The sequence below is a fragment of the Sphingomonas sp. ABOLE genome (assembly GCF_003950455.1).
Lineage (GTDB): Bacteria > Pseudomonadota > Alphaproteobacteria > Sphingomonadales > Sphingomonadaceae > Sphingomonas > Sphingomonas trueperi.
Window position 1 is genome coordinate 1 of record NZ_QQWY01000018.1, and the last position, 110,135, is coordinate 110,135.

Annotated in this window: 98 protein-coding genes, 1 pseudogene and 1 riboswitch; of the genes and pseudogenes, 46 read left to right on the forward strand and 53 right to left on the reverse strand. The window is 68.0% G+C overall.

Annotation, left to right across the window (positions count from 1 at the left end; all coding sequences use genetic code 11):
- Positions 1 to 190: 190 nt before the first annotated feature.
- A complete protein-coding gene (locus CA234_RS12480) occupies positions 191 to 586 on the reverse strand; it encodes a cupin domain-containing protein (protein WP_126001835.1) in 396 nt (131 codons plus the stop codon).
- A gap of 31 nt (positions 587 to 617) precedes the next feature.
- Here CA234_RS12480 and CA234_RS12485 point away from each other — a divergent pair, with 31 nt between their 5' ends.
- Complete coding sequence (locus tag CA234_RS12485; protein WP_206431187.1) at positions 618 to 1,313, forward strand: hypothetical protein; 696 nt, start codon at positions 618 to 620, stop codon at positions 1,311 to 1,313.
- A 418-nt stretch (positions 1,314 to 1,731) separates the two neighbouring features.
- Positions 1,732 to 2,652, forward strand: coding sequence for a hypothetical protein (locus CA234_RS12490; protein ID WP_126001836.1), 921 nt, complete (start codon positions 1,732 to 1,734; stop codon positions 2,650 to 2,652).
- A gap of 74 nt (positions 2,653 to 2,726) precedes the next feature.
- Here the strand turns inward: CA234_RS12490 and uvrA are convergent, their stop codons facing one another.
- From uvrA to CA234_RS12515, 5 genes are all read right to left on the reverse strand, one after another.
- Positions 2,727 to 5,723, reverse strand: a complete 2,997-nt coding sequence (uvrA, locus tag CA234_RS12495; protein ID WP_126001837.1) for an excinuclease ABC subunit UvrA — start codon at positions 5,721 to 5,723, stop codon at positions 2,727 to 2,729.
- Positions 5,724 to 5,832: 109 nt separating this feature from the next.
- Positions 5,833 to 7,686, reverse strand: a complete 1,854-nt coding sequence (locus CA234_RS12500; protein ID WP_126001838.1) for a transferrin-binding protein-like solute binding protein — start codon at positions 7,684 to 7,686, stop codon at positions 5,833 to 5,835.
- A 525-nt stretch (positions 7,687 to 8,211) separates the two neighbouring features.
- The gene (locus CA234_RS12505; RefSeq protein ID WP_125978221.1) at positions 8,212 to 9,588 is read right to left on the reverse strand and encodes a globin-coupled sensor protein; all 1,377 of its coding nucleotides are present in this window, start codon (positions 9,586 to 9,588) and stop codon (positions 8,212 to 8,214) included.
- Positions 9,589 to 9,727: 139 nt separating this feature from the next.
- A complete protein-coding gene (locus CA234_RS12510) occupies positions 9,728 to 11,041 on the reverse strand; it encodes a surface lipoprotein assembly modifier (RefSeq protein ID WP_126001839.1) in 1,314 nt (437 codons plus the stop codon).
- On the reverse strand, positions 11,038 to 13,575 hold the full coding sequence (locus CA234_RS12515) for a transferrin-binding protein-like solute binding protein (protein ID WP_164521803.1): 2,538 nt from the start codon (positions 13,573 to 13,575) through the stop codon (positions 11,038 to 11,040). The genes CA234_RS12510 and CA234_RS12515 overlap by 4 nt, the downstream gene beginning before the upstream one ends.
- 169 nt (positions 13,576 to 13,744) lie before the next feature.
- Between CA234_RS12515 and CA234_RS12525 the strand changes: the two genes are divergently transcribed.
- Complete coding sequence (locus CA234_RS12525) at positions 13,745 to 15,124, forward strand: hypothetical protein (protein ID WP_126001841.1); 1,380 nt, start codon at positions 13,745 to 13,747, stop codon at positions 15,122 to 15,124.
- A gap of 168 nt (positions 15,125 to 15,292) precedes the next feature.
- Positions 15,293 to 15,955 (forward strand): hypothetical protein, encoded by a 663-nt coding sequence (locus tag CA234_RS12530; RefSeq protein WP_125975599.1) that lies wholly within the window; start codon positions 15,293 to 15,295, stop codon positions 15,953 to 15,955.
- A 96-nt stretch (positions 15,956 to 16,051) separates the two neighbouring features.
- On the opposite strand, the gene CA234_RS12535 is transcribed toward CA234_RS12530, so the two are convergent.
- Positions 16,052 to 17,134, reverse strand: a complete 1,083-nt coding sequence (locus CA234_RS12535) for a hypothetical protein (RefSeq protein WP_125975602.1) — start codon at positions 17,132 to 17,134, stop codon at positions 16,052 to 16,054.
- 274 nt (positions 17,135 to 17,408) lie between these two features.
- Here CA234_RS12535 and CA234_RS12540 point away from each other — a divergent pair, with 274 nt between their 5' ends.
- Together CA234_RS12540 and CA234_RS12545 are read left to right on the forward strand one after the other, a co-directional pair.
- Complete coding sequence (locus CA234_RS12540; protein ID WP_125975604.1) at positions 17,409 to 18,053, forward strand: response regulator transcription factor; 645 nt, start codon at positions 17,409 to 17,411, stop codon at positions 18,051 to 18,053.
- A gap of 96 nt (positions 18,054 to 18,149) precedes the next feature.
- Positions 18,150 to 18,509, forward strand: coding sequence for a response regulator (locus CA234_RS12545; RefSeq protein WP_164521804.1), 360 nt, complete (start codon positions 18,150 to 18,152; stop codon positions 18,507 to 18,509).
- A gap of 135 nt (positions 18,510 to 18,644) precedes the next feature.
- Here CA234_RS12545 and CA234_RS12550 read toward each other — a convergent pair whose 3' ends face one another.
- Both CA234_RS12550 and purL read right to left on the reverse strand, forming a co-directional pair.
- A complete protein-coding gene (locus tag CA234_RS12550; RefSeq protein ID WP_125975608.1) occupies positions 18,645 to 20,216 on the reverse strand; it encodes a PAS domain-containing sensor histidine kinase in 1,572 nt (523 codons plus the stop codon).
- 279 nt (positions 20,217 to 20,495) lie between these two features.
- Entirely contained in the window at positions 20,496 to 22,730 is a 2,235-nt protein-coding gene (gene purL, locus CA234_RS12555; RefSeq protein ID WP_125975610.1) for a phosphoribosylformylglycinamidine synthase subunit PurL, read from the reverse strand.
- Between the two features lie 97 nt (positions 22,731 to 22,827).
- On the opposite strand from purL, the gene CA234_RS12560 reads away from it, so the two are divergent.
- A complete protein-coding gene (locus CA234_RS12560; RefSeq protein ID WP_125975612.1) occupies positions 22,828 to 23,202 on the forward strand; it encodes a PAS domain-containing protein in 375 nt (124 codons plus the stop codon).
- Positions 23,203 to 23,205: 3 nt separating this feature from the next.
- Here the strand turns inward: CA234_RS12560 and CA234_RS12565 are convergent, their stop codons facing one another.
- The 3 genes from CA234_RS12565 to CA234_RS12575 form a co-directional block, all read right to left on the reverse strand.
- Positions 23,206 to 23,907 (reverse strand): LrgB family protein, encoded by a 702-nt coding sequence (locus CA234_RS12565; RefSeq protein WP_126001842.1) that lies wholly within the window; start codon positions 23,905 to 23,907, stop codon positions 23,206 to 23,208.
- Positions 23,904 to 24,254: a CidA/LrgA family protein gene (locus CA234_RS12570; protein ID WP_125975616.1), complete on the reverse strand. Its 351-nt coding sequence runs from the start codon at positions 24,252 to 24,254 to the stop codon at positions 23,904 to 23,906. Before CA234_RS12570 ends, CA234_RS12565 begins: the two co-directional genes overlap by 4 nt.
- A gap of 228 nt (positions 24,255 to 24,482) precedes the next feature.
- Complete coding sequence (locus tag CA234_RS12575; RefSeq protein WP_126001843.1) at positions 24,483 to 24,890, reverse strand: helix-turn-helix domain-containing protein; 408 nt, start codon at positions 24,888 to 24,890, stop codon at positions 24,483 to 24,485.
- 88 nt (positions 24,891 to 24,978) lie between these two features.
- Between CA234_RS12575 and CA234_RS12580 the strand changes: the two genes are divergently transcribed.
- A complete protein-coding gene (locus tag CA234_RS12580) occupies positions 24,979 to 25,827 on the forward strand; it encodes an SDR family oxidoreductase (RefSeq protein WP_126001844.1) in 849 nt (282 codons plus the stop codon).
- A 169-nt stretch (positions 25,828 to 25,996) separates the two neighbouring features.
- On the opposite strand, the gene arsC is transcribed toward CA234_RS12580, so the two are convergent.
- Genes arsC through aroQ form a run of 4 tightly spaced genes read right to left on the reverse strand, consistent with a single transcriptional unit; the run spans position 25,997 to position 28,665 of the window.
- A complete protein-coding gene (gene arsC, locus CA234_RS12585) occupies positions 25,997 to 26,332 on the reverse strand; it encodes an arsenate reductase (glutaredoxin) (protein WP_126001845.1) in 336 nt (111 codons plus the stop codon).
- Complete coding sequence (gene accC / locus CA234_RS12590; RefSeq protein WP_125975624.1) at positions 26,329 to 27,693, reverse strand: acetyl-CoA carboxylase biotin carboxylase subunit; 1,365 nt, start codon at positions 27,691 to 27,693, stop codon at positions 26,329 to 26,331. The genes arsC and accC overlap by 4 nt, the downstream gene beginning before the upstream one ends.
- A gap of 10 nt (positions 27,694 to 27,703) precedes the next feature.
- Positions 27,704 to 28,186, reverse strand: a complete 483-nt coding sequence (gene accB, locus CA234_RS12595; RefSeq protein ID WP_126001846.1) for an acetyl-CoA carboxylase biotin carboxyl carrier protein — start codon at positions 28,184 to 28,186, stop codon at positions 27,704 to 27,706.
- Between the two features lie 44 nt (positions 28,187 to 28,230).
- On the reverse strand, positions 28,231 to 28,665 hold the full coding sequence (gene aroQ, locus CA234_RS12600) for a type II 3-dehydroquinate dehydratase (protein ID WP_125975628.1): 435 nt from the start codon (positions 28,663 to 28,665) through the stop codon (positions 28,231 to 28,233).
- Positions 28,666 to 28,744: 79 nt separating this feature from the next.
- Here aroQ and thiS point away from each other — a divergent pair, with 79 nt between their 5' ends.
- The 3 genes from thiS to CA234_RS12615 all read left to right on the forward strand — a co-directional run bounded on the left by thiS (position 28,745) and on the right by CA234_RS12615 (position 30,777).
- Entirely contained in the window at positions 28,745 to 29,749 is a 1,005-nt protein-coding gene (thiS, locus tag CA234_RS12605) for a sulfur carrier protein ThiS (RefSeq protein ID WP_126001847.1), read from the forward strand.
- Positions 29,749 to 30,516, forward strand: coding sequence for an alpha/beta hydrolase (locus tag CA234_RS12610; RefSeq protein WP_126001848.1), 768 nt, complete (start codon positions 29,749 to 29,751; stop codon positions 30,514 to 30,516). Before thiS ends, CA234_RS12610 begins: the two co-directional genes overlap by 1 nt.
- Positions 30,517 to 30,606: 90 nt before the next feature.
- On the forward strand, positions 30,607 to 30,777 hold the full coding sequence (locus tag CA234_RS12615) for a CsbD family protein (RefSeq protein ID WP_066719684.1): 171 nt from the start codon (positions 30,607 to 30,609) through the stop codon (positions 30,775 to 30,777).
- 277 nt (positions 30,778 to 31,054) lie between these two features.
- On the opposite strand, the gene CA234_RS12620 is transcribed toward CA234_RS12615, so the two are convergent.
- The 3 genes from CA234_RS12620 to CA234_RS12630 form a co-directional block, all read right to left on the reverse strand.
- Positions 31,055 to 31,312 carry a hypothetical protein gene (locus CA234_RS12620; protein ID WP_125975634.1) on the reverse strand — a complete coding sequence of 86 codons (258 nt, stop codon included), beginning with the start codon at positions 31,310 to 31,312 and terminating at the stop codon, positions 31,055 to 31,057.
- 44 nt (positions 31,313 to 31,356) lie between these two features.
- Positions 31,357 to 33,012, reverse strand: coding sequence for a thiamine pyrophosphate-binding protein (locus CA234_RS12625; protein ID WP_126001849.1), 1,656 nt, complete (start codon positions 33,010 to 33,012; stop codon positions 31,357 to 31,359).
- Positions 33,013 to 33,167: 155 nt separating this feature from the next.
- Complete coding sequence (locus tag CA234_RS12630; RefSeq protein ID WP_126001850.1) at positions 33,168 to 33,698, reverse strand: porin family protein; 531 nt, start codon at positions 33,696 to 33,698, stop codon at positions 33,168 to 33,170.
- Positions 33,699 to 33,939: 241 nt separating this feature from the next.
- On the opposite strand from CA234_RS12630, the gene CA234_RS12635 reads away from it, so the two are divergent.
- The 3 genes from CA234_RS12635 to CA234_RS12645 are packed head-to-tail and all read left to right on the forward strand — an operon-like array spanning position 33,940 to position 36,169.
- Entirely contained in the window at positions 33,940 to 34,647 is a 708-nt protein-coding gene (locus CA234_RS12635; RefSeq protein WP_125975641.1) for a CoA transferase subunit A, read from the forward strand.
- A complete protein-coding gene (locus CA234_RS12640) occupies positions 34,644 to 35,519 on the forward strand; it encodes an HAD family acid phosphatase (protein WP_206431188.1) in 876 nt (291 codons plus the stop codon). The genes CA234_RS12635 and CA234_RS12640 overlap by 4 nt, the downstream gene beginning before the upstream one ends.
- Complete coding sequence (locus tag CA234_RS12645; RefSeq protein WP_125975642.1) at positions 35,519 to 36,169, forward strand: CoA transferase subunit B; 651 nt, start codon at positions 35,519 to 35,521, stop codon at positions 36,167 to 36,169. Before CA234_RS12640 ends, CA234_RS12645 begins: the two co-directional genes overlap by 1 nt.
- A gap of 368 nt (positions 36,170 to 36,537) precedes the next feature.
- On the opposite strand, the gene CA234_RS12650 is transcribed toward CA234_RS12645, so the two are convergent.
- The 5 genes from CA234_RS12650 to ispH all read right to left on the reverse strand — a co-directional run bounded on the left by CA234_RS12650 (position 36,538) and on the right by ispH (position 39,682).
- Entirely contained in the window at positions 36,538 to 37,005 is a 468-nt protein-coding gene (locus tag CA234_RS12650; protein ID WP_125975644.1) for a VOC family protein, read from the reverse strand.
- 64 nt (positions 37,006 to 37,069) lie between these two features.
- Entirely contained in the window at positions 37,070 to 37,330 is a 261-nt protein-coding gene (locus CA234_RS12655) for a hypothetical protein (protein ID WP_126001851.1), read from the reverse strand.
- Positions 37,330 to 37,776, reverse strand: a complete 447-nt coding sequence (gene rnhA / locus CA234_RS12660) for a ribonuclease HI (RefSeq protein WP_125975648.1) — start codon at positions 37,774 to 37,776, stop codon at positions 37,330 to 37,332. Before rnhA ends, CA234_RS12655 begins: the two co-directional genes overlap by 1 nt.
- Entirely contained in the window at positions 37,773 to 38,729 is a 957-nt protein-coding gene (gene thrB, locus CA234_RS12665) for a homoserine kinase (protein WP_125975650.1), read from the reverse strand. The genes rnhA and thrB overlap by 4 nt, the downstream gene beginning before the upstream one ends.
- On the reverse strand, positions 38,729 to 39,682 hold the full coding sequence (ispH, locus tag CA234_RS12670; protein ID WP_125975652.1) for a 4-hydroxy-3-methylbut-2-enyl diphosphate reductase: 954 nt from the start codon (positions 39,680 to 39,682) through the stop codon (positions 38,729 to 38,731). The genes thrB and ispH overlap by 1 nt, the downstream gene beginning before the upstream one ends.
- A gap of 128 nt (positions 39,683 to 39,810) precedes the next feature.
- On the opposite strand from ispH, the gene CA234_RS12675 reads away from it, so the two are divergent.
- The 8 genes from CA234_RS12675 to CA234_RS12710 all read left to right on the forward strand — a co-directional run bounded on the left by CA234_RS12675 (position 39,811) and on the right by CA234_RS12710 (position 49,493).
- Positions 39,811 to 40,443, forward strand: coding sequence for a hypothetical protein (locus CA234_RS12675; RefSeq protein ID WP_241213487.1), 633 nt, complete (start codon positions 39,811 to 39,813; stop codon positions 40,441 to 40,443).
- A gap of 251 nt (positions 40,444 to 40,694) precedes the next feature.
- Positions 40,695 to 40,785: riboswitch (glycine riboswitch) on the forward strand.
- 166 nt (positions 40,786 to 40,951) lie between these two features.
- Positions 40,952 to 42,112, forward strand: coding sequence for a glycine cleavage system aminomethyltransferase GcvT (gene gcvT, locus CA234_RS12680; RefSeq protein ID WP_126001853.1), 1,161 nt, complete (start codon positions 40,952 to 40,954; stop codon positions 42,110 to 42,112).
- Between the two features lies 1 nt (position 42,113).
- Positions 42,114 to 42,485, forward strand: coding sequence for a glycine cleavage system protein GcvH (gene gcvH / locus CA234_RS12685; protein WP_125975658.1), 372 nt, complete (start codon positions 42,114 to 42,116; stop codon positions 42,483 to 42,485).
- Positions 42,486 to 42,735: 250 nt separating this feature from the next.
- Positions 42,736 to 44,094 carry an aminomethyl-transferring glycine dehydrogenase subunit GcvPA gene (gene gcvPA, locus CA234_RS12690; RefSeq protein WP_126001854.1) on the forward strand — a complete coding sequence of 453 codons (1,359 nt, stop codon included), beginning with the start codon at positions 42,736 to 42,738 and terminating at the stop codon, positions 44,092 to 44,094.
- Positions 44,091 to 45,665: an aminomethyl-transferring glycine dehydrogenase subunit GcvPB gene (gcvPB, locus tag CA234_RS12695; RefSeq protein WP_126001855.1), complete on the forward strand. Its 1,575-nt coding sequence runs from the start codon at positions 44,091 to 44,093 to the stop codon at positions 45,663 to 45,665. Before gcvPA ends, gcvPB begins: the two co-directional genes overlap by 4 nt.
- Positions 45,666 to 45,905: 240 nt before the next feature.
- Positions 45,906 to 48,245 (forward strand): DPP IV N-terminal domain-containing protein, encoded by a 2,340-nt coding sequence (locus CA234_RS12700; RefSeq protein WP_126001856.1) that lies wholly within the window; start codon positions 45,906 to 45,908, stop codon positions 48,243 to 48,245.
- A 118-nt stretch (positions 48,246 to 48,363) separates the two neighbouring features.
- Positions 48,364 to 48,867 carry a CcdC protein domain-containing protein gene (locus CA234_RS12705; protein ID WP_126001857.1) on the forward strand — a complete coding sequence of 168 codons (504 nt, stop codon included), beginning with the start codon at positions 48,364 to 48,366 and terminating at the stop codon, positions 48,865 to 48,867.
- On the forward strand, positions 48,864 to 49,493 hold the full coding sequence (locus tag CA234_RS12710; RefSeq protein WP_126001858.1) for a DUF938 domain-containing protein: 630 nt from the start codon (positions 48,864 to 48,866) through the stop codon (positions 49,491 to 49,493). Before CA234_RS12705 ends, CA234_RS12710 begins: the two co-directional genes overlap by 4 nt.
- Here the strand turns inward: CA234_RS12710 and CA234_RS12715 are convergent.
- The 7 genes from CA234_RS12715 to CA234_RS12745 all read right to left on the reverse strand — a co-directional run bounded on the left by CA234_RS12715 (position 49,468) and on the right by CA234_RS12745 (position 55,990).
- On the reverse strand, positions 49,468 to 50,376 hold the full coding sequence (locus CA234_RS12715) for a DMT family transporter (protein WP_125975670.1): 909 nt from the start codon (positions 50,374 to 50,376) through the stop codon (positions 49,468 to 49,470). The genes CA234_RS12710 and CA234_RS12715 overlap by 26 nt on opposite strands.
- 57 nt (positions 50,377 to 50,433) lie before the next feature.
- The gene (locus CA234_RS12720) at positions 50,434 to 51,000 is read right to left on the reverse strand and encodes a hypothetical protein (RefSeq protein ID WP_125975672.1); all 567 of its coding nucleotides are present in this window, start codon (positions 50,998 to 51,000) and stop codon (positions 50,434 to 50,436) included.
- A 71-nt stretch (positions 51,001 to 51,071) separates the two neighbouring features.
- Complete coding sequence (gene rfbD / locus CA234_RS12725) at positions 51,072 to 51,953, reverse strand: dTDP-4-dehydrorhamnose reductase (RefSeq protein WP_125975674.1); 882 nt, start codon at positions 51,951 to 51,953, stop codon at positions 51,072 to 51,074.
- Positions 51,953 to 53,017, reverse strand: coding sequence for a dTDP-glucose 4,6-dehydratase (gene rfbB / locus CA234_RS12730; RefSeq protein ID WP_126001859.1), 1,065 nt, complete (start codon positions 53,015 to 53,017; stop codon positions 51,953 to 51,955). Before rfbB ends, rfbD begins: the two co-directional genes overlap by 1 nt.
- 3 nt (positions 53,018 to 53,020) lie before the next feature.
- Positions 53,021 to 53,587, reverse strand: a complete 567-nt coding sequence (gene rfbC / locus CA234_RS12735) for a dTDP-4-dehydrorhamnose 3,5-epimerase (RefSeq protein ID WP_125975678.1) — start codon at positions 53,585 to 53,587, stop codon at positions 53,021 to 53,023.
- A complete protein-coding gene (rfbA, locus tag CA234_RS12740) occupies positions 53,584 to 54,462 on the reverse strand; it encodes a glucose-1-phosphate thymidylyltransferase RfbA (RefSeq protein ID WP_126001860.1) in 879 nt (292 codons plus the stop codon). Before rfbA ends, rfbC begins: the two co-directional genes overlap by 4 nt.
- A gap of 115 nt (positions 54,463 to 54,577) precedes the next feature.
- A complete protein-coding gene (locus CA234_RS12745) occupies positions 54,578 to 55,990 on the reverse strand; it encodes an exopolysaccharide biosynthesis polyprenyl glycosylphosphotransferase (RefSeq protein WP_126001861.1) in 1,413 nt (470 codons plus the stop codon).
- Positions 55,991 to 56,567: 577 nt separating this feature from the next.
- Between CA234_RS12745 and CA234_RS12750 the strand changes: the two genes are divergently transcribed.
- The gene (locus tag CA234_RS12750) at positions 56,568 to 58,754 is read left to right on the forward strand and encodes a type I secretion system permease/ATPase (protein WP_125975684.1); all 2,187 of its coding nucleotides are present in this window, start codon (positions 56,568 to 56,570) and stop codon (positions 58,752 to 58,754) included.
- On the forward strand, positions 58,751 to 60,154 hold the full coding sequence (locus CA234_RS12755) for an HlyD family type I secretion periplasmic adaptor subunit (protein WP_125975686.1): 1,404 nt from the start codon (positions 58,751 to 58,753) through the stop codon (positions 60,152 to 60,154). The genes CA234_RS12750 and CA234_RS12755 overlap by 4 nt, the downstream gene beginning before the upstream one ends.
- A 50-nt stretch (positions 60,155 to 60,204) precedes the next feature.
- Here CA234_RS12755 and CA234_RS12760 read toward each other — a convergent pair whose 3' ends face one another.
- Positions 60,205 to 60,969 (reverse strand): SDR family oxidoreductase, encoded by a 765-nt coding sequence (locus tag CA234_RS12760; RefSeq protein ID WP_126001862.1) that lies wholly within the window; start codon positions 60,967 to 60,969, stop codon positions 60,205 to 60,207.
- A 232-nt stretch (positions 60,970 to 61,201) separates the two neighbouring features.
- Between CA234_RS12760 and CA234_RS12765 the strand changes: the two genes are divergently transcribed.
- Genes CA234_RS12765 through lysA form a run of 4 tightly spaced genes read left to right on the forward strand, consistent with a single transcriptional unit; the run spans position 61,202 to position 63,382 of the window.
- Positions 61,202 to 61,468, forward strand: a complete 267-nt coding sequence (locus CA234_RS12765; protein WP_125975690.1) for a hypothetical protein — start codon at positions 61,202 to 61,204, stop codon at positions 61,466 to 61,468.
- A 10-nt stretch (positions 61,469 to 61,478) separates the two neighbouring features.
- Positions 61,479 to 61,802, forward strand: a complete 324-nt coding sequence (locus CA234_RS12770) for a hypothetical protein (RefSeq protein WP_126001863.1) — start codon at positions 61,479 to 61,481, stop codon at positions 61,800 to 61,802.
- The gene (locus CA234_RS12775; RefSeq protein ID WP_125975694.1) at positions 61,799 to 62,065 is read left to right on the forward strand and encodes a hypothetical protein; all 267 of its coding nucleotides are present in this window, start codon (positions 61,799 to 61,801) and stop codon (positions 62,063 to 62,065) included. Before CA234_RS12770 ends, CA234_RS12775 begins: the two co-directional genes overlap by 4 nt.
- 30 nt (positions 62,066 to 62,095) lie before the next feature.
- Positions 62,096 to 63,382: a diaminopimelate decarboxylase gene (lysA, locus tag CA234_RS12780; RefSeq protein ID WP_126001864.1), complete on the forward strand. Its 1,287-nt coding sequence runs from the start codon at positions 62,096 to 62,098 to the stop codon at positions 63,380 to 63,382.
- 43 nt (positions 63,383 to 63,425) lie between these two features.
- On the opposite strand, the gene epsI is transcribed toward lysA, so the two are convergent.
- Genes epsI through CA234_RS12810 form a run of 6 tightly spaced genes read right to left on the reverse strand, consistent with a single transcriptional unit; the run spans position 63,426 to position 69,217 of the window.
- Positions 63,426 to 64,136 carry an exosortase-associated protein EpsI, V-type gene (gene epsI, locus CA234_RS12785; protein ID WP_125975698.1) on the reverse strand — a complete coding sequence of 237 codons (711 nt, stop codon included), beginning with the start codon at positions 64,134 to 64,136 and terminating at the stop codon, positions 63,426 to 63,428.
- Positions 64,120 to 65,004 (reverse strand): exosortase V, encoded by an 885-nt coding sequence (gene xrtV / locus CA234_RS12790; protein ID WP_126001865.1) that lies wholly within the window; start codon positions 65,002 to 65,004, stop codon positions 64,120 to 64,122. Before xrtV ends, epsI begins: the two co-directional genes overlap by 17 nt.
- An 11-nt stretch (positions 65,005 to 65,015) precedes the next feature.
- The gene (locus CA234_RS12795; protein ID WP_125975702.1) at positions 65,016 to 65,726 is read right to left on the reverse strand and encodes a CpsD/CapB family tyrosine-protein kinase; all 711 of its coding nucleotides are present in this window, start codon (positions 65,724 to 65,726) and stop codon (positions 65,016 to 65,018) included.
- Positions 65,726 to 67,066, reverse strand: coding sequence for a GNVR domain-containing protein (locus CA234_RS12800; RefSeq protein ID WP_125975704.1), 1,341 nt, complete (start codon positions 67,064 to 67,066; stop codon positions 65,726 to 65,728). Before CA234_RS12800 ends, CA234_RS12795 begins: the two co-directional genes overlap by 1 nt.
- A gap of 34 nt (positions 67,067 to 67,100) precedes the next feature.
- Positions 67,101 to 67,982 carry an SLBB domain-containing protein gene (locus CA234_RS12805; protein WP_241213483.1) on the reverse strand — a complete coding sequence of 294 codons (882 nt, stop codon included), beginning with the start codon at positions 67,980 to 67,982 and terminating at the stop codon, positions 67,101 to 67,103.
- A gap of 35 nt (positions 67,983 to 68,017) precedes the next feature.
- Positions 68,018 to 69,217 carry an outer membrane beta-barrel protein gene (locus CA234_RS12810; protein WP_241213484.1) on the reverse strand — a complete coding sequence of 400 codons (1,200 nt, stop codon included), beginning with the start codon at positions 69,215 to 69,217 and terminating at the stop codon, positions 68,018 to 68,020.
- A gap of 363 nt (positions 69,218 to 69,580) precedes the next feature.
- On the opposite strand from CA234_RS12810, the gene CA234_RS12815 reads away from it, so the two are divergent.
- Together CA234_RS12815 and CA234_RS12820 are read left to right on the forward strand one after the other, a co-directional pair.
- Positions 69,581 to 69,832 carry an XrtV sorting system accessory protein gene (locus tag CA234_RS12815; RefSeq protein WP_093294116.1) on the forward strand — a complete coding sequence of 84 codons (252 nt, stop codon included), beginning with the start codon at positions 69,581 to 69,583 and terminating at the stop codon, positions 69,830 to 69,832.
- 94 nt (positions 69,833 to 69,926) lie between these two features.
- Positions 69,927 to 71,318, forward strand: coding sequence for an ATP-binding protein (locus tag CA234_RS12820; protein ID WP_126001867.1), 1,392 nt, complete (start codon positions 69,927 to 69,929; stop codon positions 71,316 to 71,318).
- Positions 71,319 to 71,361: 43 nt separating this feature from the next.
- Here CA234_RS12820 and CA234_RS12825 read toward each other — a convergent pair whose 3' ends face one another.
- Both CA234_RS12825 and pssD read right to left on the reverse strand, forming a co-directional pair.
- A complete protein-coding gene (locus CA234_RS12825) occupies positions 71,362 to 72,228 on the reverse strand; it encodes a glycosyltransferase (protein WP_126001868.1) in 867 nt (288 codons plus the stop codon).
- Positions 72,225 to 73,274 carry a PssD/Cps14F family polysaccharide biosynthesis glycosyltransferase gene (gene pssD, locus CA234_RS12830; protein WP_125975712.1) on the reverse strand — a complete coding sequence of 350 codons (1,050 nt, stop codon included), beginning with the start codon at positions 73,272 to 73,274 and terminating at the stop codon, positions 72,225 to 72,227. Before pssD ends, CA234_RS12825 begins: the two co-directional genes overlap by 4 nt.
- A 137-nt stretch (positions 73,275 to 73,411) precedes the next feature.
- On the opposite strand from pssD, the gene CA234_RS12835 reads away from it, so the two are divergent.
- Positions 73,412 to 74,296: an EpsD family peptidyl-prolyl cis-trans isomerase gene (locus CA234_RS12835; RefSeq protein ID WP_125975714.1), complete on the forward strand. Its 885-nt coding sequence runs from the start codon at positions 73,412 to 73,414 to the stop codon at positions 74,294 to 74,296.
- Positions 74,297 to 74,351: 55 nt separating this feature from the next.
- Here the strand turns inward: CA234_RS12835 and CA234_RS12840 are convergent, their stop codons facing one another.
- A complete protein-coding gene (locus CA234_RS12840; protein ID WP_125975716.1) occupies positions 74,352 to 75,305 on the reverse strand; it encodes a glycosyltransferase family 2 protein in 954 nt (317 codons plus the stop codon).
- Positions 75,306 to 75,531: 226 nt separating this feature from the next.
- On the opposite strand from CA234_RS12840, the gene CA234_RS12845 reads away from it, so the two are divergent.
- From CA234_RS12845 to CA234_RS12875, 7 genes are all read left to right on the forward strand, one after another.
- Entirely contained in the window at positions 75,532 to 77,550 is a 2,019-nt protein-coding gene (locus CA234_RS12845; RefSeq protein ID WP_125975718.1) for a LamG-like jellyroll fold domain-containing protein, read from the forward strand.
- Between the two features lie 108 nt (positions 77,551 to 77,658).
- Entirely contained in the window at positions 77,659 to 78,909 is a 1,251-nt protein-coding gene (locus CA234_RS12850; protein WP_241213485.1) for an oligosaccharide flippase family protein, read from the forward strand.
- 22 nt (positions 78,910 to 78,931) lie between these two features.
- Complete coding sequence (locus tag CA234_RS12855; RefSeq protein ID WP_126001869.1) at positions 78,932 to 80,581, forward strand: O-antigen ligase family protein; 1,650 nt, start codon at positions 78,932 to 78,934, stop codon at positions 80,579 to 80,581.
- A 30-nt stretch (positions 80,582 to 80,611) separates the two neighbouring features.
- Positions 80,612 to 82,954: a hypothetical protein gene (locus CA234_RS12860; protein WP_126001870.1), complete on the forward strand. Its 2,343-nt coding sequence runs from the start codon at positions 80,612 to 80,614 to the stop codon at positions 82,952 to 82,954.
- 54 nt (positions 82,955 to 83,008) lie between these two features.
- Entirely contained in the window at positions 83,009 to 84,541 is a 1,533-nt protein-coding gene (locus CA234_RS12865; protein ID WP_126001871.1) for an aminoacyl--tRNA ligase-related protein, read from the forward strand.
- 201 nt (positions 84,542 to 84,742) lie between these two features.
- Positions 84,743 to 86,026: a glycosyltransferase gene (locus CA234_RS12870; protein WP_126001872.1), complete on the forward strand. Its 1,284-nt coding sequence runs from the start codon at positions 84,743 to 84,745 to the stop codon at positions 86,024 to 86,026.
- Between the two features lie 252 nt (positions 86,027 to 86,278).
- Positions 86,279 to 87,061, forward strand: coding sequence for an arginyltransferase (locus tag CA234_RS12875; protein WP_125975728.1), 783 nt, complete (start codon positions 86,279 to 86,281; stop codon positions 87,059 to 87,061).
- Between the two features lie 150 nt (positions 87,062 to 87,211).
- Here the strand turns inward: CA234_RS12875 and CA234_RS12880 are convergent, their stop codons facing one another.
- From CA234_RS12880 to CA234_RS12890, 3 genes are all read right to left on the reverse strand, one after another.
- A complete protein-coding gene (locus CA234_RS12880) occupies positions 87,212 to 88,021 on the reverse strand; it encodes a transglutaminase family protein (RefSeq protein WP_126001873.1) in 810 nt (269 codons plus the stop codon).
- On the reverse strand, positions 88,021 to 88,956 hold the full coding sequence (locus CA234_RS12885) for an alpha-E domain-containing protein (protein WP_206431189.1): 936 nt from the start codon (positions 88,954 to 88,956) through the stop codon (positions 88,021 to 88,023). The genes CA234_RS12880 and CA234_RS12885 overlap by 1 nt, the downstream gene beginning before the upstream one ends.
- A 154-nt stretch (positions 88,957 to 89,110) precedes the next feature.
- A complete protein-coding gene (locus CA234_RS12890; protein WP_126001874.1) occupies positions 89,111 to 90,547 on the reverse strand; it encodes a circularly permuted type 2 ATP-grasp protein in 1,437 nt (478 codons plus the stop codon).
- A gap of 128 nt (positions 90,548 to 90,675) precedes the next feature.
- On the opposite strand from CA234_RS12890, the gene CA234_RS12895 reads away from it, so the two are divergent.
- On the forward strand, positions 90,676 to 91,575 hold the full coding sequence (locus tag CA234_RS12895; RefSeq protein WP_125975736.1) for a right-handed parallel beta-helix repeat-containing protein: 900 nt from the start codon (positions 90,676 to 90,678) through the stop codon (positions 91,573 to 91,575).
- Positions 91,576 to 91,626: 51 nt separating this feature from the next.
- Here the strand turns inward: CA234_RS12895 and CA234_RS12905 are convergent, their stop codons facing one another.
- The gene (locus tag CA234_RS12905; RefSeq protein ID WP_126001875.1) at positions 91,627 to 93,264 is read right to left on the reverse strand and encodes an alkaline phosphatase family protein; all 1,638 of its coding nucleotides are present in this window, start codon (positions 93,262 to 93,264) and stop codon (positions 91,627 to 91,629) included.
- 80 nt (positions 93,265 to 93,344) lie between these two features.
- On the opposite strand from CA234_RS12905, the gene CA234_RS12910 reads away from it, so the two are divergent.
- Positions 93,345 to 95,363: a thioredoxin family protein gene (locus CA234_RS12910; RefSeq protein WP_126001876.1), complete on the forward strand. Its 2,019-nt coding sequence runs from the start codon at positions 93,345 to 93,347 to the stop codon at positions 95,361 to 95,363.
- Between the two features lie 136 nt (positions 95,364 to 95,499).
- Here CA234_RS12910 and mmsB read toward each other — a convergent pair whose 3' ends face one another.
- The 4 genes from mmsB to CA234_RS12930 form a co-directional block, all read right to left on the reverse strand.
- Positions 95,500 to 96,375 carry a 3-hydroxyisobutyrate dehydrogenase gene (gene mmsB, locus CA234_RS12915; protein ID WP_126001877.1) on the reverse strand — a complete coding sequence of 292 codons (876 nt, stop codon included), beginning with the start codon at positions 96,373 to 96,375 and terminating at the stop codon, positions 95,500 to 95,502.
- Between the two features lie 133 nt (positions 96,376 to 96,508).
- A complete protein-coding gene (locus CA234_RS12920) occupies positions 96,509 to 97,285 on the reverse strand; it encodes an enoyl-CoA hydratase (RefSeq protein WP_126001878.1) in 777 nt (258 codons plus the stop codon).
- A gap of 12 nt (positions 97,286 to 97,297) precedes the next feature.
- The gene (locus tag CA234_RS12925) at positions 97,298 to 98,332 is read right to left on the reverse strand and encodes an enoyl-CoA hydratase/isomerase family protein (RefSeq protein WP_126001879.1); all 1,035 of its coding nucleotides are present in this window, start codon (positions 98,330 to 98,332) and stop codon (positions 97,298 to 97,300) included.
- Between the two features lie 323 nt (positions 98,333 to 98,655).
- The gene (locus CA234_RS12930) at positions 98,656 to 99,801 is read right to left on the reverse strand and encodes an acyl-CoA dehydrogenase family protein (RefSeq protein WP_125975749.1); all 1,146 of its coding nucleotides are present in this window, start codon (positions 99,799 to 99,801) and stop codon (positions 98,656 to 98,658) included.
- A gap of 128 nt (positions 99,802 to 99,929) precedes the next feature.
- On the opposite strand from CA234_RS12930, the gene CA234_RS12935 reads away from it, so the two are divergent.
- Entirely contained in the window at positions 99,930 to 100,247 is a 318-nt protein-coding gene (locus tag CA234_RS12935; RefSeq protein ID WP_241213486.1) for a GIY-YIG nuclease family protein, read from the forward strand.
- Positions 100,248 to 100,390: 143 nt separating this feature from the next.
- Here the strand turns inward: CA234_RS12935 and CA234_RS12940 are convergent, their stop codons facing one another.
- Positions 100,391 to 101,890, reverse strand: a complete 1,500-nt coding sequence (locus CA234_RS12940; protein WP_126001880.1) for a CoA-acylating methylmalonate-semialdehyde dehydrogenase — start codon at positions 101,888 to 101,890, stop codon at positions 100,391 to 100,393.
- Positions 101,891 to 102,182: 292 nt separating this feature from the next.
- Between CA234_RS12940 and CA234_RS12945 the strand changes: the two genes are divergently transcribed.
- The 3 genes from CA234_RS12945 to CA234_RS12955 are packed head-to-tail and all read left to right on the forward strand — an operon-like array spanning position 102,183 to position 103,805.
- The gene (locus CA234_RS12945) at positions 102,183 to 103,013 is read left to right on the forward strand and encodes a TIGR00266 family protein (protein WP_125975753.1); all 831 of its coding nucleotides are present in this window, start codon (positions 102,183 to 102,185) and stop codon (positions 103,011 to 103,013) included.
- Complete coding sequence (locus CA234_RS12950; RefSeq protein WP_126001881.1) at positions 103,000 to 103,566, forward strand: GNAT family protein; 567 nt, start codon at positions 103,000 to 103,002, stop codon at positions 103,564 to 103,566. The genes CA234_RS12945 and CA234_RS12950 overlap by 14 nt, the downstream gene beginning before the upstream one ends.
- Complete coding sequence (locus CA234_RS12955; protein ID WP_125975757.1) at positions 103,545 to 103,805, forward strand: hypothetical protein; 261 nt, start codon at positions 103,545 to 103,547, stop codon at positions 103,803 to 103,805. The genes CA234_RS12950 and CA234_RS12955 overlap by 22 nt, the downstream gene beginning before the upstream one ends.
- Before the next feature lie 3 nt (positions 103,806 to 103,808).
- On the opposite strand, the gene CA234_RS12960 is transcribed toward CA234_RS12955, so the two are convergent.
- Together CA234_RS12960 and parE are read right to left on the reverse strand one after the other, a co-directional pair.
- Positions 103,809 to 105,131, reverse strand: coding sequence for a serine hydrolase (locus CA234_RS12960; RefSeq protein WP_126001882.1), 1,323 nt, complete (start codon positions 105,129 to 105,131; stop codon positions 103,809 to 103,811).
- A 68-nt stretch (positions 105,132 to 105,199) separates the two neighbouring features.
- On the reverse strand, positions 105,200 to 107,176 hold the full coding sequence (gene parE, locus CA234_RS12965; protein WP_125975761.1) for a DNA topoisomerase IV subunit B: 1,977 nt from the start codon (positions 107,174 to 107,176) through the stop codon (positions 105,200 to 105,202).
- Positions 107,177 to 107,390: 214 nt separating this feature from the next.
- Between parE and CA234_RS12970 the strand changes: the two genes are divergently transcribed.
- A complete protein-coding gene (locus CA234_RS12970; RefSeq protein WP_126001887.1) occupies positions 107,391 to 109,007 on the forward strand; it encodes a catalase in 1,617 nt (538 codons plus the stop codon).
- A 65-nt stretch (positions 109,008 to 109,072) separates the two neighbouring features.
- The gene (locus tag CA234_RS12975) at positions 109,073 to 109,642 is read left to right on the forward strand and encodes an ankyrin repeat domain-containing protein (protein ID WP_126001883.1); all 570 of its coding nucleotides are present in this window, start codon (positions 109,073 to 109,075) and stop codon (positions 109,640 to 109,642) included.
- 78 nt (positions 109,643 to 109,720) lie between these two features.
- Here the strand turns inward: CA234_RS12975 and CA234_RS12980 are convergent.
- Positions 109,721 to 110,065 (reverse strand): annotated as a pseudogene (locus CA234_RS12980) (GcrA family cell cycle regulator); the annotation flags it as partial.
- Between the last annotated feature and the right edge of the window lie 70 nt (positions 110,066 to 110,135).

Below are 110,135 nucleotides of genomic sequence, written 5' to 3' on the forward strand. Positions count from 1 at the left end.
GGGCGGAAGCCGGGCCGCCCGTGCGGACCGGCGCCCGCGTCCCCCAAGCCGTCATCCGCAAAGACGCCATCCCGGCGAAAGCCGGGATCCAGACGCCACGCCGTCGCGGTTCGAGCCGGAACGGAGCCCCCAATGGATCCCGGCTTTCGCCGGGATGACGGCGAGGAGGGGGCGACAGGCGGCCCCGCGCTCAGCGCGGCCGGTGGGTGGTGCCGAGGCCGGGGGTGATGAAGATCGCGGTGCAGGTTGCGCCCGGCGCGACATCGGCGGTGTGCCAGGTGCCCGGCGGGTTGATGGCATAGTCGCCTGGGGCGAGCGTCACGCGCTCGGTGCTGCCGTCGGCATGTTCCTGGTGGAGCGTGCAGGCGCCCTGGGTGCAGATCACGAGTTCCGCGCCGTGCGGGTGCATCTCCCACGAATCCCAGCTTTCCGAAAAGGCGAACTGCGAGACCAGCCGGCCCTCCTGCCCGTCCGCTGCATGGCGGGCGGCATAGGCCTCGAACCAGTCGGGGCCGGTGAAGTCGGGCTCGACGCTGGCGCCGGCGGCGCGGCCGAGATGGGCGGGGTTGGTGGGGAGGTGGGGCACCCTTGCGAAAGCCTCTAGTAGCGATAAAGTAATGAGTGCTTATGTCGGGGAGGTAGGATTGTCACTGCAGGGCATTCATTTAAGAAAATTGCTGAAGATAATGTTCCTGGAAGGGGCTCCCCGCATCACCGCTTTGAGAAGCGATATTCGTGAAGACATCGCTCGACAGCGCGGCGAAAACGAAGGCGGTGGCGATTTCTATGGTCCATTCTGGCGGGACGCTAAGGATCATGTCTTCGGCGTAGCCGATTTGCGAGAGCAAACGCGCGTTCGGATCGAAAGTAATCCCAGACGAGCGGCTCTTTACGATCGCTTGCAGACAGGATTTTTGTTGTGGTGGGATCAGCGCAGGAGGTGGACGAACCAGCCGTTCGTTCCCGCAGCAGGGCTTAAGACAACGGTTAGGCTTCCGGGTGTTGATGCGTCGATCAAAATTGCCAGCGTTTTATCCGTTCGGGACGGACGAGAGGAGGACCGCTTCGTCTATCCATATTGGTTTCCAGAGCCCGCGCTCAGCGAGCAAGCTGCAAGGCTTGCCCTTTGGGCCCTTGCTCAGGCATTTCAAAACGTAGCTGGCGACGAACTTCGCGTCCTAGATGTGATCAGAGGGCAGACATTTTCGCTCGACCGTAATCCGCTCCTCGGAGATGAGGCTACTGTGTTCAAGAGGCGCTTCGAGGCAGCGCAAAGAGACTGGGCCGAACTGCGGCGTGAGTACCCTGATTGACATGATCTTAGCAGGCGTAGGCTTTACCTCGCTGCCGTCATGGCTGAAACGGTATATCGCTTGATCAACTGGAGTGCAGCGCTCAATCGCGCCGCCCCTGCGCTCGTCTGACACGGCTGCCGCGAGATGATTTTTCTAGGCAGGTAGTCGGAGGATAGCCTTTGAATATCAAGGCGTTGCCCCGCATCTTGCGCCCTCAACACTCCCCCGAATACATTGCGAGCAAGAAACGACTTGCGATTTTAAGGATTTCAGGGTATAATTAAGCGTTGGGAAACGTCTTGCGTAAGCAGCGCAAGACGCCCCGACCAACTCGGTTGAGTCGCTCTCTTGTGCAACCCCTTGATACGTTGAGGGATGGAAAGTGTCTAGCCGGGTTGAGCACCAGCTTAACTTATTGAAAGGCTTAGACTAATTTATGAATATCGTACCACTCAACACCACCCCCCAGCAGCTCAGGTTGGACCTTCAGATTGCAGTCGAGCGGGAGGTGGATGGCGTCGGAATGGGGGTCCTAAGCGACGGAACTCCATTTTTGAACATCCGCGGCTTGGCGGCAATGTGCGGGGTTGACCACTCCATGATCGTCCGCATCACTGGCGATTGGCTAGAAACGCCATTGAAGCCGCGCGAAAAAAAGATTCGCGAACTGGTTCGCGCTCAGGGCGCGGACGACTCTGTCGCCTTCATCGCGCTGCATAAAGATGGCACCATCCATCACGCCGTGCCAGCGGCCGTCTGTATGGCAGTCTTGGAGTATTATGCCTTTGAGGCGCGGGTCGGAAATGAAACGGCTTCAAACAGCTACAGGCTATTAGCTCGCAAGGGTTTTAACGATTTTATCTACGCGCAGGTTGGGTACAACCCAACGGGCACATCGCAGGTTGCTTGGCGCCAGTTTCATGACCGCGTCTCTTTATCTTATCACACGGTTCCGCACGGGTATTTCAGTATATTCAAAGAAGTGGCGGACATAATTGTTACGATGATTCGCGCTGGTGCGGAAATAGGCCAGGAGTTTATCCCTGACATCAGTGTTGGCGTGACTTGGGGAAAGTACTGGACAAAAGAAAACCTGGAAGTGATTTATGGAGAGCGCGTTCGTTACGAGCATAACTACCCTGAATATTTTCCACAGGCGGCTTCAAATCCCCAGCAGGCATTCTGCTACCCCGACGAGGCGCTGGGGGAGTTCCGTAAGTGGGTTCGGGAAGAGTACATTCCTAACCGCATGCCAAAATATTTGAACGACAAGGTCAAGCAAGGCCAGCTTCCGGCACCGGCTGCCTCGGCTGCCATTGACGCTTTCAATGCGCCTCCGCCTCCGCGCATTCAATAAAAAAACGCAATACGGACGATAGCAATTAAGCTATCGGCACTTCTAGCCCCTCCTTTTATAGGAGGGGCTGTCTTTCACTCCGCCGCCACCTTCGCCGCCTTCGCCTTCCGCGGCTTGAGCAACGGCGCCAGATACCGCCCGGTATAGCTCCCCGCAACCTTCGCCACCTGCTCCGGCGTGCCTTCGGCGACGATCTCGCCGCCCTTCACGCCGCCCTCCGGCCCCAGGTCGAGGATCCAGTCGGCGGTCTTGATGACGTCGAGATTGTGCTCGATCACCACCACCGTGTTGCCCTGTTCCACCAGCGCGTGGAGCACTTCCAATAGCTTCCGCACATCCTCGAAGTGCAGGCCGGTGGTGGGTTCGTCGAGGATGTACAGCGTCTGCCCGGTGGCGCGGCGCGCCAGTTCCTTGGCGAGCTTCACCCGCTGCGCCTCGCCGCCCGACAGCGTCGTCGCCTGCTGGCCGACCTTGACATAGCCGAGGCCCACTTCGGCGAGCATCGCCATGCGGTCGCGGATCGGCGGCACGGCCTTGAAGAACTCGACCGCGTCTTCCACCGTCATGTCGAGCACGTCGGCGATCGACTTGCCCTTGAACTTCACCTCCAGCGTCTCGCGATTGTAGCGCGCGCCGTGGCACACGTCGCAGGTGACATAGACGTCGGGGAGGAAGTGCATCTCGATCTTGAGCACGCCGTCGCCCTGGCACGCCTCGCACCGGCCGCCCTTGACGTTGAAGCTGAACCGGCCGGGCTTGTAGCCGCGCGCCTGCGCCTCGGGAAGGCCGGCGAACCAGTCGCGGATGTTGGTGAAGGCGCCGGTATAGGTCGCCGGGTTCGAGCGCGGGGTGCGGCCGATCGGCGACTGGTCGATGTCGATCACCTTGTCGCAATGTTCGAGCCCGGTGATCTTGTCGTGCTTGCCGGCGAGCACGCGCGCGCCGTTGAGCTGGCGCGCCGCCGAAGCGTAGAGCGTGTCGAGCGTGAAGCTGGACTTGCCCGAGCCCGAGACGCCGGTGATGCAGGTGAAGGTGCCGAGCGGGATGCTGGCGGTCACGCCCTTGAGGTTGTTGGCGGTGGCGTTGTACACCGTGATCTTCTTGCCGTTGCCCTTGCGGCGCTTGGCGGGCACGGCGACCTCGCGGGTGCCGTTGAGGTAATCGGCGGTGACGCTGCCTTCGGTGGCGAGCACCTCGGCCAGCGTGCCCTTGGCGACGATCTCGCCGCCATGGACGCCGGCGCCCGGCCCCATGTCGATCACATAGTCGGCGGTGCGGATCGCATCCTCGTCATGCTCGACGACGAGCACGGTGTTGCCGAGGTCGCGGAGGCGCTTGAGGGTGGCGAGCAGCATGTCGTTGTCGCGCTGGTGCAGGCCGATCGAGGGCTCGTCGAGCACGTAGAGCACGCCCGACAGCCCGCTGCCGATCTGGCTGGCGAGGCGGATGCGCTGGCTTTCGCCGCCCGACAGCGTGCCCGAGGTGCGATCGAGGTTGAGATAATCGAGCCCGACATTGTTGAGGAAGCCGAGCCGTTCGTCGATTTCCTTGAGGATCGCGCGGGCGATCTCGCGCTGCTGCGGGGTGAAGGTCTCGGGCAGCGTCTGGAAGAAGGCGAGCGCGTCGACCACCGAGAGGCGGGTGGCATGGGCGATGTCCTGCCCCGCCACCTTCACCGCCAGCGCCTCGGGCTTGAGGCGGGCGCCGCCGCACACCTCGCAGGGGTGCGACGCCTGGTACTTGCCCAGCTCCTCGCGCATCCAGGCGCTTTCGGTCTGCAGCATGCGGCGGTTGAGGTTGCCGATCACGCCCTCGAACGGCTTCTTGACGTCGTAGCTCTTGCGGCCGTCGATGAAGGTGAGGGTGACCGGCTTGCCGCCGGTGCCGTGGAGGATGATCAGCTTCACCTCGCCGGGCAGGTCCTTCCACGGCGTGTCGAGGCTGAAGCCGAACTCGCGGGCGAGGCTGCCCAGCACCTGCATGTAATAGGGCGAGGGCGGGTTGGACTTGGCCCAGGGCACCACCGCGCCCTTCTTGATGCTGAGGTCGTGGTTGGGGACGACGAGGTCCTCGTCGAACTCGAGCTTCTCGCCGAGGCCGTCGCACGCCGGGCAGGCGCCCTGGGGGGCGTTGAACGAGAACAGCCGCGGCTCGATCTCGGGGATGGTGAAGCCGGAGACCGGGCAGGCGAACTTCTCGGAGAAGACGATGCGGTTGTCGGGGATGCCGGTGTTCTTCATCCCCTTCTTGGCCTTGGGGGCATCGCTTTCAGCGGCGGGAGCGTCGCCTTCCACCCGGAACGCCTGGGGCGCCTCGCGCACCGCATTGCCCTGCAGCGCCTCGACCGTGGTGTCCACCAGGTCGACATAGGCCAGCCCCTCGGCCAGCTTGAGCGCGGTCTCGAAGCTCTCGGCCAGCCGCGTGCCGATATTGTCGCGCACCACCAGCCGATCGACCACCACTTCGATGTCGTGCTTGAACTTCTTGTCGAGCGCCGGGGCGTCCTCGATCAGGTACATCTCGCCGTCGATGCGGACGCGGCTGAAGCCGGCCTTCTGCCATTCGGCGAGCTCCTTGCGATACTCGCCCTTGCGCCCGCGCACCACCGGGGCGAGCAGCAGCAGCCGGGTACCCTCGGGCAGCGCCAGCACGCGGTCGACCATCTGGCTCACCGTCTGCGCGCTGATCGGCAGGCCGGTGGCGGGCGAGTAGGGCACGCCCACCCGCGCCCACAAAAGCCGCATGTAATCGTAGATCTCGGTGACCGTCGCCACCGTCGAGCGCGGGTTGCGGCTGGTGGTCTTCTGCTCGATCGAGATGGCGGGGCTGAGGCCCTCGATATGCTCGACATTGGGCTTCTGCATCAGCTCGAGGAACTGGCGCGCATAGGCCGAGAGCGACTCGACATAGCGGCGCTGCCCCTCAGCATAGATGGTGTCGAAGGCGAGGCTCGACTTGCCCGAGCCCGACAGCCCGGTGATCACCGTCAGCGTGTCGCGGGGAATGTCGATGTCGACGCCCTTGAGATTATGCTCGCGCGCGCCGCGGACGGAGATCGTGGTGAGTGCCATGGGGGAGGGTTCTATCTTTGTTCTGAAAGGTTTTCCAGAGGGGAGATAGGAACGCCGTCCCCGGTTCGCCACCCGTCCGCGGGGGACGGGTGGCGGGAGGCGGCAATGGTTACTGGCGCTTGCCGATGGCGACGCCCTGCAGCCGCAGGGTCCCGCCGAACTGTTCCGGCTTCCACGTGCCCCCGAAACTCACGCCCGCTTCCTGGGCAGAGGGGCCGAAGAATCGACCCGCAATGCCGATGGAAGCAGTGCTATTGTTCATGGGCGTCGCCCCCCCCGAGAAGGTGTTGGTGTTGGGGGCGGCCTCGATGCGGCCGGAGAGCGTCAAGCCGCCGAAGTCCTGCGTGGTTCCGCCGCCCGTCGGGGTGAATAGCGGGCGCAGCTCGCCACCAATAGTGCGGCTGACGAAGTCCACCGTGATGCTTGCGGTGCCGCGCATGTCGTACGGGGCGTCTCCCCCGCGAACCGCATAGCCGTAGATCGCTCCGGCATAGGTGGCGTTGCCGACGCGCGGCACATTGTCCGACGGCGTGTTGACGCCATAGATCGACCAGAGTCGCGCCACCGGGTCCGTGGTGCCGGTCGCCGGCTGCTGCAGCGTCATGTAATCGGCGAAGGCTGAATAGGTCAGCGCCACCGATCCATTGCTGCCGTTCGGCGTGTAGATGCGCAGCGTGGCGCTCTTGTCGCCGTCGACCTGCCGGTAGGTCTTCACCCCGTCGCTGCTTTCGGCCGAGACGGCATTGGCCGCCGTGAAGGTGCGCCCGTCGAAGGTGTAGCTCTTCGCAGCCGGATCGAAGCCCAGGCTGGACCAGGCGCCGTTGGGCCAACCGGTGAAGCTCGCCACCTTGCCGGGTTCCGTGCCGCGGCTGTTCTGCACCTCGGCCTGGATCGGGCTCACGCCGGAAGCGATCGCGAAACTCTGCGGCGATGTCAGATTTGCCAACGGGATGGCGGCGGCGGAATCCTCTGGCTTTCGCCGCCCGGTCAAGGTGCCGACGGTCGTGAGTTTGCCGCCGCTTATCCACGTGGTGAAGCTCGCCCCGACTTCTTCGGCACCCGGGCCGAAGAAGCGGCCGCTGACATCGCCGCCGCCGCCGTCGATGGCCATCTGGCCCTTGAAGGACGCGGTGCCTGCGGTCAGGTTCGCGTCGCCGCGGAAGGTGAATGTGGGTAGGTAGGCATTGCCCGCCAACGTAGTCACCGGCACACGGCGACCCGTGCCGTCGAAGAGCATTCTTCCGCCCATGAAATCAACGTCCATTCGGCCGGATCCGGCGAGTGCCGCAAGCGCCTCGGGCTGCGAGTTAATACCAGATTCGATCCCGATCAGGTCGAGGGCATAGGTGCCCGTTCCGGTGCGCGGCATCGCCGAGTCCTGCGTGCGAATGCCGTAGATGAAGGCGTCCACCGAGCCCGCAATGGTGTCGGCGCCGTTTTCCGTATGCTGCCAGTAGCCGGCGCCGACATATTGGTAGGTGAACGCCCCCGAGGTGCCGATGGCGGTCAGCGCGAGCGTGTCGGTCTTGGCGCCGGCGCCGCGCTTGAACATGGTGAGCTGGGCAGTGCTGGTCGCGGCATCGCGGTCCGACGGCAGGAACGTCTGGCTGCGGGTGCCCGAGGTGATGGTATAGCTGCGCGCGCGCGCGTCATAGGCGACCGAGATCGAACCGAAGGCGATGTTGAGGGTGGGGCTGCTGGCGCCGTTGGTGGGGAAGTTTCCCACGGCGGTCGCGCCGTCGTTGGTGAAGGTTTCGCTGCTGTTCAGCGCCAGCAGCGAGGCATTCGGCGTGGGCGTGGGCGTGGGCGTGGGCGTAGGCGCTGGTGCCGGGGTGGTGCCGCTGCCCGTGCCGGGCGCGGAGCCGCCCGCCGAACCGATGCCGCCGCCACCGCCGCCGCCGCTGCACGCAGACAGAACCAAGCCAGCCGCGAGCGCGGCGGCGCTAACCGAGAATTTCAGCATGTTGCCCCCTTTTGCCGACCCTTAGTCAAGCAATTGGTGCGCGGGCAAGGCGAAGGATCGTCCTGCAATCGGACGGGTGCGGACCTGGTCGGTCGGGGCCTGCGACCCGCCATGGAGGCCGGGCCAGGCGAACCGCCCCCGAGCGGAGAAGGCGCCAATTCAACGCCGCCAGCCACACCGCCGTCCGGCTGCTGCGCGCGCGCATCCGCCGCCGCCGCGCAACATCCGCAAACGCCGAGGTCGCAGCGGCACCGAAGTGCACGCCATCCCGCCGCCCGCGACGTTCGATTCTTTTCCGGAGTGTGACGCGCGTCACACGGCTGGATTGCTGCACCGTGGCAAAGGAGTTGCAGCGCCGGAGCCGAGGGCCGCGGCGCACCAGGTCTCCCAGGACGCCGCTTTCGGGGGAACGCGGCGTCCCGTGCGAGCGGGCATATCCAGGCCGGGGGGGGGCTGGGAATGCCCGCTCGCCGTCGTTTGGCGTTGGCGCGAAGACGCCCGCCCGCTCGCCGAGCGTTGCTTCGTTCAGTCCGCCAGTGCGCGCAGCGCCTGCACCGTCGCCCGTGCGCCCGCGCTCGGCCCGGGGCCGTCTGCCGCCTGGAAGCTGGTCGCCTGGCGGGCCAGCCGGTCGACCTCGCGCGCCAGGTTCTGCGCGGCGGCGGAGGTCTGCTCGACCATCGCGGCGTTCTGCTGGGTGGCGCGGTCCATCTCGCCGATCGTTGCCGAGACTTCGCTGATCGCGCCGGCCTGGGTCTGGTTGTCGCTCGCCATGCCCGAGACCAGCTGGTTCACCGTCGCGACGTCGCCGGCGATGTTGGACAGCGCGCCGTCGACCTTCTCGACCATGTCGACCGCGGCGACGATATCCGCCTGGGTGGCGGTGAGCTGGTCGCGGGCGCGACCGGCCTCTTCCTCCGCGCGCATCGCCAGCGCCGAGACGAGATCGGCGACCACCGCGAAGCCGCGGCCCGCCTCGCCGGCGCGGCCCGCTTCCACCGCGGCGTTCATCGCCAAGACGCGGGTCTGGAAGGCGATCTTGTCGAGCCCCTCGATGACGTTGTCGATGCCCTTGGCGCTTTCGGAGACGCGCTCCATCGCGGCGACCGCCTGTTCGGTGATCGTGCGGCCGGTATCGACGGTGGCCTTGGCGCCATCGGCGCGCTCCACCGTGCGGCGGGCGCTCTGCGCGGTGGTCTTGAGGCGCTGGTCCATCTCCTGCACCGAGGCGGCGGTTTCGGCGAGGCTGGCGGCATTGGCTTCGGTGCGCCGGGCGAGATCGCCCGACGCCTGGGCGATCTCCTGCGAGCCGGTCCGAATCGCGTCCACCGTTTCGTTGATCGCCACGAGCAGCGACGCGAGCGATTTCTCCCGCTCCTGCAGCGCCTCCATCGCCCTGGCGCGGCCGGCCTGTTCCTGCTCGAAATAGATCGAGACCGACATTTCCAGGTCGATCAGCGCGGCGGTGACGATCGCGCGAAGCTGGTCGAAGCGCGGATCGGGCTTGCCGCGGCCGAAGGGCAGGCGGGGGCCGCGCTCCATGCCTGCGAAGCTTTCGATCATCGAATCGAGGATGATCGCGTAACTGCCGATATACCATTGCGGGGTGAGGCCGATCTGGGCGTGGCGGGCGCCGATCCGCTTCACCCGCTCGACATAATCGGCGTCGAAGGCGGCGCCCGAGAGGTGCGCCCAATGGTCGGCCTGGAGCTGCTTGGCCCTGGTGATGTGGCTGGGGCCCGAGAACATCTTCGCGGTTTCGGGATGCGCGGCGATCTGGGTGTAGAGCCGGTCGAGCGCGGGGGCGAGTGCCGCCTGGATCGTGTCGCGCGCCTGCGCCAGGGTGGCGCGCTTGTCCGCGGTATAGCCGACGAAATCGAGGCGGGTGGTGAGTTCCGAATGCACGATCCTGCTCCTGTAAAGCTGCTGGGGCGGCTTACCGGAGGTTATAGATCGGGCCGTTTTTGTTGGGCGCCGCGGCGCGTTACGAAAGCTTGCTGGACCCCCTGTATCTTGGGCCATTCAGGAAGGCCCCGGAGGCGGTTCAGAAAGCGCGGGTGAGTCCGATCGTCGCCGCCTTGCGGGTGAAGTCGTAGATGCCGACGGTCGACTGGTTGCGCTCCCAGTCGAGCCGGAGCAGCGGCGCGAAGCCGTGGACCTGGAGGCGGCGGAAGGTGGCGCCGGCGCCGAGGCTGAAATTCCAGTCCTTGCGGCGCTCGGGGAAGAGGAACAGCCGCGCACCGCCCTCCAGCCGGCGCAGGCCGGCGGTGGCATAGACGGTGGTGCGGCCGAACTCGCGCCAGGCGAGCAGGCTGCCCGCGCCCGAGGCGGTGGCATAGCCGGGATCCTCGGCATTCTGGCGGGTGGCGGAGACGGTGATGCTGCCGCCGGCGCGGGCGGAGAAGGCGCGCTCGTAGGACAGGCCGGCGTTGAGCAGCAGGCCGTCCTGCAGCGGGTTGCCGCGATAGGTGGTGTCGGCGATCGTCACGCTGGTGGTCAGCTGCGCCTTGGTGCCGAGCGGGTGCTGCCAGTCGATCGCGGCGGTGGCGGTGCGGGCATAGGGGCTGCCGCCATACCAGCGCTGGGTGCCGCCGATCGAGGGGCGCAGCCGATCGCGGCCGAGGCTCCATTCCAGCCCGACCAGTCCCGAGGCGGAGACGTCGTTGAAGCGGCCCTTGCGGTAGAAATCGCCCTGGCCCGAGACGCGCGGGACCAGCGACAAATTGGGCGCGATCGGCACGCGGGCATAGAGCTGGCCGGCGGCGCGGGCACCGATGCCCGATTGCTCGCGGGCGTCGCGCGAGAGCTGGAGCGGGGCGAGCACGGTGTCGAGCGTCGCCGCATCGGTGGCGCGGTTGACGTTGCTGTCCGGCACCAGCGCGACTTCGAGGCTGGCGCCCCAGGGCTTGCGCGAGCGCAGCGCGGCGGCGAACTGGTCGACGATCTGCGCCACCTGCGGCGGCAGCCCCCCGGCCTGGGCGGCACGCAGCTCGCGGCGGGCGGCGCTCTCGTCGCCGAGCTGGGTGAGCAGCCGCGCGAGCTCGAGCCGGACGCGGGCGGCGCCGGGCTTCTCGTCGAGCAGCGCGCGATAGGTGGTCGCCGCCTCGCGCTTGCGGCCGAGCCGCTCGAGCAGCTGGCCGAGGCGGAAGCGGGCCTCGGCGCGGACTTCGGAATCGGGATCCCTGGCGAGCGCGCGGTACATCGTCTCCGCCTCGTCCGGCCGACCGGCGCCGTCCGCCTGCGCGGCGAGCGCGAACAGCTCCACCGCCGAGACCTGACGTTGTTCGGCGGCTTGGGCGAGAGCGGGGATCGGCGCGAGCAGGGCCAGCGCCAGGGAAGTCACGATGCGGTGGGTCACGGCGCCTTCTTAGCGAGCGTCGCGCCGTTGAGAACCGCCTTGTCGCCGTTGGCGAGCGTCTGGGCTGCATCGAAGCGCGCGCCGATCTCCTGCGCCTGGGGTCCGAAGAACCAGCCGGTGAGGCTGCCGCTGCCGCTGGCGCCGCCGAGCGCCCCGGTGAAGCCGTTCGCCGAAATGCCCGCACCGGTGAAGCCGAGGCTGCCGAAGTCGCGCGTGCCCGACGCGCCGCTGCCGGTGACGGCGAGGCTGCCGCTGGCGCTCGCCCGGGCGAAGTCGACCGCGAAGCTGCTGGTGCCGCCCAGCGTATAGGATGCCGTGCCCACGGTGCCGGTGCCGAACACCTGGCCGGCATAGCTGGCGGTGCCGGTGCGCGGCATCTGGTCGGCGGTGGTGCGCTGGCCGAAGGGCAGATACCAGCGCAGCGGATCGCTGCCCGCCGCCGCGTCATTCGCCAAATAGGCGAGCTCGGCGAAGCTGGCATAGCTGAGCGCCAGCGGGCCCTTGCCGGCATCGTAGAGGCGCGCCTGCACCATGCCCGTCGCGAGCGTCTTGCGATAGAGGTCGAAGCCGACATCGCTGGTGATCGCCTCGCGATCGGCGGCGGTGAGCAGCACCAGCGTCTCGGACAGGCCGGGCAGGCCGGTCACGCGGTAGCCGCCGGCCGCGTCGCCGCTGAAGTCCGGGGTGGCGAGCAGCTTGCCCGCGGCGAGCGTGCTGCTCCCCTTGCCGCCGACCAGGCTGACCGCAGCGGCCTCGCCGCTCGCATCGGTGAGTGCGGCGGCGGCGCCGACCTCGTCGGCGGCGGGGCCGTAGAAATGGCCGGTCAGCGCGCCGTCATAGCCGCCGAACAGCGCAAGATTGAGGGTGCCGGCGAAGCTGTTGGCGCTGCTCGACAGCGTCGCCGATCCGGTGAAGCTGCCGGTGGTGGTGGTGGTCGCGTTGGCCGCATCGGTGAAGGCGGCGCTGGCGCTGCCGCTGGTGGCGATCGCGCCGCTGGCGAAATTGGCGGTGAGCGTGCCGCTGCCCGTCACCGCGAAGGGCCCGGGCTTGCTGGCATCGGCGAGGCTGCCCGCCAGCCGCACGGCGTAGCTCGCCGATCCGCTGCGCGGCACGCTGCCCGCAGCCGTCATCATGCCGAAGGCGAAGGCGTCGGTGACGCTGCTGGTGATGCCGTTGGCGCCGGTGGTGGTGGCCCAGCGCCCGGCGCGGACATAGCGCATGCCGTTCAGCGCATCGAGGGTCAGCTGGTCGGGCGCGCCCGCCACCGGGCTGGCCGGGAAGATGCCGGTGCGCGCGCCCGAGATGACGAGGTAATTGCCGGAGGCGGCGTCGTAGCTCACCGTCACCGGCTGCGCGGCGGCGGCGGGGGCGGCGAGCTCGCCGCTGGCATCGACATAGCGCGCGGTGAGCGTCGCCGCCTCGCCGGTGAAGATCTGGCTGGCGGTGAGGCCGGCGAGGCTGGCATTGCCGGTCTGCGCGCCCGCCTGGCGGCCGATCAGCACGCCCGCGGCGGCGCGGCCGTCGGGGTTGGTCGCGCTCCAGGCGGCGCCGACTTCCTGCGCGGCCGGGCCATAGAAGCGGCCGTCGAGCGCGCCGCTGAGCTCGCCGCCCGAAAAGGCGAAGATGCCGGCGAACACGTTGTTGCTCGCGCCGAGCTGGGCAAGGCCGACAAAGGCCGAGCTGCCGGTGGTCGCGCCGCTGGCGGTAGAGACCTGGCGCACCTCGCCGCTGGTGACGATCTTGCCGCTGGCGAAATCGACCTGCAGCGTGCCGCTGCCGACCAGGCTTTCGAGCATGCCGAAGCCCATTGAACCGACCAGGTCCACCGCATAGGCGCCGTTGCCGATGCGCGGCTGGGCGGCGTCGGTGGTCTCGACGCCATAGGTGAAGGCGTTGAAGCGGAAGGCGCTTTCGCCGCTCGCCGCGATATCCGCACGCTGCCAGAAGCCTGCGCCGACATAGCTGTAGCGGAGCGCGCCGCTGGTGCCCGGCAGGCTGAGTGTCAGCGAATAGTCGCTGGTGGCGCTCGCATGGCGATAGACGCGCAGCACCGCGTTGGACTGCGCCGAGTCGACGTCACCGGGCAGGAAGGTCTCGCTGTTGGTGCCGTCGCTGACGGTATAGCCGCCGGTGGCGGGATCGAAGCGGATGGTCAGGTCGCGCGATGCCGCGAGGCAGCCGCACGCCCGCGCATCGGGATAGAAGGTGCCGGCAAAGCCGCTGGCGTAATTGTCGAAGCTTTCGGCCTTGGTCGGCGCGAGCAGGCTGGGGTTGACCTCGGGCGTGGTCGGCTTGGCGACGATGTCCGGCACGGGGGTCGGCGTCGGCGTCGGCGTCGGCGTCGGCGTCGGCGTCGGCGTCGGCGTCGGCGTCGGTGTCGGCGTCGGCGTCGGCGTCGGCGCGGGCGTGGCTTCGGGTGCAGGTTGGGGGGCTGCCGGTGTGCTGGCCACGCCGCCGCCACCCCCGCCGCCGCTGCACGCGGCGACCAGCGCCAGGACCGAAACCGTCGTGGGGAGCAGGATCGCACGCCGCATGTCGAATCCCTTGAAAACCGCGTTAACCATGGTGCGGCTATGCGGCGGCCGGCGCTAAGTTTTGGTTAATTGACGATTTTTCATATTGTTGCGGGCGATCGCAGCATTGTCATGCTTTGTTCACCGCACGGGGCGGATGGTGCGGCAGGACGTTGGACAGGACCAGGATATGGCACGGATCACCCCATGGCTGCTCGGCACGGCGCTGCTCTGCGCAGGCACGCACCCGGCCGCCGCGCAGAACGGGTCGATCGTCACTGCCGGGTCGGCCGAGGTCGATGCCGAGGGCGAGAGCAGCTATCGCTGGATCGATCGCGCCCATGCGCTGTGGGACACGCTGGGCGACGCCCCGCCGGATTACAGCTTCCGCTTCGACGGCGGCACGCCGGTCGCCTGGGAATTGCGCGACGGCTATTGGGTGGTGGCGGAGGACCGGTCCGAGGGCGCGCGCACCTATTTCTTCGCGCCCGGCGAGCGCGGGCCGTTCCTGGTGCGCGAGGCCAATCGCAGCTTCGGCTATCAGGACGGCAATGTCGCTGCGGTCTATGACGGCGGCGGCAGGCTGCTGCCGCGCGACGCGGGGGTGCGCGCGATCGACGAGGGCGAGCGGCTCTACCAGCGCGGGCGGCGTCTGCGGAACGCGCTGCTCGATCGGCAATGGGACGCGGTCGACACCACCAGCTGGGGCGACATGAACCTGTTCTTCGTCGGCATCGATCCCGGCTGGGATTCGGGCTGGCAATATCGCAGCACGGGCTTCGACTTCGCCCAGCAGCAGCGCTGGGCGGCAGAGCGCGCCCGCCGCGCGGCGATGGCGGCGGCGTTCGCGCGCTGGCGGAACGGCGGCTTCCAGGGGCCGCCGCCTGCGGGCCTGGGGCCGCGCTGGCAGCATCGCCCGCCGCGGCCGGGCCGTCCGCCGAACGCGGCGCCGCAGCCCGGGGGCGGGCAGCCGGTCCCGCCGCCGGGTGCCGGCAAGCCGGGGCGACCCTGGATGTGGGGCGGGCTGCCGGGGCAGCGTCCCGACCGGCCCGGTCGTCCGCAGGGCGGCACGCGTCCCACGTCGCCGCCGCCGGGTACCGTGACGACGACGCCGGGTCCGGGCGCGGTCGTGCCGGGACAACCGCCGGCACCTGCCGCGCCTGCGTGGAGCGCCGGTGCGCCGCGTCCGGAGGGCTGGGGTGCCCGGCCGCCGCGCGGGGACGGCAATGGTCGGCCGAACGGGCAGGGTCCGCGCCCCGGCTGGTCGGGCAGCCGCCCGAGCGTCGGCGCCCCGCAGCCCGCATCGCCCCCGGCCGCAGCACCAGCACCGGCACCGGCTACGCCCGCGACGACGGGCCCGCGCCGCGGTGGCGGCTGGATGTCGCCGGGCTGGACGCGCCAGGCCCGCCCCGAAGGCGCCGGCAACCCGCCGCCGCGCCCGGCCTTCCAGCCGCCGACGGCCCACCCCGCCGCCGCCGCGCCGAACCGCCCGAGCTCGCCCCCGGCCGCACGTCCGGCACCGCGACCGCTGCCGGCCCTGCGCGCGCGGCGGGAGGCGCGGGGAGACTGAAGCGGGCGCGCCGCGCGGGGCGCATTACGATTGCAACCGGTTGGCCGCCGGAAGACATCGCGCTGAAGCCGGGCGTGCCTATCCCCCCGTCGCTCAGGGTCGCTCGCGCATCCCGCGCGCGGAGCGACAGGGTCCGGTCGGACCATCCCTGGCGCGGTGGAGACAGCAGTGGCACTGAACACCAACGGCATTCTGACAGACCCGGCCCGCGGCGCCGAGCCGTCCGACTGGGAGCACAGCACGGTAACCCCGGCCGTGACGTTCACCTGGCATCACACCATTCCCTGGAACTGCCTCGCCGCCGTCTGGAACGGCCTGGTCGCGGGGCAACACTGGGCCGCCGTCGAGACCTTCCTGCGACTCGTCTCCGCCCAGGATCCGGCGGGCGCGGTGCGCCAAATCCGTTCGGGCACGCTGATGGACCGCGATCGCCTGCACACCCAGCTGACCTGGCAGGGCTGGAACATCGTGGAGGGCCCCGGCGGCGACTTCCGGGAGGGCGACCCCGGCGAGGGCTATGACAAATGGTCCATTCAGGGCCTCTCGAACAACCAGCGCAGCACGGTGCAGGCCGTTGACCAGCTCTACATGGCGATGCGGCCGCTCGCCGCCCGACCGCCGCGGCCCGGCTTCGCGACGAACGTGCCAAACCTCTCGGCGAACGAGGCCAAGGCGGTCGAGAAGGCGATGTTGCAGCAGATGGCTGCGTTGCGGGGCAAGCCGCCGATGCGGTGGAATCCCGATGCCTGGGAGGTGGTCCGGGAGGGGCAGGCCGATCGCAAGCTGCCGTCTCTGTGGCGGACCCCGCCGATCTGGCGGAAGCGGGCCTGAGGGCGGGCATGCAACGGCGAATTGCCGGGAGCCTCACGTTTCAACGTGATCCTCCCGGCAAGCCGGCTAGCTCGCAACCGAGGTGCTAAACCCGGATCAGCCGTACGCGTACACGATCACGATCCCGGGCGCGCCGGCACCAGCGGAGCGTGCCGCGGTATTGGGCCCCGCCGGCGATCCGCCGCCACCCGAGCCGGGGGACACGCCAGGCGACCCCGGCGACGTCCCCGGCCCGACACCGCCGGCGCCAAAAACGGAATAGGCGCCGTCTCCGGCCATGATCGCATTGGTCGAAATCGCGATGCCTTTGCCGCCGCTACCGCCCTTCGAGTTGATGATATTGCCGCCGGTGGACGTGGCACTCGGGCCACCGCTACCGACGGTAAAGGGAGGCGCGTATAACGGCGTTGCGATCCCTGCAGTACCACCCGGGCAATTGATGATGCTGCCAAAGCTGGTCGCAGACCCAGGGTTTCCGCTGTTGGAACCGGCCGCTGGGGCCGCTCCGCCCGCACCCACAGTCACGGCAACGCCGGAAAATCCGGACGTCAGAAGTGCCTTCGCATAGGCGCCTGCGCCGCCGCCGCTGGCAGCTTGCACCGTACTGCCATTGGTTGCGCCGGCACCGCCGCCGCTACCGCCGCCGCCAACTGCCTCTACGATCACGCGTTGGGTCCCGGCAGGGGGCGTGTATGTTCCACTCGTCGTGAAGGTGGTGACGTCGATCAAGCCCCCCAGCCCCTTGCTTCCGAGGGTTCCGAAGTCTCGCTCGTCGGTGATCATGCTGTTCGTGATCGCCGTGGTGCCGACCTGCAAGATGATCTGTGCGACGGGGGACGTTCCGGCAGGAATGTCCGGAGCAGAGGGGGTTGCACTTTCGGCGCCGGTAACAACCGACACCAGGCCGGTCAGATTGTCGATAACAACGCGATCGATCCGCGCGTTATTTGCCGGCGGCGTGATTGTGGACGAAATCTGCGCCGGCTTCTCCACCAAGGTCTGGCCGATCATGAAGTGACCGGCGTCGACGGCGATGGTCATGTTGGGGAAGCCGATCGCGTGGGGCGCGAAATTATCGCCAAGGCGCGTGAGTACCGAAACCGCACCATCCACGATCGCAGGATAGGAGGACGCCGACTGCGAGGAGCTTTGCGGCTGTACAAATGTCTGAACCGACATGGAAATTCTCCGCATTTACTGTCCCGGACTTACCGGGCAGGAGGAACATAGAGAGAACATCAATCTGTAGGAAAGGGGGCGGCACGAAAATTTCTATTGCCACGGCTCCGGCGTGGCGCGCGCGGCAGTCAGCGTCCGCCCTTGCATCGCAGACAGATGCGCAGCGCCGTCACCGGCCCTTTGCCTCGCCCATTCGGGGGGCGAGTCGACACCCCCTTCGGGATTGCCCGCGTGTGCCCCTTGCGGCACCTCCGTTGCGAAAGGATCGCAACCCATGACCCGCCTCGCTCCCGCGTCCGAAGCGCAGCCCGTCGTGCTGGTCGTCGATGACGATCCGCTGGTGCGCGGATCGCTGGATTCGCTGTTTCGCTCGGTCGATTTCGCGGTGCGCAACTATGGCTCGGCGCAGGAATTTCTCGATGCGCCGCTGCCCGAGACGCCGTGCTGCCTCGTCGTCGACGTCCGGATGCCGCACATGGGGGGCTTCGAGTGCCGCGATCGGCTGGCCGAGCGCGGGGTGGACCTGCCGGTGATCTTCCTCACGGGGCATGGCGACATCCCCATGTCGGTGAAGGCGATGAAGGGCGGGGCGGTGGACTTCCTCACCAAGCCGTTCCGCGACCAGGACATGCTCGATGCGGTCAATGCCGGGCTCGCCCGCGCCGCCGAGCGACGCAGCGCGGCGCAGGAGAGCGCAGGCATGCGCCAGCGCTTCGCCACGCTCACCGCGCGCGAGCGGCAGGTCATGGAAGGCGTGGTGCGGGGCCTGCTCAACAAGCAGATCGCGGGCGAGCTGGGGATCGCCGAGATCACCGTGAAGCTCCACCGCGCCAGCCTGATGCGCAAGATGGGGCTGCGCACCGTTCCCGATCTGGTGCGGGCCGCGGAGTCGCTCGCGCCCCTCGACGGGGTTGCGTAGTTCGCCGAATAACCAAGCGTATAGCTTACAGACGCGCCGGCGCGCCCTAGCTTGGGAGCCAGTCCCGGATGCCCCGGCGACGATGGAGCGGTGCGCGTGTCGGAAAGCCTGGTTGCTGTGGTGGATGACGATGCGCTGGTCCGCGATGCGGCGGCGAGCCTGATTCGCTCCTTCGGCTATCGCACCGCGATCTACCCATCGGCCGACGCCTTTCTCGAGGCGGGCGACGATGCCGCGGACTGTGTGCTCACCGACCTGCAGATGCCCGGTCGATCCGGACTGGAGCTGCGCCAGCAGCTGCGCGAACGCGGATCGACGGTGCCGGTGATCCTGATGACCGCCTATCCCACGCCCGACCTGCGCGCCCGCGCCGCGGCGCTGGACCTGGTGGCGCTGCTCGACAAGCCGGTCGATCCGGACCTGCTGTCCGGCGCGCTGGCGCGGGCGATGGGCTGACGGTGCCGCATCTATGCATCGTCATTCCGGCGAAAGCCGGAATCCATTGGGGGCGCCGTCCCGGCTCCAGCTGGTAACGTGTGGCGTCTGGATCCCGGCTTCCGCCGGGATGACGATCTCTGGGGAGCGCTGAACCTAGGCCGCCAGCGGCAGCTCGATCGCCGCCAGCGCACCGCCATCGGGGTGGTTGCTCAGTGCGATGCGGCCGTCGTGCAGCTCGACGATCGAGCGGCAGATCGACAGGCCCAGCCCCATGCCGCCGGGCTTGGTGGTGACGAAGGTCTCGAACGGCTCGGCGATCTCCGGGGCCAGGCCCGGGCCGTGGTCGCGCAGCAGCAGCAGGACATGGTCGTCCCTGGCGTGGAGCGACAGGTCGAGGCGCTTTTCGGCCATGCCCGCGCCTTCCATCGCCTGCAGCGCGTTGGTGATCAGGTTGAGCAGCAAATGCTTGAGCAGGATTCGGTCGCCGACCACCGTCGGTTCGCCCAGCGGCGCGACATGGATCCGCGCGCCGTGCGCGTCCAGGTCGCGCGCGGCGATGGCGAGCGTGTCCGCAACCAGGCTGCCCAGTCCCAGCGGCTGCATGTCGCACTGCGATCCGCCGACCAGCGAGCGGACCCGCTGGACCACCGCATGGATGTTCGCCACCGCCTGGTTGAGCCCGGCGAGCGACAGACGCACCTCGTCGAGGTTCGGCTCCGGCCGGGCGAGCCAGCGCGCGGCGGAATCGGCATAGCTCTGCACCGCGGAGATCGGCTGGTTGATCTCGTGCGCGATCGAGGCGGACATCGCGCCGATCGCGGCGGTGCGCTGGACGCGCTCCAGCTCGATGCGCGTGCGCTCGATCGTGGTCTCCAGCCGCTTGCGCTGGCGGATGTCGAGGATGCTGCCGGGCACCTGCGCCAGGCAGGTGCCGGGGGCGAGGCTGAAGGCGACGATGATGTCGATCGGCGATCCGTCGGCGGCGATCACCTGGGTCTCGGCCTGGAACATCGGGCGGCGCTCGTCGATCGCGAGGATGCACTCGGCGAAGCTGGCATCGGTCTCGGGCAGGAAGTCGCCCAGCTTGCGGAAGAAGGCGGCCTTGCTGGCCACGCCCATCATGTCGAGCGCGGTCTGGTTGACGTCGGTGATGCGCACCTGGCGGCGGATATGGGCGACGAACTCGGGATGCGCGCGCAGATAGGCGCGCAGATCGGTGACCCCGCACGCGCGCAGGCCCTGGATGGCGGCATCGACGCAGCTGAAATCATGTTCCCAGATCGCGATCGCCAGTGTGTCGGTCATCGTCGCATAGCGGCGCTCCTCGCGCGCGACGCGCTGGTCGAGCACGATGCGGTGGAGCAGCAGCGCGGTGGTGACGGCATTGGCGGCGAGGCTCACCAGCAGGCGCAGCGCGGCTTCGGTCGACGGCGCGTTGCGGTGGACGATGACGAAGCTCGCGATGGTGAGCGCGGCGCAGGCGAGGCTCCAGCCGACCAGCTGGCGCCGATCGAGCCGCGCGCCGGCGAGCAGCAGGACCACCGCGTAGAGCGTGGCGATCGCGCTGTGGAAGCTGGTGAAGCTGTCGATCCAGAAGATGCCGAGCGCGAGCAGCGCGGCGGCGAGCGCGCGCAGCCGGACCCCGTCCAGCGCGGCGTCCAGCCGCGTCCCGCCCGGCAAGACGACGCTGCCGCCGCTCGTGGCCCGATCCCCAAAATCCGACATCGGTGAAGAATGCCGCGGCGACCGCGCTGTCACCAGCCCAAGGCGAGCGGTGGGGTACCCCCCATTTGGGGGGGCGGCGGTGCGATTGCGTGTGGTTCGTGCAAGGCGTGGGCGACGTGCGCGCACGCCGTTATCCCGGCGAAAGCCGGGATCCAGTCGCCTCTCGTTAGCAGCAAGAGCCGCAAGGGCGACCCCAATGGATCCCGGCTTTCGCCGGGATGACGGGTGGTGGGGAGGACGCCGGATTCATCCCGACCCGGCGAACCCCCAGCCTGGCAATCAGATCGCGTTCGCTTCGCTGACCGCTTCGGCCGTGCCCATCAGCGCCGGGAAGAAGCCCTCATGCGCCTTGCGCAGGTCGTCGAGGCTCACGCAGAAATCGCCTTCCTCCATCTCGAAGATGATGCGGTTGGCGATGGTGCGGCCGATCGGGTCGGCGGCGAGGCCGGCCTTGTCGGCGGCGACCAGGAAATCGGCCAGCGCCTCGTCCTTGACGGTCACCACGTACAGGCCCTGGTCCTCGCCGAACCAGCTGCCCGCCACGCCGAAGGGCTGGGGCTGGTCGAGGATCGCGCCGATGTTCGACGCCAGCGCCATTTCGGCCACCGCGACCGCCAGGCCGCCGTCCGCCACGTCGTGGCAGGCGGTGACCGCGCCGCCGCAGATCGCCGAGCGGATGAACGCGCCGGTGCGGCGCTCCATCATCAGGTCGACGGGCGGGGGCGGGCCTTCCTCGCGGCCGCAGATCTCGCGCAGCCAGATCGACTGGCCGAGATGGCCGCCGCGCTCGCCGACCGCGATGATCACGTCGCCGGTGCCCTTGAAGGCGATGGTGCAGTTCTTCTGCCAGTCCTTGAGCAGGCCGATCGCGCCGATCGCGGGGGTCGGCAGGATCGCCGAGCCGCCGCCGGTGGCCTTGCTCTCGTTGTAGAGGCTGACATTGCCCGAGACGATCGGGAAGTCGAGCGCGCGGCAGGCGTCGCTCATGCCTTCGAGGCAGCCGACGATCTGGCCCATGATCTCGGGGCGCTGCGGGTTGGCGAAGTTGAGGCAGTTGGTCACCGCCAGCGGGGTCGCACCCACTGCCGACAGGTTGCGCCAGGCCTCCGCAATCGCCTGCTTGCCGCCCTCGACCGGATCCGCGAAGCAATAGCGCGGGGTGCAGTCGGTGGTGATCGCCAGACCCTTGTCGGTGCCGTGGACGCGGACGACCGCGGCGTCGCCGCCCGGGCGCTGCACGGTGTCGCCGCCGACCATGTGGTCATATTGCTCCCAGATCCAGCGGCGGCTGGCGATGTCCGGCGAACCCATCAGCTTGACGAGATCGGCAGCGGGATCGGTGCATTCGGGCACGTTCTGCAGCTCGGGCTGCTTGGGCGTGGGGACGTGCGGGCGATCGTAGAGCGGCGCCTCGTCGGCCAGCGGGGCGAGCGGGATGTCGCACACCACGTCGCCCTTCCACTTGAGCACCATGCGGCCGGTGTCGGTGACATGGCCGATCACGGCGAAGTCCAGCTCCCACTTGCGGAAGATCGCCTCGGCGAAATCCTCGCGACCGGGCTTGAGCACCATCAGCATGCGCTCCTGGCTTTCGGAGAGCATCATCTCATAGGGCGTCATGCCGGTTTCGCGCTGGGGCACGTCGTCCATGATCAATTCGATGCCGACGCCGCCCTTGGACGCCATCTCGACGCTGGAGGAGGTGAGGCCGGCGGCGCCCATGTCCTGGATCGCGACGATCGCGTCCGAGGCCATCAGCTCGAGGCAGGCCTCGATCAGCAGCTTCTCGGTGAAGGGATCGCCGACTTGGACGGTGGGGCGCTTCTCTTCCGAATCCTCGCCGAAATCGGCCGAGGCCATCGTCGCGCCGTGGATGCCGTCGCGGCCGGTCTTGGAGCCGACATAGACGATCGGATTGCCGACGCCCGAGGCTGCCGAATAGAAGATCTTGTCGGTATCGGCGATGCCCACGGTCATCGCGTTGACCAGGATGTTGCCGTCATAGGCCGGGTGGAAGTTCACCTCGCCGCCCACGGTCGGCACGCCGACGCAATTGCCATAGCCGCCGATGCCGTGGACGACGCCGGCGATCAGATGCTTCATCTTGGGATGATCGGGCCGGCCGAAGCGCAGCGCGTTCATGTTGGCGATCGGGCGCGCGCCCATGGTGAACACGTCGCGCAGGATGCCGCCCACCCCGGTCGCCGCACCCTGATAGGGCTCGATATAGGACGGGTGGTTGTGGCTCTCCATCTTGAAGATCGCCGCCTGGCCGTCGCCGATGTCGACGACGCCGGCATTCTCGCCGGGGCCGCAGATGACCTGCGGGCCGGTGGTCGGCAGCTTCTTCAGGTGGATGCGGCTGGACTTGTAGCTGCAATGCTCGGACCACATCACCGAGAAGATGCCGAGCTCGGTCAGGTTCGGCGCGCGGCCGAGCGCCTTGAGGACGCGGTCATATTCTTCGGGCGAAAGGCCGTGCTCGGCCACGATCTCGGGCGTGATCTGGGTCATGGCCGGACCCCTTAGCGGGGTGTTGCGCGCGCGTCACCCCGGGAGTTGCGGAGGCGGTGGACAACGAGGCGTTAACCTGGCCATGCTAACGTTTGGCATGCTCATCCAGCCTCTCCTCGGCACGGGACTGCGCGTCGGCGATCCGCTGATCCCGCTGCCGGCCGCCTGGGAATGCGATCTCGCGACGAACGCGCTGCGCTGGTCGCCGGGGGTCTATGACCTGTTCGGCATCCCGCACGGCCAGCCGCTGACCCGCGACGAGGTGGTGGGGATGTACACGCCGGAGTCCCAGGCGCTGCTGCGTGAGGTCCGCGACCGGGCGGTGGCGGAAGGGGCCAGCTTCACCATCGACGTGGCGATCCGCCGCCGCGACGGCGCGCTGCGCAAGATGCGCCTGACCGCCGACGTCGAATGCGAAAACGGCCGCCCGGTACGGCTCTACGGCACCAAGCAGGACGTGACGGACGAGTAGCGGCTACAGCACGGCCCAGAGCGTCAGCAGCAGTGCGGTCATCGCGGCATTGAGCGCCATGCCGATGCCGGCGAAGGTGCCGCCGAGCTCGTCCACCTGGAAGGCGCGGGCGGTGCCGAAGCCGTGCGCGGCGACGCCCGCGGCGAACCCGCGCACGCGGTAATCCTGAATCCGCAGGGCGTTGAGCAGCGGCGTCGCGATCATCGCGCCGAACACCCCGGCGATCAGCACCACCACCGCCGCCAGCGCCGGGATGCCCCCCAATTGCTGCGCCAGCGCCATCGCCACCGGGGTCGTCACCGAGCGGGGCGCGACGGTCGCGAGGATCTGGGCGCTGCCCCCGAAGGCCCAGACGATGCCGGTGACGCTTACGATCGCGGTCAGCGATCCGGCGAACAACGCGAGCAGCAGCGGGCCGGCGGCGCGGCGGACCAGCGCGCGGTTGCGCCACAGCGGTACCGCGAGGCCGACCGTCGCCGGGCCGAGCAGGAAGCCCAGCATCGCGGTGTTCTGCGCATAGACCGGGTAGGGGGTACGGGTCGCGAGCAGGATGGCGATCAGCACCGGCGTCGCCAGCAGCACCGGGTGGCAGAGCGGGTGGCGGTTGCTGCGCTTCGACAGGCGGTCGGCGCCCTCGAACACGAGCAGCGTCACCGCGAGCCAGAGCAGCGGCGTGCCCTGGAGCGTGTGCCACGCCGCGGTCACGCCGTCGGCTCCGTGCGCGCGAGCGCCCAGCGGAAGACCAGCGCGGTGACCGCCATCGTCAGCAGCGTCGAGGCGAGCGTGGCGACGACGATCGCCACACCATTTTTGGCCAGCACCGGCCCCTCCTCGATCAGCCCGACCGCGGCGGGGACGAACATCACCGAGAGATGCGCGGTGAGCCAAGCGGAGACCTGGACCAGGGTGGGCCGCTCGCCCGGGCGGAGCAGCAGCCAGCCGAGCAGCAGGAACATGCCGATGACGGCGCCCGGCAGCGGCAGGCCCGAGAGCAGGTGGATCCCCTCGCCGAGCAGCTGGCAGAGGAGCAGGGTGGCGATGGCGGCGATCATGGCGGGATGCCATGCCATGTCGGCGCGGCGCGGTATACTGCGGGGAAAGGAGGGCTGGTTGCTGTGGGCGCACGTGCCTGACACCAAGGGCCTGTTGCATACCCTTGCGCTTCCACGCGCGTCATCCCGGCGAAAGCCGGTATCCAGTCGCCTCTCGGTTTCAGCAAGCGCCGGAACGGAGACCCCAATGGATCCCGGCTTTCGCCGGGATGACGGTAGTGTTGGAGGCTACTCCGCCGCCTCCGCCTGCGCCTCCACCGGCATCAGCGCGGCGATGTTCGCCTGGATCCACTCGACCAGATCCTCGACCTTCGCCGCCGCCTGCTCGCCCAACGGGGTGAGGCTGTATTCGACGTGCGGCGGCACCACCGGCAGGCTGCGGCGGGTAACGAGCTGGTGCGCCTCCAGCTGCTGGAGCGTCTGGGCGAGCATCCGTTCGCTCACCCCGTTCACCCGGCGGCGCAGTTCGCTGAAGCGGCGGGTGCCGCCCTGCAGCGCGACCAGCACGAGCAAACCCCAGCTGCTGGTGATCCGCTTGAGCACCGCGCGCGACGGGCAATCGGGGACGAACACGTCGCCGCGGTCCATCATCGCGGCGAGGGTGCGCGAGGGGGTGCGGGGCGCGTCGTCCGACATTTTTGATACTTACCTTTGTGTGCGTACTTACGATTCGTAAGTGGGGCGCTAGATCGCGCTGGTCAATCCACGATCGGAAGGAAATGCCATGTACGCCGTTACCGGAGCCTCGGGCCAGCTGGGCCGCCTTGTCATCGAATCGCTGCTCGGCAAGGTCGCGCCGAGCGAGATCGTCGCGCTCGCGCGCACGCCCGAGCGCGTCGCCGACCTTGCCGCCAAGGGCGTGACCGTGCGTGCGTTCGACTATGATGCGGCCGAAACGCTGGCCCCGGGGCTGGCGGGCGTGACTCGGCTGCTGCTGATCTCGGGCAATGCGATCGGCAGCCGCGTGCCGCAGCACAAGGCGGTGATCGACGCGGCGAAGACGGCGGGCGTGCAGCTGATCGCCTATACCAGCCTGCTCCGCGCCCAGACCTCGCCGATGCAGATGGCGGTCGAGCACAAGGCGACCGAGGAGCTGCTGGCGGCCAGCGGCGTGCCCGCCGCGCTGCTGCGCAACGGCTGGTATACCGAGAACTACCTGATGAGCGCCGGTCCCGCGATCGCGCATGGCGTGCTGATCGGCAGCGCGGGCGAGGGGCTGGTCTCGGGCGCGGGGCGCGCGGACTATGCCGAGGCGGCGGCGGTGGTGCTGGCGCGGGGGCAGGCGGGCATTTTCGAGCTGGCCGGTGACAGCGGCTTCACCCATGCCGAGCTGGCGGCGGCGCTCGCCGAGGCGTCGGGCAAGCCGGTGGCGTATCAGGACGTGCCGGAGGCCGACTATGCCAAGGCGCTGGAAGGCGCGGGGCTGCCGGGTCCGTTCGCTGCGATCCTTGCTGACAGCGATGCGCGGGTGGCCGATGGGGCGTTGTTCGACGAGTCGAAGACGCTGTCGGGGCTGATCGGCCGGCCGACCACGCCGTGGCGCGAGACCATCGCGGCGGGGGTGCGGGGGTGATAAATTCCTCCCCGGCACGGGGAGGGGGACCATTCGCGCCAGCGAATGGTGGGGGGGCCGCGCCGAAAGGCGCGGAGACCTCACCGCGGGGGATACCGCCGCGTGCGCGGCGGCCCCTCCGCCACCGCCTTCGGCGGCGGTCCCCCTCCCCGTGCCGGGGAGGAACTTTTTACAGGATTTCCCGCACCTTTTCCGGCGGGCGACCCAGCCGCACGCCGCGCTCGGTGACCACCAGCGGACGCTCGATCAGGATCGGGTTGGCCGCCATCGCGTCGAGGATGGTGTCGTCGTCCGCGCCCTTGAGCGGCTTGGCGGCGTCCTCGGCGATGCGCAGGCCTTCGCGCGCGGTCATGCCGGCGCGCTTGTACAGCTCCGCCAGCGTCTCGCGCGTCGGGGGAGCCTTCAGATATTCGATCACCTCCACCTCGACGCCGGCGTCCGTGAGGATCGCCAGCGCCTCGCGCGACTTGGAGCAGCGCGAATTGTGGTAGAGGGTGGCCTTCACGCCGCGGCTGCCTCGTCCTGGCGGGCCAGCCACTCCTCGAGCCACTTGATCGTATAGTCGCCCTTCAGGAACTCGGGATCGTCGAGCAGCGCCTGGTGAAGCGGGATCGTCGTCTTGATGCCGTCGACCACGAACTCTTCCAATGCGCGCTTCAGTCGCAGGATGCAGCCCTCGCGGGTGCGGCCATAGACGATCAGCTTGGCGATCATCGAGTCGTAGTACGGCGGGATCCGGTAGCCCGAATAGATGCCGCTATCGACGCGGACGTGCATGCCGCCCGGCGCGTGGAAATGGGTGATCGTGCCCGGCGAGGGCGCGAAGGTCCGCGGATCCTCGGCGTTGATGCGGCATTCGATCGCATGCCCGCGGAACTCGATGTCCTCCTGGCGCACCGACAGGCCGTGGCCTTCGGCGACTCGGATCTGCTCGCGGACCAGGTCCATGCCGGTGATCATCTCGGTCACCGGATGCTCGACCTGGAGGCGGGTGTTCATCTCGATGAAGTAGAACTCGCCATTTTCCCACAGGAACTCGATCGTGCCGGCGCCGCGATAGCCCATGTCGGACATCGCCTTGGCGACGATGCCGCCCATGTGCGCGCGCTCTTCGGGCGTGATCACCGGCGACAGCGCCTCTTCGAGCACCTTCTGGTGGCGGCGCTGGAGCGAGCAGTCGCGCTCGCCCAGGTGGATCGCGTTGCCGTTGCCGTCGCCGAACACCTGGAACTCGATGTGGCGCGGGTTGCCGAGATACTTTTCGAGATAGACCGTGGCGTCGCCGAACGCGGCCTTCGCTTCCGAGCCCGCCTGCTGCATCAGCGTCTCGAGCTGGTCCTCGCTGGTGCACACCTTCATGCCGCGGCCACCGCCGCCCGAGGCGGCCTTGATGATCACCGGATAGCCGGCCTTGGCGGCGATCGCCTTGGCCTCTTCCAGGTCGCTGATCGGGCCGTCCGAGCCCGGCACCAGCGGCAGGCCGAGCGCGCCGGCGGTGCGCTTCGCCTCGATCTTGTCGCCCATGGTGCGGATATGCTCGGGCTTGGGACCGACGAAGATCAGCCCGTGCGCCTCGACGATCTCGGCGAACTGGGCGTTCTCCGAGAGGAAGCCATAGCCCGGGTGGATCGCATCCGCGCCCGAGATCTCGGCCGCCGAGATGATGTTCGGGATGTTGAGATAGCTCTCCGCCGCGGCCGGCGGGCCGATGCAGATCGCCTCGTCCGCCAGGCGCACATGCATCGCATCGGCATCGGCGGTGGAGTGCACCGCCACCGTCTTGATGCCCATTTCGTGGCAGGCGCGGTGGATGCGCAGCGCGATCTCGCCGCGATTGGCGATCAGCAGCTTCTTGATCTCGGGCATGGCCGTTCCGTTACTCGACCACGACGAGCGGCTGGTCGAACTCGACCGGCTGGCCGTTCTCGACCAGGATCGCTTTCACGGTGCCGGCGGTCGGCGCGTGAATCGGGTTCATCACCTTCATCGCCTCGATGATCAGCAGCGTGTCGCCCGCGGCGACCTGCTGGCCGACCGTGACGAAGGGCTTCGCCTCGGGATTCGGCTTGAGATAGGCGGTGCCGACCATCGGCGACTTGACCGCATTGGCGGCCGGCTGGGGCGCGGCGACGATTTCGGCCGGCGCGGTTGCAGCCGGCGCTGCGGCGAGCATCGGCGCGGCGGGCGCGGCATACTGCACCGCCGCGGGGGCCGCGGTCACCTTGCGGGCGACGCGGACGCGGCGTTCGCCATCCTCGACTTCGATCTCGGTCAGCTGGGTGTCATCGAGCACGGCGGCGAGCTGGCGCACCAGCTCGATGTCGACCATCATTGCACCCGACTTGGTTTCTTCGGCCATACGACCCTTCTTTATGAATTCTACAAATGAAACGGCGCCCTCTGTCAGAGACGCGCGGCGGCTTCAAGCGCGAGAATATAGGATTGTGCCCCGAACCCGGCCACCGTGCCCTTCGCGGCACGGCCGACGAAGCTCACATGGCGGAAGGATTCGCGGGCGTGCGGATTGGAGAGATGCACCTCGATCACCGGCGTTTTGATGCTCTTGATCGCATCGTGTAGCGCGACCGAGGTGTGCGTGTACCCTCCCGGATTTAGTAGGACGGCGCGCGCGCCATCGGCCTGCGCTTCGTGCAGCCAGTCGATCAGATGGCCCTCATGGTTGGATTGGCGCACCTCGACCTCGAGCCCGAGCTCGCGGGCGCGGTCCTCCAGCATGCCGGCAATGTCGTCCAGCGTGTCCGACCCATAGATTTCCGGCTCGCGCAGGCCCAGCAGGTTGAGGTTGGGACCGTTCAAGACGAAGATCGTATCGGCCAAAGCAGGCGCCTTTCGGTTGCGGGCAGGATGCGGTCCTCCCTATATGAGCCGGCGTCCCCGATCAAATCCAAGGCTCTTCATGCATAGCGACGGCACCGTTTCCATCCGCGTCAACGGCGAACACAAGCGCATCACCGCCGGGCTCACCCTCGCGCAGCTCGCGAGCGAGCTGGGGCTGGTGCCCGAGAAGGTGGCGGTGGAACGCAATCTCGAAGTGGTGCCGCGCTCGACGCTGGGCGAGGTCATCGTCGAGGATGGCGACGAGCTGGAAATCGTGCACTTCGTGGGCGGCGGCGACCATGGTGCGCCGCTTGCGGACGACAGCTGGACGGTGGCGGGCAAGACCTTCCGCTCGCGCCTGATCGTCGGCACCGGCAAGTACAAGGATTTCGAGCAGAATGCGGCGGCCGTGGCCGCCTCGGGCGCCGAGATCGTCACCGTGGCGGTGCGCCGGGTGAACGTCAGCGATCCCAAGGCGCCGATGCTCACCGACTATATCGACCCGAAGAAGATCACCTATTTGCCCAACACCGCCGGCTGTTTCGATGCCGACTCGGCGATCCGCACGCTGCGGCTGGCGCGCGAGGCGGGCGGCTGGGAGCTGGTGAAGCTCGAAGTCCTGGGCGAGGCGCGGACGCTCTATCCGGACATGGTCGAGACGCTGCGCGCGACCGAGGTGCTGGCCAAGGAAGGCTTCAAGCCGATGGTCTACTGCGTCGACGATCCCATCGCCGCCAAGCGGCTGGAGGATGCGGGCGCGGTGGCGATCATGCCGCTTGGCGCGCCGATCGGGTCGGGGCTCGGCATCCAGAACCAGGTGACGATCCGGCTGATCGTAGAAGGCGCCAAGGTGCCGGTCCTGGTCGATGCGGGCGTCGGCTCGGCCTCGGACGCGGCGGTGGCGATGGAGCTGGGCTGCGACGGCGTGCTGATGAACACCGCGATCGCCGAGGCCAAGGATCCCATCCTGATGGCGGCGGCGATGAAGGCGGCGGTGGAGGCGGGGCGGCTCTCCTACCGCGCCGGCCGCATGGCGAAGCGCCGCTATGCCGATCCGTCGAGCCCGCTGGCAGGCCTGATCTGATGCGCGGGGCGCTGGCGGCACTGGCATTGATCGGAGTCGCGGGCTGCCATCCGCGGCCGCAGAGCGACCCGATCGAGAATCAGGGACCGATCTCGGCCGAGCCGGTGACGCTGCGCGCCGCCGACGGGATCAAGATCGCGGGCATCTATACCAAGGCGGCCAAGCCCAAGGCGCTGCTGCTGCTGTTCCACCAAGCCGAATCGGGCAAGGACGAATATGCGCTGCTCGCGCCCCAGCTGGCGCAGGCGGGCTATTCGTCGCTCAGGATCGACCAGCGCGCCGGCGGCACGCTGTTCGGGACCAACGAGACGGTGAAGATGCTCGGCCATTCGGCGGGCTATGCGGATGCGAAGCAGGACCTCGATGCGGCGTTTGCGTGGGGGGAGCAGCAGAAGCTGCCGATCCTCCTGTGGGGCAGCAGCTATTCGGCCGCGCTGATCTTCCCGCTCGCCGCCGAGCATCCCGGGCAGGTCAGGGCTCTGCTTGCCTTCTCGCCGGGCGAATATCTCGACGAGAAGGGCGCCGTCGCGCGCGCGGCCAAGAAGGTCTCGGTCCCGATCTTCGTCACGTCGGCGCAGGACGGGAAGGAAGAGGACGCCGCGCGGGAAATCCTCGCCGCATCGCCCTCGACCCAGAAGACGCAGTTCGTGCCCAAGCTGGGCGGGGTGCACGGGTCGTCGACGCTGCTGCGGACCAAGAATCCGGACGGCGCGCAGGAAGCATGGCGCGCGACCATGGCGTTTCTGGGCGAAGTCACGCGCAGCTGATCGGGAACGGTCCGGCCCAACCTTCGTTATTTCAGGCAAGTCGCAGGTGCCGTGTCGTGTGGCACCCGACCTTAGCCAGGAGTATCGATCATGGGCGAGCTGACCGACAAGATCAAAGGCAATCTCAACGAGCTGGCCGGCAAGGTGAAGCAGCAGAGCGGCAACCCGGAAACGCGCGACGAAGGCGCGGCGCAGGAGCTGAAGGGCAAGGCCCAGCAGCTCGGCGGCAAGGTGAAGGGCGCGCTCGGCGACGACATCTGAGGCGCGGAGCAGACCGGACACGAAGCGGGCCGCCCTGGAAGGGGCGGCCCGTTTTCATTTTGGGCTTCTGCTGCTGCGAGGAAGCGCGCCAACCAAGATTCATTGGTAGGTCTCGCTGTCCCATCGCGCGTCATCCCGGCGAAAGCCGGGATCCATTCGCCTCTCGGTCGCAGCAAGAGCCTAGACGGCGACCCCAATGGATCCCGGCTTTCGCCGGGATGACGCCTTGATGGCAGCCGGCATGCTCTTCCATCTACTTCGGCATGCGGACCGTCGCTCAATCCGGCACGTAGAACGCCCACATGTCCGGCTCGACCTGCGCCGCGGCGAAGCGCACCGGCGCCGAGGCCGGGCCGACCTCGCAGATCATGAACGAGAACATCCGATCGGTGTAGAGCGGGTGGGGCAGGCGGACGGTGTCCTTGTTGATCCAGCGCCACTCGCACTGCCAGATCTGCCGACCGCCCAACCGCACGCGATCCCCCCGCTTGCCGAGATGCGCCGTCTTCCACCGCTCTTTCGTCTGCTGTCCCATGCGGGCGATTCTAGGATCGGGTCGGTTAACGGGTTCCTAGCCGTTCAGCGATTTCGCAGCTTCGCAAGTGTCGTCGCCGGGCTGATCACGTCGACATTCGTCTTGCAATGCAACAGCTTGATCCCCGGCTGCGCCAGTGCGAGCGCGAGCGCGGGCGCGAACGCCTCGGTGGTCTCCACGGTGGTCGCCCAGCCGCCGAACGCGCGGGCGAGCGCGGCGAAATCGGGGTTGCGCAGGCTGGTGCCCGAAATTCGCTCCGGGAACGCGCGCTCCTGGTGCATGCGGATCGTGCCATAGGCGCCGTTGTCGACCAGGATCACCAGCAGATCGACGTCGTGCTGGACCGCGGTGGCGAGCTCCTGCCCGTTCATCAGGAAGTCGCCGTCGCCCGCTACCGCCACGACTCGCCGATCGGGGAAGCGCAGCGCTGCGGCGACGGCTGCGGGGACGCCATAGCCCATCGCGCCCGCCGTTGGGGCGAGCTGGCTCGGCTGCGCGGCATAGGGCCAGTAGCGATGCCACCAGCCCGAGAAATTGCCCGCGCCGTTGCAGATAATCGTGTCCGCCGGCAGTTGCGCGCGCATCGCCGCGACGCAGGGCCCGAGATCGAGCGCCACGCCCGCGCGCGGCTTGGGCGTCGACCATTCGAGCCACTCGGCATGCGCGGCGGCGCCGTCGAAGCGGGGCAGGTTGGCCGCTTCCGCCGTGGCCGAGGCCGCGACCGCGAACTCGAACGGCCGCGCGCAGATCGGCAGGTCGACGCGGTAGACGCGGTGGAATTCGCTCGGGTCCGGATGGACGTGGACCAGCGTCTGGCCCGGATGCTCGGGGGTGATCAGGCTGTAGCCGTCGGTGGTCGCCTCGCCGAGCCGCGCGCCGACCACCAGCAGCAGGTCCGCCGCCCTGATCCGCTGGACCAGCTTCGGATTCGGCCCGTAGCCGAGATTGCCCGCCCAGACGGGCGACGCATTGTCGATCGCGTCCTGCCGCCGGAAGGCGCAGGCGACCGGCAAATCGATCGATTCGGCGAAGCGGGCAAAGTCCTCCGCGGTATCCGAATCCCAGCCGCCCCCGCCGACGATCGCGATCGGGCGCTCGGCGTCGCGGAGCAGGTCGTAGAGCTGGTCGAGATCGAAGGCGTCGGCGGCCTGGATCGGCTCGGCGATGGCGGGGCGGTCCACCGCCTCCACCACATCGAGCAGCATGTCCTCGGGCAGCGCGATCACCACCGGCCCGGGCCGGCCCGAGGTCGCGACGTTCCAGGCGCGGGCGACATATTCGGGGATGCGCCGCGCATCCTCGATCCGCGTCGCCCATTTGGCGAGCGGCGCGAACATCGCCGGCAGGTCGACTTCCTGAAAGCCCTCGCGGTCGCGCATGCCGCGGTCGACATCGCCGATGAACAGCAGCATCGGCTGCGAATCCTGCATCGCGACATGCACGCCGATGCTGGCGTTGGTCGCACCCGGCCCGCGCGTTACGAAGCACACGCCCGGCCGCCCGGTCATCGCGCCGTCGGCACAGGCCATGAACGCGGCGCCGCCTTCCTGGCGGCAGGTGACGAGGTCGATGCTCGGCTCGTCATGCAGCGCGTCGAGCACGGCGAGGAAGCTCTCGCCCGGTACGTGGAAGATCCGGTCGCAGCCCTGCGCCACCAGATTGTCGACGAGGATCCTGCCCCCGGTGCGTTTCGTGGTCATGCCGCATGCTAGGGGGAAATGGCGCGAGGGCCAATCCTCCTGCTTCCTCTCCCGCAAGCGGGGGAGGTGGCCACGAAAAAGCCCCGCATCGTCGCCGATGCGGGGCTTTTCGGATCAGCGAGGCGCGGGGGTGCGCCTCACCGCCATTGCGTCGCTCAGAAGCGGTAGCCGATGCCTGCCAGCACCTGGTGACGGATCACGTCCTGCGAGGCGTTGGTGTAGCGATATTCGACCTTGCCGTAATAGTGGCCGAAGCTGCGCTCGACGCCCGCGCCGATGCGCACGCCGTCGAGGTTCTCGGCGTCGCGGAGCTGGCCCGAGCGGGCGATCACGCGGCTGTTGTCATAGCCGACCTTGCCGTACAGCAGGGTCGCCGGTGCCACGACATAGCCGATGCGAACGCCGGCATAGAGATCGCGGCCGCCCTTGATGGTGCCGAGGTCGAAGGTCTTCTTGGTGGTGGTGCCGGTGATTTCACCGTCAACGCCGACAACCAGGTTGCCGCGCTGCAGGTCGTAGCCGGCTGCGCCGCCATAGACGAAGCCCGACGCGCTGATGCCATCCGACTTGATGTTGTCCCAGCCGCCGACGGCTTCGATGCGCGGACCCTGGAAGGTCGCGTCCTGCGCCAGGACGGGGGTTGCGGATGCCATGAGGGCGAGCGCCGTCGCTGCGAAAATACGCATGATCAGATACCTTTGGACTTGTTACTTGTTATAACCGGATGGCCATCCAGACGCCCCAAATAGGCGCTCGGTTCGCAGGCGCAATATGACAGATGGATTACATTGGTATGTGTGGCGAACATGCAACAGTCGGCTCTGCCGTAAGGGAAGGTGGGGCAAAGTTGAAAGCTGGTTCAGGTTCGCTTGACCCCGCCGCCCCGGGAGGATTATCGCCGGGGCGAACATTCGGAGGGAATCGTCGATGGACAAGCTCTACCCCAACGCGAGCGCAGCGCTGGAAGGGCTGCTGTTCGACGGGATGATGATCTGCGCGGGCGGTTTCGGCCTGTGCGGCATTCCCGAGCGGCTGATCGACGCGATCCAGGCTTCGGGCGTCAAGGACCTCACCATCGCCTCGAACAATGCCGGCATCGACAATGAGGGCCTGGGCAAGCTGCTGCGCAGCCGCCAGGTGAAGAAGATGATCTCGTCGTACGTTGGCGAGAACAAGGAGTTCGAGCGGCAGTATCTCTCCGGCGAGCTGGAGGTGGAATTCTGCCCGCAGGGCACGCTCGCCGAGCGCTGCCGGGCCGGCGGCGCGGGCATCCCCGGCTTCTACACCAAGACCGGTGTCGGCACGAAGGTGGCCGAGGGCAAGGAAGTGAAGGTCTTCGACGGCGAGGAATATATCCTCGAGCGCGGCATCCGCGCCGACATCTCGATCATCAAGGGCTGGAAGGCCGACGAGGCGGGCAACCTGATCTTCCGCAAGACCGCGCGCAACTTCAACCAGCCGATGGCCACCGCCAGCCACCTGTGCATTGCCGAGGTGGAGGAAGTGGTGCCGGTCGGCAGCCTCGATCCCGACCAGATCCACCTGCCGGGCATCTATGTGAAGCGGCTGGTCGTCGGCGCGCCCTACGACAAGAAGATCGAGTTCCGCACCGTCCGTCCGCGCGAGGCGGCGTGATCCGGGGCGGGCTGCTGCTGGCAGCCGGGCTGGCATTGTCGGGCTGCGTCGTCGATACCCATGTGGTGCAGGCGCCGCAGGCACCGGCTGCCGCATCCGGCGGCGTGCCGGGCGGCATGCAATATCTCTACGGCTCGGGCGAGGCGGCGGCGCTGAGCGTGCAGGCCTATAACGCGCTGGTCGATCAGACCCGCGCGCGCATGGCCAGGCGCGGTGGGCTGTCGGTCGTGCTGGAGCCCGGCGCGACGCTCGCGGGCCCGCGCTTCCAGCCTTGCGGCGACAAGCCGCCCGCCGCCGTGTTCGATGTTGACGAGACGCTGCTGCTCAACCTCGGGTACGAGGGTGACGATGCGCAGCGTTCGGGCGGCTGGGATTCCGCCCGCTGGGACCGGTGGGAAAAAACCGGTGCGATGAAGGTCGCCGCCGTCCCCGGCGCGGTCGACGCAGTGCGCGCGCTCCGGGCGATGGGCGTGACGGTGGTCTTCAACACCAACCGCGCCGCCGCCAATGCCGAGGAGACCGAAGCCGCGCTGGTCTTCGCGGGCCTCGGCCCTGCCAAGCATGGCGAGACGCTCTTCCTCAAGGGCGATGTCGACGGCAAGTCGGGCAAGGATGCCCGCCGCAACGCGATCGCCCAGCGTTGGTGCGTGGTGGCGATGGGCGGCGACCAGCTCGGCGACTTCACCGACCTGTTCGCCGGCCTCACCCCGCCCGAGCGACGCGCGGCCGCCGCCAGCCCGGCGATCGCCGCGCTCTGGGGCCACGGCTGGTTCGTGCTGCCCAACCCCGTCTACGGAACCGGGCTCGGTTCCACCTATGACCAAACCTTCCCGCCGGCGACGCGCTGGACGGATCCGCAGGAGAAGCACTGATGGCCTGGACCCGCGACGACATGGCGGCGCGCGCCGCGAAGGAGCTGCAGGACGGCTTCTACGTCAATCTCGGCATCGGCATCCCGACGCTGGTGGCGAACCATATCCCGGCCGGGGTGGAGGTGACGCTCCAGTCCGAGAACGGCATGCTCGGCATCGGCCCGTTCCCCTATGAGGGCGACGAGGATCCGGACCTGATCAACGCCGGCAAGCAGACGATCAGCGAACTACCCAGCTCGGTCTATTTCAGCTCGGCGGACAGCTTCGCGATGATCCGCGGCGGGCATATCGACCTCACCGTGCTCGGCGCGATGGAAGTGAGCCAGGGCGGCGACATCGCCAACTGGATGATCCCGGGCAAGATGATCAAGGGCATGGGCGGCGCGATGGACCTGGTCGCGGGCGTGAAGAAGATCATCGTGGTGATGGAGCATACCGCCAAGGACGGCAGCCCGAAGTTCATCCCCGACTGCACCCTGCCGCTGACGGGCAGGAATGTGGTGGACATGATCATCACGGACCTCGCGGTGTTTTCGCGCGTGGACCATGGCTCGCCGTTCCGGCTGGTGGAGCTGGCGCCGGGGGTGACTGCGGAGGAAGTCGCGGCGAAGACCACGGCGCAGTATGAGGTGGCGCTCGCAACGGCGTAAGGTACTGATTTTATCCTCCCCCGCCAGGGGGGGGGCGCGCCAGCGGGTCGGAGGGGGAAGATGCCAGAACGGCCGCCGTCGTGCATCCTCCCCCTCCGCCGCCTTTGGCGCCACCTCCACCTGGCGGGGGAGGATTTGGGAGCTGGCTACGGAGCTTCACAACAAGCCGTGGCGGTATTCGGGCAGGGCGTCCGTTGCGTCTGATACGTGCCCGTCTTTACAGCCTGCCTTAGCCCGTTCGTTTGCCCATTGCTGGTAATGCTCTGCAGCTTCAGGTGGCGAGCTTCTGCAAATCTCCGGTGCTTCTGCCTTGCAACCTTCCAAGCTGCAGAGTGCTGCCGACGTGATGATGATTGTGAGCGCGCCCGTCACCCTGCCGGCGTGCCCCGGCTATCCCCCACCTCCAGCCAGTACCCGTCAGGATCCTGCACATAGATCTGGCGCACCCCATCGAAGCGGAGCTGCATCTTGCGCGGCGCGCCGGTGAAGTTGGTCCAGGCGAGATGGTGCGCGTCGAGCCACGCCATCACCGTCGCGAGATCGTCGACATGGAGGGCGAGATGCTCGTCTCGGTTCGACGGCTTGGGCGCGGTGCGGCCGTCGAGAATGTGCAGCGCCATGCCATGGCCGAGATCGAGCCAGCGGCGGTTCTTGAGCGGCGTCGGGATGAGCCGCAGCCCGAACGCCTCGTGGTAGAAGGCGGCGCTGCGATCGATGTCCGACGCCTGGATCGCGACATGCTCGGCCTGCGCCGGGGCGGGCGCTGCGGCTTGGGGCGGGGCGGCCACTGCCTGGAGAGGCGCAGCAAGGATCAGCAGGACCGTGTAAGCGAGCATGGGCACCCCCTCGGTTTTGGTCGGAACGTGTCGGGCGGAGACTGAAGTGTCGCCAACCGATTGATCAGTTTCCTCGATCCGCTCCCGGCGGGAGGATCAAGCGGTCGTCTATCTCTCGGCGACGGCACTTCGCAGCGAAGGCCGCTGCAAGGACCATATCGCTCTCAAACACGACCCGCTCTGAATCCGTCAGCCGGTAATATTCTTCATAGTCTGCCAGGCGATTGCTGACAGGAATGCTCAGATAGGGTTGTCCGCTCACCATGTCGGTGCCGAGCGCGAAACGCCCCTCGCGCGATGCCATGCTGTCGACGAAGCGCGGCATCACCGCGCCGCGACCGCCGCGTCGCTCGCCAGCTTGTCCGCCCGCTCATTGTCCGGATGCCCGGCATGGCCCTTGACCCATTTCCACTCGACCCGGTGGGGCTTGGCGGCGGCGAGGAGTTCCTGCCAGAGATCGGCGTTCTTGACCGGCTTCTTGTCGGCCGTGCGCCAGCCATTCTTCATCCAGCCATGGATCCACTTGGTCAGGCCGTCCATCACATAGCGGCTGTCGGTGGAGAGCGTCACCCGGCAGGGGCGCTTGAGCGCCTTCAGCCCCTCGATCGCCGCCATCAGCTCCATGCGGTTGTTGGTGGTGTGCGCCTCGCCGCCGGACAGTTCCTTCTCGATGTCGCCCATGCGCAGCAGCGCGCCCCAGCCGCCCGGGCCGGGATTGCCCTTGCACGCGCCGTCGGTCGCGATCTCGACATGCTGGAGTTCGGCAGTCATGCGATCGCCGACAGTACGGAGGCATAGACGTGCGACCGTCGCCAGAAGGCCATCGGGTCCTTGCGCGTCACCAGCGCGTCGGCGGGGGTGTTGAGCCAGTCCCAGGCGCGCGACAGGGTGAAACGGATGCAGGCACCGGTCGCCAGCAGCGGCAGGATCGCGCGTTCCTTTTCGGTGAGCTTGTAGCTGGTCTCATAGCCCTCCAGCAGCGCCTCGGACACGTACGGATCGAACCGCTCGCCCGTCGCGTCGAACGCCCAGGCGGTGTGCATCACCGCGAGGTCGTAGAGCCGGAGGTCGGTGCAGGCGAAGTAGAAGTCGATCAAACCCGTCACCCGGTTGCCGAGCATCAGGACATTGTCCGGGAACAGGTCGGCATGGATCGCGCAGGTGTCGAAGCCTTCGCGCGGCCACAGCGCGGTGACGCGGTCGAGCGCCCGGCCGAGTTCCTCGTACAGCCCCGGGGCGATGTCGTTGAGGCTGGTGCCGCAGCGTTCGAACAGCGGGCGCCAGGTATCCACCCCCATCGAATTGGGGCGATCCTGCGGAAAGTCGGCGACCGCCTTGTGCATCCGGCCCATCGCCTCGGCCGCCGCGCGCGCCTGTGCAGGCGTCGGGTGCGAGACCGAGACCCCCGACAGGAACTGGATCAGGCACGCCGGGCGTCCTTCCAGCGTGTGGATCAGCGTGCCGTCGCGATCGGGCACCGCCGGGGGCACCGGCAGCCCGCGATCGGCGCAGTGATCGAGCAGTGCCATGAAATAGGGCAGGTCACCCTGGTCGACGCGCTTCTCGTACAGCGTCAGGATGAAGCGGCTCTTGCTCGTGTCGACGAGGTAGTTGCTGTTCTCCACCCCCTCGGCGATGCCCTTGGCCGAGACCAGCTCGCCGACGTCGAAGCGCTCGAGGAACGCCGACAGCGCCTCGGCCGAAACCTGCGTGTAGACGGCCATTACGCAGCCTCGAGCCCGCGCGGCAGCTTGAACACGACGTTCTCTTCCACCGTCTCCACCTCGCGCTCGGTCACCGCGAACCGGGTGCCGAGCTGCTCGACGACTTCGCGGACCAAGACTTCCGGGGCCGAGGCGCCGGCGCTGATACCGACGCGGGTCACGCCGTCGAACCAGGCGAAGTCGATCTCGGCGGCGCGCTGGATCAGCACCGCACGGGCGCCGCCACGCTTGGCGACCTCGACCAGCCGCAGCGAGTTGGACGAATTGGGCGCGCCGATCACCAGCACCAGCTCGGCCTGCTCGGCGATCGCCTTCACCGCCCCCTGCCGGTTCGAGGTGGCATAGCAGATGTCGTCCGCGCCCGGCGCCAGCATCGTCGGGAAGCGGCGCTTGAGGATGCCGAGCACCGCGGCGGTATCGTCCACCGACAGCGTGGTCTGGGTGAGAAAGGCGAGATTCTCGGGATCGGGCACCACCACCGATTCGGCATCGGCCTCGGTCTCGACCAGCGTCATCGCGCCTTCGGGGACCTGGCCGAAGGTGCCGATCACCTCGGGGTGGCCCTGATGCCCGACGAACAGGATGTGGCGCCCGGCGGCGACGTGGCGCTCGGCCTGGCGATGGACCTTGGAGACCAGCGGGCAGGTCGCGTCGAGATAGGAAAGCCCGCGTTGCTCGGCCTTGTGCGGCACCGCCTTGGGCACGCCGTGGGCGGAGAACACCACCGGCACGCCGTCCGGCACATGGTCCAGCGTCTCGACGAACACGGCGCCCTTGGCGCGCAGATTCTCGACGACGAACTTGTTGTGGACGATCTCGTGCCGGACATAGACCGGCGCGCCATATTTCTCGATCGCGAGTTCGACGATGCGGATCGCGCGGTCGACGCCGGCGCAGAAGCCGCGGGGCGCTGCGATCAGCAGCTCCAGGGGACGCTTTTCGGTGTTTGCCATCGGGTGGAGCCTCTACGCGATTGCTTGCGCGGGCGGAAGGCGGTTCCTATGGTGCGCGCCGTTCCGGTCCCCGTCTCGTCGCAGATGGGGGGCGGCTGTTCGGTTCGAAAGGTTGCCCTCCCTTGTCTGTGCCTAAGTTCACCGTTCCCGCCCTGATCCTGCTCGCCGCCAGCGGTTGCGCCCGCACCGGCGAAATCACCGAAGGCGGCATCAGCGCGGTGCGCACCGCCTGCCCGACGGTGGCGATTCCGGCCGGCACCGGCGACGTGACGCTGTTCGATCCGGCGACCAGCCGCGAGGCGAGCGCGATCGACGTGGTGGCGACGATCACCAACATCCAGTCGACCTGCAACGATGCCGGCGCGCAGGTGGTGACCGACGTCAAGTTCGACGTCCTGGCCCGCCGCCGCGATGCCGGTCCGGCACGCGACGTGGTGCTGCCCTATTTCCTCACCGTGGTGCGCGGCGGGACCAATGTCGAGGCGAAGCGTGTCGCCAACGTTACGCTCCATTTCGAGGCGGGCCAGCTCCGCGCCAGCGCCGTGGGGACGGCGACGAGCAGCGTCTCGCACGCCGCCGCGACGCTCCCCGACGAGGTCCGTCGCCGCCTGACCGCCAAGCGCAAGGCAGGCGAGGAATCGGCGGCGACCGATCCGCTGAGCGATCCGTCGGTGCGTCGCGCGGTGCTCTCGGCGACGTTCGAGGCGCTGGTGGGCTTCCAGCTGACCGACGAGCAGCTCAAGTACAACGCGACGCGGTGATCCTACGTTAAGATCCTCCCCGGAACGGGGAGGGGGACCGCGCGGCGCAAGCCGCGTGGTGGAGGGGCGCGCCGACAGGCGCGGTTGCGCTGCCAACGCAGAACTACCGCCGCTGGCGCGGCGGCCCCTCCACCATGCTGCGCATGGTCCCCCTCCCCGTTCCGGGGAGGATCTAAAATCACCACTATCCCGATTGACTCGCGCCAGCCGTCCCGCCAAGGCTCGCGGACGTCGATGCCGGGCAACCGGCATGGGCATGCGCGGGAGAGAATCCGGTTCGCCGGATCGCCGAAGGAGCAACCGCCCCGGAATCTCTCAGGCACCGAGGACCGCGCAGGCCACGACACTCTGGAAAGCGAGACGGCCGCCGAGGCCGGGCTCCACCGAAGGGGTAAGCCGGGTACCACCCGTGCGAAAGCTCTCAGGTTCCGTGACAGAGGGGGCGATGGTGTTGCGAAGGGCTTCGGCTCCACGCGCGCCGTTGAAACCCTGATGCCCGGAGTGCCCCATGAGCGAAGCCGCCGAAGATACCGCCACCGACCTGCCGATCGAGACGCTGCCGCTCGACGCCTGGCACCGCGCGCGCGGCGGCCGGATGGTGCCGTTCGCGGGCTATGCCATGCCGGTCCAGTATGAAGGCATCATGGCCGAGCATCTCTGGACGCGCGAACATGCCGGGCTGTTCGACGTCAGCCATATGGGCCAGCTGCTCTTCTCGGGCGTCGACTTCGACGCCGGCCTCGAAAAGCTGCTGCCGGGCGACGTGAAGGGCCTGGGCGAGGGCCGGATGCGCTATTCGCTGCTGCTCAGCGAAGAAGGCGGCATTCACGACGACCTGATGATGACCCGGCTGCCCGCCGACAATGCCTTCGAGATCGAGGGCGGCACGATCTACATGGTCGTCAACGGCGCGACCAAGTGGGACGATCTGGGCGTGTTCCGCGAGTTCCTGCCAGACGAAGTGACGATCAACCATCTCGAGGATCAGGCGCTGCTGGCGCTGCAGGGGCCGGAGGCGGTGACCGCGCTCGCACGCGTGCTGCCGGGCGTCGAGACGCTGGTGTTCATGACAGCCGCCGCGTTCGAATGGAACGGCAACCCGCTCTGGGTCAGCCGCTCGGGCTATACCGGCGAGGACGGCTACGAGATTTCGCTGCCGGGCGAGGCGGCGGAGGCGTTCGCCGACGCGCTCACCGCGCAGCCCGAGGTGAAGCCGATCGGCCTGGGCGCGCGCGATTCGCTGCGCCTGGAGGCCGGCCTGCCGCTCTACGGCCATGACCTCGATCTGGAGACCACGCCAGTCGCCGCCGATCTGGGCTTCGCGCTGTCCAAGCGCCGCCGCGAAGAGGGCGGTTTCGCCGGTGCCGAGCGCATCCTCGCCGAGCGCGAGCAGGGCAGCGCCATGAAGCGCGTCGGCCTGATCGTCGAGGGCCGCCAGCCGGTGCGCGAGGGCGCGGCGGTGGTCGATGCCTCGGGCGCCGAGGTCGGCAAGGTCACCTCGGGCGGGTTCGCGCCTTCGGTGCAGAAGCCGATCGCGATGGCCTATGTGCCCTCGGCCCTTGCAGCGGCCGGTACCAAGATTACGCTTGTCCAGCGGGGCAAGCAGCATTCCGCGGAGGTCGTTGCGATGCCCTTCGTCCCCCACCGCTATGTCCGAAAGGGAGCGTGACATGAGCCGTTATTTTACCGAAGACCATGAGTGGATCGAAGTCGACGGCGACGTCGCGACGGTCGGCATCACCGAATATGCCCAGAGCCAGCTCGGCGACATCGTGTTCGTCGAAGTGCCCGACGAGGGCAAGGAACTGAGCAAGGGCGACGATGCCGCGGTCGTCGAGAGCGTCAAGGCGGCGTCGGACGTGTATGCGCCGGTGTCGGGCACCGTCGTCGAGGGCAACAGCGACCTCGCCGACAACCCCGCGCTGGTGAACGAGGATCCGGAAGGCGAAGGCTGGTTCTTCAAGATGACGCTCAGCGACGAGAGCGAGCTGGAAGGCCTGATGAACGAGGCCAAGTACCAGGCGTTCGTCGCCAAGCTGTGATCTCTTATTAGCCCCTCCCCCTCCTGGGGGGAGGGAGGGGCCCGCTGCCGGAGGCAGTGGGAGGGAGAGGGTGAGCGGTTGCTCAGGCAACCGCTCACCCTCTCCAAGCTGCGCTAGGCGCTGAAGCGCCAAGCTCCGCTATCCTCCCCCTCGAGGGGGAGGAACGAAAGCATGATGGGATTGCCACCCTTCACGGGATCATCCCACCCCATAATCCCTCCCATTTGCGGGAGGTAGAGTAGGACAGTCGATGCGCTACCTGCCCCTTACCCCGGCCGACCGTCAGGCAATGCTTGGCACGATCGGCGCCCCGTCGATCGACGATCTGTTCGTCGACGTGCCCGAAAGCGCCCGCCTGAGCGGGCCGATCGCCGGCCTGCCGATGCATGCGTCGGAACTCGCGGTCGAACGCCACATGACCGCGCTGGCGCGCAAGAACCTCGCCGCCGGCGAGGTGCCGTTCTTCCTGGGGGCAGGGGCCTATCGCCACCATGTGCCGGCCTCGGTCGATCACCTCATCCAGCGCGGCGAGTTCCTCACCGCCTACACGCCCTACCAGCCGGAAATCGCGCAGGGCACGCTGCAGATGATGTTCGAGTTCCAGAGCCAGATCGCCCGGCTGCTGGGTTGCGACGTCGCCAATGCCTCGATGTACGACGGCTCGACCGCGTGCTGGGAAGCGATCTCGATGGCGCGCCGCGTCACCAAGCGCGGCAAGGCGATCCTCTCGGGCGGTCTGCACCCGCATTATGTCTCGGTCGCCAAGACGATGGCGCGCTTCACCGGCGATCAGCTCGTCACCGGCGTGCCGACGCTGAGCCCCGAGCCCGACACGCTCGACCTGATCAACGCGATCGACGCCGACACCTCGTGCGTCGTCGTCCAGTATCCGGACATTCTCGGCCGCATCGAGGACATGTCGGCGCTGGCCGAGGCCTGCCACGCCAAGAAGGCGCTGCTGATCGCCGTCGTCACCGAGCCGGTGGCGCTGGGGGCGATCAAGGCGCCGGGCGAGATGGGCGCGGACATCGTCGTCGGCGAGGGCCAGTCGCTCGGCGTCGGCCTGCAATTCGGCGGGCCGTATGTCGGCCTGTTCGCCTGCTCGGAAAAGCTGGTGCGCCAGATGCCGGGCCGCCTTTGTGGCGAGACGGTGGACGCCAGCGGCAAGCGCGGCTTCGTGCTGACGCTCTCCACCCGCGAGCAGCATATCCGCCGCGAAAAGGCGACGTCGAACATCTGCACCAGCTCGGTGCTGTGCGCGCTCGCCATGTCGGTGCACATGACGCTCTTGGGCGAGAAGGGCCTGCGCCAGCTCGCCGAGCTCAACCATGTCGGCGCCAGCGCCGCCGCCGATCGCCTCGCCGACGTGGACGGGGTGGAGCTGGTCACCGACCGGTTCTTCAACGAATTCACCCTGAAGCTGTCCAAGGAAGCGCGCCCCGTCGTCCGCCAGCTTGCCGACAAGGGCATCCTGGCCGGCGTGTCGCTCGGCCGCCTCTATCCGGGCGTCGAGGAGTTGCAGAACGGCCTCGTCGTCGCGGTCACCGAAACCACCACGGAGGAGGACGTCGAGACGCTTGCCTCCGCACTCGAGGAGGTGCTGGCATGAGCACGATCAATCCGTCGGGCTGGCGCCCCACCACGCCGTCGGGAGGTGGCGAGAGCGCCGAGGGCACGTACACCGGCAACCGCGCGCTGATGCTGGAAGAGGCGCTGATCTTCGAGATCGGCTCCACCGACACCACCGGCGTCGATTTCGGTGAGGCCCCTGCGGGCAAGTCGCGCCTCGCGGGCATGGAGCGCTCGAAGGCCATCGGCCTGCCGGGCCTGTCCGAGCCCGAGACGGTGCGCCACTATACCCGCCTCAGCCGCCAGAACTATGCCATCGATCTCGGCCTGTTCCCGCTGGGCAGCTGCACGATGAAGCACAATCCGCGCCTCAACGAGCGGATGGCACGCCTGCCGGGCTTCGCCGACATCCACCCGCTGCAGCCGGTCGATACCGTGCAGGGCGCGCTGGAGGCGATCGACCAGCTCGCGCACTGGCTGATCACGCTCACCGGCATGCAGGCGGTGGCGATGAGCCCCAAGGCCGGCGCGCATGGCGAACTCTGCGGCGTGCTGGCGATCCGCGCCGCGCTCGACGCCAAGGGCGAGACCGCGCGCCGCATCATGCTGGTGCCGGAATCGGCGCACGGCACCAACCCGGCGACGGCGGCCTTCGCCGGCTTCGCGGTGGAGGACATCCCCGCGACGCCGGAAGGCCGGGTCGACGTGGCGGCACTCAAGGCGCGGCTGGGGCCGGACATCGCCGGCGTGATGATCACCAACCCGAACACCTGCGGCCTGTTCGAGCCGGACCTCAAGGACATTTCCGACGCGGTCCATGCCGCCGGCGGCTATGTCTATTGCGACGGCGCCAACTTCAACGCGATCGTCGGCCGGGTGCGCCCGGGTGATCTCGGCGTCGATGCGATGCACATCAACCTGCACAAGACCTTCTCCACCCCGCATGGCGGCGGCGGTCCGGGTTCGGGCCCGGTGGTGCTGTCGGCGGCGCTGGCGCCCTATGCACCGTTGCCCTTCGTCGAGAAGACGGCCGATGGCTATCGCCTCGTCGAGGAGGAGAATGCCGAGGAGCATCATGCCGGCACCTTCGGCCGCATGACCGCCTTCCACGGCCAGATGGGCATGTTCACCCGCGCGCTGACCTATATCCTCAGCCACGGTGCCGACGGCCTGCGCCAGGTCGCCGAGGATTCGGTGCTCAATGCCAATTACGTGCTGCGCGCGATGGAGGACGTGCTCGACGCACCCTTCGCCAAGACCGGCCCGTGCATGCATGAGGCGATCTTCAGCGACAAGGGCCTGCCCGAGGGCTTCTCGACGCTCGATATCGCCAAGGGGCTGATCGACGAGGGCTATCACCCGATGACGGTGTATTTCCCGCTCGTCGTCCACGGCGCGATGCTGGTCGAGCCGACCGAGACCGAGAGCAAGGCGGCGCTCGACCAGTTCATCGGCGCGTTCCGCAACGTCGCGACCAAGGCCAAGCAGGGCGAGGCGGCGCTGAAGAGCGCGCCGCACTTCGCGCCTCGCCGCCGCCTCGACGAGACGCTCGCCGCGCGCAAGCCGTTGCTGGCGTACAAGGACGCGGCACCCGCCGAAGCGGCCGAGTAAGCGTCCGACCCGTTACCCCCCGAGAGGGTCGCACACGCCGGCTGGAAGCCCCCGCTTCCCGCCGGCGTTTTGCGTCTGGGGGAGGTGGGCGGCGCTATTGCGGTCGCTGCCGCCGCTCTGCATACAGAGCGCGCCCGCGCGCGCTGCGCCGGGTCCGCGCGGGGGGGCAGCGGCGGAAGGACGCGCCGTAGACCCTCTTCCTTGCGGATGGCCGACTCCCCTCCTTCGGAAAGTTGCTCGATGCGCCTGATCGCCTGCTGTCTCCTGGCTTCCCTGACCGCCGGCACGGCGATCGCGCAACAACGGCCGGTGCTGACGGACGCCGACTACACACGCGCCGCGCACCAGCTGGCGCCGTGGACGGCGCCGCTGGTCGATCACGCGGTACGCTCGGCGCATTGGATCGACGCCCGCCGCTTCTGGTATGTCGACACCGATCACGGCGTGCCGACGATCATGCTGGTCGATGCGGCCAAGCGCACCAAGAAGGCCGCCTTCGAGACCAGGGCGCTGCTCGCCTCGCTCAACGCCACCGGTCTGAAGGAGCAGAACGCGGCGAAGCTGGCCATCGGCGATTTCATGCCGGACCTCGCCCGGAACCGGGCGGTGCTCAGTGTCGGCGGCAAGCGCTATGCGTGCGCGATGGTGCAGCCCTACGCTTGCACGGAATCGGCAGCGCCGAGCGCCGGGCAGATCGCCGGCTATCTGGCGCAGCAGGGCCCGGCCGATGCGGTGCTCTCCCCGGACGGCAAGCGCGCCGCCTTCGTGCGCGACTGGAACCTGTGGGTCCGCGACATGGCAACGGGTGCGGAACGGCAGCTGACGACCGACGGCGTGAAGGATTTCGGCTACGCGACGGACAATGCGGGCTGGAAGCATTCCGATCAGGCGATCGTGATCTGGTCCCCCGACTCCAGGAAGCTGGCGACCTTCCAGCAGGACCAGCGCGCGGTGGCGGACTTCTCGATCACCACGACCCAGGTCGGCCATTCGAAGGTCGACACGTGGAAATATCCGTTCGTCGGCGACAAGGAGATCATTCAGATCCAGCGCGTCATCGTCGACGTGGATGCCGGCCAGGTGATCCGCCTTAAGATGCCGGCGGAGCCGCATCGCTCCTCGCTGTGCGACGACGTGGTGTGCGGCGAGGGTCCGCAGGACATGCAGTGGGCGAAGGACGCGAAGACGCTCGCCTTCGTCTCGACCTCGCGCGACCACAAGGTGGAGACCGTGCGCATCGCCGACGCGACCAGCGGCGCGGTGCGCGACCTGTTCACCGAGAGCGTGCCGACCTGGTTCGACAGCGGCTACAATGACGAGGGGATCAACTGGCGCTATCTCTCCGAGCGCGGCGAGATCCTGTGGTGGTCGCAGCGCGACGACTGGGGCCATTATTATCTGTACAGCGCCGCCACCGGCAAGCTGATCCGCCAGGTCACCCAAGGCCAGTGGAACGTCGATCATCCCGTCTTCATCGACGAGCGCAGCGGCAAGATGCTGGTGGCGGGCGTCGGGCGGGAGCCCGGCATGGATCCCTATTATCGCAGCATCTATGCCATCGACCTAAAGGGCGGCGCACCCAAGCTGCTGACGCCGGAAAGGCAGGATCATATCGCGATCCCGTCGAGCGACGGGCGATATTTCGTCGACATCTACTCGACCCCGCAGGAGCCGCAGACCGCCGTGCTGCGCAGCGCCGACGGATCGGTCGTCACGGGGTTGGCGAAAGGCGACGTCACGCGGCTGCGCGCGGCGGGCTGGCAGGCGCCGGAGAGCATCGCCGTCCGGTGCAGCGACGGCAAGACGCTGTGCCACGGGCTGCTGTTCAAGCCGGCCGGGCTCGATCCGCAGCGCAAGTATCCGGTCGTCGACTATATCTATCCCGGCCCGTTCATGGGGACGATCCCCTCGCGGCAGTTCTCTGCGGCCCAGGGGGATGCGGGTGCGCTGGCGCAGCTGGGCTTTGCCGTGGTCGAGATCGACGGGCTGGGCACGCCGCGTCGCTCCAAGGCCTTCCAGGACTATTACTACCGCGACATGGGCAAGCAGGCCGTGCCCGACCAGCGGAGCGGCATCCAGGATCTGGCCAAGCGCTACGCCTGGCTCGACCTCGACCGCGTCGGCATCTGGGGCCATTCGGGCGGCGGCAATGCGACCGCGGCGGCGATGTTCCTCTATCCCGATTTCTTCAAGGTCGGGATCGCCGAGAGCGGCAACCACGACAACCGCAACTATGAAGACGATTTCTACGAGAAATATCTCGGGTTGCTGGAGAGCGACGGGAAGAAGACCAACTACGACCTGCAGGCCAATCAGGACATCGCCAGGAACCTGAAGGGCAAGCTGCTGTTGGCGCACGGCATGCTCGACGACAATGTGCCGGTCTCCTCGACGCTGCTGGTGGTCGATGCGCTGGAAAAGGCCAACAAGGATTTCGACCTCGTCCTGTTTCCGCGCGCGCATCACGGCTATGGCGACCAATCCTACTATATGATGCGCCGCCGCTGGGACTATTTCGTCGAGAACCTGATGGGTGCCACGCCGCCGAAGGAGTACCGGATCGAGCGGCCGGGCAACTGAAGTCTTCTCGTTCGGCCCGTGATCGACGTCGCGGCGCGGGACAGGGCGTGAAAAGCGAGTTTTGACGCGGCGGAGCTTGCCTCTATGCTGCACTGCATCGCTCAGGGGGGACTCCGCCATGCAGTTCGATACGCCGCACCTGATCCGCTACGGCATCACCGCGCTCGTCGTGGGGCTGATCCTCGCGCTGCGCCTCCGCCGGATGTCGAAGGCGCGGCCGCTGATGCTCGAACGACTGTGGATCATCCCGGCGCTCTATGCGCTGCTCGTCGCCAGCCTGTTCCTGCGGCTGCAGCCGAGCCTCGGCGGCTCGGCGCTGTGCGCCGCCGCGCTGGTGGTGGGCGGCGGGCTCGGCTGGCAGCGGGGTAAGCTGATGCGGCTCTCGGTCGACCCGGAGACGCACCAGCTCAACCAGAGGGCGTCGATCGGCGGGCTGCTGTTCATCGTCGTGCTGATCGCGATCAAGCTGGTCGGCCAGGCCGAGGGCTCGGCGCTGCACCTCAACGTGGTGCTGCTCACCCAGGCCTTCGGCACGATGGCGCTAGGGCTGTTCAGCGCGATGCGGTTGGAGATGTATCTCCGTGGGCGTAGGCTGCTCGCCCAGGCGCGGGCGGCCGCATGAGCGATCGCGAGCGCAGCTGGCTGGCCCCGCCCGAAGGCGTGCGGCGCCACGCCCCCGCGACGCTGCGCAATCGCGCGGCGATCGCCACGATGCTGGGCGAGCTGCTCCCCGTCTCCGGCCGCGTGCTCGAAGTGGCCAGCGGCAGCGGCGAGCATTGCGCCTATTTCGCCGAGCATTTCCCCAGGCTGGAATGGCACCCGAGCGACCCGGACCCGGATGCGCTCGCCTCGATCGCGTCGTGGTGCGCGGGGCTGGCCAATGTCCGCCCGCCGGTCGCGCTGGATGCGGCGGCGGCGACGTGGCCGGTGAGCCATGCCGATGCGATCCTGTGCATCAACATGGTCCATATCAGCCCCTGGGCGGCGACGCTGGGGCTGATGGCGGGGGCAGGGCAGCTGCTGCCGCCGGGCGCACCGCTGATCCTTTACGGGCCCTATCGCGAGGCAGGCGTGCCCACCGCGCCCTCGAACGAGGAATTCGACCAGTCGTTGCGCGCGCGCGACTCCGAATGGGAACTCCGCCTGCTGGACGAGGTGATCGCTGCGGCCGCGGCGCAAGGGCTGGTGTTCGAGCGGCGAGTGGCGATGCCCGCCAACAACCTCATAGTGGCGTTTCGGCGTAGCTAGCGCGGCCCCGCGCCAGCTTCTGTTCGCGATAGACGATGTAGAGCCCGCTGGCGATGATCACCGGTGCGCCCAGCCAGGTCGAGAAGGTCGGGAACACGTCGAACAGCAGCCAGCCGTAGAGCGTCGCCCAGATCAGCCCCGAATAGTCCATCGGCACCACCGCGGAGACGGGGGCGAAGCGCATCGCGCCGGTGAGCGCCAGCTGGCCCACTCCGCCGACCAGCCCCGTGGCGATCAGGATCGCCCAGGTCTCGGCGTCGTGCGGGCGATAGTTGAACGCGTAGATCGCACCCAGCACCGGCACCGAGAGCAAAGAGAACCAGAACACCGTGGTGCCGGCGCTTTCGGTCCTGCCGATCTGGCGCAGCGTGATCGCGACGATCGCGACGAACAGCGCCGCCATCAGCCCGACGAACGCACCGAAGATCGGGATCGCCTGCTGGCCGGGCTGGACGACGATCAGCACGCCGACAAAGCCCAGGATCACCGCGCCCCAGCGGTGCCAGCCGGTCGGCTCGCCGAGGATCAGCGCGCCGAGCAGCGTGGCGAAGATCGGCACGGTGAACTGGAAGGTCTGCGCCTCGGCCAGCGGCAGCAGGATCACCGCGCCGAAGGTGAAGATCATGCCGGTGAGGCCCACCGCGGTGCGCCAGGCATGCGCGCCGAAGCGCTCCGTCTTCAGCGACTTGAGGCCGGGCCCCAGCGCCACCCACAGCGTGACCAGCGGCACCGCCCAGAGCTGGCGGTGGAACATCGTCTCGATCAGCGAGGCGCCGCGCAGCTCGGACATCTTGATGAGCGCCGACATCGTCGACATGCAGAAGATGGCGAAGAGGCGGAGCGCCAGGCCGGTGGCGATGCGGTCGGGTCGGGCTTCGGACACGCGGGGACGGTTAGGGGCGGGGGGCATCAGCGGCAACCCCAATTGCGGTTTTTCCTGTCAATCCCGGCCCTTCCCGAAGTCGAGCGGTTCCGCGCCGACCGTCCTCAGCACGTTGTTGGCCGACTTGCGCCAAGGATCCATGCGCCGTCCGTTCGCCACTCGCCCCTCGTCCGTACTCATGTGGGTAATGATGTCGGACGAAAACCGCAGGAACTTTCGAATGCTGCGAGCCGATTCGAAATCCAGGCCCACCTTGAGCTGGAACAGGTGTTCGCTCATCCGGTCATGGCATTCTTCGCGCGCGCCAACCTCACAGCTGCGATAGAAGGTGTCGATCTCCTCGCGAATGTTGTCCAGAGCGATCTGGCGCACGAGTCGCTGCCGTTCCGCCGCCTGGCGCACTTCCTCCTGCGCGAGATGCTCCTGCAGCTTCCACTGCGCGCGATTGACGAAATAGAGCGCCACCGCGATGCCGACCTGGCCGATCGCGCCGACCGCCGCTAGGAAGGTGGGGATCGGATCGTCCGACTCCGCCGTCAGGATCAGCGTGAGCAGCACGCCGAAGAGCACGCCGCCGGACAGCCAGCGGCGTTCCTTCTCCGACAGCGAATGAATCTGTTGCATCGTTATCCCCCAGTATCTTGGAACAGGTTCCTGATACCGGGGGCGGGTAGAGGCCGGAGCTGTCGAAAGGGTTAAGCCGGGCGCCCCGCAGCGAACAGCCGGTCCACCACCACCGCGAGCGACTCCTGCCATGCCGGGGCGCGGTAGCCGAAGGTTTCGGCGAAGCGGGTGCAGTCGAGCCGGGAGTTGGCTGGGCGCTTGGCCGGGGTGGGATAGCCCGAAGTCGGGATGCCGGTCACCTCGGCGGTCGGGCCGCCATGCTTCGCGCTTTCGGCGAAGATCGCGCGGGCGAAATCCGCCCAGGTCGTCTCGCCCGAGCCGGTGAAATGGTAGAGCCCGCTGGTCGCGCCCTCGCGCTGCCAATGCTCGACCACGGTGAGGATCGCCGTCGCGATGTCGAGCGCCGAGCCCGGGCAGCCGCGCTGGTCCTCGACGACGTTGAGCGCGTCGCGCGTCTCGGCGAGGCGCAGCATCGTCTTGACGAAATTGTTGCCGAACGGGCTGTAGACCCAGGCCAGCCGCAGCACGGCGTGGGTAGCGCCCGAGGCCTGCACCGCCTGTTCCCCGGCCAGCTTGGTCGCGCCATAGACGCCGAGCGGGCCGGTGGGATCCTCCTCGCGCCAGGGACGGTCGAGGCTGCCGTCGAACACATAGTCGGTCGACAGATGGATGATCGGCGCGCCGATCTCGGCGCCCGCGCGGGCCAGCACGCCGGGGCCGTCGCCGTTGATCGCCATGGCGAGCTCGGGCTCGCTTTCGGCCTTGTCGACCGCGGTATAGGCGGCGGCCGAGACGATCAGCTCGGGCTGGATGCGCGCCACCGCGGCTTCGATCGTCTCGGGCTTGGAGAGATCGAACTCGGGATAGGCGGTGAAGACCAGCTCATGGCCCTGCGCCTGCTCGGCCAGCGCCTGGGCGACCTGGCCGTCATGCCCGGTGACGAGGATGCGCATCAGGCGGTCTGGCCCAGACGCTCGCCGGCGTACTTGCCGGAGCGGATCGGGCCCCACCACCATTCGTTTTCGAGATACCAGTCGATCGTCGCGGCGATGCCGGTGTCGAAATTCTCCTCGGCCTTCCAGCCCAGCTCGGTCTCGAGCTTGGTCGCATCGATCGCGTAGCGGCGATCATGGCCGGGACGATCGGTGACGAAGGTGATCAGCGCGCGGCGCTTCCTGCCGTCCGCCAGCGGGATCCGCTGGTCGAGCAGGTCGCAGATCGTCTCGACCACCTGCAAATTGGTCCGCTCGTTGCGGCCGCCGACATTGTAGCTCTGGCCGACCTTGCCGGTGGTCGCGATGGTCGCCAGCGCCTTGGCGTGATCGTCGACATAGAGCCAGTCGCGGATATTCTCGCCCTTGCCGTAGACCGGCAGCGGCTTGCCCTCGAGCGCGTTGAGGATGGTCAGCGGGATCAGCTTCTCGGGGAAGTGGAACGGCCCGTAATTGTTCGAGCAGTTCGACAGCACCACCGGCAGGCCATAGGTGTGGCCCCAGGCGCGGACCAGGTGATCGCTCGCCGCCTTCGACGCCGAATAGGGCGAGGAGGGATCATAGGGCGTCTCTTCGGTGAAGATGCCGCTGTCGAACGGCAGGTCGCCGAACACTTCGTCGGTGGAAATGTGGTGGAAGCGGAAACCGTCGCGCTTCTCGCCTTCCAGCTCGCGCCAATATTGCAGCGCCGACTGGAGCAGCTTGAAGGTGCCGACGATGTTGGTCTCGATGAACGCGCCCGGGCCGTCGATCGAGCGATCGACATGGCTCTCGGCGGCGAGGTGCATCACCACATCGACCTGTTCCTCGCGCAGCAGCGGCAGGATCGTCGCGGTGTCGGCGATGTCGGCATGGACGAAGCGGTAGTTGGGCGCGTTCTCGATCGCGGTCAGCGAGGCCGGGTTGCCGGCATAGGTGAGCTTGTCGAGATTGATGACGCGCGCGCCCTGGCGGACGAGGTGACGCACCACCGCCGAGCCGATGAAGCCGGCGCCGCCGGTGACGAGGAAGGTCTGCTGCTGCATGGCTCAGCCCTGATAGAAGAAGGGGGTGTTGAACGCGGCGAAGGACGGCGCGACCGCGTCCTTGCCCGAGAGCACGGGCTCGACGCCGATGTCCGGCCAGGCGATGGCGAGGTCAGGATCGTTCCAGCGGATCGCCATTTCCTCGTCGGGCGCATAGCGGGCGCTGACCTTGTAGAGGATTTCGCAATCGGGGACGAGCGTCATGAAGCCATGCGCATAGCCTACGGGCACCAGCAGCTGGTTCCACTTCTCCGCCGACAGCTCGACGCCGACCCACTTGCCATAGGTGGGCGAGCCGCGACGGATATCGACCGCGACGTCGAAGATCGCGCCGCGCAGCACGCGGATCAGCTTGGCCTGGGCGAAGGGCGGCGCCTGCAGATGCAGGCCGCGCACCGTGCCGGGCTGGGCGGAGAAGCTCTGATTGTCCTGCACCCAGCGCGCCTCGACGCCCTCGGCATCGAGCAGCGACTGCTTGAACACCTCGGAGAAGAAGCCGCGGTTGTCGCCCAGCTTGGGCGGCGTGAACTCGATCACGCCGGACAGTTCGTGGTGATGGACCTGGGTCATGCCGCGGCCACCAGCTTGCGCAGATAGGCGGCATAGCCGGTCTTGCCGAGCCCGGCGGCGCGTGCAAGCAGCGCCTCGGCGTCCAGCCAGCCGGCGTCGAACGCGACTTCCTCGGGGCAGGCGATCTTCACGCCGGTGCGGTGCTCGAGCGTGCGGACGAACGAGCCGGCATCGTGCAGGCTGTCATGCGTGCCGGTGTCGAGCCAGGCATAGCCGCGGCCGAGCCGGGTGATGTGGAGGTCGCCGCGCTCCAGATAGGTGCGGTTGACGTCGGTGATCTCGAGCTCGCCGCGGGCGGAGGGCTGGATCGACTTGGCGATGTCGACGACGTCCTTGTCGTAGAAATAGAGGCCGGTGATCGCCCAGTTGGACTTGGGCTCGGCCGGCTTTTCCTCGACGCTGGTGGCGACCCCGGTTTCGGGATCGAAGGCGACCACGCCGTAGCGTTCGGGATCGTCGACATGATAGGCGAACACGTTGGCGCCGCCCTGCGACGCCTGGTCGGCGGCGGCCTTGCAGCGCTCGCCCATCTTCTCGCCGTGGTAGATATTGTCGCCCAGAATCAGCGCGCTCGGATTGTTGCCGACGAAATCGGCACCGATCACGAAGGCTTCGGCCAGGCCGTTGGGCGAGGGCTGCTCGGCATAGCTGAGATTGATGCCGAAGGCCGATCCGTCGCCGAGCAGCGCCTGAAACATCGGCAGGTCGCGCGGCGTGGAGATGATCAGGATGTCGCGGATGCCGGTGAGCATCAGCACCGACAGCGGGTAGAAGATCATCGGCTTGTCATAGACGGGAAGCAGCTGCTTCGAGATCGACAGCGTTGCGGGGTAGAGGCGCGTGCCACTCCCACCCGCAAGGATGATTCCCTTCATTCGATAATCCCCCATGGTGCGGGCCGAGCCGCAACGACAACGAAACGAGAAACGGAAGCCGGGCCGCTGTCAATCCTTGGGCGGATCGATCGGGCGGCCCGGCGACGTGCGTGGATCAGAACGCGTTGGAGTGTACGATCACCCGCAGCGTCTTGAACAGGATGGTGATGTCGCGCCAGATGTCCCAGCCGTCGATATATTCCATGTCCGCCTGGAGCCGGTTGGTCAGGTCGACGCGGCGGTCGGTGGCGCCGCGGAAGCCGCGCACCTGGGCAAGGCCGGTCATGCCGGGCTTGAGCGTGTGGCGGTGCCAGTAGCGCTCGTCGATTTCCCAGAACAGATGATCGGCGGCGCGCGAGCCGAGCGCATGCGGGCGCGGGCCCACCACGCTCATGTCGCCGCGCAGCACGTTGAGCAGCTGCGGCAGCTCGTCGATGCTGGTCTTGCGGATGAAGCGGCCGACCTTGGTGATGCGATCGTCGTCGCGGCTGGCCGAGACGTTGCCGTTCGCATCGCACAGCGTGACGCGCATCGAGCGGAACTTGAGGATCTTGAACAGCCGGTTGCCGCGGCCGACGCGGTCCTGCGCGAACAGCACCGGGCCGGAGCTCTCCAGCTTGATCAGGATGGCGACGAGGATCATCAGCGGCGCCAGCGCTAGCACCGCGGGCACCGTGATCGCCAGGTCGAGCGCGCGCTTCTTGGCGCGGTTCGGCATGCTGAGCGGGCCCTGCGAGACGACCAGCGTGTCCTTGCCGTCATAGGAGTCAACGCCGATCGCGCCCAGCGCGTTGAACTGGGGAACGAGGATCTCGCCCTTGATGTTCATGCCTTTGAGCAGCAGCGCCCAGACCGCGCGATGCTCCTCGGTGCAGGCGACCACCACGCGATCGAACCCGATCACGGTGGTGCCGAGCCGGTGGAGCATCTGCGGGTCGCGCGGGTTCGGCGACAGGTTGATGATCCGCGCGTCGAGCGCCACCGCGTCGCCGGCAACCTCGAGCGCGACTCCGTCGACGATCACCAGCTCGTCGAGCAGCCGGCCGCCGGTCGCCGCGCGGACGTGGCGGCGGAACACCAGCCGGCCGGTGATCAGAAAGAACAGCGACAGCAAGGTGCCCTCGGCCAGCTGCACGCGCGAGAGCGGCAGTTCGGCGGTGAGCAGGTAGCTGCCGAGCAGCACGACGAAGACCGAGAAGAAGAAGGCCGAGAAGATGTTCTTCACCCCGCTCACCGGGTAGCGCAGGCAGCCCAGCGAATAGGTGCCGCTGGCGAGCGCGGTGCCCAGCGTGATCGGCAGCAGGAAGACGCCGACATTGATGCCGGCGAGCGACAGCCAATTGCCGTCGCGCGTGCAGGCGGCAAGATAGAAGGCGGCAAGGATCGCGATGCTGTCGAGCAGCAGGAGCTCGGTATAGAGCACCATGCGGAGCGTCGATCGCCGCCAGACGGGGGCGACCGATCGATCGATCCGGGCATGCGCCCGAAGCTGCTCTTCAAAGGCGCGCTGTGCTTCAAAAGCGTTCATGGCCTCACTGGGCTCCCTCAACGGAATTTGCACGCTGACAGCGGCCGAGTCGGCCTGTTGCACTGCATTATAATGAGACGGTTTGCGATGCGATAGTCTCGGTATCGATCAAATGGTCTGATTTCGGGACCGGGATTCAACAAGATCGCACCCTGGATTGTTGGCCGTGACGAGAGCCTAACCCGCACGAACGCGCGAGGCTCGGATAAATATCCCTCCGAAACCGACGTTATTTGCCGTATTTTCAGGGTTGAGCGACCGATGGCGACTTATCCCCAGGATCGTCGTCGGATCAAGGGCCGCAGGGGCGTGGGACCTGTCCGAATCATGGATTTCTTCGCGCTTGCAGCGTGATTTTGATGTGATTTTGCTGCAGTGCACCTCAAAATCCTCTCGGCCCATCGCTATGGTTTCTCCTGCAACGGTAGCGAGTCCGCCTTAAGGATCGTCTAACCGGCTCTGCAGCGCGGTCCGCCGCCTACGCATAAACCACAGAAACATTTGGCTTAATCGAGTCTTTACCAGCCTTCTTCATCATGGCGTCGACGAGTAGCGCCATGGAGGCAGAGTTCCGGAAATGACACGCGACGAAATGCAGGCCAGCCTGCAAAGCGCTTTTGCGGGCCCATCGGCCGCCGAGCGCGAGGCCGAACTGCGCGAATCCGGGCTGGTGGCGCTGTCGCTGCTGCTCGGCGTGCACAACATCGCGATCACCCCCGAACAGCTTCGCCACGCGCTGGGGCATGGCGAGACGCCGACGATCGACGACCTGATCCTGCTTGCCAAGCGTCAGCAGGGCGTGCGCGCCAAGGCGGTGGACGTGCCGCGCGGCGGCCTCGCCCGCCAGCCGCTGCCCGCGATCGCCGACGGCCCCGAGGGCTGGTTCGTGATCGGCGGGCTTACCGAGCACGGCGTGATCATCCAGCGCCCCGGCCATGCGCCCGAGCAGGTCGACCGCGAGGGGCTCGACTCGATCTGGTCGGGCACGCTGGTGCTGCTCACCACCCGCGCGGTGGCGGGGCGGCCGCTGCGGTTCGGCTTCTCCTGGTTCACCGCGCAGTTCAAGCGCTATCGCAAGCTCTTCCTCGAAGTGCTGGGCATCACCTTCGCGCTCAACCTGCTCGGCCTCGCCTCGCCGCTCCTCTTCCAGAGCGTGATCGACAAGGTGCTGATCCACAACAGCATGAGCACGCTGAGCGTGCTCGCCTTCGCCTTCCTGATCGTCTCGGTCTGGGAAGTGGCGCTGGGCTGGATCCGCACCCGGCTGTTCACCGAGACGACGCAGAAGATCGACGTCGAACTCGGCGCGCGGCTGTTCCACCATCTGCTGGCACTGCCGCTTTCCTATTTCGAGAAGCGCCGGGTGGGCGACACCGTCACCCGTGTCCGCCAGCTCGAGACGATTCGCGAATTCCTGACCAACGCCTCGCTCACCGTGCTGGTCGACCCGCTGTTCACCCTCGTCTTCCTGGCGGCGATGCTGTTCTACTCGCCGATGCTCTCGGCGATCGTCGTGGTGTCGCTGATTCTCTACGCGATCGTCTCGTTTGCTGTCGCGGGGCCGCTGCGGACGCTGGTCGAGGACAAGTTCGAGAAGAGTTCGGCCAGCAACGCGCTGCTCGTCGAGAGTGTCTCGGGCATCCACACGATCAAGGCGGCCGCGGTCGAGCCGCACTGGCAGAATGGCTGGGAGCGCCAGCTCGCCGCCTATACCGGCGCCTCGCAGCGGCTGATCAACACCGCCAATACCGGCAGCCAGGCAATCGAGATGATCTCCAAGCTGAGCTTCGCCGCGATCCTGTTCTTCGGCGCGCAGGCGGTGATCGGCGGCGCGATGAGCGTCGGCGCGCTGGTCGCGTTCAACATGTTCGCGCAGCGCGTCTCGGGCCCGGTGATCCGCATGGCGCAGCTGTGGCAGGACTTCCAGCAGGTCCGAATCGCGATCGAGCGGCTCGGCGACGTGCTCAACCATCCGGTCGAGCCGCGCCCCGCCTCGGCGGCGACGCTGCCGGTGCTGCGCGGCGCGATCCGCTTCGAGAATGTCAGCTTCCGCTATGCCGAGGACCAGCCGCCGGTGCTGAGCGACATCACGCTCGACATCCCGGAGGGGACCTCGCTCGGCATCGTCGGCTCCTCGGGGTCGGGCAAGTCGACGCTCGCCAAGCTGCTCCAGCGGCTCAACCTGCCGAGCAACGGCCGCGTGCTGGTCGACGAGGTCGATGTCGCGCAGCTCGACGCGTCCTGGCTGCGCCGCCAGATCGGCGTGGTGCTGCAGGAGAACCTCCTCTTCAGCCGCACGATCCGCGAGAATATCGCGCTGTCCAACCCCGCCATGCCGTTCGAGCATGTCGTCGCGGCGGCCCAGCTTGCCGGCGCGCACGACTTCATCCTGCGCCAGCCGCGCGGCTATGATACCGAGATCGTTGAGCGCGGCGTGAACCTGTCGGGCGGCCAGCGCCAGCGGCTCGCCATCGCCCGCGCGCTGGTCGGCAATCCGCGCATCCTGGTGTTCGACGAGGCGACCTCGGCGCTCGACGCCGAGAGCGAGGAGCTGATCCAGAACAACCTGCGAGCGATCTCCGCCGGCCGCACCCTCGTCATCATCGCCCATCGCCTGTCGGCGGTGCGCGGCTGCGACCGGATCATCACGCTCGAACAGGGCCGCATCGTCGAGAGCGGCCGCCATGACGAACTGCTGCGCCTGGGCGGCCGCTATGCCGACCTGCACCGCCGCCAAAGCGGCTTCGGGGAGATTGCCGCATGAACGCCGTCGTCACCATGGGGCCCCGCGGCCCGCGCGGCCCGCTCGCCCGGCTCCGCGGCACGGTGCTGCCCGCGCGCAGCATCGACTATGACACCACCTTCCTGCCCGCCGCGCTCGAGATCATCGAGCGGCCGGTGTCGCCCACCGCGCGGCTCACCGCCCGGGTGATGATGGCGGGGCTGGCGATCACCACGGCCTGGCTGGCGATCGGCAAGGTCGAGGTGGTCGCGCCGACGCAAGGCCGGATCGCGCCGATCGGCGAGACCAAGGTCGTCCAGTCGCCCGAATCGGGGATCGTCCGCCGCATCCTGGTGGGCGAGGGGCAGAAGGTGACCAAGGGCCAGGTGCTGGTCACGCTCGACCCCACCATGTCGGCGGCAGAGGCCAATCAGGCGAAGGTCGCGCTGCTCAGTGCCCAGCTCGACGTCGCGCGCAACCAGGCGATCGTCGACGCGCTCGATGGCAAGGGCTTCCACTTCGTCGCCCCCGCCGGGGCCAGCCCGGCCGAGGCGGCGACCCACCGCGACCTCGCCCGCGCGCGGCTCGGCCAGATCGAGGCGGCCACGGCCGGCGGCCGGTCGGACAGCGGCGCCGCCGTCTCCGCCGCCGCCGAGGCGAAGGCGCAGGTGCAGAAGCTCGAACAATCGCTGCCGCTGCTCGAGCAGCAGGTCGCCGCCAACGAGGCGATGGCCGCCAAGGGCTATGTCTCCAAGCTGCGCGTCGTCGAGCTGCGCCGCCAGCTGATCTCCGAGCGTCAGGATCTCGCGGCCGCGCGCGCCAGCGTCGCCAAGCTCGGCCAGCAGTCGCACAGCGCGAGCAGCCTCTCGGCCAGGACTCGCGAGGAAGCCCGCGCGCAGGTCCTGCAGGATCTGGTCAAGGCCGAGGGCGAGGTGCGCGGCCGCAGCGAGGATGTCGCCAAGGCGAGCCTGCGCAGCAGCTTCCGCGAACTCCGCGCGCCGGTGAGCGGCACCGTCTCGCAGCTTCAGGTGCATACCGAGGGCGGCGTGGTGGAGGGCGTTAAGCCGTTGCTCTCGATCGTGCCCGACAAGGCGCGGCTCGAGGCCGAGGTGATGATCGACAACAGCGACATCGGCTTCGTCCGCACCGGCATGCCGGTGAAGGTGAAGCTGCAGGCCTTCCCGTACACGCGCTACGGCATGATCCCCGGCACCGTGGTGGGGATCAGCCCCGAGGCGGTGCAGATGAAGGAAGGCCAGCCGCCGGTCTACAAGGCGCGGATCGCGCTCGACCGCAGCTACGTCAACGCGCACGGCGCCCAGGTGCCGCTGCGCCCGGGCATGATCGCCAGCGCCGACATCGTCACCGGCAAGCGGACGCTGCTCAGCTATCTGGTCGGTCCGGTGCTGGAGACGGGGAGCGACGCGCTGCACGAGCGGTGAGGCGAGGGGCATCCCGGCTCCGGCCGGGGTGCCGCGCGCGCCCGAGGAAATCAGTCGAGACCCGATCCGCTCAGCCAGCCGCCGTCGACGACGAAGGTCTCGCCGGTGACATAGGCTGCGGCGGGTGACGACAGGAACAAGGCCGGCCCGACGATATCGTCGACCTCGCCCCAGCGTCCGAGCGCGGTGCGGCGGACGACGCGATCGGAGACGATCGGGTCGGACCATACCGGTGCCGACATGGCCGTCTTGTGGAACCCCGGCGCGATCGCGTTGACGCGGATGCCGTCGCGGCCGAAGCGGTGCGCCAGCGTGTGGGTCAGCCCCTTCAGCGCGGACTTGCTCGCCGTATAGGCCACCATGGCCGGGCTGCCGGTGAAGCAGATCATCGACACGATGTTGAGGATATTGCCGCCCGAGCGGGCGAGCAGCGGCTCCCCCGCCAGCGCCAGTCGCAGCGCACCGTGCAGGTTCACGTCGATCACGTCGAGATAGGTGGCCTCGTCGAACGGCGCATCGACCGAGAGGATGCCGGCAGCGTTCACCAGCACGTCGAGGCGGGGAAGCTGCGCCACCCGTTCGGCAATCGCTGCGTCGTCGCGCACGTCGAGCCGCAGGAATGTGATCCCCTGATTGGCTGCGTCCTCGCGATTGGCCTCCAGCTTCGCTTCCGACGTGCCCGTGACGAGCACGGTTCCGCCGAGCGCCGCATAGCCGCGGGCGAGCGCAAGGCCCACGCCGCTCGATCCACCTGAGACGAGGATGATCTTGCCCGCGAAAAGATCGCTGCGAAAGCTGTCGGCCGGTGCCTGCATGATAGTGCTCCTAGGGAGGGGGTGGAGCGTAGGCATGGCGGCGGCGCCTTACGGACATGTGGCGTTTCGCGCTGTTCGGTTGCAGCGGTAGGCGCGCCGCGTGCGCGGCACCCGACTTTATGCAATCCTAACGCCGCGCGGCCGGCTTCGCTCTCGAAGCTTAATGCGGGCACTGCCTAGCTTGCGGATGCCGGCTCCATCGGGAGGCGGCGCTTGTAGGAGTGTGTTCGTCATGGCGTCCGATCTCGTTGCGGAACCCGATCCGGCGGCCACCATCCTCTGGGTGGGGCAGGACCGGGAGGGGCATTGGCTGGTCCAGGAAAATCACGGCCTGATGGAAGGCCGCTTCGTCTCGCGCGAGGCGGCGTGGCGGTTCGCGCGGGCCGAGCGGCACGGCTTTCCCGGCGCCGAATGTGCCGAGGCGGGGCAGCCGCTGGTGCCGTGGATATCCTTCGCGCCGGTCGGCGCCGAGGAACGCACGCCGCGCCGGGCGGCCTGAGGAGGCGGCCATGGACCTCGCTTATGCCTATGCCGTCCCGCCGGTGCGATCCGGCACGCCGCTTTCCGCCATCATCCGCCACGCGCTGTGCGGCGCCGCCGAGGCCGTCGCCGCGCGCGACCTGCGCTGGCCGGCGGTGCTCGCTCAGCTGCAGATGCTGCGCGCGGCGGGGCGGCGGAGCGTCCGCATCGTCGATGCCGCGTGCGGTGACGGTGCGCTGCTGCTGCCGGCACTAGGGCGAGCCCGCGCGCTCGGCTTCGTCGCGATCGAGGCGCGGGGGGTGGACGGCGATGCCGCAGCGCTTGCGCGAGCCCGCCGCGCGGCAGGGCAATGAGCCGTCAGGGCGATCGCCGCTGGCGCGGCGTCGGCGCCTTCCTGCTGATCGCGGGCGGGCTGGCGGGCACGCTGACCGATATCAGCGGACCGGAAGGGGCGGGGACGCTGCTGCTGCTCGGCTTCCCGCTCGCGATACTCGGCCTGGTGCTGGTGGTGCAGGGCAAGCGTGCGTCGCTGGCGATTCGCGTCGAATGCAGCCGCCACCGGCACCTACCCGAACGGCTGCAGGCGCGCCGCACCGGCCGTCCGCCGCGCGGCTGACCTGGCCGCATCCTCAACCAAGGACTCTCCATGTCTTTCCAGATGCGTGACGGCGTGCTCCACGTCGAGGGCGTGCCGCTGCCGGTGATCGCCGACGCCGCGGGCACGCCTGCCTATGTCTACGCCGCCACCGCGTTGCACGACGCGGCGCGCAGCTTCGTCGATGCGCTGGCGCCGATCGCGCGCAAGCAACTGCTGTACGCGGCGAAGGCCAATCCGCACCCGGCGATCCTGCGGACGTTGGCAGGGTTCGGGTTCGGCGCCGACATCGTCTCGGGCGGCGAGCTGCAGGCGGCACAGGCCGGCGGTATCGCGCCTGCCGACATCGTCTATTCGGGGCTAGGCAAGACGCGGGAGGAAATGGGGGCGGTGCTCGATGCCGGGATCGGCCGCTTCAACATCGAGCATGCGCGCGAGGGCGAGGTGCTCTCGGCGCTCGCCTGCGCCCGCGGGATGCGGGCGACGGCGCTGCTGCGGGTCAATCCGCTCGTCGACGCGCAGACCCATGCCAAGATCAGCACCGCGCTGACCGACAGCAAGTTCGGCATCCCCTATCCGGAAGCCATCGGGATGTACCACCGTCTCGCCGCGCTGCCGGGGCTCAACCTTCAGGGACTGGCGGTGCATATCGGCAGCCAGATCACCGACCTTTCGCCCTTGCAGGCCGCCTATCGCCGCGCGGGGACACTCGTCGCGGCGCTGCGGACCGACGGGCATTGCATCACCCATGCCGATCTCGGCGGCGGGCTCGGCGTTTCCTATCGCGCGGGCGCGCCGGGTGCGGATGTCGCGGCCTATGGTGCCATGGTCGCGCGCGAGACGGAAGGCTGGGACGTCACCTTGCTGTTCGAGCCCGGTCGCTTCCTCGTCGCGCAGGCGGGGGTGCTGCTCACCCGGGTGTTGTGGGTCAAGCCGGGCCAGCCCCATCCGTTCGTAATGGTCGACGCGGCAATGAACGACCTGGCGCGGCCGGCGCTCTACGACGGGTGGCACGAATTCATAGCGGTACGGCCTCGCGACAGGGAGCACTTCGCCGCGCATGTCGTAGGGCCGGTGTGCGAATCCGGCGACAGCTTCGCCCATCCGCGCGCCATCGATCGCGTCGAGGAAGGCGGCCTCGCGGTGCTGGCGACCGCCGGCGCGTACGGCGCGGCGATGGCCTCGACCTATAACGCCCGCGCGCTGGTATCCGAGCTCTGGGTCGATGGCGACCGCTTTGATGTCGTGTCGGACCGGATGCCGGCAGCGCTGGCCCGCCCGCAACGCGTGCCGCGCTGGATGGCCGTCAGCGGCCAACGGGCAGCGGTCGGTCGCTGACGGTAGAGAGGGGCGGGCGGCACCGAAACCGCCCCCATTTCGATCAGGCCCCAGCCTGGTGGTGCGGTTCGATCGCCGCGGTCATCTGTGTGCCGAGCAGCGGGCGCAGCACCCGCGGGTCGAGCACCTTGACCAGCTCGCGCGCGAAATCCAGGTTCGCCGCCAGACCTTCCGCCGCCTCGCTGGTGACGGTGGAGATGCGCACCAGCACGCCGTCGACGATCCAGCCGGCCATCTGGCTCTTCAGCCGCGCCATCAGCTGCTCGTTGCCCGATTGCGGCAGATATTCGCCCACCCGCGCCCAGTAGAGGATCTGCTCGGTACGGTTGTAATTGGTCGCGGTCAGCGCGCGGCCCGGAATCGCCACCGTGTCGGCAATCGGAATCATTTCCGGATGGCTTTCCAGCACGGTGAAGCCGAAGAACGGGTAGCAGACCTCAGGCCGGTGCAGCTGGAGCAGATCGGTCTGTGCGTTGCCATAGGCGATCAGCAGCATCACCGTGGTGCCGTCGGGGCGCGAAAAGGCGCGGCTGACCACCTGGTTGTACAGCTTGTCCTCCAGGCTGCCTTCGCGCGGCGGCGCGATCAGCGCGCCGGTATCCTCGGCTTTCCAGGTGCCGAATGCCTTCGGCATCAGCGTGTCGAGCTTGGTCGCGCCAAGCAGGTCCATGCGGCGCCGCGGCTTGAGGCCCAGCGAAGCGCCGGCCGCGGCGAAGCAGCCGCCCCCGATCAGCAGGTCACGCCGGTTGAACATGGGACCTCCGACGCAGGAACAGCTGGGTTTGCTCGACCGCCCAGTCGATCGCGAAGATGCAGAGCAGCGCCACCACGAACATCACCATCCCGGTGGAGACGTGGAGGAAGCTCTGCGCCGCCTCGTCGCCCATATGGTAGGTGATCAGCACCAGGATGATGATGCGCAGGATGTTGGTGAGCACCGCGACGGGGATCACGAGTGCCGCGATGAACAGCGCATAGCGCCAGGAGGGCTTGTTCTTGATGTAGATGTACAGCAGTGTTACCACGACCAGGCTGGAGAGCGAGCGGAGGCCCGAACAGGCGTCCTCGACCAGCAGCTGGTAGGGGCCGACGAACAGCGTCACGCCCTGGCGCAGGATCGGATAGTCGAGCCACGAGAGGAAGCCGGTCGCGGCATAGGAGACGAACTCCTTGAGCGGCGCGGTGACGCGGTCGACAGCCCAGCCCGGCGGCGGCACCAGGAAGAAAAGCCAGAGCACCGGGAACCAGGCGGCGCGCAGGGCGCGGCCGCCGAAATAGAGATAGCCCGCGCTGATCACCGCGCCGACAAGTCCGAGCGTCTCGATGCTGATGAAGTCGAAGATCCGGCCGAGCGAATAGAGTATCAGCGACGCGAGCAGCAGCAGCCCGCCGACCGCGAGATTGCCCGGCGCGCGCAGCGCCTCGATCGAGCTGCGCTGGCGCGCGAGCATCCAGGCGCCGGTGGCGAGCACGATCGGGCCGTGCACGCCGCCTTCGGCGCTCCACACCTGGCGGCCCAGGGTGATGAAGGTCGGGATCGCCAGCGCCAGCAGGCCGGCAATGGCAAACCAATAGCCGCCGCTCGTCCTGCTCTGCTGCCGCTCGAGAGCGGTCGCGGTCATATGGTCCAAAATCAATATCCGTTCAGCACGCAACCGACGACGTTGGTACGATCTGCGCGCAGCGTACGGGTCAGCGTGTTTACATCGCGTATATAGCTGTTGTCCTTGCGCGCGACGATTATCGCATAGCCGGCGACGTTGGCGACGCGTTGCGCATCGGCGCAGGTGTTGGCCGCGGTCGTGTCGAAGATGGTGATGTCGAACTCGCGGAGCAACTGCGTCGTCACGTCGCGGAACTGTTCGGACGAGAGCAGTTCCTGCGGACTGTGCTCGACATGGCCGGCGGGGATGATCGACAGCTGGTCGAGGCCGGTCGGGTGGATGATCGCGGCGAGTTCGACGTCGCCGGACGAGAGATAGTCGGCCAGGCCCGGCTTGGCCGGGTCGATCCCGAAGGCGGGGCCGACGGCGGGCGCGCGGAGATTGGCGTCGACCAGCGCGGTCTTGATGCCGATCTGCGCGAGCGCGGTCGCCAGGTTGATCGCGACGAAGCTGCAGCCGGCGCCTTCGGCGGCGGCGCAGATCGCCAGCGCGCGGCGCCCCTCGCGCAGGTGCTGCGCGATGATGCGGGTGCGCAGCGCGCGGATCGCTTCGGCCTCGATCCCTGTCGGATCGGACAGGACGAGCTGATATTCGAGCGCAGCGGTGGTGTCCGGCGTCGTCGGCACGGCGCTCGGACGATCGCCTTCGGGCAGCGGTTCGGGCGTGGTCATCGCGTCCATCAGTTTACTGCAGCTCCGTGCGGTTCGGCGGTTTCGCCGAGAGTTTCATGGGCGCGGCGAAGGCGGGCGGCGAGCGCGGCGCGGCTCTGCACCACGCCCAGCACCGGCGCGTCGACGGCGGTTTCGAGATCCTCGGGGCTGCGCACGCGGCGGCCGAGCAGTTCGACGAGCAGCGCGATCAGCAGGCCCAGGCCCAGGCCGAACGCCGCGGCGCCGCCGATGATCATCGGCACCTTGGGGGAATAGGGGCTGTCGGGCGCGCTGGCTTCGCTCAGCGTCGACATGCCGGTGTCGTTGCTGCTCGCCTCGAGACGAAGGTCGGCGACGCGCTGCGCGGCCTTCATATACTGGTCCTGCTTCAGCGTGACGTCGCGCTGCAGCTGGTTCAGCTGGTCCACGTCCTGGCGATTGCCGAGCACGCGGGCACGCTGGGCGTTGGCCGCGCTCTGAAGCTGGCTTTGCGCCGAACCCGCGCCGCCGCCGGCCTGGGCACGTTCCTGCGCCGCCGCCCGGGCATAAACCTCGCGCTGGCGCTGCAGTGCCTGGAAGGCCGGGTGGTTCGGGCCGAGATTGGTCGCGGCCTGCTGGATCTGCTGGTCGATCTGGGCGAGCTGGAGCTGCGCCGGACCCATGCCGCCGCCCGCGACCGGCGCCACCGGCACCGCCGACTGGCCGCTCAGCTGCGACAGCTTCTGGGTATCGATGTCGGTGCCGGTATCGGTGAGGACGATTCCCGATTTCTTGACGAAGGCGGTGCGCGCCTCGACCGCGGCGAGCAGCGCCTGGCGCGCCGATTCGGCCTGCTGGGCGTACCAGTCTGCCGACTTGGCGGCCGCCGACCGCTTGTTCGACAGCGACTGGGCGAGGAACGCGGTGCGGATCATGTTGGCGATCCGCTCGGCGCGTTCCGGCGAGCTGTCGGAATAGGAGATCTCGAGGATGTTGCTCCCCTCGATCACGCTCGCATTGGTATTTTCGATGATCAGCTTGGCGAGCCAGCGACGAATGTCGCCGGTCGCCGCCGCGGGCGAGGCGTTGAACGCGGCGATGTTCGCCGGATCATTGGCCCAGCCCAACTCGTCGACCACGCGGCCGACGGTACCGTAATCCTCGATCAGCTCGGTCTGGGTCTGCACATAGGCGCGCATGAACTGCGAGTTCATGACCTGCCCGGTGACCGGGTCCGGCTTGAACGTGTCCATCACCAGCCTGGTGGTCGCGCGGTAGCGCTCGGGCAGGAACTGCACCACCAGGGTCGCGGTGGTGACGCAGACAAGGAAGGCCGGGAGGATGATCCACCGGCGTGCCCAGAGAATGCGGAAGAATTGGGTGATATTCACTGGTGCGCCTCGTCCGCTGCCAACATTGCGTGGATCAGAACAACCGTTCGCCGATGACGATCGTGTCACCCGGCTTGATCGGGTCGTCCAACTTCAACTTGATCTCCTGGCCATCGCGCGTGACCTTGATCCGCTTGATCGAGCCGGCCGGTCCAAGACCGCCGCCCTGCGCGACCGCGCGGCGGAGAGTCATATCCGCCCGAATCGGATATACCCCAGGCGCGTTGACTTGGCCATAAATGTAGAACCGCTCCACTTCGGGCACGAAAACCTTGTCGCCGGCGGCGACGGTGGGATCGTCCTCCGGGCCGCCCTGGGCGAGCTTCTTGTAGTCGAGCTTGAGGTTGGTGCCGTCGGCGCGGGTGAGCATCACGAAGTCGGCCGCATCGGGCTTGAGACCGCCGGCCCGCGCGATGATCTCCGAGACATGGTAGCCGCGGTCGACCGGCTGCAGGCCGGCGGTGCCGACCTGGCCCAGCACGGTCACATAGTTGCTGACGAAGGTGACGATGTCGACGCTGACGATCGGCTTGGCGTAATAGCCGCCCGCCTTCAGCAGATCCTGCACCTTCTTGACCAGCGTGATCGCGGTTTCGCCCTTGGCCTGCACCGCGCCCAGATAGGGCAGGGTGATCGTGCCGTCGGACTGGACGCGGGCGCGCGTCTTGAAGTCGCTCTGGCCGAGCACGTCCACCTCGAGCACGTCGTCGACGCCGATGACGTAGCCAACCGGCGCCGACCCGGAGGAGATCGGCGCGGCAGGGGTGGCGGTCTGCACCGGCGTCGCCGGCGCCTGCTGCTGCGGCTGGGCAGCGGCAGGACGCGAACGTGCCGGGGCGGCGGGACGGGTCGTGGCAATTTGCGCCGCGGCAGGCACCGCGAGCGCGGTCATGCCGGCGAGCGCCGAGACAAACATAAACCTACCCTTGTCGTACATGTATGCGGCCCTTGTCAGAGCGCCAGCGAGGCCGTGAGATTGACCCGTTTGGCGTGGTATTTGAAAAGCCGGAGATTCGACGTCCGTTCGTCATAGCCCGCACCCAGCACGAAGCGGATGCGCCGAGTCGCGTCGTAGGACGCATTGGCACCCAGAGACAACATGTTGTCGTTGCCCGAAATTGGGGCACCTACGAACCGGTTCGACGAGGCATAGTCGCGCCACGTCTTGTTCGCGAAGACCGACAGCTTGGTGCGCGGGGTGAGATCGTGGGTGATCGTCGCCCCGAGGTTGGTCATGATCTCGTAGCTGACGAAATAGAGCACCGAAGGCTGCGCGGCGCGCGATCCCACCAGCTGCACCGTGAACAGGTCGGCGTTGTAGAGCGCCGAGAGATCGAAGCCGACACCCGAGAAGCTGTCCGTGCCGGAAAGCTTCGGATCCACCTTGGTGTAGTTCACCGATCCGCGGAAGTTGAGGCGGCTGGACACGCTGCGCTCCAGCTGGACGCCCGCCGCATAGCTCTTGATGCCGTCCTCGCCGCCGCCGGCCGGGGCCGGCCGATGGACGTACGTGCTGTCCGAATAGCGGCCGAACACCGAGATCGTGCCCAGCGAGGGCGATTGCAGCCCGAGCTGCGCGGTGAAGGTATCCATGTCCGAATCGGCGTATTTCCGGGTGACCTGGCTGTTGCGCACTTCGGTGCGCGAATAGCCCAGCGTCGGACGCAGCCCGTACGGGCCGCCGCAGCCGACATCGGCACTGTAGCGCCGCGATTCCTCGGTATTGCGGAAGGCGTCCGGCGAATCGAGCACGTAGAGGCTCGACAGGTCGCTGATTCGGCTCTGATAGCCGATCTCGCCATGGACGAGGCACGAGGCGAGCCGCTGGTCGGCACCGCCGGTGAGCGAGATGTTCTCGCGGTTCAGGTTGGTGTATTTGCTGTAGAACCGATAGCCGACCGAGCCGGCGAGATAGGTGGTGCCGGTCGCCCGCGGCAGCACGATGTTGAGGTCCAGCGACGGTGCCGCCAGCACGTCGTCGGTCCCGTCGCCCCTGCCGCTGATGCGCGGATCGCTGACCACGACGTTGTCGTTGTACTCGATCATCGCGCTCGCCCGCACGTCGATCTGCCGACCGCTCGTGTTCGGACGCGGCGTGAACGCCGTGCGCTGTGCCAATGCGGGATCGGTCCATGCTGCAGTCGCGAACATTGCGACCAGACCACAGGATAGGGTGAAGCGGCCAGTCAGGCGCGCATTTTCAGCCTTTTGAATGTCGTGTTCTCGCACGATGGTCCCCCCGGGTGCTCGCTTCATTATCAATGGCCTCCAATACAAGCAACCGGATCAACGCCTTGGCAAAGGCGCCGGAACCTGCCTTGGCCCTGTCCCCCGACCGTTTTTCCTTCCGGAAAAACGTCGAGCCAAGCGCAAACTCCCATTTCGAGGCGGTGGTTGCTTAACGGGCTATTATCACATTCGCGAGCATCTAGCGAGTTGCCCCGCGCACTGCTAGTGCAGGTGCGAACGCCGCGGGAAGTCCTTCGATTCCTGCGGTGAATGGAAAGGACATGCATGCAGACGCCATATGATTGGGTCACAATCGCGATATTCGCCGGCCTGATCGTTATCTTCCTGCAACGTTCTCAGGCCGATTCGGTTGTCCGCGACACCATGATCAGCTATTTACCGCCGGCGATAGGCTGCGCCGTGGCGAACTATTTGGGGAACGAGAACTATCATGTGTTCGCGATTCTCACGATCGTTCTGGTGCTTGCGTATATAGCGTTCGTGATCAAGCCGTACGAATTCATCAAGCGTCGCTGAAAAAGTGGACGGCGATTCGTGAAGAGGATGTCCTGAGGCGCGAGCCCAGGTTCGCCCCGGCTTGCCGGCGGCATATTTTTAAAGAGGTGGTCGAGTGGCTTTAGGTTCCGCGCTGAAGTTCTTGTGGCCCTTCGGGCGCCGCGAAGTACCCGAGGACGATGGCTATCTCCCGATCGCCGCGACCGTCGTGCCGCATCGGGACGCGCACGGCACCAGCCGGCTGCGCCCCGATTTCCCGACCTTCCGTGCCTCGGCGCTGGACCGTCCGCTGGATCGCCGTCGCGAGGAGCGGCGCGAGATCACCCGTGCCCGCTTCGCGCTGGCGACCTATTTCACGCCGACCCAGCCGGTCGCCGATCGTTCCAGCTTCGCCGGGCGGCTGGGCGTGCTCGCCCGGCTGATCTCGGCGATCGAGAGCCAGCGCAGCCATGTCGTGCTCTATGGCGAGCGCGGCATCGGCAAGACCTCGCTGCTCCACGTGCTCGCCGACGTCGCGCGCGAATCCAGCTACATCGTCAGCTATGCGACCTGCGGTTCGAACGCGAACTTCTCGGATCTCTTTCGCGCGGTGCTGCAGGACGTGCCGCTGCTGTTCCACCGCGACGTGGCTCCCAATGCGGGAGAGGCCGAGAGCGGCGGCAGCGTCGCCGATCGCCTGCCCGCAGGCAAGTTCGGCGCCGGCGAGCTCGCCGATCTGTGCGCCGACATCACCGGCACGCGGGTGCTGATCATCCTCGACGAATATGATCGCGTCGAGGACACCGCCTTCCGCCAGCAGGTCGCCGAGCTGATCAAGAACCTGTCGGATCGCGCCGCACGGGTCCAGCTTGTGATCGCAGGTGTCGCTTCCAACCTTCAGGAATTGATCGGCTATGTGCCGTCGATCCGCCGTAACGTGATCGGCCTGCCGATGCCGCGGCTGGAGGAGAGCGAAGTCCAGGAAATGATCGCGCTGGGCGAAACCGCCTCGGGCGTGCGATTTGATCCGAACCTGACCAGAATCATCCATCTGCTCGCGCTGGGCTCGCCCTATTTCGCGCGGCTGCTCTGCCACCATGCTGCGGCCGAGGCGCTCGACCAGGGCCGGCTCACCGTCGACCAGGGCCATCTGCGCCGCGCGCTCGATGCCGCGATCGTCGAGATGGAAGGTCGGATGGCGCCGCGCACCGTGCTGGAGATGCGCAAGTTCGTCGGCGGCCGCTACGATCCGCTGCTCGCCGCGCTCGGCGAAGCATCCCGCTCGATTGACGGCTGGTTCGGCGGACGCGCGGTCGTGGAACTGCTCCCGGGGGCGCCGATCACCGCGCAGCAGGTCGAGCAGGAACTGGCCGGGCTCACCGTCCAGCTGGGCCTCGAGACCGAGATGCAAGACGGCGAGCGTCGCTTCCGCTTCACCGACGACACGCTGCCGATCTATCTGTGGCTGATGGTCGGCCGGTTGCGGCTCGACAGCGGCACGCTCGAGGACGTGCTCGCGACGGTGTGATGCGCGGGCGAGGGGGCCGGGTGCCCCCTCGCTGCATGCTCGTTCAGATCGGCAGCCCGATCGCCTGCAACAGTCCCGCGCCGCCGCGCCAGAAGCGGAGCGCGATCAGCGTTCCCAATGCCTTGGCGCGCGCGCCCTGGGTCGCGGGGGTGCGCAGGATCCGCGCATAGTCTCCGGGAATGAACACCGGCTGCATCGCCGAGCGCGCCACCCAGCGCAGCCGGCCGCGCGGCTGCTCCAGGCTTAGCAGGAACAGCTCGCGCTGGATGCGGCGCGTCTTCTTGAGCATCGCGTTCCAGTCGGGGCGCGGCGGATGGCCGACCGAGGCATCGCCGCAATAGTCGATCTTCATGCCCATCCGGATCGCGCGGTTGCACCATTCGATGTCCTCGGAAACGCCGGTGCGGAAGCCGCCGATCCGCTCGAAATCCGCGCGCATCACGAACAGGTTGGCGGTGACGGTGAACTGCGACTTGCGGACATAGCTTTCGTTGTCGAACGCCAGTGCGAGCTCCACCGCGGCGCTGCCGGTCAGCTTGCCCTCGGGCGGCAGCACGAACATGTGGCCGCCGAGGAAGGTGCCGGGCTGCACCATTGCCGCGCCCGCCGCCAGCCAGCCCGGCTGGGCCACGCAGTCGCTGTCGATGAAGGCGAGGATCTCGCCGCAGACCTCCGCGGCCGCGCCGTTGCGCGCCGGGCCTGCGCCCTTTTCGGTGACCGTCACCACCCGCGCGCGCCCGGCGACCACCGCCTCGACCGCCTCGATGCCGCAGGGCGAGGCGTTGTCGCCGACGATGATCTCATAGGCGTCACGGTCGATCGTCTGCCGGTCGATCGAATCGAGGCACAGCGCCAGCCCGTGCAGATCGTTGTAGTGGGGGAGGACGACGCTGATCCGGGGCGTGCTCATTTTTTCTTCGCTCCCCAGCCTGCGAACAGTTCGCGCAGCCGGTTGGCCAGCGCGGTCTGGTCGGTGGTCGCCAACTTCGGCTCGGCCGCCTTGGCGGCGGCGACCGCCTCGCCCAGCTTGGTTTCGTCGCGGACGGACTGGAGCAGGCCGCGATCGGCGAAAGTCTGCGAGATCTCCTCCTGGTGATCGTCATAATGCTCGCCCAGATCGAAGCGGCGCGGGAAGGCGACGACGCGGCAGCCGGCGCGCAGCGCAGTGACCAGCGAGCCGCTGCCGCCATGGCAGATCACCATGTCCGCGTCGCGGAGCAGCAGCTGCAGCTCGTCGAACGGGATGGTGCGGCAGATCTCGACGCCGGGAATGCCCGGGTCCTCCAGGTCCTGGTCGCCGTGCTGCAGCACGAGCCGGCCGGGCAGGCCGCCAGCGCGCTTCAGATCGAGCACCGCCTGCACCAGCCGCGGGAAGGGCAGGGTGGCGCCGACCGTGGCGAAGGTGAGTTCCTGCTTGGGCGGCCGCGGCGTATCGAGCATCCGGAACGGATCGAACAGCTCCGCATCGGGCCAGATTTTCTTGAGCGCGGGCGATTGGACGAAGCTGATCGTTGCGACCGGCTTGGCCATCTTGCCGAAGGCGGAGGGGTGGTGGAAGCGCGCGAAGCTTTCGATGTGGACGAACTTGGCGCCCGACAGCTTGGCGATGAGCGCGGTGAAGAACACCGCGCCGGCGCCGGTCGAGATCACCACATCGGGTTTCTGGCGGCGGACGATGCCCAGGCTCTGGCGGAAATTGCGCCAGGCACCGGCGGCCATGTGCAGCGGATGGCCGAGCCGCGCCTGGCCTAGCGCGTAATGCTCGACGAGCTCGACCGGGTGCTTCTCGCCCAGGCTGCGGCCCAGCGCGGTATCTTCGGTCACGAAGAAGTAATCATGCTCCTTCCAAACCGATTCCAGATCGAGGATCTGGCGAAGATGCCCGCCCCCCGAGGCGGCGAGGCACATCTTGAGCGGCCTGCCCGTATTTTGTTCCGTCGCGGTCGCGTCTGCCATGTCGTCCCCTTCGTACCATCTGTCTCCCGGCGGGAGCCATGCTGCACTGCCAACACTATTGCGGATGCCCGCCCGCCCGAATAGGTTCAAGTAGAAGTTTGTGCCGTGCGCAATTCCGTGCCGGCGGGGAGGTTTTCATGAAGAAATGGTTCCTGGTGACGGCGGCGGCTGCGGCTGCGCTGGCCGTATCCGGATGCGGCAGCAAGGACGGCAAGCTCGACAAGGGCCAGGTCGTCGCCAGCGTGGATGGCGACGAGATCACGATCTTCGAGCTCAACGCCGAAGTGCAGGCGGCGCCGACTCCGGCCGGGACCGACCGCAAGCTGGCCGAGCAGCTTGCGCTGCAGCGCATCATCGAGCGCAAGATCCTGTCGAAGATCGCGCGCGAGCAGAAGCTCGACAAGACCCCGGCCTTCCTGATCCAGCAGCGCCGTGCGGACGAGCTGATCCTGACGACGATGCTGCGCGACAAGATCGCCGGCGGCGTCGCCCAGCCCACCGAGGCCGAGATCACCCAGTATCAGGCGGCGCATCCGGACCGGTTCGCGCAGCGCAAGATCTACAGCATCGATCAGATCGTCTTCCCGGCACCCAGCTCGGCGGACAAGTTCAAGCAGTTTGCGCCGCTCAAGACGCTCGACCAGCTCGCTGCCAAGCTGACCGCCGACGGTACCCAGTTCCGCCGCGCGCCGACCCAGCTCGACACCGCGGCGCTGCCGCCGGAGATCGCGGGCAAGATCGCCGCGCTCCCGGCTGCGGAGATGTTCATCCTGCCGACCCAGCAGGGGCTGACCGCGAACGTGATCACCGCGACGACGGTGCAGCCGGTACCCGCCGACCAGGCCCATGCGCTGGCGCTGAACGCGCTGCGCAACGAGCGCTTCAGCAAGGCGGCCGACGCGCAGCTCAACGAGCGGCTGAAGAAGGCGCGGGCGACGGTGAAGTATCAGCCCGGCTACCAGGCTCCCCCGCAGATGCAGGGCGGCACGGCCTCGCCGGCGGCCAGCCCCGCCGCGCAGTGACAAACGAAAAGGGGTGGGGCCTCGCGGCGCCACCCCGTTTCGGACCGGCCGCGGCTCAGCTGCGGCCTTCGTTCCCGGTGCGATAGCCGTACCACCAGCGCTGCCGCTCGCGGACGATCGGCGTCCAGGCGCGGCTCACCGTCTTGAAGCGCTCGCGCTTTCCCGGCACCACCCCCGCCAGCAGCTTGCCGAGCACGGCATATTTGAGCGCGGCGAACCAGATTCCCCAGCCCGCGACGATTGCGCCCCCGGGGCTGTAATGCTTGCGGGCATAATGCATCCGGCCGATCGTCATGAACATGATCCGTCCGGCCGACAACGAATGGCCGCTGCCGGCATCGTGCATCACCTTGACCTCCGGATCGACCAGGACGGCATAGCCCTTGTCGCGGATGCGTTTGAACAAGTCGACTTCCTCCGAATAGAGGAAGAAGCTTTCGTCGAAGCCGCCGATCTCGCGCCACACATCGGCGCGGACCATCATGAAGCCGCCGTTGAGCACGTCGACCGGGCCGTGCGTGGTCGCCTCCGCGGGCAGACCGCCGCGGCGCAGGCGACCGGCGGAAACCACCGACAGCACGAAATCGCCGGGTGTCGGCAGCGCCAGGAAGTTGGCCGCGTCGAGATTGCCGGCCGGGTCGTAGGAGCGGCCGCCCCAGGCGGCGGCCTCGGGGGTCGCCCTGGCGAAGGCGACCAGCCGGTCGATCGCTCCCGGCTGCGGCACGGCATCCGGATTGACCAGCAGGAGCAGCGGCGCGCGCGCATGTGCGGCGCAGCGATTATTGCCGGCGCCGAAGCCGATATTGCCCTCGGAGGGCACGATCCGGACCTGGGGCAGCTCGGCGCGCACCAGTGCTTCGGTATCGCCGCCGCCATTGTCGATCATCAGGATCTCATGCGGCGTCGTCGGCGCGGCGGCGGCGATGCCGGCCACGCACTGCCGGATGAAATCGGTCGAGTGATAGGCGACCACCAAGACGGAGACGTGCGGCGTTGCTTCGGTGCTCATGCGCATAACTCTATCCGCAAAGCGTTGCAGCGTCGAGACGCCGCGGCAACGAAACACCTCGTTGGGGACGGTATCCGGAATGCTCCGAACAACCGCGTAACGCATGCCATTAAGTGTTTTTACACCACGCAATTACACCACTTATTTCATGGCCTTGTGACAATTCTCGCAGTGAGGGAATCGTACGTCGATTTGGGGTCGACGAGTAATGTAAGGGTAGCTCAACATGCCGGTTGTCAATACTCAGGCCGCGCTCGATGCGGCGATCAAGAACGCCAAGAGCGGCGATGTCATCCTGCTCGCGCCGGGGACGTACAGCTCGATCACGATGACGGGCATCAAGCCCGCGTCGAACATCACCATCCAGTCGCTGGACACGAACAACAAGGCGGTGGTGGGCACGGTATGGCTCACCAATTCGAGCAACATCACCCTCAAGGATTTTGACGTCGTCCGCCCGACGCGGCCGACCGACGAGTTCGCGACCGCGAACCGGGTCCTGTCGTCGAGCAACATCACCATCGACGGCGTGCATTTCAGCGGCGGCACCGGTGATCCCAGCAACGCACTCGGCTACGGCCTCGCCATTCGCGGCGGCACCAACAACAAGCTGATCAATTCCACCATCGACCATTTCGTTATTGGTCTCGACGTGCGCGGCGTCGACACGATGCTCGTGCGCGGGAACAGCTTCCTCGAAAACCGGCGCGATCACAGCAACTTTTCCGAGATGAAGAACGTCGTCATCGACGACAATCGCTTCGAGGGGCTATACCCGGTCAACGACGAGCATCCCGATGCGATTCAGTTCATGACGATGGGCCGCGCCTATGGCAGCAGCAACATCTCGATCACGAACAATGTCGTCCTCCAGGGGAACGGCCGTGGTACGCAGGGCTTCTACATGCAGGACGAAGTCGGCACGATGCCGTTCAAGAACGTCACGATCGATAACAATCTGATCTATCTGAGCGGGATGTATCACGGCATCAACCTGGAGAATACTCAGGGTGCCAAGGTCACCAACAACACGATCACGTCGATCACCGACGAGAAGTCGACCTGGATCCGCATCGAGAATGTTTCGGGCACGGTGTCCAACAACCTGACCGACGCGATTCTCATGGAAGGCACCAACAACGTCACGGCCCAGCAGAATATCGAACTGGTCAAGAATCCGGCGATCGTTCGGCAGATCGCCGATCTCAACAAGGGCAGCAAGGCGACGATCGCCGGCCTGATGTACGACAATGCGCCGTTCAAGGTGGGCTACCACACCGGCAAGAACCTGGCCGGAGCTGCCAGCCAGTTTACCAAAGAGGTCGCAGAGCAACTCGCCGCCCCGAAGCCCGCAGCATTGCCGCGGCTGCTGCTCGATCTTTCGTTCGGTGCCAAGGGCGTGGTCGACGCCTCGGAGTGGAGCACCGACGAGACGGTGGCACCGCTCGCTGCCAGCCGGATCAAAAACGGCATGCTGAGCGTCAAGACCGGGGCGGGCATGGAATTGTCGCGCGGCACGTCGCGGCAGCTCTTCAACCTTTCGGCCTTCACGCTGAACTTCGACATGAAGCGCGACGGCCAGACCGCGCCGGCCGGCCAGATCATCGGCATCTACAAGAGCTGGAACATCGCGCTGCGTGCCGACGGCGAGCTGACCTTCACGATGACCAACGACGCCGGCGTCACCTCCACCATGACGACGAGCGGTGCCAAGATCACCGATACTGCGGTGCACAAGATCGCGCTGAGCTATCAGAGCGAAGGCACCTCGACGCTCTATGTCGACGGGAAGGCGGTGGGCAGCGCCACTATGTCCGGCAGCACGCGCCAGCAGGAATATTGGGGCCTCTACGTCGGCAGCCCGTTCACCGCAGCGTTCAGCGGCGCGGTCGGCGATGTCGAGATGCGCGAGACGGCGTTCAGCCAGGCGCAGATCCTGGCGCTCAATGCCGGCGGCACGGTGAGCCAGCCGGCGACCGCGGCGGAAACGCTCAAGGCGATGGTGGCGAAGGGCGTGGCGGACACCGCCGCGACGCTGGCGGGCAGCACCGCCTGGGGCGGTGCGATGGCCTCGCCGGCGACGCTGAGCCTCGTCAGCGCCTTCGGCACGACCGGTACCTCGGTCTCGCCGCTGGCGACCGCGCTGGCCAACGCCAGTGCGAGCGGGTCGCGCTACACGAGCACGTCGCCCTTCTCGATGCTGACCACGCCGCGGCTGGCCGCGCTCGACCTGTACCACGGCTAAAAACGGACCGTCTCTGGGTGGGTTGCCCCGTGCGATAGCTTGTCTTAAGCGCGGGGCAGTTTCTTGGGGGCGCTCGCTTTGAAGTTAGAAAACTTTCATCTGCGCGGCGTGCGCGGCCAAATGGTGGTGGGCTTCGGGGTCAAGGGCCTCGGTGCCGCCACCAGTTTTCTTTTTACTTTCCTGCTGGCGCGCATTGCCGGGGCCGCGGGCGTCGGCACCTTCGGCACCTCGCTGACCACGGTGCAGCTGTGCGTGACGCTGTCGCTGCTCGGCCTGGACGCTATCCTGGTGCGCTCGGTGTCGGTCCATCTCGCGCTCGACCAGACCGGGCGGGCGCGTGCTGCGGCGCGGCATGCGTTGCTGATGGGCACGTCCGCCGGGCTCGCGCTGACGACGGTCATCGTCCTGTTCCACTGGCAGATCGCGGTCGACCTGATCGGCAGCCCGGCGATGGCGAAGAGCCTGATGGTACTCTCGCTGATCATTCCCATCATGGTCTATTGCCGGCTGCTTTCCACCGTGTTGCGCGGAGTGAAATGGATCGGTCTGTCGCAGTTCATCGACGGGCCGCTGACGACGTCGTTCGGCAGCCTGGTGCTCGCCGTCGTGCTGGTGATGGGCGTGCCGGTGAGCGCGGTGTTCCCCTCGCAGCTCTATCTGATCGGCTGGCTGATCACCGCGGCGCTGGCGACCTTCCTCTATACGCGGGCGGTGCGAAGCTGGCAGCCGCGCGTCCCGCTGGAGGAATCGCTGCTCAAGCCCGGCTTCCTGATCCTCGTCGCCAACCTCAACAACGTGTTCACCGACTGGTTCGCGACGATCATGCTCGCCGCGACGCACGGCCCGGCCGAGGCGGGGCTGTTCCGTGTCGGCTACCAGATCGCCGCGACGCTGAAGCTGTTTTCGGCGACCTCGGAGACGATTCTGCAGCCGGTATTCGCCGTCGCCTATCGGCAGGGCGACCTGCGCCGGATCGGCCGTATCCTCCGGCTGACCATCCTCGGCCTCATTCTCATCTCGGCGCCGCTCGCGCTGGCGGTGCTGGTCGTGCCGCAGTGGATCATGCGGATTTTCGGTGCACAGTTCACCGCCGGTGCCACTGCGATGCAGATCATGGTGCTGGGCCAGGTGTTCAGCCTGGTCTTCGCCGCCAGCGGCAGCGTGCTGATGATGGCGAGCCGCGAACGCCTCACCGTCGTCCTGACGACGATCTCGGCGGTGATCGGTACGGTTCTCTCGTTGATTTTCATTCCGCCTTATGGTGCGCTGGGCGCGGCGATTGCGATCTTGGGCCCGTTGCTGTTCTTGCGGCTGGCGTCCATGATAGCAGTCCGGCGCCTTGGCGTTCCGATTTTCTGAGGAGGCTTGGTTGGCAGGGGCCGTGCGACGTTCGAAGATGACCCTCGGCCGCGGTGCCCTGCGCCTGGACGCGCCATTCCGGGCGCTGCTGCGTCCGGGCCGTGACGTGCTGCCCGTCTATCATCCGGAACGGCCCGGTTGGTCGGTTGCGCTGCGCAAGCTGGCGCTGCTCACCGGCATCGTCCTGCTCGCCATCGTCTACGGCGTTCTCGTCGCGATCCTGCCGCCTTCGCTGCTGGTGGGCGCGGCGGCGCCGCTCGCGCTGCTTGCGATGCTGGTGGTATGGGCGCTGCCCGAAGCGAGGACCGCGCCGACTCGCGCGCTCACCCGTGTATACGCCGCGTTCGTGATCGTCTTCATCGCCTGGCCCAACTATCTGGCGATCGCGGTGGGCGGTCTGCCCTGGATCTCGATGCGTCGCCTTTTCGGTTTCGTGCTGACCGCGATCCTGATGATATGCCTGTCGATCTCCAAGCCCTTCCGGCAGCAGGTGGCGGAGGTGTTGCGTGCTTCGCCCTGGCTGTCGCGCCTGCTGATCGGTTTCTTCATCATCCAGTTTCTGGCGACGATCTTCTCGGTCGCGCCGGGGGAAACGATCGGGCGCTGGGTCCATATGACCTTCACCTCGACCGCGATATGCTTCGCCACGATCTGGCTGTTCGGGCCGGGCGGCAAGAGCGTGCCGTGGCTGGTCAACCGGCTCGCCCTGGTGGTGTTCGCGCTGATGGTGATCGGCGTTCTCGAGGCGCGCACGCAGCACGTGCTGTGGCTGGGGCACATCCCCAGCTTCCTCCGCATCGAGGATGCGGTGCTGCAGCAATTGATTCAGCCGCACATCCGTGGCGCCTACCGCGTGATCACCACCTATACGACTCCGCTCGCCTATGGCGAATTGCTCGCGCTGACCACCCCCTTCATCCTGTTCCGGATTCTCAACGCGAAGACCTGGCCGATGCGGCTGATGTGGGTCGCGTTCGACGCCTTCATCCTGTACTCTGCGGTGCTGTCGACCGCACGCCTTTCGCTCGTCGGGTTCATCGCGGCGCACGCGCTGTTCGGGCTGTGCTGGGGCATCCACCGCTGGCGTCACGCCCGCGGGGACATGATCGGCATTTCCGCGACGATGATCTACCCCGCGCTGATGGTTGCGCTGATGCTGGCGGTGATATTCGTGCCGGCGATCCACATCCGCGTGCTGGGCGGCGGCGCGGCACAGGCAAGCACCGATGCGCGTAGCGCACAATTTCACATGGCCGTGCCCGTGATCGCGCGCCGGCCGCTGCTGGGCTATGGCCCGGGGCAGGGCGGTGGCGCGATCAACTGGCGCACGCCGGACGGCACGCTGACGATCGATCTCGGGCTCGTCGCGCTTTGCGCCGACGTCGGCGTTTTCGGCTTCCTCGCCTGGATGGGGACGTTGCTGCTCTCTATCGTCAGCCTGTTCCGCGCAGGCTTGCGCGACGCGACATCACCCTTTCCTGCCGAGTTCGCGATCGCGATATCGCTGGCGGTACTGATTTCGACCCGGCTCGTGCTGGCGCAGAGCGACAATGATCCGCTCTTCGTGATTCTGTTCGGCTTGTCTCTGGCGACGCTCTACAGGGCGCGCCTGCGGGATCGGGGAGATCCTATCCCAGGGGGAATGACGGCGGCTGGTGCCGGCACGCACTGACCGTTTCTGCCCAACCATAGGGAGAAGCTAGTGATCGACGTCACGCGTAGGTCCGCGGTCGGCGGGCTGCTGATCGGCTCATTCGCGCCTGCCGCCTGTTCGGGCGCGGCAAGTTCCGCAGATCAGGGCAGCCGCGGCGGGCGCGGCAACGGTCTGCGGCCCGGGCGAAACTGGGACGGCACCGCTGGCAGCGGCGGCACGGCGCCGGCGCAGAGCGAAGTGGCGCGGGGCACGTTGGTACCCGACGAGCGCTTCATCGGCGGCTTCTCGGCGGCGCCCGGCCAGTGGATCCATGGCGAAGGCATTCGCATCACCGCGCTGGGCCTGCCGCCCCAGTCTGCCGACAGCAGCGAGATCAATTATTTCAAGGAGGCCGTGTTCTATCTGGAGGGAAACACGGTCACCGTCACCGACTGGAGCGTCAACCAGACGCCGGTTCGAATGTACGACGGGCGCATGGCGCCGCAGGGATCGATCGGCTTCTCGGTGGAGATCGGCGCCGGCGAAGGACCGGTGACGGCGGGCGACGCGATCCTGTATTGCTATCTGCGCGGCGAGCACGGCCTGGAACGGCGGATCGAGTTGCCGCTGGTCATCAATGTCGATCGCAGTCTCGATGCGAAACGGCCGATGCGCTACGTCGATCCGGTCGACGGGGACGACGGCGCGGCCGGCACCCAGGCCGCGCCGTGGAGGACGATCGCCCGCGGCTTGACTAACCGCGGTGTGGGCAATGGCGGGTTGCTGATCCTCACACGGGCCGGTCGCTATGTGGAGGATCTCAACAGGCTGCCCGGCATGGGCCCGATCGACAATGCGCGCGTCATCGAAGTGAAGCCGGCCGAGGGGCTGCGCCCCGATCAGGTGATGATCACGCGCACCGACCGCTATCTCCCCGACCCTCGCTGGGGCATCCTGGCTCGGCGGGTGCACTTCCACGGCGTGACGGTCGACATGTCGAAATTCCCCAGGATCATGGGGGTGCCCGGCACCCAGGTGGGCTTTTTCGGATGCCAGTTGCTCGATCGCGAGCGCATGTACGGCGAAAGGAGCGCGGCGGGGCGCAGCATCGGCCTGAACCTCTTCAAGGGCGACCCGCGGCAGCGCGACATCCTCCCGCCACTGCCCTATCTCGGCCATGGCTTCTACCTGCTGGAGACGCTGTTCGAGGGGGCTGCGCCCATGGCGCCCCGTCTGTACCGGAACGTGACTGCGAAGTTGACGACGGATGCGTTCCAGGGCGGTCCGGGGTATGACGATGTCGTCATCGACGGCTATGACGCAGTGATCGGCGAGCCGGCGCCCATCCGGCTCCATCTGCCGCCGACGCTGATCGTGGAGTCGGTTGCCCGCGAGGGGCAGGGCCACACCGCCATCACCGTGCGCGATGCAGGCGGCCTGTCGCCGATGAAGAAGATCTGGGACCTCCAGGTCCGGATCGTGTCCGGTGCCAGTGCCGGACCCAAGCCCTATCAGCTGTTTCTGGCGGATCCCGTCACGCGCCGGATCGTCGTCGAGGGAGATCTCGCCGGTACGCTGTCGCCCGGCGACGAGATCATGTGCTACGCGATCTTTCATGTCGATTTTATGCAGCAGGGCGGGGTGCAACGGCCCAACCAGCGCGGCATGCGCAACACGACGGTGTTCCGCTACCATGCCGAAGGGCCGACGGCACAGCTGTTCCTGACCCAGGGGGGCGTGCGGCTGCTGCCGAATTCGGTGATCACCACCAACGGTACGGACTTCCGGATCGCGAGTCCCGCGGGCCAGAACGAGATCCTGCCCGACGACATCCTTCAGCTGCAGGGCGGGGGGCAGCCCGGAGAGTATCGCTTCGTCAAGAGCTTCGACGCGGCGAGCGGGTCGGGCGTGCTGCTCGAGCCCTTCAGCCGGGATCAGACCAGCGCACCGGTGGAGCGGGCCAAGACGATGACCGATTTCGTCATGGCGCTGTCTACCCTCCGCAAGACCGGGCATGGCTTCGAGATGGGCCAGTTTCAGCATGGCCATCGCAACTTCCTGCTCGCGCAGAACACTTTCATCAGCGAGCCCAATTGCCTGACCTTCCGCAGCAAGCTGCCGGGGCACGGTCACCGCAACCATGTCCAGCTGTTCAACCTGTGCACCCGGATCGATGCCGATCTGCCCGAGCTGCCGAGCTGGGGGCTGCGGATCGAGCATGCCCAGCTGCTGACTGGCAAGCCGCGCGGCAAATTCGGTCGGGTGCGGGAGGTTGCCCTGCGCTTCGGTGAAAAACAGCGCTACCAGCCCTCTCGGGATTTGCTGCGGATCGGGCGCAAGCCGCTGATCCCGTTCGACAGCTTCGGCAATCCGGTCGACGCCGATTCGCCGGTGGGGTCGCTCGCGGTATGAAGCCCGGGCGCGCCGGCCCTTGCGTCGGCGCGCCCAGGCGCTAAGCGCTGGGGCATGATCAAGCACGCCCTTTCCGTCACGCGCGATGGCGATTTCGCGCAATGGTACCAGACCGTCATCAGCGAAGCCGACATGGCCGAGGATTCGGGTGTGCGCGGCTGCATGGTCATCCGGCCCTGGGGCTATGGCATCTGGGAGCGTATCCAGCGCCTGCTCGACGATCGCATCAAGGCGACGGGGCACGAGAATTGCTATTTCCCGCTGTTCATCCCGCTTTCCTATTTCGAGAAGGAAGCCGAGCATGTCGACGGCTTCGCCAAGGAAATGGCGGTCGTCACGCACCACCGCCTCGTCCAGAAGGACGGCCGGCTGGTGCCCGATCCCGAGGCGAAGCTGGAAGAGCCGCTGGTCGTCCGCCCCACCTCGGAGACGGTGATCGGCGCGGCGATGTCGCGCTGGGTGCAGAGCTGGCGCGACCTGCCGGTGCTGATCAACCAGTGGGCGAACGTCGTCCGCTGGGAAATGCGCACCCGCATGTTCCTGCGCACCGCCGAATTCCTGTGGCAGGAAGGGCATACCGCCCATGCCACGGTGGAAGAGGCGCAGGAAGAGACGCTCAAGATGCTCGAGGTCTATCGCAGCTTCGCCGAGGATTGCCTGGCGATGCCGGTGATCGCGGGCGAGAAGCCGGAGAATGAGCGCTTCCCGGGCGCTGTCTCGACCTTCTCGATCGAGGCGATGATGCAGGACGGCAAGGCGCTGCAGGCCGGCACCTCGCACTTCCTCGGCACCACCTTCTCCTCGGCGCAGGACATCAAGTTCCAGAACTCGGAAGGCCAGTTCGAGCTGGCGCAGACGACCAGCTGGGGCGTCTCCACCCGCATGATCGGCGGGTTGATCATGGTGCACGGCGATGACGACGGCCTGCGCGTGCCGCCAATGGTGGCGCCGTGGCAGATCGTGATCGTGCCAATGCTGCGCGACCAGCCCGAGGACGCGGCGACGATCGACTATTGCAAGTCGCTCCAGGCCGAGCTCGCCAAGCTGAGCGCACTCGGCGAACCGGTGCGCGCGCTGCTCGATCTCAAGGCGGTCAAGGCGCAGACCAAGCGCTGGGGCTGGGTGAAGAAGGGCGCGCCGATCGTGATCGAGGTCGGCGGGCGCGACGTCGCCGGCGGCAATGTCTCGGTGATCCAGCGCGACAAGCTCTACCGCGAGGACGGCAAGCTCGATTCGCGGATCATGCCGCGCGGCGATTTCGTGGCCGAAGCGGCGGCGATTCTCGAGAGCATCCAGCAGGGCCTGTATCTCGACGCGCGCGACCGGCTGGAGAGCAACATCCGCCGCGACGTGACCGACTTCGACGGTCTGGCCGCGATGTTCGCCGATTCGGAGAAGTTCCCCGGCTGGGCCGAGGTGAACTGGGCCAAGCCGACCGGCGCCGAGCTGGACGCGGTGGTCGAGCGGCTCAAGGCGCTCAAGCTGACCTTCCGCAACGTGCCCGGCGGTGCGGTACCGGCGGAGGGTAGCTGCCTTTTCACCGGCAAGCCGGCGGTCGAGCGGATCCTGGTCGCGCGCGCGTACTAAGCTTCAGATCCTCCCCGGAACGGGGAGGGGGACCGCCGCCGAAGGCGGTGGTGGAGGGGAGCACAGCGGGGGAGTCCGGTGTGGAGGCACCCTCCACCGTTCGCTGGCGCGAATCGCCTCCCTCCCCGTGCCGGGGAGGATCTCGATTGACGCAGCGCGCGCGCCCTGCGACCCCTGCTTCCGACAGAGGGGCGCAACCACATGCGGGTGGTACTGGCAACGTTGGGCACGTTGGGCGACGTGCACCCGTTCATCGCACTGGCGCTCGGCATGCAGGCGCGCGGCCACACGCCCGTGTTCGCGGGCGCGGAGTCGGTGCGGCCGATCGCCGAGCGGCACGACATCGAATTCCATCCCATCCGCCCCGACGGGTCGCAGCTGATCGCTGACACCGGCATGGACGAGGGCGCAATCGCGCGGGCCATCGCCACCGATTTCGATTTCATCATCAACCGCGTGCTGGTGCCCTATGCCGAGGAGACGCTGGCGGACCTGAAGCCGGTGGTCGCGGGCGCGGACCTGGTGCTCGCCAGCAGCTTCTCGGTCCACGCGCGGATCGCGGCGCAGGCGGCGGGGGTGCGGCTCGCCTCCGCGCTGCTCCAGCCGATCACGCTGCTCTCGGCGGAGGACCCGCCGGTGCTCACGCGCGGCGAGACGGCGCTGGTGACGTTGCGCCGCTGGTTCGGCGCGGGCGCGGTGCGGCCGCTGCTGCAGCTCGCCGAGCGGCGCTATGCCACGGGGCTCAAGCCTTTCGCTGCACTGCGCGCGGCCGCCGGCGCGCCGCCCTTCACGGGCAACGAGATGCTGTCCGGGCCGCTGGCGGTGGAGCGGGCGATCGGGCTGTGGTCGCCCGCGTTCGCACCCGCGCCCGGCGATGTGCCGCCGAGCTTCGCGCAGACCGGCTTCGTCTTCTACGATGGCGGGTTCGCAGGGGAGGGGCTCTCCGCCGAGATCGAGGCCTTTCTGGAGGCAGGGCCGCCGCCGCTCGTCTTCACGCTGGGCAGCATGGCGGTCTATGCCGAGGACGGCTTCTACGCGGCGAGCGCCGAGGCGGCGCGGCGGCTGGGGCGGCGGGCGGTGCTGCTGGTCGGCGATGATCTGCTGGAGCGGCACCGGCACCTTGCCGGCGATACCGTGCTCGTGGCGGGCTATGCGCCGCATTCGCAGATCTTCCCGCGCGCAGCGGCGGTGATCGGCCATGGCGGCATCGGCACCACGGCCCAGGCAATCCGCGCCGGCGCGCCGCAACTTGTCTGCCCGATCTTCGGCGACCAGTTCGACAATGCCGCGCGGATTGTGCGCGCCGGGCTGGGCCTGTCGCTGCCGAAGCGCCGCTACACCGCCGCGCGTGCATCGGCCGCGATCGCGCGGCTGCTGGCGAGCGCCACCATTGCCGAGCAGGCGCGAGTGGCGGGGGCGGCAATCCTTGCGGAGGACGGTGTCGGGACGGCGCTCGATGCGCTGGGACTCGGCAAGCTCGACTGAGCGAATCGAGTCGCGAAGCTGCCGCGCTGCATCTGGCATCGGATGCTTTCGGCGCGCCTCCGATCCCGCTTTGCCGCGAACCATGGTTACTGCGGAACCGAATTGTCCCGTTCCGCGTCACCCGGGAAAGCCGATGGCGCGGGAATGGCCCTGATTGATGGTAAACGCGCTTTTCATCATCCAAATCCAACCCCATAACGGCGTAAGAGGGGCCGATCGGGACGGCCCGATGGAGCAGAGGACGGCTGAGCGGTGACCGCATTATCACGTTTCCCGCGTTTCTTCGTGACCAGCCCGTCGCCCTGCCCGTATCTGCCCGGGCGGCAGGAACGGAAGATCTTCACCGAACTGTCGGGCGACCATGCCGGCGAACTCAACGATGCGCTGAGCCGCATCGGCTTTCGCCGTAGCCAGTCGGTCGCCTATCGGCCGAGCTGCGCGGGCTGCACCGCCTGCGCCTCGGTGCGGGTGGTGGCCAACGGGTTCGAGCCCAACGCCACGCAGCGCAAGCTGCTCAAGCGCTACAGCGATCTCGAAGTCACCGCCTGCAAGCCTTGGGCGACCGGCGAGCAGTACGAACTCCTCAAGCGCTATCTCGATTCGCGCCACCCCGGCGGCGGCATGGCGGCGATGGACGAGAGCGACTATGCCGACATGGTCGAGCAGTCGCCGGTCAGCTCCTATGTCGTCGAATATCGCGAGCCTTCGGTCGACGGCCAGCGCGGCCGGCTGGTGGGGGCATGCATCACCGACCAGCAGGGCGACGGCCTGTCGATGATCTACAGCTTCTTCGTCACCGACGACGAGACGCGGTCCGGTATGGGCAACTACATCATCATGGACCACATCCTGCGCGCCCGCGCGGCGGGGCTGCCCTATGTCTATCTCGGCTATTGGGTGAAGGGCAGCGCGCGGATGGCGTACAAGACGCGCTATCGCCCGATCGAGGTGCTCGGGCCGACCGGCTGGTCGCTGCTCGTCGACGAAGACGCGGTGGGCGCGATGCCGAACGCGATGGCGGCGGTGCTGGCTTGACGGGCGTAGCTTGATCAAAGCCGTCATCCCGGCGGAAGCCGGGATCCATTGGGGTATTCGTTGCGGCTCCTGCTGCTAGCGAGAGGCGACTGGATCCCGGCTTTCGCCGGGATGACGCTGTTGCGGGCGCCGCGAGGCCATCGCTGCTACCTATTCCTCGTTCCCCAGCCGATCGACATGCAGGTCCACCGCCAGCTGTTCCTCGCCATGGCCGATGCGGTGCCCGGCTACCGCCGCGGCACCCTCCGAATCCAGGCCGACCGCGACGCGCACATAGCCGTCATCGGGCGACAATCCGGTAACCGGATCGAACGCCACCCAGCCTAGCCCCGGTACAAAGGCCTCGCACCAGGCGTGCGGCGCGCACTGGGCGTTGCCGTCGAGGTGGTAGCCCGAGACGTAGCGGGCCGGCGCCTCCAGCGTGCGCGCGGCGGAGACGAACATCTGCGCCACGTCGCGCGACGCTTCCGCCTTGCCGGCAAAGGCTTCGGCTGCGGTCAGCCCCGTATCCGGCACGTCGGGCACGCAGCGGAAGCGCGCGTGGAGCGCCTGGTTGAGCCGGTGCAGCCGCTCGATCGGATCGCTGGTGCCGGCACTTACATCGGCCGCGAAGGCGGTCAGGCCAGGGCTCGGTGCGGTGCGCGGGGTCGTGCGCAGGAACAGGGCAGGGGGCAGCGGCTCGGGCGTGCCGCGCAGCACCCCGGCATTGTCCTGCGTCAGCACCTCGCCGGTGACCGCGATCTCGATCGCCTCGATCGGGCCCTCTGCGTAGAGCATGGTCACGGCGTTGCCATAGCCGTCTACCGCATCGCGCAGCCGCGCGTCGCAATCGACCCCGACCATCCAGCTCACCACCGTCTGGTGCTGGGTGTCGCACGGCGTCAGCCGCAGCATCTGGACGATCCGCGCCTGGGGCTGGGTGAAGCGGTAGACCGAGCGGTGTTCGACGGCGATGCGCATCAGAGGAACCGGAACTGGCGAGCGATCGCGCCGTCGAGCAGCGCGTTCTCGGTTATGAAATTCTCCAGATATTCGTGCAGGCCGCCGACGATGATGTCGGGCGTGCGCGCCTTCTGGACGCGGGCGAGGCGCGCGCGGGCCATGCGATCGGCCTCGCCCTGCAAGCCCGTGCGTTTGGCGAGCGCGCTGAGCAAGGTCACCGTCTCCTCCACGCAGGCCGCGAGGCTGCGCGGCAGCTCGGCTCGGCTGACCAGCAGGTCGATCACGTTGTCCGGTCGCAGCCCTTCCGAATAGAGCCAGCGATAGGCGGTGACGGCGGAAACGGTCTGGAGGATCGTCGTCCACTGGTCGCGATCCACCGCGCCGCCGACGCTCTCGCCGGCGGGCAGCAGCAGATGGTATTTCACGTCGACCAGCCGCGCGGTGTTGTCCGCCCGCTCGATCGCGGCGCCGAGCTGGATCAGCAGCGTCGCCTCGTTGCGCATCATCCGGTGGATCGCGCCTTCGAAGCCGCGCGTCTCGCCCTTGACCTGCTCGACCAGGTTGAGCGTCTCGGTGGCGCCGCCGGTCGAGGCGCGGTTGGCGAACAGCCACCAGGCGCGGTTGATCGCGGTCCACGCCTCGCGGGTGAGCGCGGTGCGCACCGCGCGGGCATTGTTGCGCGCCATCTCCAGGCAGCGGGTGATCGAGCCGGGGTTGTCGGCCTCGAGCGTCAGGAAGCGGGCGACATGCGCCTGGGTGGCCGGGTGGCCGGTTTCGGCGAAGAGTGCGTCGGTATAGCTGACGGTGAGCGCGCTCTGCCATGCGGCCTCGCCTGCCGGGCGGGCGGAGAGCGCGTCGAGGCGGATGGTGGCTTCCACCAGCCGCGCGATGAAGTCCGCGCGCTCGACATAGCGGCCGAGCCAATAGAGCGCAGCGGCGGTGCGGGAGAGCATCATCATGCGATGGTCTCTTTGAGGTTCCCCTCCCGCTTGCGGGAGGGGCTAGGGGAGAGACTGACGTGGAAGAAGCGCTGGAACGATCCCGCCCCTCCCCCGACCCCTCCCGCAAGCGGAAGGGGAGCGCAGACTGCGGCGTGCGGATACCCCCTCATGCCGCGTCCCCCAGCAGGACGAAGCTGTCCTTGGTGCCGCCGCCCTGGCTGGAGTTCACCACCAGCGATCCCTCGCGCAGCGCCACGCGGGTAAGCCCGCCGGGGACGACGCGCACCTTGTCGCTGCCGGTCAGCACGAAGGGCCGGAAGTCGACATGCCGCGGGGCCAGGCCCTTCTCGGTCAGCGTCGGTACTGTGGACAGCGCGAGTGTCGGCTGCGCGATGTAGCGGTGGGGCTCGGCGATCAGCGCGGCGCGGAAGGTCTCGATCTGCTCGCTCGTGGCCGTCGGCCCGACCAGCATGCCATAGCCGCCCGAGCCGTCGACCAGCTTCACCACCAACTCGGGCAGATGCTCGAGCACGTACTTCAGCGCCTGCGGCTCGCGGCAGCGCCAGGTCTCGACATTGGGCAGCTTGGCCTCGCCGCCCGAATAGAAGCGGACGATCTCGGGCATGTAGCTGTAGATCGCCTTGTCGTCGGCGATGCCGTTGCCGGGCGCGTTGAGCAGCGCGACATTGCCGGCGCGGTACGCGGCGATCAGCCCGGGCACGCCGAGCAGCGAGTCCGGGCGGAAGACCAGCGGATCGAGGAAGTCGTCGTCGATGCGGCGATAGATCACGTCGACCCGCACGCTGCCGGCGATCGTCTCCATATAGACCACGTCGTCGTCGACCACGAGGTCGGCGGCCTCGACCAGTTCGACCCCCATCGAATCGGCGAGGAAGCTGTGCTCGTAATAGGCGGAGTTGAAATGCCCCGGCGTCAGCACGACGCAAACCGGCCGCGCGCGGCCGAGCGGCGCCACCGAGCGCATCGTCTCCAGCAGCATGTCGGGATAGCTGTCGACGGGCGCCACGCGGAAATCGCGGAACAGCTCGGGGCAGAGCCGGATCATCGCCTCGCGATTCTCCAGCATATAGGAGACACCCGAGGGCGTGCGGGCATTGTCTTCCAGCACGTAGAATTCGTCGGCGCCGGTGCGAACCAGGTCGATGCCGCAGATATGCGCCCACACCCCGTGCGGCGGGCGGATGCCGGCGACTTCGGGGCGGAACTGCTCGTTGTGCAGGATCAGCTCGGGGGGGAGGATCCCCTCGTCGAGGATGCGGCGGGCGCCGTAAATGTCTTCCAGGAAGGCGTTGATCGCCTCCACCCGCTGGACCAGGCCCTCGCTCAGCTTCTGCCATTCGCGCTGCAGGAACATGCGCGGCACGATGTCGAAGGGGATGATGCGCTCGGCGGCGTCGCTGTCGCCATAGACGGCGAAGGTGATACCCAGCTGGCGGAAGGCGGCCTCGGCGGAGTGCTGGCGGCGTTGCAGCTCTTCGGGGGGCGTGTCCGCGATCCATTGCGACAGCGCGATGAACGCCTCGCGCGGCGCCTCCGGACCGCCATGCCCCCAAATCTCGTCGAACGCCCCCAGTGATCCCATCGAAGCTCCCAAACGCCCGCGTGACCGATTGGCTGCATGCTGCAATGCTTCGTTGCGGCGCACAAGCGGCGAATGTGCACGTTTGCGCATCGGCGTATTTTTAAGGAGCGGCGTGGCAAGGTGCGGGCATGTCGCTCTTCTTGCTCGCGCTCGCCGCCGCCGCGCCGTTCACCATCGCCGAGACGGGGCTGGGCTATCCGACGCTCGCCGCGGCGGTGGCGGCAGTGCGCGATGGCACCGCGACGATCCTGATCGCGCCCGGCACCTATCACGAGTGCGTGGTGCAGGCCGCCGGCCGGATCACCTACAAGGCGGTGCGGCCCGGCACCGCGATCTTCGAGCGCGTGGTGTGCGAGGACAAGGCGGCGTTCGTGCTGCGCGGGCGCGGATCGGCGGTGGAGGGCGTGGTCTTCCGCAAGTTCCGCGTGCGCGACGGCAACGGCGCCGGCATCCGCATCGAGATGGGCGACCTGACCGTCACGCGCTCCATCTTCCTTGACAGCCAGGAGGGCATCCTTGGCGGCGGGCACCCGACGGTGCGCAGCATCACCATCGACCGGTCGAGCTTCGCCGGGCTCGGCCAGTGCGACGAATCGCCGAACTGTTCGCATTCGGTCTATCTGTCCGTCGACGGGCTGGTGACGATCACCCATAGCCGCTTCGAGCGCGGCACCGGCGGCCATTACGTCAAGCTGCGCGCGCGCCGCGTGGCGATCACCGGCAACAGCTTCGACGACAGTGCGGGGCGCAAGACCAACTACATGGTCGACCTGTCCGAGGGCGGCACGGGCACGATCGCGCAGAACATGTTCGTGCAGGGGCGGGACAAGGAGAATCGCTCGGGTCTGATCGTGGTCGCGGCGGAAGCGCGGACCTATCCGACCGACGGGCTGCGGGTGGAGGGCAACACCGCCGGCCTGGCGCCGGGGGCGCCGGTGGATCCGGCCTTCGTCGCGGATCTGTCCGGCGGGCGGATCATGGTGGCGAACAACCGGCTGACGGGCATGCGCGCGTTCGAGAAGCGCTGACCTTCCCGCTTGGGGCCCCCTCCCGCAAGCGGGAGGGGGATTGGAGGGAGGTTATTTGCAGCTGTCCGCCACCCCAGCATCGATATCCAAACAGCGCCCGTCAATCTCCACCGGCACCGGCACCTTGATCAGCGCGGCTAGCGTCGGCGCGATGTCGACCGTCTCCACCGACAGCGGCTGTTCGAAGCCGGTCATCCCCTTGCGCCAGAACAGGATCGGCACGCGACGGTCATAGTCCCAGAAGCTGCCATGCGTCGCGACATAGCCGCCCACCGGATCGAGGATCGGCGTGACCCGCGGCTTCAGCGCGACGATCAGGTCACCCGAACGCTGCGGATCATAGGAAGCCCGGGCGCGCTCCAGCAGGCTCCAGGTCTCGGGCGGGGTGTGCGCGATCGGCGTCGCCTCGATCTGGGCGCGGGTGAACACCGCCTGCACCTGCGGGTTCGCCGTGTAGAGCTTCACCGCATCGGCCAGCACCGCGGCGCGCTTGGCCTGCGGCACCGACGGCGTGACGTACACATCGCCGCCCGGGCCGCCGACCAGCACCGGGCCGGTCAGCCCCAGCTTGCCCGCGAGCGTGCGGCTGATGCTGGTGGTTGTCACCTCGGGGGTCACGCGCTGCTCGGTCGGCGCGGCATGTTCGCGGTGACGCTCGGGCAGGTCGTGGCCGCCATGGTCGGCGGTCAGCACCACCTGATAGTCCACCTTGGTGCGATCGAGCGCCTCGAACAGGCGGCCCAGTGTCTGGTCGAGCGAGAGCAGCTGCAGGCACATCTCGCTGCCTTCGGTGCCATAGCTGTGGCCGACATAATCGGTGGCCGAGGCGCCCAGAATCAGCAGATCGGTATGGCCCTGCTGGCCGAGCTTCATGTCGGTGGCGAGCTTGGCACCGAGCGCCAGTACCGCATCGTCGAGCTCGGGCGAGGCGCGGAACGCCTTGGCGTCGCCTGCCGCGCGGGCGAAGCGGCCGTCGCCGACGGTCTTGTTGCCGCCGACCGGAATGGCGCGGCTGCGCGGGCGGCAGAAGGCCGGGAGGTCGAGCGCAGGCTGCGCCTCGGCGACCCGCGCAGTGGTCGCGGCGTTGATCCGGGTGACGGCGTCGGGGGCGGTGCGGCCGGCGTACGAAACGAACGCCTTGCCGTCCCACCACCAGAGCTCGTCGACCTTGTGGCCGCCCATCATCACCGCGGCGCGGTCCTTGCCCGCGACCGAGACGACGCGCGATTGGGGATCGGCCTGCTTCATCCACTCGCCCAGCGTCGGCACCTTCAGATGCTTGTCGGAGACGGTGTAGTGGTTCGAGTCCGTGCCGGGTACGGTCTCGTCCTCGGCGCAATAGACGGTCTTGTCGGCGCGCGGCGCGGCGAAGTCCGTCCAGTCATTGGCGATGATGCCGGTGCGCGACGGATGGTCGCCGGTCAGGATGGTCGAGTGGCCCGGGCAGGTCTCGGTCGCGGCGTGGCTCTGATAGCCGGCCGGGAACACCGCGCCGGTCATCAACCGGGCGAAGCCGCCGGTGAACTGCGCGCGATATTCGGCGAACAGGTCGGCGGAGAACTGGTCGACCGAGATCACCACCACCAGCTTGGGCGGCGTGGCCGGAGCGGCAGGCGCAGGCGCGCTCTGCTGCGCGAGGGCGGGGGTGGTGGCCAGCGCGAGGGCGGCGGGTGGGGCAAGCAATTTCATTCGGGGCCGGCTCCGGGCACGGGGGGACGTTGGTACACCCAGCTATTGTCGAACGCGGCGAACTGGGCAAGGACGGCGCCATGGCCCAGCTTCGTTTCGCTTTGATGTCGCTCCTGCTGCTCCTCGCGTCGGGCATGCCCGCGATGGCACAGGGGTTCGCCAAGGGCCCCCACGTTCGCAGCGAGCTGGTGGCCGAGACGGCGACCCCGAAGCCGGGCAGCGACGTGACGCTGGCGCTGGTTTCGACCCCCGATCCGAAATGGCATGCCTATTGGCAGAACCCCGGCGATGCCGGGCTTCCCGCCGAGGCGCACTGGACGCTGCCCGCCGGCGCCACGGCCGATGCGTTCCGCTATCCGGTGCCGCAGCGGCTGCTGATCGCCGGGCTGATGAACTATGTCTACGAAGGCACCTTCGTCCGGCTGACGACGCTGCACATCCCCGCCGACGCCACGGGCGTGCTGCCGGTGAAGCTCAAGCTCGACTACCTCGTGTGCACCGATACGCTGTGCGTGCCCGAAAAGGCCGAGCTGGAGACCAGCCTGACGATCGGCGACGGCACGATCGATCCGGCCGTGCGGGCGAAGTTCGACGGCTGGCGGGCCCAGCTGCCCAAGCCGCTGAACACGCCGGCGACCTTCCAGGCCGAGGGCGGCACGCTGCGGATCGCGGTCCCTTATCCGGCGGGTGCGGCGGCGAAGGACGCGTATTTCTACCCACTGACCGCCAACGCAGTCGACTATGCCGCGCCGCAGGCCGTCACCCGCGACGGCGACCGGCTGGTGCTCGAAACCAAGTCCCGCACCGCGCCCGCCGCGTTGAACGGCGTGCTGGCGATCGACGGGCAGGGGCTGATCGTGACCGCCAAGCCCGGCGTGGTACCGTTGGCCAAGCCCGCCGCGACGCTGTGGCTCGCGGCGATCGGCGCCTTCTTCGCGGCGATGCTCGGCGGGCTGATCCTCAACGTGATGCCCTGCGTCTTCCCGATCCTCAGCCTCAAGGCGCTGAGCCTCGCCAAGGCCAACAACGATGCCGGCAGCCCGCGCGTCGAGGCGCTCGCCTATACCGCCGGCGTGGTGGCGGTGTGCCTCGCCCTGGGCGGGCTGCTGCTCGGGCTGCGGGCGGCGGGGGCGACGGTAGGCTGGGCGTTCCAGCTGCAGGACCCGCGCGTCATCCTCGTGCTGCTGCTGCTGGTCGCCGCGATCGCCTTCAATCTTGCCGGGCTGTTCGAGATTACCACCCCGGCCGTGGTCAACCGCGCGGCGAGCAAGGGGCATGGCGGCGCCTTCGCCACCGGCGCGCTGGCGGCGTTCATCGCCACGCCGTGCACCGGGCCGTTCATGGCCTCGGCCTTGGGGGCGGCGCTGGTGCTGCCGTGGTTCGCGGGGCTGGCGATCTTCGGCGGGCTGGGGCTGGGCATCGCGCTGCCCTTCCTGTTGCTCGGCTTCGTCCCCGCGCTTCGCCGCAGGCTGCCCAAGCCCGGCGCCTGGATGGCGACGATGCGGCACATCCTCTCCATCCCGATGTTCCTCACCGCGCTGGCGCTCGCCTGGGTGCTGGGCAAGCAGGCCGGGGTGGACGGCATGACCATCGGGCTGGCGGCGACGCTGCTCGCCACGCTCGGCCTGTGGTGGGCGGGTGCCCGGCAGGCGAAGGGCCGCAGCCATGCCTGGCTGCCGGCGCTGCCGCTGGTGCTGTTCGCGCTCGGCGGCGTCGCGCTGGTCCATCCGATCGCGGCGGGCGCGCCGGCGGCGATGGCTGGGGCCGAGCCGTTCAGCGAAGCCCGGCTCGCCGAGCTGCGGGCGCAGGGGCGGCCGGTCTTCGCCTATTTCACCGCCGACTGGTGCCTGACCTGCAAGGTCAACGAGAAGGCGGTCGTCGAGACCGCCGCGGTCGAGCAGGCCTTGGCCGACGGCAAGGTCGCGGTGCTGGTCGGCGACTGGACCAATGGCGACGCGACGCTCGGCCGCTTCATCGAGGCGCACAACCGGGCGGGCGTGCCGCTCTACCTCTGGTACAAGCCGGGGCAGGATGCGCCTGAGGTGCTGCCGCAGGTGCTGACCCAGGACCTGCTGGCCAGCCGGGCGAAGGGCGGGTGAACCCTTCCCGACTTCCGTCATCCCGGCGGAAGGCGGGATCCAGTCGCCTTTACGTCCCGGAAAGAGGTGTGACGTAGACCCCAATGGATCCCGGCTTTCGCCGGGATGACGCTGGTGGGGAGCGATCACCCCCCCCTCACCGCAGTGTCTTGATGATCCCGGAAAAGTCGAGCCCGGCGCCTTCGCCCGCGACAAACGCGGCGTAGAGCTGCTCGGCGCGTTCGCCCATCGGGACCTGCGCGCCGACGCTGGCGGCGGCTTCCAGCGCCAGCTTGAGGTCCTTGAGCATCAGCGGGGCGGCGAACCCGCCCTGATAGTCGCGATCCGCCGGCGTTTCGGGACCGACACCCGGCACCGGGCAATAGCTCGTCATCGACCAGCTCTGGCCTGACGAGACCGAGGCGATGTCGAAGAATCGCTGCTCATCCAGCCCCAATTTCTCGGCGAGCGCGAAAGCCTCGCAGGTCGCGACCATCGTCGCGCCGAGGATCATGTTGTTGCAGATCTTCGCTGCCTGGCCCGCGCCGCTGGCACCGGCATGGATCACCGCCTTGCCCATGTCCTCGAGAAACGGCTCGGCGCGCGCGAACGCCGCCACGGCGCCGCCGACCATGAAGGTGAGCGTGCCGGCAGTCGCCGCGGCGATCCCGCCCGACACCGGCGCATCGACCGCCAGCAGCCCGCGCTGGGTCGCGGCTTCGGCGACGCGGCGGGCGGTGGCGACGTCGATGGTCGAGCAGTCGATCAGGATCGCGCCCGCCTCGGCATGGTCGAGCAGCGTCTCGGTATAGAGCGCCTCGACATGGCGACCGGCGGGCAGCATCGTGACGATCGCCTCGGCGCCGGCGATCGCTTCGGCAGCGTTGGCGGCGGGCAGGCAGCCGGCCTTCTTCGCGCGCTCCAAGGCTTCCGGCGACAGGTCGAAGGCGCGGACGTCGTGGCCGGCCTTGGCGAGGTTCGCCGCCATGCCGCCGCCCATGTTGCCGAGGCCGATAAATGCTACGCGTGCCATTCAGGTACTCCCCTCCCGCTTGGCGGAGGGGCTGGGGGTGGGCGCTCCCTCTCCACAAGCGATGGTGTCGCGGATGCCGGGGGCCCACCCCCCGGCCCCCTCCCGCACGCGGGAGGGGGAGTGGTTCAGTGCCTCAACGCCCCGTCCAGTTCCCCGGACGCTTCTCGACGAATGCGGTCATGCCTTCCTTCTGGTCCTCGGTGCCGAACAGCGCGTGGAACAGGCGGCGCTCGAAGTGCACGCCCTGCGCCAGGCTCGTCTCGAACGCGGCGTTGACCATTTCCTTGTTGGCCTTCACCGCCAGCGGCGGCATCGCGGCGATGGTCGCGGCGGTCTGCACCGCTTCCTCGACCAGCTCGGCGGCGGGCAGGATGCGGCTGACCAGCCCGGCGCGCTCGGCCTCGGCGGCGTCCATCATCCGGCCGGTGAGGCACATTTCCATCGCCTTGGCCTTGCCGACGGCCCGCGTCAGCCGCTGCGAGCCGCCCATCCCCGGCGAGACGCCCAGCTTGATCTCGGGCTGGCCGAACTTGGCGGTGTCCGCGGCGAGGATGAAGTCGCACATCATCGCCACCTCGCAGCCGCCGCCCAGCGCATAGCCCGACACGGCGGCGATGATCGGCTTGCGGGTGCGGGTGAAGGCATCCCAGCCGGCGAAGAAGTCATGGCCATACATGTCGGCGAAGCCCTGTGCCTGCATCTCCTTGATGTCGGCGCCGGCGGCGAAGGCCTTTTCGCTGCCGGTGAGCACCGCGCAGCCCTGGGACGGATCGGCATCGAAGGCACGCATCACGTCGAGCAGTTCGCTGAGTACCTGGCTGTTGAGCGCGTTGAGTGCCTTGGGCCGGTTGAGCGTGATCAGCGTCACCGCGCCGCGCTGCTCGACGAGGAGGGTTTCATAGGAAGACATGGTGTTCTCCGTTCAGGGCGCCCAGGCCTGCGCGGGCGGCAGGGGGGCGAAGATGGCATCGATCGCGGCGCTGTCCACCGCTTCCGGGGTGGAAGGTGCCCAGTGCGGGGCATTGTCCTTGTCGACGATCACCGCGCGCACGCCCTCGGCGAAATCGGGCAGGCGGCAGACGCGGGTCGCGACGGCAAATTCCTGGACCATCTCGGCGGCGAAATCGGGCATCTCACGGCCTTCGCGGACGATCCGCAGCGAGACCTTGCAGGCCTGGGGCGACTTGGTGCGCAGCGTGGCGAGGGTGGCCATGGCCCACTCGCTGTCCTCGGCTTCGAGCGCGGCGAAGATCTCCTCCACGCTGTCGCCCGCGAACAGCCGGTCGATGTCCGCATAGTGCGCGAGGATCCTGGCGATGGGGGCCTCGATCGACAGGTCGTTGAGGATCGCCAGCGCCTTGTCCGGCGCGGTGGTGATCTGCGCCTTGGCGGAGGCCAGCGCCTCGGCGGGGAGGTAGTGGCTGGCGAGGCCGAGCGCGAGGCATTCGGCGCCGTCGAGCCGGTGGCCGGTCAGTGCCAGATACTCGCCCATCCGCCCGGGCAGGCGCGACAGATACCAGCCGCCGCCCACGTCCGGGAAGAGGCCGATGCCGGTCTCGGGCATGGCGAATTTGGTGTTCTCGGTCGCGACCCGGAACCGCGCCGGCTGCGAGATGCCGACGCCGCCGCCCATCACGATGCCGTCCGCGAAGGCGATGATCGGCTTGGGATAGGTGAACAGCCGGTGGTTGAGCCGGTATTCGGTGCGGAAGAAGTCCGCCGCTTCGGTGCCGTCGCCTGCGCCGCTGGTAGCGATCATGCGGATGTCGCCGCCGGCGCAGAAGCCGCGGCCCTCGGCATGGTCGAGCAGGACGATGTGGACGGAATCGTCCCGTTCCCACGCATCGAGCGCGTCGAGCATCGCCTGGCACATCGCAGTGTTGAGCGCGTGGAGGGCCTTGGGGCGGTTGAGGCGCAGGCGCGCGACGGGACCTTCGATGGCGGTGAGGATGTCCACTTAAAATCCTCCCCGGCACGGGGAGGGGGACCATGCGCAGAATGGTGGGGGGGGAGCACAGCAAGGGAGTCCGATGTGGCGGCCCCCCTCCACCACGCGGCGCGCGCGGCTCGCGTCGCGAGCCGGCTCCGCGGCTGCGATGTGCCGCAGGTACATCGCTGTTCGCCGCTTCACCCCCCTCCCCGTGCCGAGGAGGAAGGGGGGCTGGCGAAAGTTCCGAAAGTTCCGGGAAAGCGACATCAACCCGGCTTCCTCCCTGGTCCGCACGCGGGACATCTGCGAACAAAGCATAAACGCGGTGCTGTAGGAAAGCATTTTCCGTCTCAGTCCTTCAGCAGATCGCGGCCGACGATCATCCGCATCACCTGGTTGGTGCCTTCCAGGATCGAATGCACGCGCAGGTCGCGCCAGAAGCGCTCGATCGGATAATCCATGAGATAGCCATAGCCGCCGTGCAGCTGCAGCGCGCGATCGACCACCGCCGAGCCGGTGTCGGTCGCCAGCCGCTTGGCCATCGCGGCGAAGCGGGTCCTGTCGGGCGTGCCCGCGGTCACCTTGGCGGCGGCGAGGTAGAGCAAAGCGCGGGCAGCCTCCAGCTCGGTCGCCATGTCGGCGAGGGTGAACTGGGTGTTCTGGAAATCGGCGATCGCCTTGCCGAACTGGCGGCGCTCCTGCGTGTAGCGCACCGCCTCGTCGAGGCAGCGCTGCGCCCCGCCCAGCGAGCAGGCGCCGATGTTGAGCCGGCCGCCGTCCAGCCCCATCATCGCGATGCGGAAGCCTTCGCCTTCGCTGCCGATCAGGTTCTCGACCGGTACCCGGACATTGTCGAGGATCACCTGTGCGGTCGGCTGCGAATGCCAGCCGAGCTTGCGTTCCTGCGCGCCGAAGCTGACGCCGGGCATGTCCTTCTCGATCACCAGCGCGGAGATGCCCTTGGGGCCGTCCTCGCCGGTGCGGACCATGGTGACGTAGAGGTCGTTCGCGCCGCCCCCCGAGATGAACTGTTTGGTGCCGCTGACGACATAATGATCGCCGTCCCGCACCGCGCGGGTCTTGAGCGCGGCGGCGTCCGATCCCGAGCCGGGTTCGGTGAGGCAGTAGCTGGCCAGCTTGTCCATGGTGACCAGGCTGGGGAGATACTTGTCCTTCACGGCCTGCGCGCCGAACCGGTCGATCATCCAGGCGGCCATGTTGTGGATCGAGATGAACGCGCTGGTCGACGGACAGCCATAGGCCATCGCCTCGAAGATCAGCGCGGACTCGAGCCGGCCGAGGCCGATGCCGCCCGATTCCTCCGAGACGTAGATCGCCGCGAAGCCGAGCTCGGCGGCGGCGCGAATCGTGTCGCGGGGGAAGATGTGCTTCTCGTCCCACTCGGCGGCGTGCGGGGTGATCGCGTCGGCGGTGAACTTCTGCGCCATCTCCTGGATCTGGCGCTGGTCGTCGGTGAGGTCGAACTGATGGGTCATGATGCCTGTTGTCTCAAGCTGTCATCCCGACGAAAGTCGGGATCCATTGGGGTCGCCGGCTGGGCTATTGCGAATACGGAGTGGCGAATGGATCCCGGCTTCCGCCGGGATGACGGTGGAGGGGTAGGGTGGACAAAGTGCCCTGCGTCTACATGCTGGCGAGCGGGCGGCATGGGACGCTCTACACGGGCCTCACGTCGGACCTGATGGGGCGGATCCATCAGCACCGTAGCGGCACGGTCCCTGGCTTCACCAAGCGCAACAACGTCAAGCGGCTGGTCTGGTACGAAGTCGGCGGTGACATGGCAGCGGCGATCAAGCGCGAAAAGCAGCTCAAGGAATGGAAGCGCGACTGGAAAATCGTGCTGATCGAGAAGGAAAATCCCTTTTGGGAGGACCTTGCGATCAGCCTCGGCTTCCCGCCGCTGGACGCACCAGCCCCCTAAGCCGTCATCTTCTCTTCCGTCATCCCGACGAAAGTCGGGATCCATTCGCCACTTGGCCGGGGCTGGGGCCGCGACGGTGACCCCAATGGATCCCGGCTTTCGCCGGGATGACAGAAGAAGGGGGAGGTACGCCCGCACCCCCATCACCCCATGGTCGGAATGACGAAGGCATTGGCCGCGTCGCCCACGCCGCCGTCGGGCCAGCGTTGGGTGACGGTCTTCACCTTGGTCCAGAACCGCACCCCTTCCATGCCATGCTGGTTGACATCGCCGAACGCCGAGCGCTTCCAGCCGCCGAAGCTGTGATACGCCACCGGCACCGGGATCGGCACGTTGATGCCGACCATGCCGACATTCACCCGCGCCGCGAACTCGCGCGCGGCATGGCCGTTGCGGGTGAAGATGGCGACGCCGTTGCCGTACTGGTGCTCGCTCGGCAGGCGCAGCGCGGTCTCGAAATCGGGGGCGCGGACGATCTGGAGGACCGGGCCGAAGATCTCTTCCTGATAGCTCTTCATCGCCGGGGTGACGCGGTCGAACAGCGACGGGCCGATGAAGAAGCCCTGTTCATGCCCCTGCAGCTGGAAGCCGCGGCCGTCGACCACCAGCTCGGCACCTTCATCGACGCCGGTCTGGATCCAGCCTTCCACGCGGGCCTTGTGCGCGGCGTTGACCACCGGGCCGTACTGCGCCTCGGCATCGGTGGAGACGCCGACCCGCAGCGCCTCGATTGCCGGGATCAGCTTTTCGCGCAGGGCATCGGCGGTCTTGTCGCCGACCGGCACCACCACGGGGAGCGCCATGCAGCGCTCGCCCGCCGAGCCGAACGCCGCGCCGGAGAGGTCGGCGACGACCTGGTCGAGATCGGCGTCGGGCATGACGATGCCGTGGTTCTTGGCGCCGCCCATCGCCTGGACGCGCTTCCCCGCCTCGACGCCGCGGCGATAGACATAATGCGCGATGTCGGACGAACCGACGAAGCTCACCGCGGAGATCGCGGGATGATCGAGGATCGCGTCGACCATCTCCTTGTCGCCCTGCACCACCTGGAGGATGCCCTCGGGCGCGCCGGCCTCGAGCATCAGCTCGGCGAGGCGGACGGGCACCGACGGGTCGCGCTCGGACGGCTTCAATAGGAAGGCGTTGCCGCAGGCGATCGCCACCCCGAACATCCACATCGGGATCATCGCCGGGAAGTTGAACGGGGTGATGCCCGCGCCGATGCCGAGCGGCATCCGCATCGAATAGACGTCGATGCCGGGGCCCGCGCCCTGCGTATACTCGCCCTTGAGCGCGTGGGGGATGCCGCAGGCGAACTCGATCACCTCGAGCCCGCGCTGGATGTCGCCCTTGGCGTCGGCGATCACCTTGCCGTGCTCGGACGAGAGCAGGTGGGCGAGCGCGTCCATGTTCGCCTCGACCAGCTCCTTGAAGCGGAACATCACGCGGGCGCGGCGCTGCGGGTTGGTCGCGGCCCAGCCGGGCTGGGCGGCCTGCGCGGCGGCGACCGCGCGCTCCAGATCGGCGGCGGTGCCGAGCGCCACCTGCGCCTGCACCGCGCCGCTGTTGGGGTCGAAAACGTCCGACCGGCGGCCCGCGCCGCCGCCGGAATGGCCGACGATCACATGATCGATAACACGCATCACACTCTCCTGCGGATCGGCTGGACGCCGACTCATGCCTTGTAATTAAGTTGCGCAATGACACAGCGCGCTCGGCGTGTCACCCCGGGCGTTCGGGAGGGGATACACACCCCAAGGTCGTCATCCCGGCGGAAGCCGGGATCCATTTGGCAGGACGGTTCGGCGCCTTCCCCGGCCTAGAGGCAACTGGATCCCGGCTTTCGCCGGGATGACAGGCAGGCGTCGTGAAGCCATTTCCGGCCAACACGCTTTGGTGTAGTACGCCGCTGCAACACGCACAGGAGAGACTGAAATGCCGCCAATGAGCCCCTGGTCGCACGCGCGCCGCGAAGGCTATGCCGACGACATCGATTTCGAGATCAAGGGCCAGGAGCTGCAGTTCGTCGAGATCGAGCTCGATCCCGGCGAGAGCGCGGTGGCCGAGGCGGGCGCGATGGTGTGGAAGGACGCGCCGATCGTGATGCAGACCGTGTTCGGCGACGGCAGCAACCAGGGCGGCGGCTTCATGGACAAGCTGCTCGGTGCGGGGAAGCGGCTGGTCACCGGCGAGGGGCTGTTCACTACCGTCTTCACCCATCAGGGCAGCGGCAAGGCGCGCGTCGCCTTCGCCTCGCCCGTGCCGGGCGCGATCGTGCCGCTGCGGCTGGCCGATATCGGCGGGACTTTGATCTGCCAGAAGGACGCCTTCCTCGCCGCTGCCAAGGGCGTGCAGATGGGGATCGCCTTCCAGCGCCGGGTGATGACCGGGCTGTTCGGCGGCGAGGGCTTCATCATGCAGCGGCTCGACGGCGACGGCTGGGTGTTCGTCCAGATGGGCGGCGCCATCGTCGAGCGCGAGCTGGCGCCCGGCGAGGAACTCCATGTCGATACCGGCTGCCTCGCCGCGCTGACCCCGTCGGTGGACTTCGACCTGGTCTCGGTCGGCGGCGTGCGCAGCATGGTGTTCGGCGGCGAGGGCGTGTTCTTCGCGCGGCTGCGCGGGCCCGGCAAGGTGTGGATCCAGTCGCTGCCCTTCGCGCGGCTCGCCGGGCGGATGATGGCGGCGGCGATGGGCGGCGGGCAGAATCGCGGCGAGGGTTCGGTGCTGGGCGGCTTGGGCGATTTGATCGGTGGCAATCGCTGATTTGACGGGCGCGGCGCGCGGCACGCCGGTGCTCGCCACCGCGCGGCTGCGCCTGCGGCCGCGCACCGTGGACGATGCCGAGGCGCTGTTCCCCAGCCTGTCCGACCCCGAGCTGATGACCTGGTGGAGCCACGCGCCCCACGAGACCGTCGAACAGACCCGCGCCAGCCTGTCGCGCGGCGACCCGGCCTGGCGTGTCTGGGCGATCACGCTTGCCGGGGACGATACCGCGATCGGCTATGTCGCGGTGGGCGAGAAGCGGGCGGCGGTCAGCGAGATCGGCTATCTGCTCGCCCGGCCGCATTGGGGGCGGGGGATCGCGGAGGAGGCGATCGGCGCGGTGCTCGACCAGCTCTTCCTCGCTGAAAGCCAGCGGCGGGTTTTTGCGGACACGGACCCGGACAATGTGTATTCGCGCCGGCTGCTCGAACGGCTGGGCTTCCGGCTGGAGGGGGTGCTGCGCGCCGAATGGGAGACCCATATCGGCATCCGCGACACCACGCTCTACGGGCTGCTGAAGGAAGACTGGACATGCCGACCCCGCCGAACCTGAACGATCCTGCCGAGCGCGCCGCCTACAAGGCCGAGCTGCGGCAAGTCGCGCGGCCGCTGCGGATGGGCGCGGTGTGGCTGGCGGTGCTCGGCGCGCTGCTCGCGGCGCTGCGGGCCAAGGTTTGGCCGATGCCGATCGCGGTGCCCGCGGCGGTGCTGGGCGTGGCGTTCTTCCTGATGGTGCTCGGCATCACCGTGCGGGTGAAATACCACCAGCGGCGGATGCGCGGCGAGCTGTAGGGCTCAGGGCGCCGCCGCGAGCTCGGCGGCCTTGCCGACGAGCCCGGCGAAGCGACCCTGTTCGACATCCTGCGCGGTGTCGTTCCAGCTGGCGGAGAGGACGTACCAGCCGCCGTCCTTGCCCTGCAGCAGCAGGGTCATCGCCATGACGCCCGGCTCGGAGCCGCCCTTGTAGCCCACATAGCCCCATTTGGCAGCGGCAAGCGGCGGAATGCCGGGGTTCTTCGACAGCACGGCGCGGGCATCGGCGCCCCTGGGTCCTTCGGTGTTGCGGCGGATCCAGTCCATTACCCGGACGAGATCGGCCGGGGTCTCGAACCATTCCAGCGTGTCGATCGACAGCGGCTTGCCCGCCGAGAAGAGGCCGACATCGACCTTGCTGAGCGGTGTCGCCGCCACCTCGCCCGCCAGCAGGGCGCGACGACCGGCCTCGTCGGCGACGAGGTAGCGGTCGCGCAGGGCCGGGATGGTCTTCAGCTTGAAAACCTCCGCGGTGCCGAGGAAGGGCCGGTTGCGGGCAGGATCGGCGATGCCGAGGACCGGCAGCATTGCTTCCACCTTCTCGCGCCCCAGCGTCTTGAGCAGGATGTCGGTCGCGCTGTTATCGCTGATCGAGATCATCTGCGTGGCAAGTTCGCGCAGCGTTACCTTGGTTCCCGCCGGCTTGGCGGTGTACCCGCCGCCGGGCAGCGCGCTGCCGTCCAGCGTGACCAGGTCGTCCCAGCGGCGCTCGCCGCCATTGGTCGCGCGGATCAGCTCGGCGAGGATCACCAGCTTGAATTCCGAGCCGATCGCGAAGGCCTGATCGGCATTGTGCTGCCGGAGCAGCTGCGGCCTGCCGTCGCCCAGCCTGGCCAGCACATAGCCCGTGCGGCCGTGCAGTCCCTTCAGCGTTGCCTCTACCGCGTCGAGCGTTGCTTCGCGCGCAGTCAGGCCCTGCACCAGCAGGCCGGTGATGCGGTGGTCGCCGGCTGGATCGACGTCGATCGCCACGGTGGCGATCGCATCGCGATATTCGACCGTCAGCGTACCGCTCCACGGCGTCTTCGCCTCCAGCTTCTGCAGGTCGGAATAAGGCCCGGCCGCGGCCGCGATCTGTTGGAGCACCGCATCGAACTTGGCCTTCGGCACCTGTGCGCGGAAGGCGTCGGCGAAGGCGGCGTCATAGTCGCCCTTGCCCTGCAACAGATCGGGCAGCTGGTTGACCCGATCGCGGAATTCCTTGGCCGCCTGCACGGGTGCGGCGGCGGGAGCAGGGGACGTGGTCTGCGCCAGACCGGGCGTGGCGCAGGCAAGCAGCGGCGCAAGAAAGGCGATGGCACGCATCGAAAACATCTCCCCTGTGTTGGGGGAGTAATACACGCCGGCCCGCTGCGCGCAAGCCTGGGTTGGGCTCAGGCGTCGATCACCTCTTCATCCAGACGCGCCGCATTCTCCTGGATGAAGGCAAAGCGGTGGGCCGGGTTGTTGCCCATCAGCCGGTCGACCAGGTCCTTCACCCCGGCACGCTCCTCATATTCCTGCGGCAGCGTCACGCGCAGCATGCCGCGCGTCTTGGGATCCATGGTGGTTTCCTTGAGCTGGTTCGGGTTCATCTCGCCCAGGCCCTTGAACCGGCTGACTTCCACCTTCTTGCCCTTGAACGCGGTCTTCTCGATCTCGATGCGGTGCGCGTCGTCGCGCGCGTAGAGGCTCTTCGAGCCCACCGTCAGGCGGTAGAGCGGCGGCTGGGCGAGGTAGAGATGCCCCTTGCGCACCAGGTCCGGCATTTCCTGGAAGAAGAAGGTCATCAGCAGCGTCGCGATATGCGCGCCGTCGACGTCCGCGTCGGTCATGATGATGATGCGTTCGTAGCGCAGCTGGGTCGCGTCGCAGTCCTTGCGGGTGCCGCAGCCCAGCGCCTGGATCAGGTCGGCGATTTCCTGGTTGGCGAGGATCTTGGCCGAGGTGGCGCTGGCGACGTTGAGGATCTTGCCGCGGATCGGCAGGATCGCCTGGGTCTTGCGGTCGCGCGCCTGCTTGGCCGAGCCGCCGGCCGAATCGCCCTCGACGATGAACAGCTCGGTGCCCTCGGGGCTGTCTGCCGAACAGTCGGTCAGCTTGCCCGGCAGGCGCAGCTTGCGGCCGCTCGTCGCCGACTTGCGCTTGACCTCGCGCTCCTGCTTGCGGCGCAGGCGATCGTCCATCCGCTCGAGCACATAGCCGAGCAGCGCCTTGCCGCGCTCCATATTGTCGGTGAGGAAATGGTCGAAATGGTCGCGCACCGCCTTTTCGACGAGCGCGGTCGCCTCTGGGCTGGTCAGCCGGTCCTTGGTCTGGCTCTGGAACTGCGGCTCGCGGATGAACACCGAGAGCATCACTTCGGAGCCGGTCACCACGTCGTCCGGGTTGAGGTCCTTGGCCTTCTTGTTGCCGACCAGATCGGCGAAGCTGCGGAGACTCCGCACCAAGGCCTGGCGCAGGCCCTGTTCATGCGTGCCGCCGTCGGGCGTCGGGATGGTGTTGCAGTACCAGCTATAGCTACCGTCGCTCCACAGCGGCCAGGCGACCGCCCATTCGACGCGGCCCTGCGAATCGGGGAATTCCTGGGTGCCCGCGAAGAAATCGGCGGTGGCACATTCGCGGCTGCCGACCTGTTCCTTCAGGTGATCGGCAAGACCGCCCGGGAACTGGAACACCGCCTCGGCCGGCGTATCGTCGGTGATCAGCGACGGATCGCACTTCCAGCGGATCTCGACGCCGGCGAACAGATAGGCCTTGGAGCGGGCGAGCTTGTACAGCCGCGCCGGCTTGAACAGCATCTCGCCGAAGATCTCGGGGTCGGGGGTGAAGGCGACGCTGGTGCCGCGCCGGTTGGGGGTGCCGCCGATCTTCTCCAGCGGGCCCAGCGTCTGGCCCTGGCTGAAGCGCTGGCGGTAGAGCTGCTTGTCGCGCGCGACCTCGACCACCGTGTCCACCGACAGCGCGTTGACCACCGAGATGCCGACGCCGTGCAGGCCGCCCGAGGTGGCATAGGCCTTGCCCGAGAATTTGCCGCCTGAGTGGAGCATCGAGAGAATCACCTCGAGCGCCGACTTGTCGGGGAAGCGCGGGTGCGGGTCGACCGGCATGCCGCGGCCATTGTCGACGATGGTGATGCGGTTGGGCGCGGCGAGCGTCACCTCGATGCGGTTGGCGTGCCCCGCGACCGCTTCGTCCATCGCATTGTCGAGGATTTCGGCGGCGAGATGGTGGAGCGCGCGCTCGTCGGTGCCGCCGATATACATGCCCGGGCGGCGCCGGACCGGCTCCAGGCCTTCGAGCACCTCGATCGACGAGGCGTCATAGGTGCCGGCGGGGACGGAGGGCGCAGCGAAGAGGTCTTCGGACATGCGGAACGTATAGGGGGTGCCGGGGGGCTCGCGCAAGCTGGCGGCGGCTGCGGTAAGCGGCCCGGTCGATTTCTGTGACCGCGTCTTTCCGTTTCACCTTCGCATCATCGCGGCTGCATAGTTCTGATCGGGCGATGCGGAGCGCAGGGCGCGCCGCCGCCGACCAGAAAAGGGAGTTTCCTTCATGCTTCGATCCACCCGGAGCGGCGCGGCGATGGCCGCGTTGCTCGGCGGCGCCCTCGTGCCCGCCGCAGCCGCCGCCCAGACCGAGACCCAGGTTTCCAGCCGCATGACCACCGGCCCCGCCCCGGTGAGCGCCAAGGCCGACACCCCGATCCAGGCCGAGACCGGCGCCGTCCCGGTGATGACCCGCGACAATGGCGCGCCGATCGGCGACAACCGCAACTCCAAGGCGGCGGGCGATCTGGGCCCGGTGCTGCTCGAGGATTCGCACCTGATCGAGAAGCTGGCCCGCTTCGATCGCGAGCGCACGCCCGAACGCGTCGTCCACGCCCGCGGCACCGGCGCGCACGGCGTGTTCCGCGCGACCGCCGACATTTCCGATCTCACCAAGGCGTCGCTGTTCCAGCCGGGCAAGGAAACCCCGGTGTTCGTCCGCTTCTCCAGCGTGATCCACGGCAAGGACAGCCCCGAATGGCTGCGCGATCCGCGCGGCTTCGCGACCAAATTCTACACCGATCAGGGCAATTGGGACCTGGTGGGCAACAACCTGCCGATCTTCTTCATCCGCGACGCGATGCAGTTCCCGGACATGGTGCACTCGCTGAAGCCGGATCCCGTCACCAACCGGCAGGACCCGAACCGCTTCTTCGACTTTTTCTCGGCCACGCCCGAATCGACCAACATGCTGACCCAGCTCTATTCCAACCTGGGCACGCCGGCCTCGTACCGGACGATGGACGGCAACGGCGTCCATGCCTTCAAGCTGGTCAACGCCAGGGGCGAGACGGTGTTCGCCAAGTTCCGCTGGATCAGCCGCCAGGGCGTCCGCACCCTCACCGCCGCGCAGGCGGGTGCGCAGGCGTTCGATTATCAGACCCATGATCTCTACACCGAGATCGCCAAGGGCAATTACCCGAGCTGGGATCTGATGGTGCAGGTGATGCGCGCCGAGGATTTCGCCAAGCTCGACTACAACCCGTTCGACGACACCAAGGAATGGCTGGGCGTGCCGTTCCGCAAGATCGGCGAGATGACGCTGAACAAGGTGCCGGACAATTTCTTCGAGTGGACCGAGCAATCCGCCTTCGCGCCGTCGAACATGGTGCCGGGGATCGAGGCGTCGCCCGATCGCATGCTGCAGGGGCGGCTGTTCAGCTATGCCGATACCCAGCGCTACCGGATCGGCGCCAACGCGCTGGCGCTGCCGGTCAACCGGCCGCGGGTGGCGGTGGTCAACAACAGCCAGGACGGCCAGCTGAATGCCTCCGGCCGCAGCGCGCGGGTGAACTATTTCCCCGCCGCGCTGGCGCCGAAGACCACCCCGGCCAAGGCGACCGCCTCGACCTATATGGTGGATGCAACGGTCGTCGCCCGGCCCATCGCCAAGACCAACAACTTCGCCCAGGCCGGAATCTTCTACCGCGCGCTGCCGGCGGCCGAGAAAGCCGATCTGATCAAGAACCTGTCCGGCGATCTGGGCAAGGTCGTGTCGCCGCGTACGCGGACGATCATGGTCAGCTATTTCTACCAGGCCGACAAGGACTATGGCACGCGGCTCGCCAAGGCGGTGAACGTGCCGATGGCCGAAGTGGAGAAGGCCGCGGCCGAGTATCGCGCGGCGAATCCCGAGCAGCCGGCCGCGAACTGAGATCCCCCTCGACCCGGGCCGGCGCCTAGCTACCGGCCCGGGCTTCCGCACGATCGGAGCATGTGATGCGTACCCTGTTGTTGTTGCTGGCCGGGGCCATGCTGGCCCCGGCGCCGATGGCCGCTGCCCAGACGGCGGCCGCCGAGCTGCCGTCGCCGGAGCGTCGACAGACGCTGCTGTTCGAGGCGGCGCGTGGCGGCCGGGCCGATCTGGTGCCCGGGTTGGTCCGGCTGGGTGCCGACCCTAATGCCCGCGACTCCCGCGGTTTCACGCCCGCGATCCTTGCCGCCTATAACGGCCAGGCGGCGGCGCTGGAGGCGCTGATCGCGGCGGGTGCCGATCCCTGCCTGGCCGACGGCGGCCAAGGGAACACTGCGCAAATGGGGGTGGCGTTCAAGGGCGACGACGCCATCGCCGCGCGGCTGCTCAAGGCGGGCTGCGACGTCAATGCCCGCAACAAGGCCGGCCAGACCGCGCTGATGATGGCGGCGTTGTTCGGGCGGACGCAGCAGGTGGAGATGCTGCTGGCGGCGGGTGCCGATCCCGCGATCGCCGATGCGACTGGCCGCACCGCGGCCAGCGTCGCGGCGGGGCAGGGCAATAGCGCGCTGGCGACGCGGCTGGCGCCACGCTGAGCGTCGGCGGATCGCCAAAGCAAAAGGGGTGCGTACCGGCCGGTGCGCACCCCTTGTCGTATCGATGCGGCGTTCGCCTCAGCGCGGGCGGGGCGTGCCGCCGAAGGGCATGGTCGGAGCCGGGCGACGGTCGCGGCGGGGGAGCTGTGCCTGATAGGCGTGACCGCAATGTTCGACGCAATAGGGGAAGCCCGGGTTCACCTTCTCGCCGCAGAAGTGGAAGTCGGGCTCGCCGGGGTGGCCGAGCGGCCATTTGCAGATCTTGTCGTTCAAGTCGAGCAGCGTCGTCTTGCCCGCGATCGCCTCGCTGGGCTTGGCGGGGACGAGGCGGCGCGGCGGGGCGGGGGTGCTCGGCGGGGCCTGCTCGCCCGGATTCTGGCGGATGAAGCCGCCCGGGCCGACCGAGCGGAGCACCGGCTGCGGCGCGCGCGGTGCTGCGGGCTCGGCCGCCTCGGAGCCGCTGTCGAAATCGGCATCGTCGACGGGCAGTCAC

Coding starts and splice junctions, on each gene's coding strand:
- CA234_RS12485 (WP_206431187.1), top strand. CDS start 618: ATGAGTGCTTATGTCGGGGAGGTAGGATTGTCACTGCAGGGCATTCAT.
- CA234_RS12490 (WP_126001836.1), top strand. CDS start 1,732: ATGAATATCGTACCACTCAACACCACCCCCCAGCAGCTCAGGTTGGAC.
- uvrA (WP_126001837.1), bottom strand. CDS start 5,723: ATGGCACTCACCACGATCTCCGTCCGCGGCGCGCGCGAGCATAATCTC.
- CA234_RS12500 (WP_126001838.1), bottom strand. CDS start 7,686: ATGCTGAAATTCTCGGTTAGCGCCGCCGCGCTCGCGGCTGGCTTGGTT.
- CA234_RS12515 (WP_164521803.1), bottom strand. CDS start 13,575: ATGCGGCGTGCGATCCTGCTCCCCACGACGGTTTCGGTCCTGGCGCTG.
- CA234_RS12525 (WP_126001841.1), top strand. CDS start 13,745: ATGGCACGGATCACCCCATGGCTGCTCGGCACGGCGCTGCTCTGCGCA.
- CA234_RS12535 (WP_125975602.1), bottom strand. CDS start 17,134: ATGTCGGTTCAGACATTTGTACAGCCGCAAAGCTCCTCGCAGTCGGCG.
- CA234_RS12540 (WP_125975604.1), top strand. CDS start 17,409: ATGACCCGCCTCGCTCCCGCGTCCGAAGCGCAGCCCGTCGTGCTGGTC.
- CA234_RS12550 (WP_125975608.1), bottom strand. CDS start 20,216: ATGTCGGATTTTGGGGATCGGGCCACGAGCGGCGGCAGCGTCGTCTTG.
- purL (WP_125975610.1), bottom strand. CDS start 22,730: ATGACCCAGATCACGCCCGAGATCGTGGCCGAGCACGGCCTTTCGCCC.
- CA234_RS12560 (WP_125975612.1), top strand. CDS start 22,828: ATGCTCATCCAGCCTCTCCTCGGCACGGGACTGCGCGTCGGCGATCCG.
- CA234_RS12570 (WP_125975616.1), bottom strand. CDS start 24,254: ATGATCGCCGCCATCGCCACCCTGCTCCTCTGCCAGCTGCTCGGCGAG.
- CA234_RS12575 (WP_126001843.1), bottom strand. CDS start 24,890: ATGTCGGACGACGCGCCCCGCACCCCCTCGCGCACCCTCGCCGCGATG.
- CA234_RS12580 (WP_126001844.1), top strand. CDS start 24,979: ATGTACGCCGTTACCGGAGCCTCGGGCCAGCTGGGCCGCCTTGTCATC.
- accC (WP_125975624.1), bottom strand. CDS start 27,693: ATGCCCGAGATCAAGAAGCTGCTGATCGCCAATCGCGGCGAGATCGCG.
- accB (WP_126001846.1), bottom strand. CDS start 28,186: ATGGCCGAAGAAACCAAGTCGGGTGCAATGATGGTCGACATCGAGCTG.
- thiS (WP_126001847.1), top strand. CDS start 28,745: ATGCATAGCGACGGCACCGTTTCCATCCGCGTCAACGGCGAACACAAG.
- CA234_RS12610 (WP_126001848.1), top strand. CDS start 29,749: ATGCGCGGGGCGCTGGCGGCACTGGCATTGATCGGAGTCGCGGGCTGC.
- CA234_RS12615 (WP_066719684.1), top strand. CDS start 30,607: ATGGGCGAGCTGACCGACAAGATCAAAGGCAATCTCAACGAGCTGGCC.
- CA234_RS12620 (WP_125975634.1), bottom strand. CDS start 31,312: ATGGGACAGCAGACGAAAGAGCGGTGGAAGACGGCGCATCTCGGCAAG.
- CA234_RS12625 (WP_126001849.1), bottom strand. CDS start 33,012: ATGACCACGAAACGCACCGGGGGCAGGATCCTCGTCGACAATCTGGTG.
- CA234_RS12630 (WP_126001850.1), bottom strand. CDS start 33,698: ATGCGTATTTTCGCAGCGACGGCGCTCGCCCTCATGGCATCCGCAACC.
- CA234_RS12635 (WP_125975641.1), top strand. CDS start 33,940: ATGGACAAGCTCTACCCCAACGCGAGCGCAGCGCTGGAAGGGCTGCTG.
- CA234_RS12645 (WP_125975642.1), top strand. CDS start 35,519: ATGGCCTGGACCCGCGACGACATGGCGGCGCGCGCCGCGAAGGAGCTG.
- CA234_RS12650 (WP_125975644.1), bottom strand. CDS start 37,005: ATGCTCGCTTACACGGTCCTGCTGATCCTTGCTGCGCCTCTCCAGGCA.
- CA234_RS12655 (WP_126001851.1), bottom strand. CDS start 37,330: ATGCCGCGCTTCGTCGACAGCATGGCATCGCGCGAGGGGCGTTTCGCG.
- rnhA (WP_125975648.1), bottom strand. CDS start 37,776: ATGACTGCCGAACTCCAGCATGTCGAGATCGCGACCGACGGCGCGTGC.
- thrB (WP_125975650.1), bottom strand. CDS start 38,729: ATGGCCGTCTACACGCAGGTTTCGGCCGAGGCGCTGTCGGCGTTCCTC.
- ispH (WP_125975652.1), bottom strand. CDS start 39,682: ATGGCAAACACCGAAAAGCGTCCCCTGGAGCTGCTGATCGCAGCGCCC.
- gcvT (WP_126001853.1), top strand. CDS start 40,952: ATGAGCGAAGCCGCCGAAGATACCGCCACCGACCTGCCGATCGAGACG.
- gcvH (WP_125975658.1), top strand. CDS start 42,114: ATGAGCCGTTATTTTACCGAAGACCATGAGTGGATCGAAGTCGACGGC.
- gcvPA (WP_126001854.1), top strand. CDS start 42,736: ATGCGCTACCTGCCCCTTACCCCGGCCGACCGTCAGGCAATGCTTGGC.
- gcvPB (WP_126001855.1), top strand. CDS start 44,091: ATGAGCACGATCAATCCGTCGGGCTGGCGCCCCACCACGCCGTCGGGA.
- CA234_RS12700 (WP_126001856.1), top strand. CDS start 45,906: ATGCGCCTGATCGCCTGCTGTCTCCTGGCTTCCCTGACCGCCGGCACG.
- CA234_RS12705 (WP_126001857.1), top strand. CDS start 48,364: ATGCAGTTCGATACGCCGCACCTGATCCGCTACGGCATCACCGCGCTC.
- CA234_RS12710 (WP_126001858.1), top strand. CDS start 48,864: ATGAGCGATCGCGAGCGCAGCTGGCTGGCCCCGCCCGAAGGCGTGCGG.
- CA234_RS12720 (WP_125975672.1), bottom strand. CDS start 51,000: ATGCAACAGATTCATTCGCTGTCGGAGAAGGAACGCCGCTGGCTGTCC.
- rfbD (WP_125975674.1), bottom strand. CDS start 51,953: ATGCGCATCCTCGTCACCGGGCATGACGGCCAGGTCGCCCAGGCGCTG.
- rfbB (WP_126001859.1), bottom strand. CDS start 53,017: ATGCAGCAGCAGACCTTCCTCGTCACCGGCGGCGCCGGCTTCATCGGC.
- rfbC (WP_125975678.1), bottom strand. CDS start 53,587: ATGACCCAGGTCCATCACCACGAACTGTCCGGCGTGATCGAGTTCACG.
- rfbA (WP_126001860.1), bottom strand. CDS start 54,462: ATGAAGGGAATCATCCTTGCGGGTGGGAGTGGCACGCGCCTCTACCCC.
- CA234_RS12745 (WP_126001861.1), bottom strand. CDS start 55,990: ATGAACGCTTTTGAAGCACAGCGCGCCTTTGAAGAGCAGCTTCGGGCG.
- CA234_RS12750 (WP_125975684.1), top strand. CDS start 56,568: ATGACACGCGACGAAATGCAGGCCAGCCTGCAAAGCGCTTTTGCGGGC.
- CA234_RS12755 (WP_125975686.1), top strand. CDS start 58,751: ATGAACGCCGTCGTCACCATGGGGCCCCGCGGCCCGCGCGGCCCGCTC.
- CA234_RS12760 (WP_126001862.1), bottom strand. CDS start 60,969: ATGCAGGCACCGGCCGACAGCTTTCGCAGCGATCTTTTCGCGGGCAAG.
- CA234_RS12765 (WP_125975690.1), top strand. CDS start 61,202: ATGGCGTCCGATCTCGTTGCGGAACCCGATCCGGCGGCCACCATCCTC.
- CA234_RS12770 (WP_126001863.1), top strand. CDS start 61,479: ATGGACCTCGCTTATGCCTATGCCGTCCCGCCGGTGCGATCCGGCACG.
- CA234_RS12775 (WP_125975694.1), top strand. CDS start 61,799: ATGAGCCGTCAGGGCGATCGCCGCTGGCGCGGCGTCGGCGCCTTCCTG.
- lysA (WP_126001864.1), top strand. CDS start 62,096: ATGTCTTTCCAGATGCGTGACGGCGTGCTCCACGTCGAGGGCGTGCCG.
- epsI (WP_125975698.1), bottom strand. CDS start 64,136: ATGTTCAACCGGCGTGACCTGCTGATCGGGGGCGGCTGCTTCGCCGCG.
- xrtV (WP_126001865.1), bottom strand. CDS start 65,004: ATGACCGCGACCGCTCTCGAGCGGCAGCAGAGCAGGACGAGCGGCGGC.
- CA234_RS12795 (WP_125975702.1), bottom strand. CDS start 65,726: ATGGACGCGATGACCACGCCCGAACCGCTGCCCGAAGGCGATCGTCCG.
- CA234_RS12805 (WP_241213483.1), bottom strand. CDS start 67,982: ATGTTTGTCTCGGCGCTCGCCGGCATGACCGCGCTCGCGGTGCCTGCC.
- CA234_RS12810 (WP_241213484.1), bottom strand. CDS start 69,217: ATGTTCGCGACTGCAGCATGGACCGATCCCGCATTGGCACAGCGCACG.
- CA234_RS12815 (WP_093294116.1), top strand. CDS start 69,581: ATGCAGACGCCATATGATTGGGTCACAATCGCGATATTCGCCGGCCTG.
- CA234_RS12825 (WP_126001868.1), bottom strand. CDS start 72,228: ATGAGCACGCCCCGGATCAGCGTCGTCCTCCCCCACTACAACGATCTG.
- pssD (WP_125975712.1), bottom strand. CDS start 73,274: ATGGCAGACGCGACCGCGACGGAACAAAATACGGGCAGGCCGCTCAAG.
- CA234_RS12835 (WP_125975714.1), top strand. CDS start 73,412: ATGAAGAAATGGTTCCTGGTGACGGCGGCGGCTGCGGCTGCGCTGGCC.
- CA234_RS12840 (WP_125975716.1), bottom strand. CDS start 75,305: ATGAGCACCGAAGCAACGCCGCACGTCTCCGTCTTGGTGGTCGCCTAT.
- CA234_RS12845 (WP_125975718.1), top strand. CDS start 75,532: ATGCCGGTTGTCAATACTCAGGCCGCGCTCGATGCGGCGATCAAGAAC.
- CA234_RS12865 (WP_126001871.1), top strand. CDS start 83,009: ATGATCAAGCACGCCCTTTCCGTCACGCGCGATGGCGATTTCGCGCAA.
- CA234_RS12870 (WP_126001872.1), top strand. CDS start 84,743: ATGCGGGTGGTACTGGCAACGTTGGGCACGTTGGGCGACGTGCACCCG.
- CA234_RS12880 (WP_126001873.1), bottom strand. CDS start 88,021: ATGCGCATCGCCGTCGAACACCGCTCGGTCTACCGCTTCACCCAGCCC.
- CA234_RS12885 (WP_206431189.1), bottom strand. CDS start 88,956: ATGCTCTCCCGCACCGCCGCTGCGCTCTATTGGCTCGGCCGCTATGTC.
- CA234_RS12890 (WP_126001874.1), bottom strand. CDS start 90,547: ATGGGATCACTGGGGGCGTTCGACGAGATTTGGGGGCATGGCGGTCCG.
- CA234_RS12895 (WP_125975736.1), top strand. CDS start 90,676: ATGTCGCTCTTCTTGCTCGCGCTCGCCGCCGCCGCGCCGTTCACCATC.
- CA234_RS12905 (WP_126001875.1), bottom strand. CDS start 93,264: ATGAAATTGCTTGCCCCACCCGCCGCCCTCGCGCTGGCCACCACCCCC.
- CA234_RS12910 (WP_126001876.1), top strand. CDS start 93,345: ATGGCCCAGCTTCGTTTCGCTTTGATGTCGCTCCTGCTGCTCCTCGCG.
- mmsB (WP_126001877.1), bottom strand. CDS start 96,375: ATGGCACGCGTAGCATTTATCGGCCTCGGCAACATGGGCGGCGGCATG.
- CA234_RS12920 (WP_126001878.1), bottom strand. CDS start 97,285: ATGTCTTCCTATGAAACCCTCCTCGTCGAGCAGCGCGGCGCGGTGACG.
- CA234_RS12930 (WP_125975749.1), bottom strand. CDS start 99,801: ATGACCCATCAGTTCGACCTCACCGACGACCAGCGCCAGATCCAGGAG.
- CA234_RS12940 (WP_126001880.1), bottom strand. CDS start 101,890: ATGCGTGTTATCGATCATGTGATCGTCGGCCATTCCGGCGGCGGCGCG.
- CA234_RS12945 (WP_125975753.1), top strand. CDS start 102,183: ATGCCGCCAATGAGCCCCTGGTCGCACGCGCGCCGCGAAGGCTATGCC.
- CA234_RS12955 (WP_125975757.1), top strand. CDS start 103,545: ATGCCGACCCCGCCGAACCTGAACGATCCTGCCGAGCGCGCCGCCTAC.
- CA234_RS12960 (WP_126001882.1), bottom strand. CDS start 105,131: ATGCGTGCCATCGCCTTTCTTGCGCCGCTGCTTGCCTGCGCCACGCCC.
- parE (WP_125975761.1), bottom strand. CDS start 107,176: ATGTCCGAAGACCTCTTCGCTGCGCCCTCCGTCCCCGCCGGCACCTAT.
- CA234_RS12970 (WP_126001887.1), top strand. CDS start 107,391: ATGGCCGCGTTGCTCGGCGGCGCCCTCGTGCCCGCCGCAGCCGCCGCC.
- CA234_RS12975 (WP_126001883.1), top strand. CDS start 109,073: ATGCGTACCCTGTTGTTGTTGCTGGCCGGGGCCATGCTGGCCCCGGCG.